The organism is Citrobacter sp. Cy070, from assembly GCF_030332245.1.
Classification (GTDB): Bacteria; Pseudomonadota; Gammaproteobacteria; order Enterobacterales; family Enterobacteriaceae; genus Citrobacter; species Citrobacter youngae.
In genome coordinates, this window is sequence record NZ_JAOWIG010000051.1 from 57,672 (window position 1) to 173,014 (window position 115,343).

At 52.7% G+C, this 115,343-nt stretch carries 90 protein-coding genes, 1 tRNA gene and 1 pseudogene (2 of these 92 cut by a window edge); 42 read left to right on the plus strand and 50 right to left on the minus strand.

Annotated features, from left to right (window positions below; genetic code table 11):
• The 3 genes in view from fruA to fruB are tightly spaced (at most 16 nt apart) and all read right to left on the minus strand, a layout consistent with a single transcriptional unit that may run on beyond the window.
• Positions 1–227 carry the beginning of a PTS fructose transporter subunit IIBC gene (fruA, locus tag OGY19_RS06445; protein ID WP_048211154.1) on the minus strand. Its footprint begins 1,462 nt before the window's first position, so the window shows 227 of its 1,689 coding nt (coding positions 1–227); the start codon lies at positions 225–227; the stop codon falls past the left edge of the window.
• A gap of 16 nt (positions 228–243) precedes the next feature.
• Positions 244–1,182: a 1-phosphofructokinase gene (gene fruK, locus OGY19_RS06450; RefSeq protein ID WP_003027446.1), complete on the minus strand. Its 939-nt coding sequence runs from the start codon at positions 1,180–1,182 to the stop codon at positions 244–246.
• A complete protein-coding gene (fruB, locus tag OGY19_RS06455) occupies positions 1,182–2,312 on the minus strand; it encodes a fused PTS fructose transporter subunit IIA/HPr protein (RefSeq protein ID WP_048211153.1) in 1,131 nt (376 codons plus the stop codon). The genes fruK and fruB overlap by 1 nt, the downstream gene beginning before the upstream one ends.
• A gap of 368 nt (positions 2,313–2,680) precedes the next feature.
• On the opposite strand from fruB, the gene setB reads away from it, so the two are divergent.
• Positions 2,681–3,862, plus strand: a complete 1,182-nt coding sequence (setB, locus tag OGY19_RS06460) for a sugar efflux transporter SetB (protein ID WP_115601773.1) — start codon at positions 2,681–2,683, stop codon at positions 3,860–3,862.
• On the opposite strand, the gene OGY19_RS06465 is transcribed toward setB, so the two are convergent.
• Positions 3,859–4,113 (minus strand): YkgJ family cysteine cluster protein, encoded by a 255-nt coding sequence (locus OGY19_RS06465; RefSeq protein ID WP_115601772.1) that lies wholly within the window; start codon positions 4,111–4,113, stop codon positions 3,859–3,861. The two genes, setB and OGY19_RS06465, sit on opposite strands and share 4 nt — an antisense overlap.
• A 157-nt stretch (positions 4,114–4,270) precedes the next feature.
• Between OGY19_RS06465 and yeiP the strand changes: the two genes are divergently transcribed.
• A complete protein-coding gene (gene yeiP, locus OGY19_RS06470) occupies positions 4,271–4,843 on the plus strand; it encodes an elongation factor P-like protein YeiP (RefSeq protein WP_115601771.1) in 573 nt (190 codons plus the stop codon).
• 55 nt (positions 4,844–4,898) lie between these two features.
• On the opposite strand, the gene torD is transcribed toward yeiP, so the two are convergent.
• Genes torD through torC form a run of 3 tightly spaced genes read right to left on the minus strand, consistent with a single transcriptional unit; the run spans position 4,899 to position 9,162 of the window.
• Entirely contained in the window at positions 4,899–5,531 is a 633-nt protein-coding gene (torD, locus tag OGY19_RS06475) for a molecular chaperone TorD (RefSeq protein WP_048211151.1), read from the minus strand.
• Positions 5,521–8,019: a trimethylamine-N-oxide reductase TorA gene (gene torA / locus OGY19_RS06480; RefSeq protein ID WP_115601770.1), complete on the minus strand. Its 2,499-nt coding sequence runs from the start codon at positions 8,017–8,019 to the stop codon at positions 5,521–5,523. The genes torD and torA overlap by 11 nt, the downstream gene beginning before the upstream one ends.
• Positions 8,020–8,031: 12 nt before the next feature.
• Positions 8,032–9,162: a pentaheme c-type cytochrome TorC gene (gene torC / locus OGY19_RS06485; RefSeq protein WP_115601769.1), complete on the minus strand. Its 1,131-nt coding sequence runs from the start codon at positions 9,160–9,162 to the stop codon at positions 8,032–8,034.
• 167 nt (positions 9,163–9,329) lie between these two features.
• Here torC and pdxR point away from each other — a divergent pair, with 167 nt between their 5' ends.
• A complete protein-coding gene (pdxR, locus tag OGY19_RS06490) occupies positions 9,330–10,811 on the plus strand; it encodes a MocR-like pyridoxine biosynthesis transcription factor PdxR (protein ID WP_115601768.1) in 1,482 nt (493 codons plus the stop codon).
• A 70-nt stretch (positions 10,812–10,881) separates the two neighbouring features.
• Here pdxR and uxuA read toward each other — a convergent pair whose 3' ends face one another.
• A complete protein-coding gene (uxuA, locus tag OGY19_RS06495) occupies positions 10,882–12,072 on the minus strand; it encodes a mannonate dehydratase (RefSeq protein ID WP_048211147.1) in 1,191 nt (396 codons plus the stop codon).
• A gap of 202 nt (positions 12,073–12,274) precedes the next feature.
• On the opposite strand from uxuA, the gene OGY19_RS06500 reads away from it, so the two are divergent.
• From OGY19_RS06500 to yejF, 9 genes are all read left to right on the plus strand, one after another.
• Positions 12,275–13,741 carry a mannitol dehydrogenase family protein gene (locus OGY19_RS06500; protein WP_115601767.1) on the plus strand — a complete coding sequence of 489 codons (1,467 nt, stop codon included), beginning with the start codon at positions 12,275–12,277 and terminating at the stop codon, positions 13,739–13,741.
• 119 nt (positions 13,742–13,860) lie between these two features.
• A complete protein-coding gene (locus OGY19_RS06505) occupies positions 13,861–14,847 on the plus strand; it encodes a CobW family GTP-binding protein (protein ID WP_048211145.1) in 987 nt (328 codons plus the stop codon).
• A gap of 34 nt (positions 14,848–14,881) precedes the next feature.
• Positions 14,882–15,595, plus strand: coding sequence for a phosphatase PAP2 family protein (locus OGY19_RS06510; RefSeq protein WP_048211144.1), 714 nt, complete (start codon positions 14,882–14,884; stop codon positions 15,593–15,595).
• A 413-nt stretch (positions 15,596–16,008) separates the two neighbouring features.
• Positions 16,009–16,578: a bifunctional murein DD-endopeptidase/murein LD-carboxypeptidase gene (gene mepS / locus OGY19_RS06515; protein ID WP_003027474.1), complete on the plus strand. Its 570-nt coding sequence runs from the start codon at positions 16,009–16,011 to the stop codon at positions 16,576–16,578.
• A gap of 182 nt (positions 16,579–16,760) precedes the next feature.
• Positions 16,761–18,320, plus strand: coding sequence for a cyclic di-GMP phosphodiesterase (locus OGY19_RS06520; RefSeq protein ID WP_286596273.1), 1,560 nt, complete (start codon positions 16,761–16,763; stop codon positions 18,318–18,320).
• A gap of 100 nt (positions 18,321–18,420) precedes the next feature.
• Positions 18,421–20,235 carry an extracellular solute-binding protein gene (locus OGY19_RS06525; RefSeq protein ID WP_115601765.1) on the plus strand — a complete coding sequence of 605 codons (1,815 nt, stop codon included), beginning with the start codon at positions 18,421–18,423 and terminating at the stop codon, positions 20,233–20,235.
• Positions 20,236–21,330 (plus strand): microcin C ABC transporter permease YejB, encoded by a 1,095-nt coding sequence (locus tag OGY19_RS06530; RefSeq protein ID WP_115601764.1) that lies wholly within the window; start codon positions 20,236–20,238, stop codon positions 21,328–21,330.
• Entirely contained in the window at positions 21,330–22,355 is a 1,026-nt protein-coding gene (locus tag OGY19_RS06535) for an ABC transporter permease (protein ID WP_061068180.1), read from the plus strand. The genes OGY19_RS06530 and OGY19_RS06535 overlap by 1 nt, the downstream gene beginning before the upstream one ends.
• Position 22,356: 1 nt before the next feature.
• A complete protein-coding gene (gene yejF, locus OGY19_RS06540; RefSeq protein WP_048211140.1) occupies positions 22,357–23,946 on the plus strand; it encodes a microcin C ABC transporter ATP-binding protein YejF in 1,590 nt (529 codons plus the stop codon).
• A 3-nt stretch (positions 23,947–23,949) separates the two neighbouring features.
• Here yejF and OGY19_RS06545 read toward each other — a convergent pair whose 3' ends face one another.
• From OGY19_RS06545 to rsuA, 3 genes are all read right to left on the minus strand, one after another.
• Positions 23,950–24,294, minus strand: a complete 345-nt coding sequence (locus OGY19_RS06545) for a YejG family protein (RefSeq protein WP_087051313.1) — start codon at positions 24,292–24,294, stop codon at positions 23,950–23,952.
• Positions 24,295–24,627: 333 nt separating this feature from the next.
• On the minus strand, positions 24,628–25,818 hold the full coding sequence (locus tag OGY19_RS06550) for a Bcr/CflA family multidrug efflux MFS transporter (RefSeq protein ID WP_115601763.1): 1,191 nt from the start codon (positions 25,816–25,818) through the stop codon (positions 24,628–24,630).
• Between the two features lie 15 nt (positions 25,819–25,833).
• On the minus strand, positions 25,834–26,541 hold the full coding sequence (gene rsuA, locus OGY19_RS06555) for a 16S rRNA pseudouridine(516) synthase RsuA (RefSeq protein WP_115601762.1): 708 nt from the start codon (positions 26,539–26,541) through the stop codon (positions 25,834–25,836).
• Between the two features lie 151 nt (positions 26,542–26,692).
• Here rsuA and radD point away from each other — a divergent pair, with 151 nt between their 5' ends.
• Positions 26,693–28,453: a DNA repair helicase RadD gene (gene radD, locus OGY19_RS06560; protein WP_061068182.1), complete on the plus strand. Its 1,761-nt coding sequence runs from the start codon at positions 26,693–26,695 to the stop codon at positions 28,451–28,453.
• Between the two features lie 124 nt (positions 28,454–28,577).
• Positions 28,578–28,862, plus strand: coding sequence for a 50S ribosomal protein L25 (gene rplY, locus OGY19_RS06565; RefSeq protein WP_003027502.1), 285 nt, complete (start codon positions 28,578–28,580; stop codon positions 28,860–28,862).
• A 120-nt stretch (positions 28,863–28,982) separates the two neighbouring features.
• Here rplY and yejK read toward each other — a convergent pair whose 3' ends face one another.
• Complete coding sequence (gene yejK, locus OGY19_RS06570; RefSeq protein WP_005129293.1) at positions 28,983–29,990, minus strand: nucleoid-associated protein YejK; 1,008 nt, start codon at positions 29,988–29,990, stop codon at positions 28,983–28,985.
• 134 nt (positions 29,991–30,124) lie between these two features.
• Here yejK and OGY19_RS06575 point away from each other — a divergent pair, with 134 nt between their 5' ends.
• From OGY19_RS06575 to OGY19_RS06585, 3 genes are all read left to right on the plus strand, one after another.
• Complete coding sequence (locus tag OGY19_RS06575) at positions 30,125–30,352, plus strand: YejL family protein (protein ID WP_003027506.1); 228 nt, start codon at positions 30,125–30,127, stop codon at positions 30,350–30,352.
• Between the two features lie 31 nt (positions 30,353–30,383).
• Positions 30,384–32,144: an LPS biosynthesis-modulating metalloenzyme YejM gene (gene yejM / locus OGY19_RS06580; RefSeq protein ID WP_061068183.1), complete on the plus strand. Its 1,761-nt coding sequence runs from the start codon at positions 30,384–30,386 to the stop codon at positions 32,142–32,144.
• A 75-nt stretch (positions 32,145–32,219) separates the two neighbouring features.
• Positions 32,220–32,296 (plus strand) — tRNA-Pro (locus OGY19_RS06585).
• 118 nt (positions 32,297–32,414) lie between these two features.
• Here OGY19_RS06585 and OGY19_RS06590 read toward each other — a convergent pair.
• From OGY19_RS06590 to OGY19_RS06610, 6 genes and pseudogenes are all read right to left on the minus strand, one after another.
• Entirely contained in the window at positions 32,415–32,615 is a 201-nt protein-coding gene (locus OGY19_RS06590; protein WP_147293146.1) for a hypothetical protein, read from the minus strand.
• 335 nt (positions 32,616–32,950) lie between these two features.
• Entirely contained in the window at positions 32,951–33,250 is a 300-nt protein-coding gene (locus tag OGY19_RS06595) for a MafI2 family immunity protein (protein ID WP_115601761.1), read from the minus strand.
• Between the two features lie 13 nt (positions 33,251–33,263).
• Positions 33,264–33,470 carry a polymorphic toxin type 50 domain-containing protein gene (locus tag OGY19_RS24420; RefSeq protein ID WP_186336734.1) on the minus strand — a complete coding sequence of 69 codons (207 nt, stop codon included), beginning with the start codon at positions 33,468–33,470 and terminating at the stop codon, positions 33,264–33,266.
• Positions 33,400–33,855: a VENN motif pre-toxin domain-containing protein gene (locus OGY19_RS06600; protein WP_115601759.1), complete on the minus strand. Its 456-nt coding sequence runs from the start codon at positions 33,853–33,855 to the stop codon at positions 33,400–33,402. Before OGY19_RS06600 ends, OGY19_RS24420 begins: the two co-directional genes overlap by 71 nt.
• Before the next feature lie 114 nt (positions 33,856–33,969).
• Positions 33,970–34,353, minus strand: a complete 384-nt coding sequence (locus OGY19_RS06605) for a DUF6911 family protein (RefSeq protein ID WP_061068185.1) — start codon at positions 34,351–34,353, stop codon at positions 33,970–33,972.
• Between the two features lie 34 nt (positions 34,354–34,387).
• Positions 34,388–37,225: pseudogene (locus OGY19_RS06610) on the minus strand (cytidine deaminase-like fold-containing protein); the annotation flags it as partial.
• On the opposite strand from OGY19_RS06610, the gene OGY19_RS06615 reads away from it, so the two are divergent.
• Entirely contained in the window at positions 37,217–37,507 is a 291-nt protein-coding gene (locus OGY19_RS06615) for a SymE family type I addiction module toxin (protein WP_260846234.1), read from the plus strand. The pseudogene OGY19_RS06610 and the gene OGY19_RS06615 sit on opposite strands and share 9 nt — an antisense overlap.
• 41 nt (positions 37,508–37,548) lie before the next feature.
• On the opposite strand, the gene OGY19_RS06620 is transcribed toward OGY19_RS06615, so the two are convergent.
• The 3 genes from OGY19_RS06620 to OGY19_RS06630 are packed head-to-tail and all read right to left on the minus strand — an operon-like array spanning position 37,549 to position 51,317.
• Positions 37,549–37,839 (minus strand): barstar family protein, encoded by a 291-nt coding sequence (locus OGY19_RS06620; protein ID WP_115601757.1) that lies wholly within the window; start codon positions 37,837–37,839, stop codon positions 37,549–37,551.
• Between the two features lie 2 nt (positions 37,840–37,841).
• A complete protein-coding gene (locus tag OGY19_RS06625) occupies positions 37,842–49,667 on the minus strand; it encodes a hemagglutinin repeat-containing protein (RefSeq protein WP_286596279.1) in 11,826 nt (3,941 codons plus the stop codon).
• Between the two features lie 12 nt (positions 49,668–49,679).
• Positions 49,680–51,317, minus strand: a complete 1,638-nt coding sequence (locus OGY19_RS06630) for a ShlB/FhaC/HecB family hemolysin secretion/activation protein (RefSeq protein ID WP_115602397.1) — start codon at positions 51,315–51,317, stop codon at positions 49,680–49,682.
• A gap of 593 nt (positions 51,318–51,910) precedes the next feature.
• Here OGY19_RS06630 and narP point away from each other — a divergent pair.
• Positions 51,911–52,558, plus strand: a complete 648-nt coding sequence (gene narP, locus OGY19_RS06635) for a nitrate/nitrite response regulator protein NarP (protein WP_061068186.1) — start codon at positions 51,911–51,913, stop codon at positions 52,556–52,558.
• 101 nt (positions 52,559–52,659) lie between these two features.
• On the opposite strand, the gene OGY19_RS06640 is transcribed toward narP, so the two are convergent.
• The 15 genes from OGY19_RS06640 to napF form a co-directional block, all read right to left on the minus strand.
• A complete protein-coding gene (locus OGY19_RS06640) occupies positions 52,660–53,709 on the minus strand; it encodes a cytochrome c-type biogenesis protein CcmH (RefSeq protein WP_115601755.1) in 1,050 nt (349 codons plus the stop codon).
• Positions 53,706–54,263 carry a thiol:disulfide interchange protein DsbE gene (dsbE, locus tag OGY19_RS06645; RefSeq protein ID WP_003834613.1) on the minus strand — a complete coding sequence of 186 codons (558 nt, stop codon included), beginning with the start codon at positions 54,261–54,263 and terminating at the stop codon, positions 53,706–53,708. Before dsbE ends, OGY19_RS06640 begins: the two co-directional genes overlap by 4 nt.
• Positions 54,260–56,215, minus strand: coding sequence for a heme lyase CcmF/NrfE family subunit (locus tag OGY19_RS06650; RefSeq protein WP_115601754.1), 1,956 nt, complete (start codon positions 56,213–56,215; stop codon positions 54,260–54,262). Before OGY19_RS06650 ends, dsbE begins: the two co-directional genes overlap by 4 nt.
• Positions 56,212–56,691: a cytochrome c maturation protein CcmE gene (gene ccmE, locus OGY19_RS06655; protein ID WP_005129319.1), complete on the minus strand. Its 480-nt coding sequence runs from the start codon at positions 56,689–56,691 to the stop codon at positions 56,212–56,214. The genes OGY19_RS06650 and ccmE overlap by 4 nt, the downstream gene beginning before the upstream one ends.
• On the minus strand, positions 56,688–56,900 hold the full coding sequence (gene ccmD, locus OGY19_RS06660; protein ID WP_005129320.1) for a heme exporter protein CcmD: 213 nt from the start codon (positions 56,898–56,900) through the stop codon (positions 56,688–56,690). Before ccmD ends, ccmE begins: the two co-directional genes overlap by 4 nt.
• A complete protein-coding gene (locus tag OGY19_RS06665; RefSeq protein WP_061068190.1) occupies positions 56,897–57,634 on the minus strand; it encodes a heme ABC transporter permease in 738 nt (245 codons plus the stop codon). Before OGY19_RS06665 ends, ccmD begins: the two co-directional genes overlap by 4 nt.
• Before the next feature lie 86 nt (positions 57,635–57,720).
• A complete protein-coding gene (gene ccmB / locus OGY19_RS06670; RefSeq protein WP_005129323.1) occupies positions 57,721–58,380 on the minus strand; it encodes a heme exporter protein CcmB in 660 nt (219 codons plus the stop codon).
• Entirely contained in the window at positions 58,377–58,994 is a 618-nt protein-coding gene (gene ccmA / locus OGY19_RS06675) for a cytochrome c biogenesis heme-transporting ATPase CcmA (RefSeq protein ID WP_086523394.1), read from the minus strand. The genes ccmB and ccmA overlap by 4 nt, the downstream gene beginning before the upstream one ends.
• 13 nt (positions 58,995–59,007) lie before the next feature.
• The gene (napC, locus tag OGY19_RS06680) at positions 59,008–59,610 is read right to left on the minus strand and encodes a cytochrome c-type protein NapC (protein WP_005129332.1); all 603 of its coding nucleotides are present in this window, start codon (positions 59,608–59,610) and stop codon (positions 59,008–59,010) included.
• Between the two features lie 9 nt (positions 59,611–59,619).
• The gene (napB, locus tag OGY19_RS06685; protein ID WP_048212558.1) at positions 59,620–60,069 is read right to left on the minus strand and encodes a nitrate reductase cytochrome c-type subunit; all 450 of its coding nucleotides are present in this window, start codon (positions 60,067–60,069) and stop codon (positions 59,620–59,622) included.
• A 132-nt stretch (positions 60,070–60,201) separates the two neighbouring features.
• Complete coding sequence (napH, locus tag OGY19_RS06690) at positions 60,202–61,053, minus strand: quinol dehydrogenase ferredoxin subunit NapH (protein WP_286596274.1); 852 nt, start codon at positions 61,051–61,053, stop codon at positions 60,202–60,204.
• Positions 61,040–61,735 carry a ferredoxin-type protein NapG gene (gene napG, locus OGY19_RS06695; RefSeq protein ID WP_048211125.1) on the minus strand — a complete coding sequence of 232 codons (696 nt, stop codon included), beginning with the start codon at positions 61,733–61,735 and terminating at the stop codon, positions 61,040–61,042. The genes napH and napG overlap by 14 nt, the downstream gene beginning before the upstream one ends.
• Positions 61,736–61,741: 6 nt before the next feature.
• The gene (gene napA, locus OGY19_RS06700; RefSeq protein ID WP_115601752.1) at positions 61,742–64,228 is read right to left on the minus strand and encodes a nitrate reductase catalytic subunit NapA; all 2,487 of its coding nucleotides are present in this window, start codon (positions 64,226–64,228) and stop codon (positions 61,742–61,744) included.
• Positions 64,225–64,488, minus strand: a complete 264-nt coding sequence (gene napD / locus OGY19_RS06705) for a chaperone NapD (protein ID WP_048211123.1) — start codon at positions 64,486–64,488, stop codon at positions 64,225–64,227. The genes napA and napD overlap by 4 nt, the downstream gene beginning before the upstream one ends.
• On the minus strand, positions 64,478–64,969 hold the full coding sequence (napF, locus tag OGY19_RS06710) for a ferredoxin-type protein NapF (protein ID WP_048211122.1): 492 nt from the start codon (positions 64,967–64,969) through the stop codon (positions 64,478–64,480). The genes napD and napF overlap by 11 nt, the downstream gene beginning before the upstream one ends.
• Positions 64,970–65,382: 413 nt before the next feature.
• Here napF and eco point away from each other — a divergent pair, with 413 nt between their 5' ends.
• On the plus strand, positions 65,383–65,880 hold the full coding sequence (eco, locus tag OGY19_RS06715; protein ID WP_048212557.1) for a serine protease inhibitor ecotin: 498 nt from the start codon (positions 65,383–65,385) through the stop codon (positions 65,878–65,880).
• Between the two features lie 97 nt (positions 65,881–65,977).
• Here the strand turns inward: eco and mqo are convergent, their stop codons facing one another.
• On the minus strand, positions 65,978–67,639 hold the full coding sequence (mqo, locus tag OGY19_RS06720) for a malate dehydrogenase (quinone) (protein WP_101741544.1): 1,662 nt from the start codon (positions 67,637–67,639) through the stop codon (positions 65,978–65,980).
• Positions 67,640–67,917: 278 nt separating this feature from the next.
• Between mqo and OGY19_RS06725 the strand changes: the two genes are divergently transcribed.
• Positions 67,918–69,165: a SulP family inorganic anion transporter gene (locus OGY19_RS06725; protein ID WP_115601751.1), complete on the plus strand. Its 1,248-nt coding sequence runs from the start codon at positions 67,918–67,920 to the stop codon at positions 69,163–69,165.
• Here OGY19_RS06725 and mgtE read toward each other — a convergent pair.
• The 6 genes from mgtE to OGY19_RS06755 all read right to left on the minus strand — a co-directional run bounded on the left by mgtE (position 69,128) and on the right by OGY19_RS06755 (position 76,454).
• The gene (mgtE, locus tag OGY19_RS06730; RefSeq protein WP_048211119.1) at positions 69,128–70,564 is read right to left on the minus strand and encodes a magnesium transporter; all 1,437 of its coding nucleotides are present in this window, start codon (positions 70,562–70,564) and stop codon (positions 69,128–69,130) included. The genes OGY19_RS06725 and mgtE overlap by 38 nt on opposite strands.
• 105 nt (positions 70,565–70,669) lie before the next feature.
• A complete protein-coding gene (locus OGY19_RS06735; RefSeq protein ID WP_115601750.1) occupies positions 70,670–72,313 on the minus strand; it encodes a multidrug ABC transporter permease/ATP-binding protein in 1,644 nt (547 codons plus the stop codon).
• A 75-nt stretch (positions 72,314–72,388) separates the two neighbouring features.
• A complete protein-coding gene (gene alkB / locus OGY19_RS06740; protein ID WP_048211117.1) occupies positions 72,389–73,039 on the minus strand; it encodes a DNA oxidative demethylase AlkB in 651 nt (216 codons plus the stop codon).
• Entirely contained in the window at positions 73,039–74,103 is a 1,065-nt protein-coding gene (gene ada, locus OGY19_RS06745) for a bifunctional DNA-binding transcriptional regulator/O6-methylguanine-DNA methyltransferase Ada (RefSeq protein WP_115601749.1), read from the minus strand. Before ada ends, alkB begins: the two co-directional genes overlap by 1 nt.
• Positions 74,104–74,182: 79 nt before the next feature.
• The gene (gene apbE, locus OGY19_RS06750) at positions 74,183–75,238 is read right to left on the minus strand and encodes an FAD:protein FMN transferase ApbE (RefSeq protein WP_061068197.1); all 1,056 of its coding nucleotides are present in this window, start codon (positions 75,236–75,238) and stop codon (positions 74,183–74,185) included.
• A 115-nt stretch (positions 75,239–75,353) separates the two neighbouring features.
• Positions 75,354–76,454 carry a porin OmpC gene (locus OGY19_RS06755; protein WP_005129375.1) on the minus strand — a complete coding sequence of 367 codons (1,101 nt, stop codon included), beginning with the start codon at positions 76,452–76,454 and terminating at the stop codon, positions 75,354–75,356.
• Positions 76,455–77,195: 741 nt separating this feature from the next.
• On the opposite strand from OGY19_RS06755, the gene rcsD reads away from it, so the two are divergent.
• The gene (rcsD, locus tag OGY19_RS06760; protein ID WP_115601748.1) at positions 77,196–79,865 is read left to right on the plus strand and encodes a phosphotransferase RcsD; all 2,670 of its coding nucleotides are present in this window, start codon (positions 77,196–77,198) and stop codon (positions 79,863–79,865) included.
• A gap of 16 nt (positions 79,866–79,881) precedes the next feature.
• A complete protein-coding gene (rcsB, locus tag OGY19_RS06765; RefSeq protein ID WP_003027592.1) occupies positions 79,882–80,532 on the plus strand; it encodes a response regulator transcription factor RcsB in 651 nt (216 codons plus the stop codon).
• Positions 80,533–80,644: 112 nt separating this feature from the next.
• On the opposite strand, the gene rcsC is transcribed toward rcsB, so the two are convergent.
• Complete coding sequence (gene rcsC, locus OGY19_RS06770; protein ID WP_061068198.1) at positions 80,645–83,491, minus strand: two-component system sensor histidine kinase RcsC; 2,847 nt, start codon at positions 83,489–83,491, stop codon at positions 80,645–80,647.
• Positions 83,492–83,659: 168 nt separating this feature from the next.
• Between rcsC and atoS the strand changes: the two genes are divergently transcribed.
• The 6 genes from atoS to OGY19_RS06800 all read left to right on the plus strand — a co-directional run bounded on the left by atoS (position 83,660) and on the right by OGY19_RS06800 (position 90,923).
• The gene (gene atoS / locus OGY19_RS06775; RefSeq protein WP_048211111.1) at positions 83,660–85,498 is read left to right on the plus strand and encodes a two-component system sensor histidine kinase AtoS; all 1,839 of its coding nucleotides are present in this window, start codon (positions 83,660–83,662) and stop codon (positions 85,496–85,498) included.
• Entirely contained in the window at positions 85,495–86,880 is a 1,386-nt protein-coding gene (gene atoC, locus OGY19_RS06780) for an acetoacetate metabolism transcriptional regulator AtoC (RefSeq protein ID WP_048211110.1), read from the plus strand. Before atoS ends, atoC begins: the two co-directional genes overlap by 4 nt.
• A gap of 196 nt (positions 86,881–87,076) precedes the next feature.
• A complete protein-coding gene (gene atoD, locus OGY19_RS06785; RefSeq protein ID WP_115601747.1) occupies positions 87,077–87,736 on the plus strand; it encodes an acetate CoA-transferase subunit alpha in 660 nt (219 codons plus the stop codon).
• A 2-nt stretch (positions 87,737–87,738) separates the two neighbouring features.
• Complete coding sequence (locus OGY19_RS06790; RefSeq protein WP_048211108.1) at positions 87,739–88,389, plus strand: 3-oxoacid CoA-transferase subunit B; 651 nt, start codon at positions 87,739–87,741, stop codon at positions 88,387–88,389.
• On the plus strand, positions 88,386–89,708 hold the full coding sequence (locus OGY19_RS06795; protein WP_115601746.1) for a TIGR00366 family protein: 1,323 nt from the start codon (positions 88,386–88,388) through the stop codon (positions 89,706–89,708). The genes OGY19_RS06790 and OGY19_RS06795 overlap by 4 nt, the downstream gene beginning before the upstream one ends.
• Before the next feature lie 30 nt (positions 89,709–89,738).
• On the plus strand, positions 89,739–90,923 hold the full coding sequence (locus tag OGY19_RS06800) for an acetyl-CoA C-acetyltransferase (protein WP_115601745.1): 1,185 nt from the start codon (positions 89,739–89,741) through the stop codon (positions 90,921–90,923).
• A 43-nt stretch (positions 90,924–90,966) separates the two neighbouring features.
• Here OGY19_RS06800 and gyrA read toward each other — a convergent pair whose 3' ends face one another.
• Entirely contained in the window at positions 90,967–93,603 is a 2,637-nt protein-coding gene (gene gyrA, locus OGY19_RS06805; protein ID WP_286596275.1) for a DNA topoisomerase (ATP-hydrolyzing) subunit A, read from the minus strand.
• Between the two features lie 158 nt (positions 93,604–93,761).
• Here gyrA and ubiG point away from each other — a divergent pair, with 158 nt between their 5' ends.
• The 4 genes from ubiG to yfaE all read left to right on the plus strand — a co-directional run bounded on the left by ubiG (position 93,762) and on the right by yfaE (position 98,758).
• Positions 93,762–94,490 (plus strand): bifunctional 2-polyprenyl-6-hydroxyphenol methylase/3-demethylubiquinol 3-O-methyltransferase UbiG, encoded by a 729-nt coding sequence (gene ubiG / locus OGY19_RS06810; protein WP_115601743.1) that lies wholly within the window; start codon positions 93,762–93,764, stop codon positions 94,488–94,490.
• A gap of 487 nt (positions 94,491–94,977) precedes the next feature.
• Positions 94,978–97,263 carry a class 1a ribonucleoside-diphosphate reductase subunit alpha gene (gene nrdA, locus OGY19_RS06815; RefSeq protein ID WP_115601742.1) on the plus strand — a complete coding sequence of 762 codons (2,286 nt, stop codon included), beginning with the start codon at positions 94,978–94,980 and terminating at the stop codon, positions 97,261–97,263.
• Between the two features lie 110 nt (positions 97,264–97,373).
• Complete coding sequence (nrdB, locus tag OGY19_RS06820; RefSeq protein ID WP_003834668.1) at positions 97,374–98,504, plus strand: class Ia ribonucleoside-diphosphate reductase subunit beta; 1,131 nt, start codon at positions 97,374–97,376, stop codon at positions 98,502–98,504.
• Positions 98,504–98,758, plus strand: coding sequence for a ferredoxin-like diferric-tyrosyl radical cofactor maintenance protein YfaE (yfaE, locus tag OGY19_RS06825; RefSeq protein ID WP_061068202.1), 255 nt, complete (start codon positions 98,504–98,506; stop codon positions 98,756–98,758). Before nrdB ends, yfaE begins: the two co-directional genes overlap by 1 nt.
• A gap of 3 nt (positions 98,759–98,761) precedes the next feature.
• Here the strand turns inward: yfaE and OGY19_RS06830 are convergent, their stop codons facing one another.
• Positions 98,762–99,952 carry an MFS transporter gene (locus OGY19_RS06830; RefSeq protein WP_115602396.1) on the minus strand — a complete coding sequence of 397 codons (1,191 nt, stop codon included), beginning with the start codon at positions 99,950–99,952 and terminating at the stop codon, positions 98,762–98,764.
• Positions 99,953–100,113: 161 nt separating this feature from the next.
• Between OGY19_RS06830 and OGY19_RS06835 the strand changes: the two genes are divergently transcribed.
• Entirely contained in the window at positions 100,114–100,992 is an 879-nt protein-coding gene (locus tag OGY19_RS06835) for a LysR family transcriptional regulator (protein ID WP_048211100.1), read from the plus strand.
• Between the two features lie 62 nt (positions 100,993–101,054).
• On the opposite strand, the gene glpQ is transcribed toward OGY19_RS06835, so the two are convergent.
• Together glpQ and glpT are read right to left on the minus strand one after the other, a co-directional pair.
• Positions 101,055–102,122, minus strand: a complete 1,068-nt coding sequence (gene glpQ / locus OGY19_RS06840; RefSeq protein WP_061068203.1) for a glycerophosphodiester phosphodiesterase — start codon at positions 102,120–102,122, stop codon at positions 101,055–101,057.
• Between the two features lie 3 nt (positions 102,123–102,125).
• The gene (gene glpT, locus OGY19_RS06845; RefSeq protein WP_048211098.1) at positions 102,126–103,484 is read right to left on the minus strand and encodes a glycerol-3-phosphate transporter; all 1,359 of its coding nucleotides are present in this window, start codon (positions 103,482–103,484) and stop codon (positions 102,126–102,128) included.
• Positions 103,485–103,756: 272 nt separating this feature from the next.
• On the opposite strand from glpT, the gene glpA reads away from it, so the two are divergent.
• The 4 genes from glpA to OGY19_RS06865 all read left to right on the plus strand — a co-directional run bounded on the left by glpA (position 103,757) and on the right by OGY19_RS06865 (position 108,958).
• Positions 103,757–105,385 (plus strand): anaerobic glycerol-3-phosphate dehydrogenase subunit A, encoded by a 1,629-nt coding sequence (gene glpA / locus OGY19_RS06850; RefSeq protein WP_115601741.1) that lies wholly within the window; start codon positions 103,757–103,759, stop codon positions 105,383–105,385.
• Complete coding sequence (gene glpB, locus OGY19_RS06855) at positions 105,375–106,634, plus strand: glycerol-3-phosphate dehydrogenase subunit GlpB (protein ID WP_115601740.1); 1,260 nt, start codon at positions 105,375–105,377, stop codon at positions 106,632–106,634. The genes glpA and glpB overlap by 11 nt, the downstream gene beginning before the upstream one ends.
• Complete coding sequence (gene glpC, locus OGY19_RS06860) at positions 106,631–107,821, plus strand: anaerobic glycerol-3-phosphate dehydrogenase subunit GlpC (protein ID WP_048211095.1); 1,191 nt, start codon at positions 106,631–106,633, stop codon at positions 107,819–107,821. The genes glpB and glpC overlap by 4 nt, the downstream gene beginning before the upstream one ends.
• 183 nt (positions 107,822–108,004) lie before the next feature.
• A complete protein-coding gene (locus OGY19_RS06865) occupies positions 108,005–108,958 on the plus strand; it encodes an Rpn family recombination-promoting nuclease/putative transposase (RefSeq protein WP_115601739.1) in 954 nt (317 codons plus the stop codon).
• A 38-nt stretch (positions 108,959–108,996) separates the two neighbouring features.
• Here the strand turns inward: OGY19_RS06865 and OGY19_RS06870 are convergent, their stop codons facing one another.
• Positions 108,997–110,193, minus strand: coding sequence for a nicotinamide mononucleotide deamidase-related protein YfaY (locus tag OGY19_RS06870; RefSeq protein WP_115601738.1), 1,197 nt, complete (start codon positions 110,191–110,193; stop codon positions 108,997–108,999).
• A 79-nt stretch (positions 110,194–110,272) separates the two neighbouring features.
• Complete coding sequence (locus OGY19_RS06875; protein WP_048211092.1) at positions 110,273–110,815, minus strand: YfaZ family protein; 543 nt, start codon at positions 110,813–110,815, stop codon at positions 110,273–110,275.
• A gap of 318 nt (positions 110,816–111,133) precedes the next feature.
• On the opposite strand from OGY19_RS06875, the gene nudI reads away from it, so the two are divergent.
• The 4 genes from nudI to arnA form a co-directional block, all read left to right on the plus strand.
• Positions 111,134–111,559, plus strand: a complete 426-nt coding sequence (gene nudI / locus OGY19_RS06880) for a nucleoside triphosphatase NudI (protein WP_048211091.1) — start codon at positions 111,134–111,136, stop codon at positions 111,557–111,559.
• A gap of 284 nt (positions 111,560–111,843) precedes the next feature.
• A complete protein-coding gene (gene arnB, locus OGY19_RS06885; RefSeq protein WP_048211090.1) occupies positions 111,844–112,983 on the plus strand; it encodes a UDP-4-amino-4-deoxy-L-arabinose aminotransferase in 1,140 nt (379 codons plus the stop codon).
• Positions 112,984–112,985: 2 nt separating this feature from the next.
• Positions 112,986–113,969, plus strand: a complete 984-nt coding sequence (gene arnC, locus OGY19_RS06890) for an undecaprenyl-phosphate 4-deoxy-4-formamido-L-arabinose transferase (RefSeq protein ID WP_101741528.1) — start codon at positions 112,986–112,988, stop codon at positions 113,967–113,969.
• Positions 113,966–115,343 carry the 5' portion of a bifunctional UDP-4-amino-4-deoxy-L-arabinose formyltransferase/UDP-glucuronic acid oxidase ArnA gene (gene arnA / locus OGY19_RS06895; protein WP_115601736.1) on the plus strand. It continues 605 nt past the right edge of the window, so only the first 1,378 of its 1,983 coding nucleotides appear in the window; its start codon is at positions 113,966–113,968; its stop codon lies beyond the right edge, outside the window. Before arnC ends, arnA begins: the two co-directional genes overlap by 4 nt.

Below are 115,343 nucleotides of genomic sequence, written 5' to 3' on the forward strand. Positions count from 1 at the left end.
AGCTCGGGATGCGCAACCGCACGACCGATGTCACCCAGCCAGACTTTTTTGCCGTTCAGCGAATTGTCGACAGGCAGCTTATCGCCCAGGACAATCGCCAGCTCTGCATCATTTGGATTGTCGATGATCTCCAGATGCGCTTTCTGTGCCGCCGCTCCAAGCAGGGTTTTCGCCATATAGGCGCGAGCCTGGCCGAGATTAGCGTCAATAATCAGCAGCGTTTTCATTATGCCTCTCCTGCTGTCAGTTAAACGGTTTTAAGTCGACACGCGCCATCATTGCGGCCAACTGAGGACGATCGGTAATACCCACATTACTTTGGCTTACCGCCAGGGCGGCAACTGCCGTCGCCAGACGCAGGGTATGTTCGCTGGATTCACGCATCAGCAAGCCATAAATCAGACCGCCAACCATCGAATCACCCGCACCTACAGTGCTGACCACCTCAACTGACGGTGGCTTAGCAATCCATTCACCCGAAGCGTTGACCCACAACGCGCCTTCCGCACCGAGTGAAATCACCACGTGCGCAATGCCTTGCTCACGCAGAGCATGTGCCGCATCGATAACATCTTTCATTTCTGGCAGCTTACGGCCAGCCCAGATTTCCAGCTCACGACGGTTTGGTTTCACCAGCCACGGAGCTGCCTTCAGGCCAGCGACCAGCGCTTCACGACTACTATCAAAGATAATGCATGGACACTGGCTGCGCAGGCGCGTCATCCAGTCAGTGAATGCTTCAGGGCTCACGCCGGTCGGCAAGCTGCCGCTGACGCACACCATATCGAATTGCCCCAGCCAGCTTAGTGAGTCATTCACAAAGCGTTCCCAGTCAGCCGGGGTGACTTCAAAGCCGGAGAAATTGAAGTCAGAAACTTCACCATCTTTTTCAGTCAGCTTGACGTTAATTCGGGTACGCCCCTGCACCACCTGAAAACGGTTAGCGATGCCCAGTTCACTGAACAATTGCTGAAAACCATCCTGGTTGTCCTTACCCAGAAAGCCGCCGACCGTCACGTCAATCCCCAGGTCCTTAAGTACTTTTGCGACGTTAATCCCTTTTCCCGCCGCATGCAGACCGGTCGTTTTCACCAGATTGACTTCACCGCGTTCAATTTCCGGGCAAAAACCGACCAGATCGTAAGCCGGGTTCAGGGTGATAGTTGCAACACGTCTGCTCATTATGCGCCCTCCCCAAGGCCTGCCGCGATGGCATCGCCAATGGCTTTCAGCGCCTGTTCAGCATCTTCACCCTGTGCGGTGAAGCGCAGGTGGTGTCCTTTTTTCACGCCCAATGCCACAACTTTCATCAAACTGCGTCCATTTGCCGGTTTTCCGGTTCCATCAAGATTTGTCACGGTTATTTCACTATTAAATTGTTTAATCGTATTCACCAGCATGGTGCCCGGACGGGCGTGTAAACCATGCTCATTACGCACTACAAACTCGGCACTCAGTACATCATCAGTTAATGCATCATCGCTGGTCAGCATCGCTAACACCGTTGCAGCATCTGCCTTCAGCAAACGGTCAGCTTTATTGCTCAGCAACAGATCGCCCAGACGCTTCAACACCGCAACGGGCTGGTCATCATTCATCGCGACAGTCACCAGCAGCGCAGCGGCTTCGCCCTGCACCTCAAATGCGGTTGCCGCACGACTGACCGCGACGGCGCTGCGCACATTGCCTTCAGCACAGTCATTCAGCCAGATGCCCTGACCAAGATTCATTGGTTGCTCGTTAATCGTTCTGGCCACAAAGGTGGCATCTACTGCACCGGCTTCTTTCAGACGCGCGGCGTTCAGCGCCTGCAGCGTCACCAGCGAATTGGCGACGACGTCCAACGACAGCGTTTCGTTATCAAGCTTCAGTTGCTCGCTCTGCTTTTCGCCCATCAGCAATGCGCGTAATTCTTCTGCCGTGGTGGCTGATTTCAGCTGTTCCGCAACCGAGTCATCACTCAATACATGAGTCAGCTGACGCAACAACCCAAGGTGCTCATCTGAGCTGGCCGCAATGCCGATAGCCACATACGCAATCTGACCTTCGCCCCACGTCACACCCTGCGGAAACTGAAACACCTGCACCCCGGTTTTCAGTACCTGATCGCGTGTGTCTGTCGTACCGTGAGGAATGGCAATACCATTGCCGAGAAACGTCGATGTTTGTTGTTCGCGCGCCAGCATGCCATTGACATAGCCGTCCGCAACGTTGCCCGCTTGCACAAGGGCTGCGGCAACCTGGCGAATAGCCTCTTCTTTGTTCCCGGCCTGTTCGCCCGGGTGAATATCCTGAACAGATAACTGGAACATGATTCTCCTCTCCTGCTGAATTGAAACGATTCAGCTAACATGAGAAAAAAGGCGTCACCCGACTCCATCAGTTAAGGTAAGATGACGCTGAAACGTTTCAAGGAGTCTGGATCTTTCTGCTTCAGCACGCAAGTAAAGTTAACAATTAACTTGCTGAATTTAGATGTACCGCACATTTTCTCGGCGTTTCTTTGAAACAAGCTGACGCAAAAATGTGTTCAGCTACTCAACTTCAGCATCGTCAGCATGTGGCCTTCTCAGACTGAAATGACATTTTGATTTTCCATACCGATTTTGATTTAGTGCCCTGTTTATTTTCTGGCGAGCAGCGTAAACTCCGCCTCTCTTCACTCCACTGATAGCTAAACATGCATAACACCCCCGTAGCCGCCACACCCAAGGCGTTTGATTTAACGTCTTCGGCGTTCCTGCTTGTCGCTTTTCTCACGGGCATCGCCGGGGCATTACAGACGCCCACGCTCAGCCTTTTTCTGACCGATGAGGTCCATGCACGTCCGGGAATGGTGGGTTTCTTTTTTACCGGTAGCGCCGTCATCGGCATTTTGGTAAGCCAGTTTCTGGCCGGACGCTCTGACAAAAAAGGCGATCGTAAAAACCTGATCGTTTTTTGCTGTGTGCTGGGTATGCTGGCCTGCGTGTTGTTTGCCTGGAACCGTAACTATTTTATTCTGCTGTTTATCGGGGTATTCCTCAGCAGCTTTGGATCGACTGCCAACCCGCAAATGTTTGCGCTTGCTCGTGAACACGCCGATCGCACAGGCCGGGAAGCCGTCATGTTCAGCTCGATTTTACGTGCCCAGGTTTCACTGGCCTGGGTGATCGGCCCACCATTGGCCTACGCGCTGGCCATGGGGTTCAGCTTTACGGTGATGTATCTCAGCGCCGCGGTGGCATTTATTGTCTGCGGCGTGATGGTCTGGTTTTTCTTACCGTCAATGAACAAAAGCGTACCTCTCGCAACAGGAGCGGTTGAAGCTCCACGCCGTAATCGTCGTGATACGCTGCTGCTTTTTGCTATCTGCACATTAATGTGGGGCACCAACAGCCTCTATATCATTAATATGCCGCTGTTTATCATCAACGAACTGCATCTGCCTGAAAAACTCGCCGGTATCATGATGGGCACCGCAGCAGGACTGGAAATCCCAACCATGCTGATTGCGGGATATTTTGCCAAACGTCTGGGCAAACGTCTGTTGATGAGAATCGCCGTCATCGCCGGGTTCTTTTTTTATGCCGGCATGCTGTTGGCACATTCACCGGCTGTTTTGCTCGGCTTACAGTTGCTGAACGCGATTTACATCGGCATCCTCGGCGGGATTGGCATGCTTTATTTTCAGGATTTAATGCCGGGGCAGGCGGGATCAGCCACAACGTTGTACACCAATACCATCCGCGTCGGCTGGATTATTGCCGGCTCACTGGCGGGGATTGCCGCTGAAATCTGGAACTATCACGCGGTGTTCTGGTTTGCGCTGGTGATGATCGTCGCGACGGTTGTGTGCCTGGCGCGCATCAAGGACGTTTAAGGCGCGGTCAGCGCTTCAAGCTCGATGAGATAAATCATGGCCTGGTGCGTCGTCTGTCCGCACATTTCCGCACTGGGCTGTAAACCGCCGCACACTTTTGGTCGCAACGGAGACGCAAAAATTTTACAGCGCTGGGATTCATCCAGCTGAACGCATGGCGTATTAGCAGGTTTGCCATCAGGCATGCCAGGGATGGGACTGGAGATTGAAGGCGCGGTGCAGCATGCACCACAATCCGGACGGCATTCCATACAGTACTCTCTTTATCGTAAACCATCGGATTGTGCGGGAAGCGCACAGTACCACCTTTTTGGCACCAGCAAAAGCATGAATTCCGCTTGCCTGAATGCCCCGGCGCGAGTAGTTTTACGCGATATTTTAGACACTCCTCACTACAGGATTTTTTCGATGCCAAGAGCGAACGAAATTAAAAAAGGTATGGTACTGAACTACAACGGCAAGCTGCTGATTGTAAAAGATATCGATATTCAATCACCGTCCGCACGTGGTGCAGCTACGCTGTACAAAATGCGTTTTTCTGATGTCCGTACCGGTCTGAAAGTTGAAGAGCGCTTCAAAGGTGACGATATCGTGGATACCGTCACCCTAAGCCGCCGCGGGGTTGATTTCTCCTACGTTGATGGCAACGAATATGTCTTTATGGATAAAGAAGACTATACCCCGTATACCTTCACCAAAGACCAGATTGAAGAAGAGCTGCTGTTCATCCCGGAAGGCGGAATGCCAGACATGCAGGTACTGACCTGGGACGGCCAGCTGCTGGCGCTTGAACTGCCACAGACCGTAGACCTGGAAATCGTTCAAACCTCACCGGGTATTAAAGGTGCTTCAGCGAGTGCACGTAACAAGCCAGCAACCCTGAGCACCGGTCTGGTGATCCAGGTTCCTGAGTATCTGAGTGCGGGTGAGAAAATCCGTATTCATATCGAAGAACGCCGCTATATGGGCCGTGCAGACTAATTTTCTGCCGCACATTGACGTATAAGGGACAGCGCAGGCTGTCCCTTTGTCATTTTCAGCGCTGACTGCTGAGGTAAAAATCATCCATCAACAATGATTCCAGATACTGCTCATCTTCCCGTATAAAACCCACAATGACGCTAACCGCCCGCGCATAAAATCCCTTCTCATCACGCTGCAGGCAGCTATCACGGAACAAGGGTGCCCAACACATAATGTGATGATGCAAAAAGTAATATTGTGCAGATAGCGTTTCCTCTTTGGCTGCCATCCTCGCCATCAAAGCCAGCTGTATAGCGATATGATCGGAGGGCTCATTTTCCTGCGCAGCCAGCCCGTGTTCAACCAACAGTACATTCATTTGTCGACGTTCTTCGGCCGCTGTTGTGTGCGGATAATGTCCCGCATACGGGGAAACACCGCCAGGCGGCGCCAGCAGAAATAACGTTGCAAAATCTGCGGCCAGCTCCAGTTGTCGGCTTTCACGACGCAGAGCCTGCGTCAGGCTACGCTCCAGTTTTTTGACATCCAGCGAAAGCCCGGGGATACCCGCTAGCGACGCAAGCCACTGTCGGGTATCCTCGCTTTCAAGACGAGCGAGTTGTTTCTGGTCCAGCTCACGAAACAGCAATTGTGAAAACCACTGATAGACCGCGGCACGTTGCTGGAAAATAAGACTATGCTGCATTGTCCCCCTCCTCTTTCACTATCTCCGGCCCACCAAATCCCGTGACCGGTGGAACATGTTGCTGATAGCGCTCGACATCCACCAGCACGGTATGCGCTGAAGGCCCTTGCGCCAGTTGAGACGTACCAATATCCGCGCTCAGGACATTAGGATCGCCATAGGTACATAGCGTCCCGGCTTTCCCACCTTCCTGTGGGGAATACCATGCCCCTTCATGAATGCGGATCACGCCAGGGGTAAAATCAGGGCTAATCACCACCCCCGCCAGCACCTGACCGCGCGCGTTAAAGACCCGCGCAATATCCCCGGCTTTTAACCCCCGCGCGGCAGCATCTTGCTCGCTGATGTAAAGCGGTTCTCTTCCCGCTACCGCATACGTGCTGCGAAACGCATCACTTGAGCACAACTGGGAGTGCAGGCGTTTATCCGGGTGACAGGATTGCAGGTGCAGTGGATATTTATCTTTCCTACTCTGATGGCTACGTTCAAACGGCTCCATCCACACCGGATGTCCAGGGCAATCGTCATACTGAAAACCGGCAATCGTTTTGCTGTAAATTTCAATCAGACCGGATGGTGTGCCCAGGGGATTAAGATCGGGCTGATCGCGAAATTCGCCATGACGCACCCACGGTTGTCCCGCGGGATATTCAACATACCCTTCACCTTTCCAGAACGTGTCAAAGTCTGGCAACGTAACACCGAGCGAGGCCCCCATTTTGACCCCTTCGTCATAAAGCGCTTGTACCCACTGCATTTCATCGCGGTTTTCCCGGTATACCGACTCCTTGTCAAAACGTTTACAGAGTCCGGCAAACACGTCGAAATCATGCCGCGCTTCATATTGCGGTTTGACGACCTGATGCAGCGCCATCAGTCCCTTATTCGAATGGGTGCCAAACTGCTCAATATCGTTACGTTCAAAGCGTGTGGTAACAGGCAGGACGATATCGGCAAAACGACAGGATGCGGTCCATTGGTGATCTAACACCACCACGGTCTCCAGTTTCTTCCACGCCTCGATCATCCGGTTGCGATCCTGCTGGGCGTGGAACGGGTTAGCCGCGCTGAAGATCGCCATTTTGATGTCAGGGTAGATTAACGTCTCACCGTTAAACGCAATCTTTTTGCCCGGCTCCAGCAGGCAATCAACAATACGTGAGGTAGGAATATGCTCGGATACGCCGCGAAAATCTGCTTTATACTTCGCCTCTGGCGGATTGTTAATGCTCCCCAGACCAGAAAGTACCGGCCCGGCTGACGTCACCGTCCCTCCGCCGTTGTAGTGCCAGCCGAACCCCACACCGCCGCCCGGTAAGCCAATTTGACCAACCATACTGGCCAGCACCACCAGCATCCAGGGATACTGTTCGCCGTGGTGCATACGCTGTACGCACCAGCCGCCCATAAACTGCGTCCGACCTTTCACCAGCAGCCGGGCAAAGTCACGGATCTGATCCGCCGTCAGCCCACAGATTTCAGCAGCCCACTCGGCGCTTTTCGGTTGTTTGTCTGTTTCTCCCATCAGGTAGGGTAAAAACTGCTCGAAGCCGACGGTGTAGTCGTTAATGAATGCCGTGTCGAACAGTTTTTCTTCATACAGGGTATGTGCGAGCGCCAGCAGTAACGCAACATCGGTCTGTGGTCGTAACGCCAGCTGTTCACACCCCAGAAAATTTTGCGATTTGCTGCGCACCGGATCAACGCTGATGACGCGCATTTTTCCCTGGGCGACGGCCTCTTTGATCTGCTGCCAGTAGCCAAACGCATCGTGATCGGGAACCAAAAATTCAATCTGCAAGTTCTTAATGGGATCACAGCCCCACAGTACGATGGTATTACTGTTCTCGATAACCAGCGGCAGCGAGGTTTGCTGTTCATAGACTTCAAGCGAACCAATAACATGCGGCAAAATCACCTGGGCTGCAGCCGCTGAATAGTCGCCTACGGTCGTCACATAGCTACCATGCAGGCCGAGCCCTCTGTCCATTGCACCGCCAGCCTTGTGGTATTTGCCCACCATTTGCCAATCCGCCAGCCCGGTAAAGACGCCGGATGAACCGTAGGTTTTTTGCACCCGCTCAAGCTCTTCATAAAACAGGTCCAGCGCCTGATCCCAGCTAACCCGCACAAAACGATTATCTCCCCGCTGGCTACGATCCGACTTCTCACGCTTGCGTAACCAGTCCAGTCGAACCATCGGATAGCGAACCCGTGAAGGGTTGTAGACGATTTCACGTACCGCATTGAGCATATCGCACGGGTGTTTGTCATGTTTGAACGGACGCGTTTCCGTCCACTCGCCGTTAACCACTTTGGCTTCAAAAGCACCATAATGTGAGCCAGACTGGATCCATTGTTCGGGGTTTTCCCCCGCCGCCCATACTTTTGATATCAGCGGATTAGGCGCCAGCGCACTGGCTGCGCCAACCGCCAGCATTCCGGTCAGAAAACGACGGCGGGACGGATTAAAGTCATGAATATCCATATCTTATCCTTATTATTTGTTGGGTTCAGACACATCGCTGGCGTGTGTCTGGAGGTATTTCAACAACGTACGTTCTTCCACCGGATTGAGTCGATAATACGTCGACATCGCTTTCAGTCCGGCAATCCAGCCATTGGCGGTGTATCGGGTAGCCGGCGGCGTGCTGTGACAGGCGCTACACGTCGATTGCAGCATCTGATCTGAGTACTCCCATACCGGAGTAATGCTATCGATGAGTCCCTGCGCGGAGGTCCATGCGGTCACGCTCACCTGCTGCCATTCCTGATGCGAACCTGGGTCAGTCTGGGTTTGCAGGACTTTCACGTTTTCCATCAGTGAAGCATCCAGAACCGCGGAGAATACGCGTTTACCCATATACTGGGTGATCACCCGCCCACGCCCTTTGCTTTCACGCCAGCCCGTCACTTCCAACTGGACGTTGCTTCCCTCTTTTTGCAGCACCTTGACCTGGGTCGCCGGAAATAACAGCGCTTTCCCTGCTGGTGCCCCTGCCGTAGCTGTCAGTGTTTTTTCGCTTAACGAAAACAGTGTCATCGCAGTTGACAGTTTTTCTCCCTGCTGTTGTAGCTGCTTGTAGCGATCGCGAAAACCACTGCTCATGTCCGGTTTGTGGTGCGCGATCCCTTTGTGGCAATCAATGCAGTTGCTGTCCTTCGCCGCTGCCGCCGTCATCTGCGCCGCGGCATTGGCGGATTGTTTTCCATGATCCATTGCTTCATAGCTGTGACACGATTTACAGGCTGCCGAGTTGTTGGCGCTCATCCGCGCCCACTCTCGCTGGGCGAGCTCAGCCCGTTTAGCATTGAATTTTTCCGGGGTATCGATAGAGGGTGAGATAAAGGTGTGATAGAGATCGTTTAGGGCTTCGGTTTTACGCATCAACGTCGGGACGACTCCCGGGGGAATGTGGCAATCCTTACACTCCGCTCGCACGCCAGAGGCATTACGAAAATGCACGCTGGTTTTATACTCCTCTCCAGATGTGCGCATCGAGTGGCACGATAAACAAAACTCCGTAGTGCTGGTGTAATGGACTCCTTGCCATGTTCCCCAAATAACAATGGCCATTACGACAGCGCCACCTAACGCACACCAAAGCGCGTTCTTTTTTATCCACGACATACCTGCCTCCATTTTTTTAATAGCGTCACGCTAAGGGATATTAAAAAGCAAAAATAGAGACAGCGATTTCAGATTATAGGAACAGCCTTAACTCTATGAGGCGTGTCAAAATAGCAATATTCTGAAACGTGTAATATGCCGCTATTGTTTAAACAAGGAATTTCCTCATGCTGGCACTGTTTCTCAATAGGGAAAGTCGCACCCCGCTACAATTACAGATCTTTCAATTCTACTTTCAGGCAATTCAGCAAGGCGATTTGCTTTGTGGGGATAAACTGCCCTCTATCCGCGAACAGGCACAGACGCTAAACGTGGCCAAAATCACGGTGGTGATGGCGTATGAAAAACTGATGGCGGCCGGTTTTATTAAGAGCAGGCAGGGTATCGGCTATGAAGTCACATTTACGGCACCTATGCGTAGTCCCCCAACACACGTGCCATCTGCGGAAGGCTCACCACCGATAAAGCCTAAGCCTGCCGGTGTTTCTACCGATGTTTACGCTGAAATGGGACGTGAGTGCTATTGCCGGATGGGCGTCCCTGACCCCAATGCGTTTCCCTGGTCAAGCTGGCGTAAATGGAATAATGCCCCCAGCGTACTTAAAGAGCAGCTACTGACTCGATATCATTCACCAAATGGATTATTTTCATTGCGTGAGCAAATTGTCAGGTACCTTAATTTATCCCGTGGTATTAATACCAGTGCACAAAACATCATCATTACTGATGGAATTCAGGAAGGGTTGTCACTGCTCAGTCAAATATTCATTATTCATCATGCACTAAGCCAGAATAAAAAGTGTCACGTGGTCGCCGAATCACCTTGTTATTCTGGCGCATGGCATCTGTTTAATTATTATGGTGCCGATATTACGTCTATTGCCGTGGATAATCACGGGCTGTGCACCGATAATTTACCCGAGTTTGAAACCCAGCTTTGTTATGTGACACCTGCTCACCAGTATCCAATGGGCAGTGTTCTGTCACTTGAACGACGTAAGTCATTACTCACGTGGGCACAGCGAGTGGGCGCCTGGATTATTGAAGACGATTACGATGCCGTATTTACGTATGGCGAGAATCCCCTTCCGGCACTGAAAGCCATGGATTACCACAACCGGGTTATCTACATGGGGACCTTCTCAAAAACGCTGGGACCAGGGGCACGTCTCGGTTACCTCGTTTGCCCCGATGAGCTGCTGCCCGCCGTTCAAAATATGAAAGCGCTGAACAACAATGGTAGCCAGTGGTTATTGCAGCAGTTTTTAGCCGAGTTAATGCAAAACCAGGTGTTTTATACCCATCTCGGTAAGCTAGCCTGCAACTATGCAGCACGCCTCGCATTACTGCGTGATGGCTTATCAGCCCTGTTCCCTGAAGGAAAGATCGATGGTGCCACGGCAGGGTTACATCTCTCATTACGCATTGACTGGTCGCCTGACGTCATCGCAAAACTACGCCAGCGCTGCCTGCAGGCAGGGGTGCGCTTTGATACATTACAGGAAATTGAAAACGGCTCAGAAACAGCGTGGCGGCAAAAAAATTCCGATGCGGTGATGTTCTTTGGTTTTGGCGGACTGCAGGTGCCGCACCTCAGAAAGGTATTAAACGTACTGGAGCAGGAGAGGTGTGCGTTATTACAGCAATAACAACGCACCTGAGTATTGCCGGGAGCGGGACAAGCGCCATCCGGCAATTTATCGCCTGGTGTTGGGCGAATTACAGCAGATCGCGGAACTGCGTTTTTTTCAGCGCCAGCTCCACGCCGCGAACTTCTGCCAGTCCTTTCAGGCGACCAATCGCGGAATAGCCCGGATTCGTTTTCTTATGCAGATCGTCAAGCATCTGATGCCCATGATCCGGGCGCATTGGGATCGGACGCAAATCACCCGCTTTCTTACGGCGTTGCTCTTCGCTCAAAATAGCTGCCACCACCGATACCATATCCACATCGCCCTGCAAGTGTGCGCCTTCGTGGAAGGTTTTCGGGTTTTCTTCACGGCAGGTTGAACGCAAGTGTGTGAAGTGAATACGATCGCCAAAGGTTTCGATCATTTTTACCAGATCGTTATCGGCGCGCACGCCGTACGAACCGGTACACATGGTGAAACCGTTATTGATACTGTCTACCGTTTCTTTCAGCCATTGCATATCTTCAATGGTCGACACGATACGTGGCAGACCGAGGATTGGCCTTGGCGGATCGTCAGGATGCACTGCCAGACGTACACCAACTTCCTCAGCAACAGGCACAATCGCCCGCAGGAAGACAGCCATGTTATTGCGCAAATCATCTTTGCTGATCCCATCATATTCCGCCAGGCGCGCGCGGAATTGATCCAGCGTATAACCTTCTTCGGCACCAGGCAGGCCAGCAATAATGTTGCGGGTCAGCTTTTCAATTTCTGCATCGCTCATGGCATTGAAGTAGTCCAGCGCCTGGCGTTGTTCTTCGTCGGTATAATCCGCTTCAGCTCCCGGGCGTTGCAGAATGTGCAATTCAAAAGCCGCAAAGGCAATCTGGTCAAAACGCAGCGCTTTGGACCCGTCCGGTAGCTGATATTCAAGGTCAGTACGCGTCCAGTCCAGGATCGGCATGAAGTTGTAGCACACGGTATCGATGCCGCAGGTCGCCAGGTTACGAATACTTTGCTGATAGTTGGCAATCCACGTTTGATATTGACCTGAACGCGTTTTGATATCTTCGTGAACAGGGATACTTTCCACCACCGACCAGGTCAGCCCTTTTTCGGCCAGGGTAGCCTGGCGCTTTTGAATTTCTTCTACGGGCCACACTTCACCGTTGGGAATGTGGTGCAAGGCGGTCACAACACCCGTTGCGCCAGCCTGACGCACATCGTCAAGCGATACTGGATCGTTTGGTCCGTACCAACGCCAGGTTTGTTCCATTACTTCACCTCACAAGTTGTTATACCAAATTAAACGACTTTTATGACGACTACCATACAGGCATACGGTATACGATCAACACACCGCCCATCATTGATTGATCCAGCTCACATTACCCGGATAAATGAGGCACACCAATTCAATTTGTTGTCATATAACTTTATACTGCCATTGTTAATTAATGGTTAATCAGGTGTATTTAATGAAGACTATTGCCTCAGCGTCTCTTGCGGAAAATGTCGTGATGCCTCAGTACGATCGCCAACAGCTAAAAACGCGGATCGTACATTTTGGTTTCGGTGCATTTCATCGCGCCCATCAGGCGTTATTGACCGACCGGGTGCTGAATGCGCAGGGTGGAGACTGGGGGATTTGTGAGATCAGCCTGTTCAGCGGCGACCGGCTGATGAGCCAGCTACGCGAGCAGGATCATTTATTTACCGTGCTGGAAAAAGGTGCGGCCGGCAACCAGCCGATTATCGTCGGGGCCGTCAACGAGTGCCTGAATGCAAAGCTGGATTCACTGGCGGCTATTATCGAAAAATTTTGCGAGCCTCAGGTCGCTATTGTTTCGTTAACCATTACGGAAAAAGGCTACTGTATTGATCCTGCCACGGGGTCACTCGATATCGCTAACCCGCGTATTATTCACGATCTGCAGACACCGGCTGAACCGCACTCTGCACCAGGTATTATTGTTGAAGCACTGCACCGCCGACGTCAACGTGGGCTGCAACCGTTTACCGTCCTCTCCTGCGATAACATCCCGGACAACGGTCATGTGGTAAAAAACGCTGTACTGGGAATGGCGGAGAAACGCTCACCTGAACTGGCTAACTGGATTCGGGAGCACGTCAGTTTCCCGGGAACCATGGTAGACCGGATTGTCCCGGCAGCGACGGAAGAATCACTGGATGAAATCGCCCGAGAATTAGGCGTGGCAGACCCTTGCGCAATCAGCTGCGAGCCGTTTATTCAGTGGGTTATTGAAGACCATTTTGTCAGCGGCCGTCCGCAATGGGAAACGGCAGGTGTCCAGATGGTCGAAAACGTCTTGCCGTGGGAACAAATGAAACTGCGGATGCTGAACGGCAGTCATTCGTTTCTCGCTTATCTCGGCTATCTGGCGGGATTCCAGCATATCAGCGACTGTATGCAGGACAGCGCATTTCGTGAAGCCGCTTACCGGCTGATGCTCAGCGAACAGGCCCCCACGCTGCAAATTACCGATGTAGATTTGGACCAGTATGCCGACAGCCTGCTGGAACGCTTTGCCAATCCGGCGCTGAAACATAAAACCTGGCAAATCGCGATGGATGGCAGCCAAAAATTACCGCAACGTATGCTGGACGGGATCCGCGTTCATTTAGCACGTCAAAGCGAGTGGCCGCTGCTGGCACTCGGCATTGCGGGCTGGATGCGCTACGTAAGCGGGATTGATGATTCAGGTGAAATTATCGATATTCGTGACCCGATGAGTGACAAAATCCGCACTATCGTCGAACAGAGTACGGAATCAGAACGCGTCAGCGCGTTGCTTTCACTGCACGAAATCTTCGCCGCTGATCTCGCACAGAACCCACAATTCATCGATACCGTGGAACGAGCCTGGCAACGTATCGCCCAATACGGTGCACATCAGGCGGTCATCGAGACGTTAAAAAGTTAACGATTTCTGCCATTAAACAGGACGAAGTTCGTCTTCGTCCTCTCTGCGCTTCTCTTTTCCCCCGTTTTTCGCCAGGATTGTTAAAAGCCATTACGGTAATTTATGAATCTGGAGTAAGCGTGACTAAAACCAATCTCATCACGGGTTTTCTCGGCAGTGGCAAAACCACATCTATTCTTCATCTATTGGCCAACAAAGATCCCGCAGAGAAGTGGGCCGTTTTGGTCAATGAGTTTGGCGAAGTGGGTATCGACGGCGCACTGCTCGCCGACAGCGGCGCAATGCTCAAAGAGATCCCCGGCGGCTGTATGTGCTGCGTTAATGGTTTGCCCATGCAGGTTGGCCTCAATACGCTGTTACGTCAGGGAAAACCGGATCGGCTGCTGATTGAGCCCACCGGCCTCGGGCATCCCAAACAGATTCTGGATTTACTCACCGCGCCGGTTTACGAACCGTGGATCGACTTGCGCGCAACTCTCTGTATCCTTGATCCGCGCCTGTTGCTGGATGAAAAAAGCGTCGCGAATGAGAATTTCCGCGATCAGTTAGCCTCTGCCGATATCATCGTTGCCAATAAATCCGATCGTGCCACGACAGAAAGCGAAACTGCTCTGCAAACCTGGTGGCAGCACTACGGCGGTAACCGCCAGTTAGTTTATGCCGATCATGGACAGATCGACGGACAATTACTGGATTTGCCCCGACTGAATCTGACGGAACTTCCCTCCAGTGCGGCACATACTCACCAGCATGCTGATAAAAAAGGGCTGGCAGCACTAAGCCTGCCTGCCCAGCAACGCTGGCGCCGCAGTCTGAACAGCGGTCAGGGGCATCAGGCCTGCGGCTGGATTTTTGACGCTGACACGGTGTTCGATACCATTGGCCTGCTGGAATGGTCACGTCTCGCCCCTGTCGGCCGCGTGAAGGGAGTGATGCGCATTAAAGAGGGGCTGGTGCGTATCAATCGTCAGGGTGAGGACTGGCATATTGAGACCCAAAACGTCGCCCCTCCAGATAGCCGCATTGAACTCATCTCCGATACCGAGACCGACTGGAATGCATTACAGAGTGCATTGTTGAGGCTTCGTTTAGACGCTGGCGCGTAAGGTTGCCTCCGTTTTATGGCAATGGTAAACGACGATGAAAACCCGATACCCACTAATACTCCTGCTTAATATTGCTGGTCTGGCGCTGTTTTTGTCCTGGTACCTTCCACATGGGCATGGGCTCTGGTTTTCTCTCGATTCGGGCATCTTCCACTTCTTCAATCATAAGCTGGTTGAGAGCCCGCTCTTCCTGTGGATTGTCGCGGTCACCAATAACCGGGCATTTGACGGCTGCTCATTATTGGCGATGGGCACATTAATGCTGAGTTTTTGGTTAAAAGAAACGCAGGAAGGTCGTCGTCGTATTGTGGCAATTGGGCTGGTGATGCTGCTAACAGCGGTGATATTAAACCAACTGGGCCAGGCGCTTATTCCGGTTAAGCGCGCCAGCCCCACCCTCACGTTCGATAATATTAATCGCGTCAGCGAGCTGCTGCATATTTCAACAAAAGATGCGTCCAGAGACAGTTTTCCTGGCGATCACGGTATGATGCTGCTTATTTTTTCCGCATTTATGCTACGTTATTTCGGAAAAGTCGCAGGAATAATCGGCCTTATTATCACTGTGGTTTTTGCCTTTCCACGCGTAATGATCGGCGCACATTGGCTTACAGATATCGTGGTAGGTTCTATGACCGTCGTATTGATTGGCTTGCCCTGGTGGTTAATGACGCCATTAAGCGACCGTCTGGTTACGCTGTTTATTCATTATCTTCCCGGCAAAAACAAACAATTTTTAAACAAATAACGCAAAGTAATTAACATCATCAGGAATGCTTCTGATTTCCTGATGATATCTGCCAGGAAATTATCCTTCTGACTGTCATTCTCCTGTCATATTATTCCTGTTTAAAATGAATGAATTGCGTGTTTTTCACTCTATTTGTTCTTAATTTAGCCAATGCAGTCTATTCACTTTCTGTATCACTTTTTCTTATAAGAAATCACATAAAATCACTCGCAATGACCGGAGCGATCGGGTAACCTCAGACTCGTTTTGCCTCGCGGGATAATTATTCACTATAAGAATAAATTTGTGCGTTCTGCCACAGATTTGACCTTAAAGAATTGTCTCATCATGCGTTGGTAATTAGTCTCGTCACGTTTGGCATTTTTTATAACGATATTTATCGTTAAGGACTTCAAGGGAAAACAAACAAAATGGTCAAATCTCAACCGATTTTGAGATATATCTTGCGGGGCATACCCGCGATAGCAGTTGCGGTTCTGCTTTCTGCATGTAGCACAACGAACACCGCCAGGAATATGCATTCTGAGACGCATGCTGTGGGCAATGGAGATAACTCTTCACTGCAAGCCTCTCAGGATGAATTTGAAAATATGGTACGTAATATCGATGTTAAATCACGTATTATGGACCAATATGCTGACTGGAAAGGCGTGCGTTACCGCCTTGGCGGCAGCACCAAAAAAGGTATTGATTGTTCAAGCTTCGTACAGCGTACGTTTCGTGAGCAATTTGGTTTAGAGCTTCCGCGCTCGACCTACGAGCAACAGGAAACGGGCAAATCCGTTTCGCGCACTAATCTGCGCACAGGCGATCTGGTTCTGTTCCGTGCGGGTTCCACCGGCCGTCACGTCGGTATCTATATCGGCAATAACCAGTTTGTACATGCCTCGACCAGCAGTGGCGTTATCATTTCCAGCATGAACGAGCCTTACTGGAAAAAACGTTACAACGAAGCTCGCCGGGTCCTGAGCCGCAGTTAATTTCGTTTGGCAGCTATCCCTTGGCTATCCTGATGAGACTTATCAAAAGCACTGCTTCGGCAGTGCTTTTTGCGTTGCGCTATGTTTAAGAAAAATCTCACTATACGAATCAATCCAGGTTATAGTTTTACAGATCAAGCCGTTTAATAATAAGCAGATACCCCAGGTAAACATAAGGAACTATGTTCAGACGTCCTTCATCTTCCAGTCGAAATGTCCTTTTTACCTGTATTTTTACGGGGGTAGTCGTCGCGGTACTTGTCAGCGCCCTGCAGTTTTTTGCCACCTGGCACAAACGAGATGTAAAGTACGAAACGCTTCTTTCCGATATCGACTATTACATCAGCAGTTACCTCTCAGACCTCAAAAGCACAACAGATGCCCTGCAGCCGCTGGTCTCATACAATTGCCAACAAGTTGCCGCCAGGCTAACCGCCAGCGCAGCGTTTAACCTCAATGTACGCGCTTTTTTATTGGTAAAAGATGGTATTGCTTTCTGCTCATCCGCAACTGGCGCGATGGACTCGCCTATTCTGTCGCTGGTTCCGAAGCTGGATCTCAAGCAAGATGTCGATGTGGAATTACTGTCCGGTACCCCGATGATGCCGGACAATCCGGCGATCATGATTTGGCAGCGGAATCCTTCATTTAAGAATAGCGGCGTGTTTTCCTCACTGAATATCAATCTGGCGCCTTACCTTCTCTATACCGCCCGAGAAGATGATTTTGACGGTATTGCAATTATTGTTGGTGATACCGCTATCACGACATTTTCATCCCAACTGATGGACGTTTCCGCGCTTCCGGATACCACCTGGCGCCAGACGACGCTGAAAGGGATCCCGATGAAGATCCGGTTATACGCGCAAGAGTGGACGTACACTGACGTCTGGTATGCCGTCATGTTGGGATGTATGGCCGGGATCATGACCGGGTTGCTTTTGTGGTACTACAACTACGCCGTTCGTTTACGCCCGGGAAAGGATATTCTCAACGCTATCAAGCACGATCAGTTTTATGTGGTCTACCAACCAGTCGTTGAAATGCAGACGCTGAAAGTAAAAGGGGTAGAAGTATTGTTACGCTGGCGCCACCCGACAACAGGTGAGATCCCGCCAGATGCGTTTATTCACTACGCTGAATCACAGCAAATGATCGTGCCGCTGACGCAGCATCTGTTCAAACTGGTGGCCCGTGATGCCCCCGCATTAAAAAAAGTGTTACCGCAAGGCGCAAAGCTCGGGCTCAACATCGCCCCAACGCACCTGCATGGTGAAAGCTTTAAAGACGATATTCAACACCTGAACGCTTCCCTGCCGCCACACCATTTCCAGGTTGTGCTCGAAATCACCGAACGCGATATGCTCAATCAGCATGAAGCCTCAAAGTTATTTGAATGGCTACACGCTGCCGGATTCGAAATTGCCATTGATGATTTCGGTACCGGCCATAGCGCACTCATTTATCTGGAACGCTTTACCGTTGACTATCTGAAAATCGACCGAGGATTTATCAACGCCATTGGGACAGAAACGCTAACGTCTCCGGTACTGGATGCGGTGTTGACACTGTCTAAGCGTCTTAATATGCTGACGGTTGCTGAAGGGGTAGAAACGCCTGAGCAAGCCCGATGGCTGCGCGATCGCGGGGTTCATTTCTTCCAGGGATACTGGATCAGCCGCCCATTAATGCTTGATGATTTTGTACGTTGGATGGCGCAATCCGATAAGCCAACGTGGTGATCGCACCAGGCGATTCATATATTTTCACTCGCCACCCTAACCGCTATTTCTCAGGCAAGAAGCCTGTCGGGTTGTGGCAGGACAAGGAAACCTCTGTGATATGATTCCTCGCGTACTGCTTCTGTTTATCGCCCTTATCGGGTTTAACGTTCATGCCCAATCCATCAAAGAAAGCTACGCCTTTGCCGTGTTGGGCGAACCCAAGTACGCGTTTAATTTTAATCACTTTGATTATGTTAACCCCGCGGCCCCTAAAGGCGGGCAGCTCACCCTCTCCGCCCTGGGTACCTTCGACAACTTCAACCGCTATTCGATGCGCGGCAACCCTGGCTCACGCACTGAAACGCTCTACGATACGCTGTTTACCACCTCGGATGACGAACCCGGCAGCTACTACCCGCTCATCGCTGACAGAGCGCGTTACGCCGATGATTATTCGTGGGTAGAAATCGCGATTAATCCGCTGGCCCGTTTTCATGATGGTTCACCCATTACCGCACGCGATGTTGAATTCACCTTCCATAAATTTATGACCGAAGGCGTACCGCAGTTTCGTTTGGTCTACAAAGGAACGACGGTAAAGGCAATTGCCCCGTTAACAGTGCGAATTGAACTCGCCAAACCGGGTAAAGAGGACATGCTCAGCCTGTTTTCATTACCGGTGATGCCAGAGAAGTACTGGAAAGATCATAAGCTCAGCGATCCCTTATCATCACCACCGCTCGCCAGCGGCCCTTATCGCATTACCAAATGGAAGATGGGCCAATATATTGTCTATTCGCGCGTCAAAGATTATTGGGCTGCTGACTTGCCCGTCAATCGCGGACGCTGGAACTTTGATACCCTCCGCTACGATTACTACTTAGATGATAACGTCGCTTTTGAAGCATTTAAGGCTGGAGCGTTCGACCTGCGACTGGAAAACGATGCCAAAAATTGGGCAACCCGTTATACCGGCAAGAATTTCGCCAATCATTACATTGTCAAAGACGAACAAAAGAATGAGTCCGCGCAGGACACACGATGGTTAGCCTTTAATATTCAACGTCCAATGTTTAGTGACCGACGTGTACGGGAAGCGATTACGCTGGCCTTTGATTTCGAATGGATGAATAAGGCCCTGTTTTATAATGCCTGGAGTCGGACAAACAGCTATTTCCAGAACACCGAGTATGCAGCCAGAGGTTATCCCGATGCGGATGAACTGGTGATCCTCGCGCCATTGAAAAAAGAGCTGCCACCGGAAGTCTTCAGTCAAATCTATCAACCACCGATGTCGAAAGGCGATGGCTACGATCGTGAAAACCTGTTGAAAGCCGATACGTTACTCCAACAGGCGGGATGGATACTGAAAGGGCAACAACGGATAAATAGCACCAGCGGTAAACCGCTGACCTTCGAGTTATTACTCCCGGCAGGTAGCAACAGCCAGTGGGTGCTGCCGTTCCAGCACAACCTGCAACGCTTAGGCATTACGATGAATATCCGCCAGGTCGATAACTCGCAAATCACTAACCGTTTGCGCAGTCGCGACTATGACATGATGCCCAGGCTCTATCGCGCAATGCCGTGGCCAAGTTCAGACCTGCAAATTCTCTGGGCCTCTGAATATATAGACTCCAGCTATAACGCGCCCGGAGTGCAAAGCCCGGTCATTGATAAACTGATTAGCCAGATCATTGCCGCACAAGGGAATAAAGCCAAACTGATCCCGTTGGGGCGGGCACTGGACCGGGTATTAACCTGGAACTACTACATGTTGCCGATGTGGTACATGGCTGAAGATCGTATCGCCTGGTGGGATAAGTTTTCGCATCCGGCGATCCGCCCGATTTATACCATTGGCATCGACAACTGGTGGTATGACGTCAACAAAGCGGCGAAGCTTCCCGCAGCCAGACGACAGGGAGAGTAAATGGGCGCTTATCTGATTCGACGTCTGCTGCTGGTGGTCCCAACGCTTTGGGCCATCATTACTATCAACTTTTTTATCGTACAGATAGCACCTGGCGGTCCTGTTGAGCAGGCCGTCGCCGCCATTGAGTTCGGACAAAGCGGTGCGTTGCCCGGTGCGGGCAGCGAAGGTGTTCGCGCCAGCCACGCGCAAACCGGCGTAGGGAATATCAGCGACAGTAACTACCGTGGCGGTCGGGGTCTGGATCCGGAAGTCATCGCGGAAATTACCCGTCGCTACGGATTCGATAAACCCATTCATGAACGCTATTTCAAGATGCTCTGGGACTATATCCGTTTTGATTTTGGCGATAGTCTGTTTCGCAGTTCCTCTGTTCTTACGCTAATCAAAGACAGCCTCCCGGTGTCCGTTACCCTGGGGCTGTGGAGTACGCTCATCATCTATCTGGTGTCGATACCGCTTGGGATCCGCAAAGCGGTTCACAACGGCAGTCGTTTTGACGTCTGGAGCAGCGCATTTATTATTATTGGCTATGCCATTCCGGCCTTTCTGTTTGCCATTTTGCTGATCGTTTTTTTTGCCGGGGGCAGCTATTACGACCTGTTCCCGCTACGTGGGCTCGTGTCCGCTAACTTTGATGCCCTGCCCTGGTATCAAAAAATTACCGATTATCTGTGGCACATTACCCTGCCAGTGCTGGCAACCGTGGTAGGTGGGTTCGCCGCGCTGACCATGCTGACCAAAAACTCATTTCTGGATGAGGTTCGTAAGCAGTATGTCGTTACTGCGCGCGCCAAAGGCGTTAGTGAGAAAAATATTCTATGGAAGCATGTGTTCCGCAATGCCATGTTGCTGGTAATCGCAGGATTTCCCGCCACATTTATCAGTATGTTTTTCACCGGCTCACTGCTGATTGAAGTGATGTTTTCGCTTAATGGTCTGGGATTACTGGGGTATGAATCTACCGTATCGCGCGACTACCCGGTGATGTTCGGCACACTCTACATCTTCACCCTGATTGGCCTGTTGCTCAATATCCTCAGTGATATCAGCTATACGTTGGTCGATCCTCGTATTGATTTTGAGGGACGCTAATGTCGCGATTAAGCCCCGTCAATCAGGCCCGCTGGGCGCGTTTTCGTCATAACCGCCGCGGCTACTGGTCATTATGGATTTTTTTGGTGTTGTTTGGCCTGAGCATGTGTTCCGAGCTGATCGCTAATGATAAGCCGCTGTTGGTACGCTATGACGGCAGCTGGTATTTCCCTCTGGTTAAAAACTACAGTGAGAGCGATTTCGGCGGCCCGTTAGCAACAAAGGCTGATTATCAGGATCCGTGGCTGCAACACCGTCTGGAGAGACAGGGTTGGATACTATGGGCCCCCATCCGGTTCGGTGCTACCAGCATTAACTTTGCCACCGATAAGCCCTTCCCCTCTCCACCCTCTGCGCAAAACTGGCTGGGTACTGACGCAAATGGTGGTGACGTGCTGGCGCGTATCCTTTACGGCACCCGCATCTCAATTCTGTTTGGCTTGATGCTGACCCTGTGTTCCAGCGTCATGGGGGTGATGGCTGGCGCGCTACAGGGCTATTATGGCGGTAAGGTAGACCTGTGGGGACAACGGTTCATCGAAGTGTGGTCCGGTATGCCAACGCTGTTTCTGATTATTTTGCTATCCAGCGTCGTTCAGCCTAACTTCTGGTGGCTATTAGCGATCACCGTGCTGTTTGGCTGGATGAGCCTGGTGGGCGTGGTACGCGCGGAATTTCTGCGCACCCGAAACTTTGATTATATTCGTGCCGCTCAGGCGCTCGGGGTTAGCGATAGCAGTATTATTTTGCGTCATATGCTACCCAATGCGATGGTTGCCGCCCTGACCTTTTTACCGTTTATTTTATGTGCCTCAATCACCACACTCACCTCGCTGGATTTTCTCGGGTTCGGATTACCGCTTGGCTCGCCATCACTGGGAGAATTGCTGTTGCAGGGTAAAAACAACCTGCAGGCGCCGTGGCTTGGCATCACCGCGTTCATCTCCGTTGCCCTCTTATTATCGCTACTGATTTTTATTGGTGAAGCGGTACGCGACGCATTTGATCCCAATAAGGCGATTTAAGATGACACAACCTCTGTTAGCTATTGACAATTTATCGGTAGGTTTTCGCCAACAGAACACCGTGCGCACCGTGGTCAACAGTCTGTCACTGCGCGTTGATGCCGGACAAACGCTGGCGCTGGTGGGCGAGTCCGGCTCAGGTAAAAGCGTCACCGCGCTTTCGGTGTTGCGTCTGTTGCCCACGCCGCCTGCGGTGTACCTCTCCGGTGATATCCGCTTTCACGGCGCATCACTACTTCACGCTAACGAGCAGACGCTTCGCGGTGTGCGGGGAAATAAAATCGCCATGATTTTCCAGGAACCAATGGTGTCGCTAAATCCACTCCACAACCTGGAAAAGCAGCTTTATGAAGTGCTGTCGCTGCATCGGGGAATGCGTCGGGAAGCCGCACGGGCAGAAATTCTGACCTGTCTGGATCGTGTAGGCATTCGCCATGCAGCGAAACGCCTTACAGATTATCCGCACCAGCTTTCCGGCGGTGAGCGCCAGCGCGTAATGATTGCTATGGCGCTGTTAACCCGCCCGGAGCTGCTAATTGCTGATGAACCAACCACCGCGCTGGATGTCTCTGTGCAGGCGCAAATTTTGCAACTGCTGCGGGAGTTGCAGCGTGAGCTGAACATGGGATTGCTGTTCATCACTCATAATCTCAGCATAGTGAGAAAGCTAGCCGATTCCATTGCCGTCATGCAGAACGGTCAATGCGTTGAACAAAACCGTGCCGAGCCACTGCTTGCCGCGCCAACCCATTCCTACACACAGAAACTGTTAAATAGCGAACCCTCCGGCGATCCAGTCCCTTTAGCCGCCGGACAACCGCCATTGCTGGAAGTGAATGGGCTCAGGGTCGCCTTTCCCGTACGCAAGGGTATCCTCAAGCGCGTGGTGGATCATAACGTCGTGGTTAACAACGTCAGTTTTACCCTCAGACCCGGTGAAACACTGGGACTGGTGGGTGAATCAGGCTCCGGGAAAAGTACCACTGGTCTGGCGCTACTGCGATTAATCACATCGCAAGGCAGTATTGTGTTCGATGGTCTGGCGCTGCATACCTTAAATCGCCGCCAACTGTTGCCAGTACGTCACCGCATTCAGGTGGTCTTTCAGGACCCCAACTCTTCACTGAATCCGCGTTTGAGCGTATTACAAATTATTGAAGAGGGATTGCGCGTTCACCAGCCAACGCTTTCCGCTGAACAGCGTGAAGCGCAGGTAAAAGCAGTGATGGCTGAAGTCGGACTCGATAGCGAAACCCGCCATCGTTATCCTGCAGAGTTTTCTGGCGGTCAACGCCAGCGCATAGCCATTGCCAGGGCATTGATTCTCAAACCCTCGCTGATCATTCTGGATGAGCCAACATCCTCGCTCGACAGAACCGTACAGGCGCAAATCCTCACGCTGTTAAAGTCCTTACAGGAAAAGCATCGTCTGGCTTATATTTTTATCAGCCATGATTTGCATGTTGTACGTGCGTTATGCCATCAGGTAATTGTGTTGCGGCAGGGAGAAGTCGTGGAACAGGGGCAATGCGAGCACGTATTTAACGCGCCACAACAGGCCTATACGCGTCAGCTGCTCGCGCTAAGCTGACGCTCAAAACGGATTGTTGTTTGAAAACGGTTCTGCGATAGCCACGCCGAAATTTTTCAGTCTGCAGGTCGCGGCAAACTCATCCTGGCGATTCACAAACAGGCACGGTTCCCCTTCACATTCCAGCACGGAACAAGGTACCTCAATGTCGCTGAGAGCCTGGCTAAGTTTATGCATGACTGACCATGCGCTGTCACCATCAGGACTAAGCAATTTGAGGGCCACCAGGCTGTTCTCATTGCTCTGACCGTTGTGCGGAATCGGTTCAACCTTTGAACCTGCGAAACCCACCGACCAACGATAGCACTGCGGCAGACGATGAACGATTGAGAGTTGTAATGTCATCACTTTCTTTCCCTGGAAGTACAATCACTTCACAATTATTTTACATCAATATTAACACATCATTGACAATACGTCTTTAGACAGTTGGTAAACGTTTACACCCAGTCTTTATGCCGCTTTCCGAACCCACTATTTAAATTTATTCAACGGTTCAGGCATGTTTCCGCGCTATATGTACTCGTTTCTGCGATCTAACTCAACCTTTTTAACTACAATGATGTGACTTTTTACATAAATTTATTTTACATAAAATAAACATAAGCGGGGAAAATGATAGATTTGCGGTTGATGTACATCAACTCTGGAGGCCTTATGACCCCCAGGTTGTGTAATAGATCACCGTTTTTTGGCGCGACTGGCGTAGAGATAGAAGATAATTGAGCTGGTGGCGCAAAACGCTATCGACCATATCATTGGCCAGGCCGAGTTAAAGGTTGCCAGAGATAACAGCGCGCCAACAATCGCGCCGATGCCAAAACGAAACGTCCCCGCCAACGATGAGGCCGTCCCGGCCATGTGTGGAAACTCATCCAGAATGACCGCCATCGCATTTGATGACACCATCGACACACAACCTACAAACGCCGCAACACCGACAACCAGTGCCCAGAATCCAACGCCGAACAGCGCGCTGAATACCATCCAGCCCGCCATCACAAACTGGATCCACAGCCCGGTACGGAACATATTTAGTGCACCAACCCGCCGAACAAAGCGGCTGTTGATGATGGTCATCACGAACAGGAACACAATATTCAGCGCGAAGTAATAGCCGAAATTCTGCGGTGAAACGTGGTTGATCTCAATGTAGACAAAAGGTCCGGCGCTCAGGAAAGAAAACATCCCGGCAAAGCTAAACCCACTGGCCAGCATGTAACTCAGGACGCGCTTGTGGCGAAACAGCGAGGCAAAGTTGCCCAGAGTCGTGCGCAAGCGAAACGGCTGGCGACGCTCTACGGGCAAGGTCTCTTTGATCAGCGTAAAGATCATCACCGAGGCCAGAATCGCCGCCACAGCGAGGATCCAGAAGATATAGTGCCAACTCAGCCATACCAGCACCCAACCACCCACAATAGGTGCCATCAGTGGCGCAATCGTCGTCACCAGCATGACAAATGACATCATGCGCGAGAATTCTTCTTTCGGATAGATGTCGCGCATCAGGGCATTGATGACCACGCTTGCCGCCGCAGCTGCCAGACCATGGAAGAAACGCATAGTGATCAACTGATCGATAGTTTGCGCCAACGCACAGGCGACCGCTGCTGCCGCAAACACCAGAGTCCCGCCCAGTATCACCGGTTTACGCCCGATGCTGTCGGCCATCGGACCATAGATCAACTGCCCAACCGCGAACCCCAGAATATAGGTACTGAGGGTCATTTGCGCGCTGCCTGCCGGCACGCCAAATTGAGCAGAGATCACCGGCAGTGCCGGAAGATACATATCGATCGACAACGGCATCAACATGGCCAATAAGCCAAGGATAAAAACAATGGCAATTGAAGAGTTCTGCCGGGTGGTCACATTTAGCTCCTGAAATTAACGCGGGGTTAAGTTAACGCTGGCGATTTCTTCTTCGGTCAATGGACGGTATTCTCCGGGCGCCAGATCCTCATCAAGCTTGATGGCACCGATGCGTTCACGATGCAGTTCCACAACGTGGTTTCCCACGGCGGCAAACATACGTTTAACCTGATGATAGCGCCCTTCACTGATGGTCAAACGTACCTGAGTCGGCGTAATCACTTCCAGCACGGCGGGTTTGGTCAGGTCTTTCTCATTGTGCAACTGTACGCCACGGGCAAACAGTTCGGCGGTATCATCTGCCACTGGCGACTCCAGCGTTACCAGATAGGTTTTCTCACAATGGTGGCGTGGCGAAGTGATGCGATGTGACCACTGTCCGTCGTCGGTCATTAACACCAGTCCGGTGGTATCGATATCCAGACGCCCTGCCGCATGCAGTTTGTAGGCCACTGGTTCATCAAGGAAATAGAGCACAGTCGGGTGATCCGGGTCATCCGTTGAGCAAACATAACCCTGGGGCTTATTCAGCATAAAATAGCGCGGGCCATTTTGTTGAACCAGGGAATTACCGTCATATTCTACGTCGTGCTCTGGCAGCAGCTTAAAAGCGCTATTTCTGACGATTTCGCCGTCGACGGTAACACGGTTACCACGGATCTCACGCCCGGCAATAGCGCGGCTGACGCCGAGTTGCTGAGCGATAAATTTATCAAGTCGCATGAGTGTGATTTTGCCTGTAACAATACGGAAATCGGGCGTTATGCCCGAAAAGTGGAGCCGTTTTCCGCTCAGTATAACGAGCTAACAACTTCCCTCAAGGGAAAAAGATTCGTGGCATACTATACGCGAGACTGTTACATATTGTGAGCCCATGATTTTTACTCTTCGTCCTTACCAAAAAGAAGCCGTGGATGCCACGCTCAACCATTTTCGCCATCACCGTACTCCGGCAGTTATCGTCCTCCCCACAGGCGCAGGCAAAAGCCTGGTGATTGCCGAGCTGGCCCGCGTGGCGCGGGGTCGCGTACTGGTACTGGCGCACGTCAAAGAGCTGGTCGCGCAAAACCACGCGAAATATTGCGCGCTGGGGCTGGAAGCCGATATTTTTGCCGCAGGTCTGAAGCGTAAAGAGAGTCACGGGAAAGTGGTATTTGGCAGCGTACAGTCGGTGGCGCGCAATCTGGACGCCTTTCAGGGAGAATTCTCCCTGCTCATCGTCGATGAATGCCATCGCATTGGTGATGATGAAGAGAGCCAGTATCAACAAATCCTGACACACCTGACCAACGTAAACCCTCACTTACGCCTGCTCGGACTTACCGCCACGCCTTTTCGCTTGGGCAAAGGCTGGATTTATCATTTTCATTATCACGGAATGGTGCGCGGCGATGAAAAAGCACTGTTTCGCGACTGCATTTATGAATTACCGCTGCGCTACATGATTAAACACGGCTACCTGACGCCGCCAGAACGCCTCGACATGCCGGTCGTACAATATGATTTCAGCCGCCTGCAGGCGCAAAGTAACGGCCTGTTTAGCGAAGCGGACCTGAATCAGGAACTGAAAAAGCAGCAGCGAATAACGCCGCATATCATCAGCCAGATTGTCGAGTTTGCTCAGACACGCAAAGGGGTAATGATTTTCGCCGCTACCGTTGAGCACGCCAAAGAGATAGTCGGCCTGCTGCCTGCTGATGATGCGGCGCTTATCACCGGGGACACGCCTGGCGCTGAACGCGACGTGTTGATTGAAGAGTTCAAAGCCCAACGTTTTCGCTATCTGGTGAATGTGTCGGTCCTGACCACTGGCTTCGATGCCCCGCACGTCGACCTTATCGCCATTCTGCGCCCGACCGAGTCAGTTAGCCTTTACCAACAAATCGTTGGACGAGGGTTGCGCCTGGCGCCGGGGAAAACGGACTGTCTGATCCTTGATTACGCCGGGAATCCGCACGACCTGTACGCTCCGGAAGTGGGTGCGCCCAAAGGGAAAAGTGACAACGTTCCGGTACAGGTGTTCTGTCCTGCCTGCGGCTTTGCCAACACCTTCTGGGGAAAAACAACGGCCGACGGCACGCTGATTGAGCACTTTGGCCGCCGCTGTCAGGGATGGTTTGAAGATGATGACGGCCATCGCGAACAGTGCGATTTTCGTTTCCGTTTTAAAAACTGCCCGCAGTGCAACGCGGAAAATGACATCGCCGCCCGCCGTTGTCGGGAGTGCGACACGGTACTGGTTGACCCGGATGACATGCTGAAAGCCGCGCTCAGGCTTAAAGATGCGCTGGTTTTGCGCTGCAGCGGGATGGCGCTACAAAATGGGCAGGATGAAAAAGGCGAATGGCTGAAAATTACCTATTACGATGAAGATGGCGCCGACGTCAGCGAACGCTTTCGCCTGCATACTCCCGCGCAGCGTACAGCCTTCGAGCAACTGTTTATTCGCCCGCACACCCGAACGCCCGGCATTCCCTTACGCTGGATAACCGCCGCCGATATCCTCGCCCAGCAGGCGCTGTTACGTCATCCTGATTTCGTGGTCGCGCGCATGAAAGGTCAGTACTGGCAGGTCCGTGAAAAGGTCTTCGATTATGAAGGACGCTTTCGTCGGGCACATGAATTACGCGGTTAATCGTACTTTTGATTGATGTACCAGCCGTTTGAGTATAGAATCTCGCCCGCTTTTGCATACGCAAAGCAGATCACTTACCTGTTGCTGGGTCGCCTGTAGCAGGAATTATTAAAGAGAGATTTAAATGTTTACTATCAACGCTGAAGTACGTAAAGAGCAGGGTAAGGGTGCGAGCCGCCGCCTGCGTGCCGCTAACAAGTTCCCGGCAATCATCTACGGTGGCGCAGAAGCCCCGATTGCTATCGAACTGGATCACGATGCAGTTATGAACATGCAAGCTAAAGCTGAATTCTACAGCGAAGTTCTGACCATCGTTGTTGACGGTAAAGAAGTTAAAGTTAAAGCTCAGGCTGTACAGCGTCACCCGTTCAAGCCGAAGCTGTCTCACATCGACTTCGTTCGCGCGTAATCGCAAACAAGTTGAAGAAAAACCCCGCCAAGGCGGGGTTTTTTTATGGGATTTTGTAATCGATACTGATGGTACTCGTCGACCGGATAAGGCGTTTACGCTCTCATCCGGCAAACGGTTTTATTTCCCGCCCGACGTGCGACGCTGCAGCTGGTCGCGCAGGTTCGGCGGCGTACCTTTGATGGTCAAAGTATCTGTAGCCGGATCCCAGAAAATACGTTCACCCAGTAACATGGCGTCGAAGTTGATGGTTAACCCACCGCCGCTTCCGGCAAATTTGGTTAACTGACGCAGCGTACTGCGATCCGCCGGAAAGCTCTCTTCCAGCTCGTAGCCTTTATCTGCGGTAAATTCGCTGAAGCTGACTTCACTGACGCCGGAAAGCTCTTTGGACAGCGACTCCAGTTCGATCTCTTCACCGGCTTGTAGCTGTTCGTTGCAGTAGCTGTACACCTGCTGGCGCACGTTCTGACGCTCAGCTTTATCGAGCTGCGCCTCAGCGGTAAAGTCGTCCACTGCCTGCAGCAGGCCACGGTTTTGCGCTTTGGCATTCAGACCTTCGCTGGCACCGAGGAAATCCATAAAGAAATCGGCAACTTTACGCCCGACCCGCCCTTTCAGGAACGTCAGATAGCGCGTGGACTCCGGATTGGTTTCCCACTCGGTTAAATCAATACGCGCCACAATATCCGCATGATTGATATCCAGATAGTGCGTCGGATTGATATCCAGATTTTCATTGACGCGCATGCTACTTAAATTGTTCAGCACGGCGACCAGCAGATACTCTACCGCCAGATAACGGTAATGGCAGAACAGGACAATACCGCCGTCGGCAAAAGGATATTTCGCCAGCTCGTCCCGCAAGCGTCCGGTCGCGGCACGACTAAATGCCAGAAAATCCTCTTCACCCTGACGCTGTAAACGCAGCGTTTGCGCCAGTTCACTCTCTTCGCTAAACAGGCCATAGGCTTTATTCTTGGCGCTATACACCCGGTGCAGCTCAGCCATCATCTCGACAACCGTCGCTGTCGGTTCCAGTAATGAATCGCGCAAGACCAGCTCAAGGTTCTGCTCGTCACGTTTGATAAGCTGGTGCAGGGCAATCTGGTTGATATCCAGACTCATGATAAACTCTCCTTTTAGACCGGGCGGTATTCAACCACCTGCCGGGCAGTGACGCAATAGAAGATAAAAAAGCAGAAAAAAAACTGTCTGTACGGTAATATGTTGCCCTTTCATGAACAGACTGATTTCGATTTATGCCACAAATTTCCCGCTATAGTGACGAACACGTTGAACAACTGCTGAATGAGATGCTCAACGTACTGGAAAAACATAAGGCGCCAACCGATCTTTCCCTGATGGTATTGGGAAATATGGTGACTAACCTTATCAATACAAGCATCGCACCGGCCCAGCGCCAGGCGATTGCCAACTCTTTTGCCCGCGCATTGCAGTCTTCGGTAAACGACGACCAAGCGCATTAAGAGCCTGCTCCGGGGAAACGAACAACAGTTTATGGTAACTCATCGTCAGCGCTACCGTGAGAAAGTCTCCCAGATGGTTAGCTGGGGGCACTGGTTTGCCTTGTTCAACATTCTGTTGGCCATGGTACTCGGTAGCCGTTACCTGTTTGTCGCCGACTGGCCGACAACGCTTGCAGGGCGTGTTTATTCCTATGTAAGCCTGGTCGGACATTTTAGTTTTCTGGTGTTTGCCACCTATCTGCTAATCCTGTTTCCTCTGACGTTTATCGTCATGTCCCAGAGGCTGATGCGATTCTTATCAGCCATTCTGGCGACAGCAGGTATGACGCTGTTGCTCATCGACAGCGAAGTGTTCACCCGCTTCCACCTGCATCTCAACCCCATCGTCTGGGAGCTGGTCATTAACCCTGACCAGAATGAAGCGGCGCGTGACTGGCAACTGATGTTTATCAGTGTGCCAATCATTCTGCTAATCGAAATGCTGTTTGCGACCTGGAGCTGGCAGAAACTGCGCAGCCTGACGCGTCGCCGCCATTTTGCCAAACCGTTAGCCGCATTCTTCTTCATTTGCTTTATCGCCTCGCACGTGGTGTACATCTGGGCTGATGCCAACTTCTATCGCCCGATTACCATGCAGCGCGCAAACCTGCCGCTCTCTTACCCGATGACGGCGCGTAAGTTTCTGGAAAAACATGGTCTGTTGGATGCGCAAGAGTATCAACGCCGCCTGATTGAACAGGGTAATCCGGAAGCGGTCTCCGTCCAGTATCCGCTCAGTGAGCTGCGTTACCGTGATATGGGAACGGGTCAGAATGTCCTGCTGATCACCGTTGACGGTCTGAACTACTCGCGCTTTGAACAGCAAATGCCTGCTCTGGCAGAATTTGCCGGGCAGAATATCTCCTTTACGCGCCACATGAGTTCGGGAAATACTGCCGACAACGGGATTTTTGGCCTGTTTTATGGCGTTTCACCAAGCTACATGGACGGCATTTTGTCGACCCGAACGCCTGCCGCGCTAATCTCTGCGCTGAATCAACAAGGCTATCAGTTGGGATTGTTCTCCTCTGATGGCTTCACTAGCCCACTGTATCGCCAGGCATTGCTGTCAGACTTTTCGATGCCAAACGTGCAAACGCAATCTGATCAACAAACTGCAAGCCAGTGGATTAACTGGCTGGGCCGCTATGCGCAAGATGATAACCGTTGGTTCTCATGGGTTTCCTTTAACGGAACGAACCTTGATGACAGCAACCAGAAGAATTTTGCCAAACGCTACGCCAGCGCGGCGCAAGATGTGGATGCCAACATCAACCGTATACTCAGCGCCCTGCGTGACTCCGGCAAACTGAACAACACGGTGGTCATTATTACCGCGGGCCGGGGCGTGCCGTTGACGCAGGAAGAGAATAACTTTGCCTGGTCGCGTGGCCATCTACAGGTGCCTCTGGTTATTCACTGGCCGGGAACACCTGCGCAGCGTATTAATAGCCTGACCGATCATACTGACCTGATGACAACACTGATGCAGCGCCTGCTCCACGTCAGTACCCCAGCAAGCGAGTACTCACAGGGTCAGGATTTGTTTAATGCAACACGCCGCCATTACTGGGTCACGGCAGCTGACAGCAGCACCATGGCCATTACCACACCAGAGATGACGCTGGTGCTTAATAACAACGGTAATTACCAGACCTATAATTTACGCGGCGAGAAAATTAAAGATCAGAAACCGCAGCTAAGTTTGCTGCTGCAAGTGCTGACGGATGAGAAACGATTTATCGCTAACTGATTAATTATAAATCAGTTAGCAGTCCATCCTCTTGCATTCGTGGTGGAAAGCAGTAGTATTAGCAGCCATAAGTGTCGGCACGTAGCGCAGCCTGGTAGCGCACCGTCATGGGGTGTCGGGGGTCGGAGGTTCAAATCCTCTCGTGCCGACCAAAATTCCCCAAAAAAACCAACCTTCTACGGTTGGTTTTTTTATGCCTGTTTTCTGTATGGGGAAGCAATGGGGAATTATCGGGGAAAAACCCCGGCGCACAGTGTAAATAGACCCGTTTTAGTTCCATGCTTTTTTTGAGATCCTGGCCAAATTGCCCCTAGCTCCCAGGTCTTTACCAACATCCTTTTCTGATTGTTTATATGAAGGCAGACCATTAGCGATTCCACCGCCACCTTTCATCAACTCTCCGTCAACATCCTCAATCCCAATTTTCAGCATCGGATTGATATCAAAGATACCGGGCTTATCCTTGCTCAACGAGTTATTCTCAACAACAACTTTTTCCGTTGCGAAGTCAGCCTGTGAACGACAGTTTTTCCTGTGTACTCAGCAAGTTACAACCCAGTTTTCCTGCTGCATTTTGCTGTACTGGACCCAACGCCCCGATACGCGGTTTTCGCCCCCGGCACGCTACCGCCTCGCCGTGGTGTTTGTACCTGCACCCCGCATCATAGCAGCGATGTCAGCCGCTGCTATTACCGTTGAGCGCCTGTACACCGACGAACTGCCGGTGTACAGGCGCGGGGGCGGGCATTGTGGGCAAGTCTGACGGCTGATAACACGATCCCAGCACAGAGCCGGGATCTTCATTATTACTCTTTTCTTAGATATACCAGTAAACCATTTGTATTCTTTATCCTCTGTGGAGAATCAAGGCGCTGAACTGTTGTATCTACAGTAAAATCATCATCAAAATCGGCAATAATTTCCGTTTCTATTACCGACGCAAGCTCTTCGTCGTCATCATCAACTTCACCTTCAAAATAAAAAAGTAAGCTAATGTTCTTACCAGATAATTCAGCAATAACGGCTCTAATATTAGGGGTCACGTTTCCCAACAAAGCCCTCTGCAATGAAAGTCTCAGGTATACACTTAAATCAGATAAAACCATTACTTCTCCCTTATTATTCTGAAGGTCTTGCGGGAACAATATGCACACCATTTTTACCATAGTGGACTATGCCATTTGTAGTAGGAGTAGATACTCCTGTCTGAGGGTCAATATAGTTTCCAATATTTTGACCATAATTTATGCGCTCCTTAGAACCAGGAACACCTACGGGACGTTCCCAATTTGGGTAGCAATGAATCAGGTGCCAGGGTAAGAACACTTTTATTCAAACCCGCTTCGGAAGCTATTTTATACTCGTTCGTTCCTGGTAAGTGCTTGTTCTGTTGTCCTTTATTAATCGTGAACTTACCAATGCCACCACCACCTTTCAACGGCTCCCCATCAGTGTCCAGAACATTTGGTTTCAGCGGATTGATGTCGAAAATATTGACCGGTAACTTGTCCTTATCACCAAGTGCATTATTCTCAATCGCATTTTTCCCGGCCTGCGCCCCGGCAGCCGCTGCCGCGCTGTTTCCCTGCATCGCCGCCACTGCGCCGCCCAGTATCGCGTGGGCAATAACATTTACCGCACTATTGCCCTCTGTCGATTTAAGCAGATGCGCGAGCTCCGGTGCCGATGCCCCCGCCAGCGCGGCCCCCATATCACCGCCAGCCAGATACGCGGTTTTGCTCCCCGTTCTCCACTTTTCCCAGCGCTGTTAAAGAACTTATAGCTGTGAAATCAAAAATCCTGACGTATGCTCGGGATCTATGTGTTAGCTCAAAAGCTCCATTGATACGTTGCCAGTATTAAAAAATTCCTTAAAAACACTGATAACAATATCAAAGTCTTTTGTAAGCTGACGTTCAGGCCAATAATCACCAAGTATCATCATTTCGGCATCAAGTTTAGAGCGATCCCAGTAACTTCTTATCTGATATTCATCTTCGAAAATCTCACCTAATGTTATTAGGTAAAAATTATTTTCTGTTCTTACCTGAAGCATTTCAGCTCCACTATCCACACTGGTTAGGGTATCAAGAGTTATGGAACCTTTTTTTCCCTGAAGTTGTTTCAACTGATTTAATATATCATCCCAGTTTGAAATCTGCTTATTTCCGCCAGTTCCATTTAGCGTCCAACTCATTTTAAAATTCATTTTAATCCCTGGCCTTGAGAGATTTCATTCCCGGCTACCAATAGAGGACAGACCCAGTAGTCTCTTCATAGATTGTTAAAGATTTTAGCCCCGCTTTATCGGCCATAGCAGCTATATCACCACGACAATAACCACATACAGGCTCTTTAGATACACTCATTGTCATCTCACGCCCTTGAGACATACCCTTTTCAAAAGCTTGTTGGATGACGCCCACTTCAGCATGAGCTGTAGCCATATTTCCATTAGGAAGAGGCTTGCCTTGCTTATCTATTTTAGCTTGGATTCTTCCATCAATGAGTGTTGGCTTATTCACATCTGCTAAGTTGGATGGTCTTGCACCCTGATTGGTATCAGTGAATTTAGCCCCGTCTACATTACCTTTCGCAACAACCTTGAGATTAGCATCAACGACTTTACTGAGCTGTTTTGCTGCCACTGAACCCAACACTGGAGTCACCGAAGCAACGATAATATCCATTCCCTGCTTCGTTTCGGCATAACCCTGAGCCGTCTGGCGATCAACACCCAGCACATCCATTGCATACTGCGTTAGTGCATCCTTCACCTGCTGCTGATTCTGCGCATCAACGCTGGTGATATTCAGCAGATTTACTATCTGGCCGTAAGCATCTCCGTATTGCTGGCTGGCTTTCGAGTTGTAGTTGCCGGTGTTCTCGTATTCACCTTTCGCAGCGATAACTTCCAGCCTTGCACCCGCACATGCTGCACTTCCGGCATTACCATTACCACAGGCATCAATGACTTTCTGGTCGCTGGCGATATCCTTTTCACGCAGCTCATTGATTGTCTGCTGTGCCAGCTCACGCTCTGCCGGGTCTTTGCTGTTGAGTTTGAGCTTCGCTAACTCAAGCTCTGTCTTCTCTGACACACTCAGGAAGTTATTCTCAACCGCATTCTTCCCGGCCTGTGCGCCTGCTGCTGCCGAGGTCGTACTGTCTCCTGCCAGACCCCCTGCCATACCCGCTGAGATACTCGCCAGCGTGCTGATAAGCTGCTTATCCGACTCACCCAGCTCACTGACTTCTTTCCCCGGATACATCGCTGCCATTATCGCTTTTGCCGCAAGCTCACCCGCTGCCGCACCCGCTGCACCTGCCGCCGCGCTGTTTCCCTGCATCACCGCCACTGCGCCACCCAGTATCGCGTGGGCGATGACATTGACCGCTGTATTCCCCTCCGTCCCTTTAAGCAGATGCGCCAGATCCGGCGCCGAAGCCCCCGCCAGTGCGGCACCCACATCACCGCCTGCCAGCCCCTGAAGCGCCGCCGTCGCCGCCTGGATCCCTCGCTGGATATTGCTGCCCGTGCCGTACTTTTCCTGCTCTTTTTTGTATTCCGGCGTTTCACGCAGTTTCGCCAGATATGCCTGTCGCTGCTCTTCCGTCGCATCCCCCGGAAGAGCTCCGTATCGATCCTGCGCCACTTTCAGCGCATTCAGCTCTCCCTGCGTCCGCGCAATGTTTGCCGCCTGACTGCCAATATCGCTGATCATCCCGATTTCTTTCAGACGCTTCTGCTCTTTCTCCTTGTCGAAGATCGGGCTGATGCTGTCGTTCGCGTGCGCCGTGTCCCTGCTGAGCGTTTCGACATCCTGTTTCTGGTTTGCCGTATCGCGAACGGTTATCGCCCCTTCCGCCACCGCCGCCTGTGTGGTCCCTTCCGCATGACCGCTGTTGCCACCACCCGATATCATCCCGCCCGGCATATTCCCTTTGAACTGGTCTCCACCAAATTCACCGCCGATGCTCAGGCTGGCTCCCGTATGGCTGACCGTAAAATCCGCTTCGTTGTGGATATCCCTGAACCCCAGCGTTCCCGTGTCCAGACTGTTTTTATCCGCCGTCGCCGTCGAGGCTATCACCGCACCGTCCAGCTGCGTGTGACGCCCCACCGTCACATCAAAACCACCGTCCCCCGCGAAGAGTCCCGTCTGCTCCTGAACCGAGTCAAACGTACTCTTCATTTTGTCCTGGGAGGCGCTGACATACCCTGAGCCGCTCATGCTGCCGAAGGTGAAACTGCCCCCCGCCGCCACGCTGTCCTGCTTCGATTTGTAGTCGTTACTGTCCTGCTGGCTGCTCATCCACAGGTCCCGACCAATGTCAGCCACCACTTTATCGCCGCTGACCTGCGCACCGTTCAGAAACGCATCACGACCGCTGGTCATCGAGACCGTGCCACCGCTGTCCAGCGTGGTTTCAGTCCACGCCGTGCCGTTACCCTTCTCATTTCCTTTTGCCGCGTTCACGCTGGCGAAGACGCTGATGCCATAGCCATTACTTCCGCCGCCAGTGCTGACCCCCACACCACCACCGCTGCTGCTGTTTTTCCCGGTTGTCTGTTGGGTGTTTGCCGCGCCGCTCAGCACAATGTCGTTAGCTGCCGTAAGCTGAGTATCTCCACCTGCCTTCAGCTGGCTTCCACCTGTCAGAATATCGCCGCTGTTCCCGCCCTGGCCTTTACCGGTGGCGGCAATCGTCAGGTTGTTGCCCGCGTTCAGCGTGCTGCCTGCTACGGTATCGCTCAGAACATGTTGCTCAGATTTCGATTTCTGTGACGTCAGCGAAACACTGACGCCCACCGCGTTCGGGTCGCTCGTGGTTGCCGCCATGTCAACGGCCTGTCCGGCCTGAACGCCCGACAGCACCGTTTTGGTAGCCTGAAGCGCCTGAAGACGTCCGTCACTCTGCTCTTTCGTGTCCTGCGCCATGCTGACCGTATTGTTAATCGCGCTGCCGACAGTACCCGACAGCGCCACCGTCAGCCCGCTGCTCTTCTGCTCAAACTTCTCGTCACGGGTGCGCTTATCATGCCCAGGTTCAACCACCACGCTGTCGCCGTGCAAGCTACCGCCCTTTGCAAGTACTACAGCCGGGCCGTGCATAACGCGATATTTTTGCGTAGCGAGTGGGTAGCGCAGGCAGGATTTATCTGCGGGATGCCGATTAAGATCCGGGTGATGCCCGACTGCATCGTTATCACCACCCAGAACACCCGCGAGCTGCGGGGCTACGCCGAGGGGTTAAGCGTCGTTCCCACCATGGAACAGTGGATTGGGGCCTTTCCCGGCGCGCTGAACGACACTGGCGATCTGCCGGTGTACAGGCGCGGGGACGGGCATTTTGGGTAATATTTGATAAAAGAATCCCGGCCAATGAACCGGGATCTTTGTTATTTCAAAATATAATCAAATCTTTCATCCCATTTAAATGTAATATCTTGCTGCCTGGTCCTCTCAAAAATTTGGATAATCCTGTCAAAGGATTCACCAAGATTTTGTCTTGATAGTTCAGAATGTAACCAAATTATTTTTACTGGTCTTTCAATATCAGTGCTAAGACGATCCCATAAAGCATCAAGATTTCGACCATAATAAGGACCAAAATCCAGCAAATCAGACATAACACTATGAAAATCTGACTCATTCTGTATTTTTTTTCCATCCAGAATTATTTCATTCATATTCACTTCCACCTACCAATTGAAGTTGCAGTTTCATAGTGATCTGTTGTGATATAAAGTAAACCATCGTTTGAATACAATAACCTTGTTCCCGGCTGATTGCTTCTTGACATAGTGTTATTTATTCCGATATCCGCTTCTCTCCATACTCTTCCTGCCGAAGAAGGTAATATATTCGTTGAGTTTTGAAAAATATCTCCCCCTATCTGGCCGCCAGGATTTGTATTATTTAATGCCTTCCCTGGCTTCCAGCCATTAGTCATAGCTTGTGTTTTATCAACATAATACTGAGGCAACTGCCCTGTATTACGTAGACTTTCTACAACTTCATTTGCCGCTTCGGTTGTTTTCAAATCCATCTTCAAACCAGCATAGCTGGCCGCATTATGCGCAGGGTTACTATTTGTATTCTTCGCAACAGCCAGAAACGCTTTGGCTGCCACATACTGAACCAGCTTCGCTTCACTGGTCGGCACACCACTTGCCACGATTTCTGCTGCTCGTTGCGGCGTCATTTCTCCATCAGCCGTCAGCGCACTGACCGGAACCCCAAAGAACTCTGCCCATGCTGTCAGCAACCCTTTAACAGCATCCTGCCCTTCAGGTATCTGACCCTGCGAGTTTTTAACCAACGCCGCCGCCAGTTCATCCGGTGAAGCACCATTCTGGAGCATACTGGCTGCAAGTGACTGCTGAGATAAACCAATATCATTCAGCCCTTTCGGCAGACTCAGTGAGTTATTCTCAACCGCATTTTTCCCGGCCTGCGCCCCGGCAGCCGCCGACGCCGTACTGTCACCCGACAGACCACCGGCCATCCCTGCTGATATCGTTGCCAGCGTGCTGATGGTCTGCTTCTGATCCTCACTCAGTTGCGACAGGTCAGTCACATCAGGATACAGCATACCTGCAATCGCCCGGGCCGCAAGTTCACCCGTTGCCGCACCCGCTGCGCCCGCCGCCGCGCTGTTGCCCTGCATCGCCGCCACTGCGCCGCCCAATATCGCGTGGGCAATGACATTTACCGCAGTATTGCCCTCTGTCGATTTAAGCAGATGCGCCAGCTCCGGTGCCGACGCCCCCGCCAGCGCGGCCCCCATATTACCGCCAGCCAGCCCCTGAAGCGCCGCCGTTGCCGCCTGAATCCCCCGCTGAATATCGCTGCCCGTGCCATACTTCGCCAGTTCTTCCTTATACTTCGGGGTATCTTTCAGCTTATCCGCAGGCAGATTCGGATTGTCCCTGCGCGCCTCTTTCAGCGCATTTATCTCTCCCTGTGTTCTGGCAATATCCGCTGCCTGACCGCCAATATCACTGATGAGACTTACCGTCTGCAGCCGCTTCTGCTCTTTCTCTTTGTCAAAAATCGGGCTGATGCTGTCGTTCGCATGTTCCGTATCACGACTCAGACCGGATACATCCTGCTGCTGGTTCGCTGTATCACGAACCGTAATTGTTCCTTCCGCTACCGCCGCCTGCGTGGTTCCTTCCGCATGCCCGCTGTTGCCACCCGCTGAAATCATTCCACCCGGCATATTGCCTTTAAACGTGTCGCCGCCAAAAGAACCGCCGCCGCTCAGGCTGACGCCTGAATGACTGACCTTAAAATCCGCTTCGTTATGAAGGTCCCTGAACCCCAGCGTTCCGGTATCCAGGCTGTTTTTGTCCCCCGTTGCCGTCGAAGCGATTACCGCGCCATCCAGTTGCGTGTGACGTCCCACCGTCACATCAAATCCGCCATCGCCCGCAAAAAGCCCTGTCTGCTCCTGAACCGAGTCATAAGTGCTTTTCATCTTGTCCTGGCTGGCACTGATATAGCCCGAACCGGTCATGCTACCGAAGGTAAAACTGCCGCCTGCCGCTACGCTGTTCTGCTTCGATTTGTAGTCGTTGCTGTCCTGCTGGCTGCTCATCCACAGGTCGCGACCAATATCCGCGACCACTTTATCGCCGCTGACCTGCGCGCCATTCAGAAGGGCATCGCGACCACTGGTCATCGATACTATGCCACCGCTGTCCAGCGTGGTCTCCGTCCACGCCGTGCCGTTACCCTTCTCATGTCCTTTTGCCGCATTCACGTTGGCGAAGACGCTGATACCATAGCCATTGGTTCCTCCGCCAATGCTGACCCCTACACCGCCGCCGCTGCTGCTATTTTTCCCGGTTGTCTGTTGAGTGTTTGCCGCACCGCTCAGTACGATATCATTCGCTGCTGCAAGCGTGGTGTCCCCACCCGCCTTTATCTGGCTGCCGCCGATCAGAATATCGCCGCTGTTCCCGCTCTGACCTTTACCCGTCGCCGTAATAGCCAGATTGTTGCCTGCATTCAGGGTGCTGCCTGCCACAGTATCACTCCGGGCATGCTGCTCAAACTTTGATTTCTGGGAAGTCAGAGAAATGCTGACGCCTATACCGTTATTCGGATCGCCGCCAGCCTGAGCAACTACAACCCCCTGCGCAGCCTGCACGCCGGAAAGCGCCGCTTTCGTTGCCTTCAGAGCCGCAAGACGATCGTCACTCTCATCTTTCGCATCCTGCGCTGCTGAAACCGCGCTGTTCACCGCACTGCCCACAGCCCCTGACAACGCCACCGTCAGTCCGCTGGTTTTCTGCTCAAACTTCTCATCACGGGTGCGTTTGTCGTGTCCCGGTTCAATAAGTACACTATCGCCGCGCACAGCAATATCTTTCTGGGCGATGATATCCGCGCCGCCGATATGTGCCTGCTGGCCTGCGGTGATACTGACGTTGCCCCCCGTAGAACCGACCGTACTGAAGCTCTCGCTTTGGGTGGTGCCTTTTTCGCGCAGATCGTGCGTCGTTTTACTGCTACCGATGGTGAAGCCGATCCCGCCCGACCCCATCAGCCCGCTCTTTTTCGTCTCTTTAAAGCGCCATGAGGTATCCGTATTGGTGGCAGCAACGATATCCACATTGTTGCCAGCCCCCAGCGCCACATTGCCGTCACCGGCAACGGCTGAGCCCTGTACCAGAATGTTATTCCCGGCGGCGACAGTCACATTGTCCCCGCTCAGCAACGCGCCTTTTTCCCGCGTAGCACTGTCTTCTTCAATCGTATGGGTAGTTTTTTTACTGAGGAATCCTTTTTTGGTTTTCGTGGTTTCCTGGTAGTGATAATCGCTCTCTGTGGCGGTCGTGAGATTCACATCCCGGCCTGCCGTGACGCCGATGTCGTCCTGCGCCGTAACATCCGCTGCCTGCGCACTCACATCGCGCCCGGCGATAATGACGGTGTCGCCGCCGCTGGCAATTTCCGTCCCCTGCTGGCGTACGGCGTCATTGACCACGGTTTTCTTCTTCGCACGATAGCTGTCGCCGTCGGTTGTTGCTTCAGCCAGCAGGTTGACATCACGCCCGGCCAGCAGACCCACATCATTTTCCGCTGCCAGCCCGGCCGCGTGAGAATTAATATCCTGACCCGCTTTCAACACCAGATTGTCACCCGCTGAGACGGTGGTACGGGAAAGCCCGGTGCTGTGCGATTCACTGCCGCCGTTACGGCTATTCTGCTGAGTGGTGGCCGCATTCAGATTGAGATCGTTACCCGCTGTAAGCTGAGCATTCCCCCCCGCGTTAACATTGCTGGCGGTGACGTTGAGGTTATTCCCGGCATTGATACCGAGGTTACCGCCCGCGCTGATGGTGCTCCCCTGCCAGTCCACGGACGAACGACCGGTCTCTGTGACCCTGCGTCCGGAATGGCTCCGGGCATCGTTAATCTGGTTGGCATTTACCGCAATATCCCCCCACGCATCCATCAGCAATGAGCCACCCGCAGAGAGATTCGCGCCAGTAACGGAGATATCCTTGCCTGCCGAGAGCGACAATCCGTCCTGCGCGGTAATGGACGCCACAGAACCAAGCAACGTATCTTTAAAGCTCACATTGCGGTATTTGTCCCTGGCACTTACATCAATCTGCTCCGCCAGCGTCAGGTTATTGATGTTGCCGCCCAGGCTTTCCAGCGTCACCGTTTTTCCGCTAATGGCGGAGCTGACGTTGTTGATATCACCAATCGCACTCAGCTCAAGGTTACCCCCGGCCTGCATCAGACTATTGTTAAGGTTGCTGATGCTGTTCTGACTGTCGAGAGTGAGATCGTTTCTCGCCAGCAGCGTACTGCCAGCGTTGGTAATATTCCCGCTGGTAAGCTGAACATTATTCCCGGCAATGACGCTACCGTTGTTCACCGTGATATCTTTCGGCGAGAGATACAGCTTCGGTATCATTACCGTCTCACCGTTGACGGTCGCGGCTTCCCACCACAGCATGCTGTGCTCAAGGGACGCTATCTGATCGGCCGTCAGGGCCACCCCAAATTTCAGCCCCAGCGACTGCTGGGTACTGGCAGCGCTGTCCATCAGATAACGCATCTGGTCCAGGTCAGAACCTATACCGTTGATGTAACGACTTCCCGTCTTATTCAGCATGGCGTTACTGACATAGCGGGTATCGAACGCCGCATCACCGAGGAAACGGTAGTCATATTCCGGGTTCAGTTTGAGACGATCGAGCATATAGGCCGATCCCAGAAACTGGTTTTGATCGGTATACGCAACGTTAGTTTCACGCGGCGCTTTGCCCGGTTTGATACCCAGCATGGCATTCAAATCACCAAACAGGCTGGGATCGAGTTGACCAAGGCCATTCAGTTTCGGGTTGACGTTGATCAGGTACGGGCTTTTCGGATCGTCGGAGACGACGAAATAACCGTTCTTTCCGGAAGGCAACGGATACGCACTGGTATCCACCGTTTTGCCCTGATTTTGCCCGGCGGTATTCACGCCCTTCTCGCCTGGGTTAATCAGGCCATTGAGTTGGCCGAGGCTGGCATCACCTTTCTGTGTGGTAGAAACAGAGCTGAGCGTGGCGTCCGATACGCCACCGCTTTCCAGCGTGCCGCCGCCGGTAATCTGCTGTAATGCATCCTGCAGTTGGTCGTTCCACTGTGGGGAGCTGACGCTCACCGTGTCATTGCCTGCCAGCGCCTGCTTTTGCACCCCATTACTGAGAGTTTGGTTGCTGAGAGTGTTGAGGGTTGGCACAGAAATAGTGGTGCCAACTCCACTGTTCGCTGTGATGCTGGTATTACTAATGTCATTAGTGAAAGTCGCTGTAATATTCCCACCCGCACTAATTACTGAGCGGTATGACTCACTATCAGCTGTAAACTCCTTTTTAATTTCCCCTAAAACATACGGAACCCCTATGTATTCGAAGCCATCTTTATTGGGTATAACCAGTCCTCCGTAAGTATCAGTGGACTGATACCATTTACCGTATCTGGGATAGCCCTTAAGTCTCTCAGGGGTTAAATTGCAATTATCAGAGAACCACTCACACCGGTATTCAGCCTCTTGATAAACGATTTCATGCCCGGCTTCGGCAGAAAGATTATTCAACGAATCTCCTCTCAGTAATGCCTCTCTGTCCGAAAGAATATGGCTTGCACGGTTATCCATTATTGTAGCGTTGATAACAATATCCCTACCTGAGGCAATACGTGCGGCATCCCCCGTAGCATTCGCTTCAACTATTGATTCACTTAATATAAAACGACGAAGATCATTCCCAACTAAAAGATACTTATATCTATCGTGGCAGATCTGACTATTTCCGGCGCAACGTTCTCCCCAATAGCTCCAGATAATATTTTCAGGTGATTTCAGCCATTCCTGCAGACTAAGCTCAACATCCGGCTTTTTCTTACCATCACCAATCGTGATTGGAAATAAAAATGGTCCCGAAGGTAATGCATTAGAAAAATCCTGCTTTCTCTGACTGATAGTCAACCCATCCCGCTGGTTCAGCAGATGCCCGGTTTTGATGGTGATATCACCGTTCTGGGTTTCGATATTGCCGGAGGTGTTGACCACTTCGCTGTTGGCATTTCCCGCCGCATCTCGCTGCATCCACAGATTGTTGCCTGCAAGGATATCGCCGCGCTGGTTGGTAATGGTGTTGGCATAAAGCGCCAGATTATTTGCCGCGTACAACAGCGCCGTATTAACGATAGCGCCAGGCGCATTGAGCGTCAGAGAACCACGCGTGCCGGTGAAACCATCGACTGAAATATTACCGCGACTGGTCAGCGTAATATCCCCACCGCCCTGTAACGTTCCGGCGGCATTGAGCGCCACGTTGCTGCCGCTGAGGTGGCTCGCACCGTTGCCCGTTGTGATTTGCCCGTTATTGCTGAGCTGCCCGCCCGCCGTCAGGTTGAGCGACTGCCCCTGAAGCACGCTACGGTTGTCGATAGCACCCTCGCTGGTCATGGTCAGCGTTTTACCCGCGGCAAACGCGCTTTGCGCAGTAAAGCCATTCACCAGTTTCAGCGTCAGATTACCTAGCGCAACCACCTGCCCCAACGCATCCAGCCCGTGGCTTTCAACGGACAGGTCGCCACCGCTGAACAGTTTGCCTGCCGCATTCTGATTAACCTGACTGGCATTAACACTCAGTTGCGAGTTGCCCAACAGCGTACCGTTATTCGTCACCTGGGTGTATTTCACCGCCAGCTGACCGGCCTGTGTCGTTCCCTGGTTGGTAAAATTGTTACCGGTAAGCGTGGCGCTGTCGGCCAGCCAGTTCCCGCCATTGGTGGCCGTTGCCGCATTCAGAATGAGGTTTGTCGCCTGTAACCAGCCTGCGCCGGAATACTGCGGCGTGGTCAGCGTCATTCCCGCGCCGGAAAGCAGTTTACCGTCATTGAGCGCGCGAGCTGTGGCGTTAAGATGGGTTTCTCCACCGCTCTGCATTAAACCGTAGTTGGACAGCACTGGAGTAGAAAGCGTCAGCCCCTGACGGCTGACAATCTCCCCGGAAGCCTGGTTTATCAAATCGCCGCTCAGCGACAGCGTTGCGCCATTATCCCCTTGTAGGCGTCCGCTGTTGGTCAATGCGCCGGACGTCATGCCCAGCGTCGCCCCCTGAATTTTGCCCTCGTTGGTGACTGACGCCGCAGTCAGATCCAACGCGCCGCCGCTCAGCATACTGCCCGCTTTCTGCTGCCTGACCGCGCCGTTCATGGCAAGCGTGAGCGCATTTACGCCGCTAATTGCCGCGCTGTTATCGAGGGTTGCCCCCTTCAGCGTAAGATTTTTCGCCGTCCATTGCCCGGCGTTAGTCAGAGAAAGCGCCTGTAGCGTCGCGTTACCCAGCGCGGTAATTTTGCTGCCCGCCGCAGAAGTCAGGTTATTCGCGAGCGTAAGCTGCAGGGCGTCGGCGCTGTGTATTGCCCCATTGTTTGTCAGCGCTTGCGCATTGAGCAGAATTGACTGCCCCTGCCATGTGCCATTATTCGTCACATCGCCAGACGTGAGTTTTAGCGTTCCCTGCGTCAGTAGTGAACCACCTGCTGCGTTAATCAATTCCTGTTGCGGTGAAGCCATCGCCATGCGCGCCATCAGACGCTGACGTGCTTCCAGCGTCAGGCTTTGCAGGCCGGTCAGCGTGCCCTGATTGTGGATCCGGTTTTGCTGCAGGGTCAGGGTATTTCCCTGTACCGTGCCGCGGTTATCAAGCTGTGCGCCGTCGAGCGTTACGTCGCTTTCGCTGAGCAGCTTTCCGCTGTTATCAAGCTGCTGCGCGGTCAGTGACATTCCGCCATGACTCATCACGTCGCCTGACGTGGTAAGGCCGTTGTTTACAGTCGCCGTCAGATTACCCAGGCTTATCAGCGAGCCTTTGTGCAGCCAGTCATCAGCGGTCAGCGTAAGTTGCTGCCCCTGCAGCGTTCCCTGCGTCGTAATATTGCCGACATCGAAGGTCAACGCGCCACCGCTCAGCGTACGGGACGTTATACCCGTCGTGAGCACATCGCCAGACAGCGCAAGCCCGTTCGTCCCCTGCCACAGGCCAGTATTGTTTAGCGTCGAGGCTGCAAGCGTCAGCCTGTCACCGGCAATACGCCCGGCGCTGTTGATATCATCAGCCGTCAGCGTCAGTACGCCGCCACTTTGAATGTATCCGGGGTTGATAAGTCGCCCGGATAGCTTGCCTTCCAGGCCATGTAAACCGTTAAGCACGCCGCTGTTATTCAGCGAGTCGGCAGTGAATGTCAGGACATCGCCCTGCAGTACGCCGGCGTTTTCCATCGCACTGGTATGCACCAACAGCGCATTACCGGCCAGCCATTTACCTGTGGCATCCGTGGTGAAGGTATTCGCAGAAACCGAGGTACTGTCATTACCCTGAACCAGACCGCTGTTACGGATGGATTTTCCATCCAGAGTGACACTTTTCGCCGCCAGCGTACCGCGGTTATCCAGAGAGGCGGTATTTATCGACGCCCCCTGTTTCGCCACCAGGTTACCCTGGTTTTCAACTGAGTTTGCCAGCGTCAGATCCAGGGAATCGGCCTGAATATCACCGGCGTTAATTAATGTGCTGCCGCGCAGCGTGAAGTCGGTATTCGTCAACAGCAGACCGTGGTTTTCCAGCGTGTCGAGGCCTAAATCCAGCCCCGCGCCGCTAACCAGTTGTCCCTGCTGACCATTAAACAGATTGCGGGTGGTGAGCTGTAGCACCGAATTACCCTGCACAGTGCCGTTATTCATAAGCTCCGGCGCGGAAATGCTAAGGGATTTTGCTGCAATCGTTTTGTCGTTAAACAACTGCGCTGCAGCCAGTTTGAACAGATTCAGACTGCGCAGCGCTCCCTGATTGTCCAGTCGCTCGCTGGCAGTGATCTTCAGGCTATTCTGAGCCTGAATACTGCCGCCGTTCCGCAGGATGTCCAGCGTAATCGCCGCCGTACGGGCCTCCAGTTGGCCATCGTTGTCGATACGCTTTCCGCTAAGATGCAACTCTTCGCCGCCGGTTACCTGCCCGCCAGCAAGGTTAGTGAAGCGATTGCCATCCCAGCCGAGCATCTGATTCCCCTGCAGGATCCCGCTGTTACTGAGATCGCCGTGTAATGCCAGCACCTTCGCCGCCAGCAGTCCGCCGTTATTCACGCTGGCGGCATGCACGGTCATACCCTGTTGGCTGAGTACGTTGCCCTGGTTAGTGAACACGTCGTGTACCGTTGCCGTTACCCCTGTTTCACCCAACGCATTACCGCTGTTTTGCCACGTATTTGCTTCCAGATTCAGCGTGCTGCCCTGCAGCAAGCCGGCGTTGTGGAGGGTCTGATTCTTCAGGATTAATTCCCCCACCGACAGCACATTGCCGTCGTTATTCACGTCCCGACTGTTCAGCACAAGCGTATCGGCGGCCATGAGTCCGAGGTTATCTGTCTTCTGTCCGTTAACAGATAATGACGTGTCCGCCAGCAGGCGCCCCGCGGTTTCGTTTTTTACCGTCGCATATTCACTTTGCAGATCAACGCCGTTAATTTCTCCGCCGTTAACCAACTGGCGACCGTTGAGGTGCAATGAACCGTCGGTAGTAATCAGCCCATGGTTGGTCAGATACGGTATATCCAGCGCCAGAGAACGCCGGGCATAGAGCGAGCCGCCGCTAAGGTTATCTAACGTATCAATCTGCAGGTCCATTGCCGCGTTGCCCTGCATCAGACCGCTATTCACAACATGCTGACTGTGAAGAACTAGCGTTTCGGCTACCAGAGAGCCGCTGCTGGTGAAAAGTTCAGGGGCAATAATCGAGATGCGTTCAGCGCTGGCGCTACCGCTATGAGTCAGCTTCGCCGTGCTGAGCATCAGGGTATCGGCCAGCAGTTCACCCTGGTTATCAACTGACTGCTGCGCGCTGAAACCAACGCGTGTCCCGGTGGATTTTCCGCCATGACTGAGCCTGTCCGCCGTTACGTCCAGCGAACCTTTTGCCGCCTGTACACCGTCCAGCGTGACGCTGTTGCCGGTAATCACAAGGTCCAGACCACTCTGCAGATGGCCGTCCTTGCCAGTAGTCAGCTGCTTTGCGCCCACGTTAAGCGCACCAGCGGCATTAACCTGACCGTTCAGGTTCAGGTTTTGCGCAGCGTTTAACTGTATGCCCTGTTGCCCGGCGATCAGCGAATCTTTCGCGGCGGTGAGGTTTTCAGCATTGACTGTCACCCCCCGGCTGCCAGAGAGGACGCCATATTGTTCAACTGTCGCGGCCTGCACCGTTAATGAGCCATCAGAGAGCAACGTTCCACCGTTTAGCAGCGTGGCATCTGCCCGGATATCCGCATCGTTTTTCGCACTGAGGGTGCCCTGTTGGTTCAGCGTTGTTGTCTGTACTGAAAGCAGGCCACCGCTCGCCAGTGTGCCCCTATTTTCCAGCGACCCGCTATGGACCGATACGCTGTTACCCTGCATCAGCCTCCCATTTTCGAGGCGGGTTACCGACGCATCAAGATGGCCGTTCGCAGCCAGTTGACCACCATTCACGAGGTGGTCACCGGAAAGAGACAACGCGCCTCCCGCATTGACCTGTCCCTGGTTGTTCATTTCGCTACCGGCCAGGCTTAATGCTCCTTTCGCATCGGCCCGACTGGCGTTATCCAGTGCTATGCGCTGTGCCTTCAGCGTGAGTCCGTTACCTGCAGAGAGCAATCCCCCTTTAGCCGACAGATTGCCGTGACTGTTAAGGCTAACATCAGCATCACTCCCCAGTGTGGAACGGGTCAGCGTCATCCCATTAGTGCCCGCGACATCCAGTTTTTCTTTACTGGTCAGGCTGCCGTCGGTGATTGTCAGCGAACCGTCGCTACGCAGTGAGGTGTTTTTCTGGCTAACCAGAGTGGTTGCGGCAATGGCTACATCCTGTTTAGCCGTAATCTGCAACTCTCCAGCTGCGGCAACCCCGCCACCATCGATCGTCATCTTGCCATCGCTGCCCAGCAGCACGCCTGCACCACTGGAGAGATTTGCACCTTGTAGCGCTAACGCCCCGGTGCTGTTGATGGCCATCCCGCTTGCGGTCTTATGACTACCGGTCAACGTGACACCTTCTCCCCTGGCAGAAAGACCACCGTTTGCCAGACTGTTGCCGATCGTTAATTTCCCGTTAGCATTGAGGGTGATATCACCCTGGCGGGCATTCAGATCCCCGAGGTTGACCCCCAGCCCTTTCTCGCTGGAGACCAGATGAATACGGTTAGCGTACATCCCACCTAATGCGCCAGTGTCTACCGCGATTTTCGGTGCTTCTCCTTCGCCATTCAGCGGGCTCGTCTGGCCATTCGCCGCGATGCGATTCGCGCCGACGATAACATTCAGATCTTTGGCGTGTAGCGCTGCGTTAATTTCCGTGGCGCGGGCAATAATTGACACCGCATCGCTCTGGCTTCCATCCAGCCCTTTGCCTTCAATGGTAATGCTGCCTTTGCTCACATCCAGCGACTGCAGGTTACCGTTAGCATCCAGCACCGGTTTACCGGTAGTCAGTGTGGCGTTAGGCGTGTTGATAAACCCGCACCCGTTACAGGTAATGCCGTAGGGGTTGGCGACCATGACGTTGGCGGCTTTCCCCGCGACTTCGGTATAGCCCTGTAGCTGCGAACGGTTAGCGCCGGTAACTTCGTTGATGATCCCTGATGCTTCCTTTCCGGGACGCAGGTTCGGGTTATTCTGGACGATGCCGCCGAGCTGGGTTTGGGTAAATTGCCCGGTCGCGTTGTTGAGGATCAGTCCCTCTTTTCCCACGTTGTAGTCGTTATATTTGTTGTGTGAAATCCCGGACTGGTTCGGCGTGGCAATATTCACCACCGGAACACCATTGGCGGCTTTATCCATCTGCGTATTGCCTTCAGGCGTGATGGCGGCAGCCATCGCCGGGAGCAGTGGTTGGGTAGCCAGCAGGAAACTCAACATGCCACTTAGCAAACGCTGGGAGAAACGAACCTGATCCTTTTTCATCATCCTTGTTCCTTAAAAAGCCACCGCAACGCGGTAATACACATTGAGATGATCCGGTGCCAGCCAGTCCGGATAATTCACCGGTGTTCCTACGGTAAACTGACTGGAGAACCAGCGCCCTGAGCTGGTTAATCCCAGCGCGGCCCCCCACAACGTGCCAGAGGCATACCTGTCAACGCTATCTTGTTTCAGCCAGCCGCCGTCGAATGCCGCTATCGCGCCAATCTGTCCCAACACCGGCAGCGTAAAAAGCGAGTAATTCACTTCGTTGCGCCAGTAGCCGCCGTTATCTCCTGAAATGTATTGTTCTTTATAGCCGCGTACCGATGTTTCACCGCCCAGCGTCAGGCGTTCGCTGCCGTAAAGGCGGTCCGGTGACCATTGAAAATAGAGGCTGCTCAGCCACCACAGTTTTTCTGTCAGCGGGCGCTGAAAACTGCCGCTGACGCTCCATTTGCGAAATTCTGCCTTTGGCACATCACCCTGTTTATCATTGTCATCCTCTGCGCCAAACCACGGCACGCCCTGGGTGAATGTGGGGTTAAACGTCGCAACGCCGGAAGCAATTTTTTGCGTATGGTTGATACCCAGCGAAACGCTGGAAAGCTTGCGGCTACTGGTTTCCAGCAGCACATCGTTCAATTTGTTACGGTTGATTCGATGCGTGAGACCCAGCGATGCTGCGGTTTTGATATCACCGTTGCGAAACAAAACCCAGGAGCCAGTCAGACGATGGGTTTCACTGTCACCGGTGGAACGCCATGCATAGCCATTGTTATTAATGGTGCTGAGATAGTTACTCCAGCTGTAGCTGTAATCCAGCAATCCGTAGCCGTAAGGAACACTCACACCAGCAGCAACGTTCTGCGCATCTTTACTGCTCGAAAAATCGCTGCTACGCCCGCCGCTGATAAACCATTTATCCGCCAGTCCGAGCATATTATTGAAAAATAATGCCCCGCTCAGTTGTCCGGTTCCGGTACTCTTTTGTCCGCTGTTATCAAAACTGACGGAGCCGTTAACGGGGAATTCAGGCGTGGCGCTCAGATTAACTATTGATAACCCCTGCTGGCTGCCCGGCAAAATTTCAATTTCCACCGGCGTCTGGCGAACCCGGTTCAACTGCTCCATACCCTGTTCAATGTCACGCAGATTGAGAATCTTTCCTTCCAGCCCAGGAAAGATCATTTTCAGCGTGCGCGATGGGACACCTTCCAGACGTATTTGCTGCAATTTTCCCTCAAGCACCGCAATGTGCAGCACCCCAGAGGAGAGATCCTGTTCGGTTAAAAAGGCACGACTGGTGATGTAACCTCGGCTGATATACCAGTCGGAAATTGCATTTGTCAGTTCCGTCAGGCGAGGAATATCCAGGCATTGATTCACCCACGGCGCGGTAAGCTTTGCCGAGGCAGCGACGGACAACTTCGTTGCGCCGTCAATATCAATGCGCGAAATCATAAAACATGGTCCTTCAGTCCGGGCTGGCGTTTCCGGCGTGACGGCTTCGGGCAGCGTAACGCTACGCTCCAGCTCTTCACGCTGGCGCTGGTTTTCATTAAGTAGCTGCTGTTGTTGCTGCTGAATGGTATTACGATCCGCAGGAGAGAGTAGTGCGGCAGAAACCGTTGTGAACGGCAAAACTAACATCCCAATCAGTAATGCCAACTTTCTTTCATCCCTGAACTTCACCCTACCCCCCAAAAAGTACGAAACCGAACCTGGCTGTACGACTCTTGCCAAAAAAGCACAAAATGCAAACAAAAGTAAAGGCAATAAATGCGTTTTCACTTTATTCCTATTGCATTTCAGGATTTTTTATATTCTTAAGTTAAATTACTCTATTGGCCCAATCCCATAGCTAGTCGCCTATTTGCAGGAAGATCGCGGGGATGAGTATGTCGCGCACGTCGTGCCGCATGGGTGACGTCTGCGAAGTTTTCTTCCAACTGCTCGCACCCTTAATATCAACATTGCTTATTATTGCCACTTATTAATGTTGATATTTAATTAATGTTGTCAAACAGCAAATCGAGAATACTTTCGTCTCGCAAACCGCCAGCACCTTGATTCAAATCATAAAGAGTATTCTTTGTAAAAATTCCAATGAGAGCTTTTTGAGTCAGGATATACTATTTGCACCTGTAAAAAGTAAGGTCACGTTGCCTTATCATCTACGTGATAAATCAGGATTATCCCATGCCCCGGAATATAACGAAATTAAGAGTGCTCAGGAGAAGAAGATGCCTGAATTAACACCTTTTAAGGTGATGATTGTTGACGACCACCCACTCATGCGGCGAGGAATCAGTCAATTACTGCAGCTGGATAGCGCATTTGACGTAGTTGCCGAAGCCGGCGACGGTGCGAGCGCTATCGATCTGGCAAACCGTCTGGATCTAGATGTGATCCTGCTGGATCTCAATATGAAAGGCATGAGCGGACTGGATACCCTGAATGCGCTGCGCCGGGATGGCGTCACCGCGCAAATTATTATTCTTACCGTTTCGGATGCCGCCAGCGATGTGTATGCCTTAATTGATGCCGGCGCGGATGGCTATTTACTTAAAGACAGCGATCCTGAAGTCCTGCTGGAAGCCATTCGCGCTGGCGCAAAAGGAGGTAAAGCCTTTAGCCAACGCGTCAGCGATTATCTGCGGGAACGGGAACTGTTTGGCGCCGAGGAAGATCCGTTCAGCGTACTCACCGAACGCGAGCTGGATGTGTTACATGAACTGGCTCAGGGATTATCGAATAAACAGATTGCATCCGTACTGAATATTTCCGAGCAAACGGTGAAAGTGCATATCCGCAACCTGCTGCGAAAACTTAACGTCCGCTCTCGCGTTGCCGCCACCATCCTGTTTTTACAAACACGCGGCATGCAGTAATCAGATATTGCCCGATGGCGCTACGCTTATCGGGCCTACAAGTCACGTGCATCAGTAGGCCGGATAAGACGCTTTGCGTCGCCATCCGGCATCTTCCACTCTTACTTCTCCTGCGGCGTTAGCTGCTCCATCGCCTGTTTGATGCTGCGCTCAATTACCGCCCGACGGGTATCATTGGCGGGCAATAATTTCAGCATCATCTCCCACGCCGCAACCGCCTCGCCGAAGCGCTGCTGTTCAAAAGCGTTAAACGCGTACATGCTGAGAACCCGCACGTTGGCATGTTCGCCGCGCACCAACTGGCGTAGCAGCTCCCCTCCCCGACGGTTATCGTCTGGATCGGAAGAACGGGTCAACGCTTCCGCATAGCCCAGCGCAGCATCGCTGTTTTTCGGATCCAGTCGGTACGCATTGGCATACGCTTCAGTCGCCGTACTGGCATTACCGAGAACCATGCCTATGCGACCAAGCATAATCCAGCCTTCAACGTTTCCGGCATCGGTTTGCAGCCGGGTGCGTAATCCCAGCGCCAGGCGCGCCATATCCTCTTCATTCAGCGGTTCAGCCTTTGGATCTAACGCCCGCTCCAGCAGCGCCGGGGCCTGTGCAGTCGCCTGCTGCCAGACCTGAACCTGCTTATAGTTGCCGGTTTCATAATAGCTCACTGCGCCAACCCCCAGCGCCACCACGATGCCGGGCACAAACAACCCGAACCCACCGCGCTTGCCATCCGGGATAACGTCGTCAGGAAACGCTTCCTGTTTCACCCGGACACGTCGGCGAGTACGGGCGAAAATAATCCAGCCACCCAGACCAATCGCGACCACCGGCATCACCCACAGCAGCACGGTCAGCGGCGTCAACGGCGGATCGTAAGTCACGAAGTTGCCGTAGCGCGCCACCATGTAATCGACAATTTCTTTCTGGCTTTTCCCTTCCTGCATCAGTTCGTAAACCTTCTGACGCAGATCGGTGGCAATCATTGAGTTAGAGTCAGCAATGCTGTTGTTCTGGCACTTTGGGCAGCGTAACTGTTCAGTGAGCTGACGGAACTGCTGCTCCTGCGCTTCATCCTTAAACTGCATCACATCGATGGTCGCAAGCGCGGATCCCGAGATAACCAGCATCAGCAGGCCCAGTAAAAATCTCATTGCGCAGCCTCCTTACTGTACTTATCCCACAACGGTTTGATCTCGCTCTCCCACACTCTGGCATTCAAATCACCGGCATGGCGATAGCGAATAATACCTTTACCGTCGATCAGAAACGTCTCCGGCGCGCCGTACACGCCAAGATCCAGACCAAGCATACCGTCGCCGTCAAACAGGCTTAATGAGTAAGGATTGCCCAGCTCTTTCAGCCAGACAATGGCTTTCTGACGATCGTCTTTATAGTTCAGACCCACCACCCGCACGCCCTGCGCAGACAGCTGATTCAGGTACTGATGTTCGGCGCGACAGGTCGGACACCAGGTCGCCCAGACGTTCAGCAGTACCGGTTTGCCCTGGGTCAGCACATCGGCCTGATAATGCTGACCCGGATTTTCCAGCGACTCCAGGCGGAATGTCGGAACGGGTTTGCCGATCAGCGCCGACTCCAGATTAGTGGGATCGTCCCCCTGAGCGTTACGCGCCAGTTGCCACAGCAGCGCCGCCGCAATAATCAGAAAAATAATAAACGGAATTAACAGTGCGTTGCGCTTCATACAGCCTCCGACGCATTTTTTTGCACCGCGGCGCGAGGACGCGTGCGCTGGCGATAGCGTGGATCAAACAGGCAGAACAATCCGCCCAGCGCCATCAGCAATCCTCCGGCCCAAATCCAGCGAATAAACGGTTTGTAGTACAGACGCACAGCCCATGCGCCGTTATCCAGTTCTTCACCCAGCGCAGCGTACAGATCGCGTGTGAATCCACCGTCAATTGCCGCTTCGGTCATCATCGAACTGGTGCTGTTATAGAAGCGTTTTTCCGCATGCAGCGTGGCTTCTGGTTTACCATCTCGGGTAACGCCAATAATGGCGACACCGCCCCGGTAGTTAGGTCCGGTAATATCTTTCACTTCGCGGAACGTGAACTGATAGTTATGGATACTGACGCTATCACCCGCCTTCATGCGCACATCACGTTCAACGCTGTAGTTCTGGCTAAAGGCAATACCGACGATGGTAACAGCCAGTCCTACGTGACCTGAAACCATGCCCCAGTAGCTCGGCGTCAGCTTCATGCCGCGCGAAATACGCAGGAACGCCTCGGACATCGCCAGCACGAATATCCAGCATGCCATTGCCATACCCACGACCGTCATGGCAGCGATGCGGTCTTCAAACAGCCACGGCAGCAGCAGCGACAGTACCAGCGTGGTGACAAACGCGACAATCAGTAGCGTTTTCAGCTTGCGCGGTCGGTCACGGCCCCAACGCACTAATGGCCCTATTCCCAGCAACAGCGCGAACGGCGCCATCAGCCAGGTAAACATGGTATTGAAGAATGGCTCGCCAATCGAAATGCTACCCAGCCCCAGCTGTTTGTGCACCAATGGCAACAGCGTGCCCAGGAGCACCACCAGCATGGCAGCAATCAGCAGCACGTTATTACCCAGCAACAGCGATTCACGCGACCACAGCGCGTTATTAACCCGTGAGCGGACCTTGTGACCGCGAACCGCAAACAGCAGCAGGGAACCGCCGATAACCAGCACCATGAAGGCCAGAATAAACATCCCGCGTGACGGATCTGAGGCGAAGGCATGCACCGACACCAGCACGCCAGAGCGCACCAGGAACGTCCCTAACAGGCAAAGCGAGAAGGCGCAGATTGACAGCAGCAACGTCCAGGCTTTAAAGCTGGCGCGCTGTTCGGTCACTGACAGCGAGTGCATCAGCGCAGTCCCCACCAGCCACGGCATAAACGACGCGTTCTCTACCGGGTCCCAGAACCACCAACCGCCCCAGCCCAGTTCGTAATAGGCCCACGCAGACCCGAGCACAATACCCAGCGTCAGAAACACCCATGCAGCCAGCGTCCACGGACGCGAAAAACGGGCAAAGGTGCTATCCAGACGCCCGCTCATCAGTGCGGCAATCGCAAAGGCAAACGCCACGGAGAAACCGACATAACCCATGTACAGCAATGGTGGGTGGAAAATAAGCCCAGGATCCTGCAACAGCGGATTCAGGTCGCGGCCTTCAATAGGAAAATCTGGCAACGTGCGGGCAAACGGATTGGAAGTAAACAGGATAAACAGCAGGAAGCCAACGCTGACCATGCCCATCACCGCCAGTACGCGGGCGACGATATCCAGCGGCATCCGCTGGCTGAACAGCGCCACAGCGAACGTCCAGCCGCTCATCAGCAACACCCACAGCAACAATGAGCCTTCATGCGCGCCCCATGTCGCGGCGACGCGATACCAGACCGGAAGTTGCGTATTGGAGTTGCTGGCGACATAGGTCACGGTAAAGTCATTAACCACGAAGGCGTTTACCAGCACCAGAAACGCACCCATCACACAGATAAACAACACCCAGGCAAAGGGTCGCGCAGAGGCCATCATCCGGACATCGCCACGCGCAACACCCCACAGCGGATAAACCGACAGCAACAGTGCAACGCCAAGCGCAAGGCACAACAGCGCGTTGCCAATTTCAGGCATCATGACGTTTTATCCTTATAAACACTTTCCGGACGACGATGGTTTTCCTGCATCGCTTTTTCGACTTCCGGCGGGGTGTAATTTTCATCATGCTTGGCAAGGACCTCTTTGGCCTGCACATGATTTCCCTGATCCAGTTCTCCCTGAACAACGACGCCCTGCCCTTCACGGAACAGATCCGGCAGGATACCTTCATAGGTCACATCCACCACGCCTTCGGCGTCATAGATGCTGAAGTTAACTTTCAGCGACTGCGGATCGCGCTTTACGCTACCGGGCATAACCATACCGCCAACGCGCAGGCGTTGACCGACTTCCGGCATCTGCTGAGTTTCGCGCTTGCCGTAGAGTATTTCTCCCGGCGTATAGAACAGATCGATATTGGAACGCAGCGCATAGAGCACCAGCGTGATGGTCAAAGCCAGGCCCGCCAGCACCGCACAGGCTATCCATAGCCGATTTTTACGTCGAATATTCACGCCGCCTCCCGTTGCACTTGCGCTGCACGCATACGCGCTTCTCTCGCCCGCTGCTGCGCCACACCGCGTAAGATTGCGCGATGCTGTAGTGCAGAATGCAGCACCAGCACCAGCAACGGAATTACACTCATGGCCACGGCCAGCCAGACATATAAGGCGTAACCGCCCATCGCGAAAAAATCACTCCATGATGCAAATGCAGGGGTCATTGGCGGCCTCTTTTTAAGATCAGTTCACTCACCCACGGGCGGCGTTTTTCCATCAATAAAATCAGATTACGCATGCGCATCAGCGCCAGCGTGACAAACAGGAGCAGATAGCCGACGATCGCCAGGCGCAGTGGCGTACGCATCGCCGGATCAATACTTTGCTGCATGCGGGTCGACCCCTGATGCAGCGTGTTCCACCACTCAACCGAGTAGTGAATAATCGGTAAGTTCACGACACCAATCAGCACCAGAATACCGGCAGCGCGCCCCGCCAGGCGGCGGTCATCAAAGGCATGCCACAGCGCAATGGCGCCAACGTAGAGAAACAGCAGCACCAGTTCAGAGGTGAGTCGGGCATCCCAGACCCACCAGGTCCCCCACATCGGTTTGCCCCATGCGGAACCTGTCACCAGTGCAATAAAGGTAAACACTGCGCCAACTGGCGCCATCGCCGCCAGCGCCAGATTGGCCATTTTCATCTGCCAGACCAGGCCGATAAACGCGGCAACCGCCATTGATGCGTAAATGCCCATCGACCAGATTGCCGCCGGGACGTGCAGATAGATAATGCGATAGCTCTGCCCCTGCTGATAATCCGCTGGCGCGAAGCCAAATCCCCAAACCCATCCTGTTACCAGTACCACTGCGCTGGCAATCGCCAGCCATGGAATAAACCAGCCACAGACCTGATAGAGACGTGGGGGCATCGCCAGTTGATGAAGTGTTTTCCACATAGTTCAGTCACCAGACTCAATAAATTAGTAAATTTCCGTTTTACCGGAGGGCGGCTTCGCCTTGTCCGGCACAAGTCATATCTGCGCTATTGCACGCTGATACGTAACGCCGCCGCCGTCGCAAAGGGACTTAACGTTGCGCTTCCTACCAGCAACGCGCCAAGAATCGCCATGTACCCTTCAACGGGTAAGTGCATCGAGGCGGCGTCCATCGCAGCGGTCGCAAAAATCAACAATGGAATGGTTAGCGGGAGTACCAGCACGCTCAACAGCACGCCACCGCGTTTTAACCCCACCGTCAATCCCACGCCCGGTGCGCCGAGAAAACCCAGCGTCGGCGTTCCAAGCAGCAACGTCAGCGCCATAATTTGCCAACCGTACATATCCATTCCCAGCAGCAGCGCGACCAGCGGCGAGAGGATCAGCAGCGGCAAACCGGTTACAACCCAGTGCGCCATCACCTTCGCCAGCACCACGGCCGGTAGCGGCAATGGCAGCAGCATCAATTGTTCGAGGCTGCCATCCTGTAAGTCATCCCGGAATAAACGTTCCAGCGCCAGTAATGAGGCCAGCAATGCGGCAACCCAGATAATGCCCGGTGCGATGCGCGCCAGCAGCTGTGGCTCCGGCCCAATGCTCAGAGGGAACAACGTGATAACGATCAGGAAAAACCATAACGGATTGGCGATCTCTGCACTATGACGGAACGCAACCCGCAGTTCTAAACGGAAGATTTGCCACATCATTGCGCGGCCCTCTCGCTGGTCAGCGCAATACGTCGAACTTTATCGGTCTCAACACCCAGAGGCTGGTGCGTTGTAAGGATCACAATACCACCCTGCTCTGTATGCTGTGCCATGCGCTGAGTCAGTCGCTCAACGCCGTGCACATCAATTGCCGTAAAGGGTTCATCGAGGATCCACAGTCGCGCGCGGGTCAGCCAGAGGCGAGCCAGTGCCACGCGCCGCTGTTGTCCGGCGGAGAGTTGATTAACAGGAATATCTTCATATCCGGCAAGCCCTGCCTGCGCCAGTGCCGCCAGACAGTCGCCATCGTGATGGAAAAATCGCAGATTCTCCAACGCCGAAAGCCGGGTTTTTATCCCCGGCTGATGTCCGATCCACAGTAGTTCCTGATGGTAGCTGTCCCGCACCTGGTGCAGCGATTTCCCTTGCCAGCAAACCTCTCCGGCGTCAGGACGAGCCAGCCCGGTAAGCAACCGCAGCAGGGTGGTTTTCCCTGCGCCATTGCTCCCGGTAATTTGTACCCATTCCCCTGCATTGACGCGAAATGACAGATCGCTAAACAGTATTCTGTCATCTCGCTCGCAGAGCAGTTCTCTGGCCTCAAGCATCCTGATTATTTACATCCTGTTAAAAGCCCGGTTTGACTTCGCGCATATCAGGCAGTTTGTGCGCTATCCCTTTATGGCAGTCAATACAGGTTTGCCCTTCTTTCACGGCCTGATCATGCATTTTAGCCGCTACGCCTTTCTGGGCGGTTAAATCCATAAACTCGAAGTTGTGACAGTTCCGACACTCTTGCGAATTATTGTCTTTCATACGCCGCCATTCATTTTGCGCCATCGATAAACGGTGGTCTTCAAATTTTTGCGGTGTATCTATTAACCCCAGAGCTTTCGCGTACAGCTCCTTGCTGGCCTTGATTTTGCGGATCATTTTCGGCCCCCACTCATGAGGGACGTGGCAATCAGGGCAAGTCGCGCGCACACCGCTGCGGTTGTTGTAGTGTACGGTTTCCATGTATTCCTGGTATACCGTGTTGCGCATTTCGTGACAGCTAATGCAGAACTCTTCAGTATTGGCCTTTTCCATACCGGTATTAAAGCCGCCCCAGAAAATAATGCCGCCCACAAAGCCGATTAACAACAGCGTGCCGAGCGCCAGACGGCTGGGGCGACGCCACCATTGCCAGACGCGCTTAATCCAGCCTGGTTTACGGTTAGAATTTTCCATAATGACCTCTTATTTCCCGTAACCTTTCGAGGGGGTGAAGGTATTTTCAACAATCGGCGCGGCGTCAGCCTGCGGGACATGACACTGCAGACAGAAGTAACGACGCGGGGCGACTTCAGCCAGTACCTTGCCGTTGCTGTCCATAAAGTGCGTCGGGCTGATGCGCGGTGCACCGGTGGTGCGGTAGCTTTCAACACCGTGACACTGCAGGCAACGGTTGGTATTGGTCGTCACCTGGTAACCGTCAACACTGTGCGGAACCATCGGTGGCTGATTCACATAATTCAGCGGCATACGCTCCTGCTCTTTCGGCATGCGAATCGCCCCTTCCTGTGTCCCTGAGACCTCCGGTGACTGGCTCAGATCCACTCCGTTTGCAGCCCAAACGGCCCCACTGACTACCAGGGCCAGCGCGGCTGTCCATTGACTCAGCGCTTTAATCAGGTCATGGCTTTTCATTGTTTCGCTCCCGAACTCCATCGCATTTACACTTCATCCTTTAAGCTGCCTCTTTGTTGGCTGCGCTCCGAAACCCCAGTCACATAGTTACTATGCTCCTGGGGAATTTCTCGCTTGCCGCCGCGATGCATCTCAAATGATTTTGTGTATCGTTATTGTAAAAACATCCTCAGAACAGACATCCACACAGCGACCGCAGGCCATGCAATCGCGACTGGTCACCTGCACCGGGCTTTGCTCATCCAGCACCGGCGCACGTAGCACATGCGGTTCCGGGCAAACATGAAAACAATCCATACAGCGGTTACATCTCTTACGTTCTTTTGCTGATACGGTTATTGCACCTTTACTGCCCAATGCGCCATACAGCGCACCCAGGGGGCAGAGATGTCCGCACCAGCCATGCTCAACGACCAGTAAATCAAATAAAAACAGCGCGAGAATAAGCAGCGCACCGCTGCCAAAGCCCATGACCAGGCTACGTCCCAGCAAAGAAACCGGGTTTATCCACTCCCACAGCAGCGTTCCTGTCAGGGCAGAACCGACCAGGATAACCACCAGCAGGACGTACCGTATATGGCGCGGCAGGGTCGCAGACTGATTCAGGTCAAACCTTCTGCGCAGCCAGCTCGCCAAATCAGTCACCGGATTCATCGGGCAGACCCAACTGCAAAACAGTCGCTTACCTGCAAGGGCATACAGAACCGCAATAATGGCGACCCCTGTTAACGCGACTGTTGCTGGCAGGTGCCCGCTGGCCAGGCTTTGCAGGGTAATGAGTGGGTCGGTTAACGGAATGGTATCCAGCAACAGGCTGCTACTGTAATTACCATGCAGGATCCACACGCCAAGCCACGGACCGCTGAGGAACATCGCCAGAACCAGGAACTGGCTCAGGCGACGCAACACCAGCCAGCGATGGCTCTTCCACCACCCTTTTTTCGCTTGTGCTTCACGCCCCGCATCACGTTTACGATTTGCCATTGTTCCCCTCCAGCCAACCGAAGCGGTAATGGTGTCCTAACTCCCCTTTCGCCAGCGACAGCGGCAGCACTTTTATTGCCGGCTGCTCCAGTACGCAGACTTTTTCGCATTTCCCACAGCCAGTACAGGCATCGCTGTGCACGGTCGGAATAAACCGCGCATGCTTACCAGTACGCATGTTGCGGTCCAGCTCCAGGGTGATAGCCTCATCGATTTTCGGGCACTCGCGATAGCAAACGTCGCAGCGTAGCCCCTGATAGTTGAGGCAGTTTTCGTGATCCAGCAGAACCGCCAGTCCCATACGCGAATCGTCAATGGATGCAATTTCCCTGTCCAACGCGCCGCTGGGGCAGACTTTGGCGCACGGGATGTCCTCACACATTTCGCAGGGGATGTCGCGAGCGACAAAATAAGGTGTTCCGGCCGCCAGCCCGGAGGCCAGCGTTGCCAGTTTCAGCGTGTCATACGGGCAGGCCTGGACGCACTGGCCACAGCGCACACAGGCGCTGGCAAATGCGTCTTCACTCAGAGCCCCAGGCGGGCGCAGCCGCACGCCGGTTGCGCGTGCGGTTTGCTGTTGCAACCCCAGCGCCACGCCAACGACAGCCAGCCCGCCTGCTGCGCGAACCATATCGCGCAGGAAGCGGCGGCGGCCATTTTGGGGTTTTGCTGACCGGGACATAACGCGTTACACCTTCGCCAGTTTCACAGCGCACTTCTTGAAATCCGTCTCTTTAGAGAGCGGATCCGTCGCATCCAGCGTCAGGTTGTTCACCAGCTGTGCGGCGTCGAAGAACGGCATGTACACCAGCCCCTGAGGCGGACGGTTGCGGCCGCGTGTTTCAACAATCGAAATCACTTCACCACGACGGGATACCACTTTGACCTTGTCGCCACGGCGAAGATCGCGCGCTTTTGCATCCAGCGGATGGATAAACAGTACCGCCTCCGGGAACGCACGGTGCAGTTCCGGCACGCGGCGCGTCATGCTGCCAGTATGCCAGTGCTCCAGCACGCGACCGGTGGAGAGCCACAGATCGTATTCTTTATCCGGTGCTTCAGCCGCCGGTTCAAATGGCAGCGCGAAGATGACGGCTTTCCCATCCGGTTTGCCGTAGAACTTGTAGCTTTCTCCAGCCTTCACGTACGGATCGTTGCCTTCGCTGTAGCGCCACTGAGTCTCCTTACCATCGACCACTGGCCAGCGTAACCCGCGCGCCTTGTGGTAATCATCGAACGGTGCAAGATCGTGTCCGTGTCCGCGACCAAACCAGGCGTACTCTTCGAACAGACCTTTTTGCAGGTAGAAACCGAGTTCGCGAGATTCATCGTTCAGTTGATCTTCAGCCAGTTCGCTGACCGGGAATTTCGTTACTGCTGGCGTGGCGAACAGCACGTCATACAACGTCTTACCGCGCAGCTCGGGTTTCTTCGCCAGTAGTTCCTCCGGCCAGACGTCTTCCGTTTTGAATCGGCGGGCAAACTGCACCATCTGCCACAGGTCAGATTTCGCTTCGCCCGGTGCTTTAATCTGCTGGCGCCAGAACTGAGTACGGCGCTCGGCGTTACCGTAAGCCCCTTCTTTCTCTACCCACATCGCTGTTGGCAGGATCAGGTCGGCCGCCAGAGCACTGACCGTCGGGTACGGATCGGAAACGATGATAAAGTTGCGCGGATCGCGCCAGCCAGGCATACGCTCTTCGTTGATGTTCGGCCCAGCCTGCATGTTGTTGTTACACATCACCCAGTAGACATTGAGCTTGCCATCTTTCAGTGCGCGGTCCTGCGCCACAGCATGCAGACCGATTTTCGCCGGAATGGTCCCCGCCGGAATATTCCAGTGTTTTTCACAGATATCGCGGTGTTTTTCGTTCGTCACCACCATATCCGCAGGCAGACGGTGAGAGAAGGTCCCGACTTCACGCGCGGTACCACAAGCGGAAGGCTGACCCGTCAGCGAGAATGGGCCGCAGCCTGGCTGAGAAATTTTACCGGTCAGCAGGTGCAGGTTATAGACCAGGTTATTAGCCCATACGCCACGGGTATGCTGGTTAAAGCCCATCGTCCAGTAGGAGATGACTTTCTTCTTAGGATCGGCATACAACTGCGCCAACTGTTCCAGCTGATCTTTTGGCACGCCGGTCATTTCTGCAGTTTTATCCAGCGTATACTCCGCAACAAACGCTTTGTACTCTTCAAAACTGATCGGTTCGGAGGCATCAGAACCCGGGTTTTTCGCCGCTTTTTCCAGCGGATGGGTTGGACGCAGACCGTAGCCGATATCCGTCGCCCCTTTACGCAGGTTAACGTGCTTGCTAAAGAAGTCCTGGTTTATCGCATTGTTTTGAATGATATAGTTTGCGATGTAGTTGAGGATCACCAGGTCGCTTTGCGGCGTAAAGACGATGCCGTTATCCGCCAGCTCAAAGCTACGATGCTGGAAGGTAGAGAGAACGGCGACGTTGACGTTAGGATCGGACAGACGACGGTTGGTAATGCGCGACCACAGGATCGGGTGCATTTCCGCCATATTAGCGCCCCACAGGACGAAGGCGTCTGCATGTTCGATATCGTCATAGCAGCCCATCGGTTCATCCATACCGAAGGTACGCATAAAGCCGACTACCGCTGAGGCCATGCAGTGACGTGCGTTCGGGTCGATGTTATTGGAACGGAAACCCGCTTTAAACAATTTGGCAGCGGCATAACCTTCCCAAATCGTCCACTGGCCAGAGCCGAACATGCCGATAGATTCCGGACCTTTCTCTTTCATCGACGTTTTGAATTTCTCTTCCATCACGTCAAAAGCCTGGTCCCAGCTAATCGGGGTGAACTCGCCTTCTTTGTGATATTTGCCGTCTTTCATGCGCAGCATCGGCTGCGTTAAACGGTCTTTTCCGTACATGATTTTCGGCAGGAAGTAACCTTTGATGCAGTTAAGCCCACGGTTAACCGGCGCATCCGGATCGCCCTGGCATGCCACAACACGCCCTTGCTGCGTTCCGACCAATACGCCGCAGCCCGTCCCGCAAAAACGGCACGGGGCTTTGTCCCATTTGATGGCTTCTTGCTGACCGACTACCGCGCGGGCAACGCCCGGCACGCTTAACCCGGCAGCCGCCGCAGCGGCCGCAACGGCGTTAGCTTTCATAAAGCTACGACGACTGAGTTTCATGGTGTTTCCTCACCTTGCTCATCCTGCTGGTGATAAACCAGCGACACCGCCAGCACGCCCGCAACGTTGCGCACTGACTCAATTGTTTTCATTAGCGTTTCACTGTGCTCTGCTTCCACCACCACAATCAGTTGACCGCTTTCCACATCGCTGAGAGCAACTTCGCAACCCGGAAACGAACGTAACTGCGTGGCGATATCGCTGATGTGCTGACTTTTGGCCTGAACGACCAGGCTGCAGACCTGCCAGTTAGTGTCCATGGTTGTACTCCGCATTAATGGCTGATACCGGACAGATAGCGACACACGCGCCGCATCCGTTACATGCCTGATTGTCGAGCTGTGGCTGATAAATACCGGACAGCGTGGGACGAAAGGTTATGGCCATGGGTTCACAGCTATCCTGACAGCGATGGCATTCAACGGACTGATGCGCGAGACAGTTGTCACCGATCGAAAAATTCAGATCCCATGCCCTGGTGTGGCGCGGAAGAAAAAGTGATTCGGGACAGGCCTCTGCGCAGGCGTAACAAAAGCTGCATTCGCCGTGTTTGAAATTTACGCTCGGGTAACCACCCTGGCCTCGCTGCAGGATGTCGGTTTCACACGCCTGGATGCAGGCGTCACAACGGAGGCAATGAGCCAGAAAATGTGAGTCTTCCATGCTCCACGGCGGACGAATCCCATTGCTGGCTTTACGCCAACTGCCTGTCAACATGCCTCGACGGGATAAATCAACCATGACATTGTCCTTCCATAATGACGCTCTCCCTCGGCGGGTTGAACGACAATAAAAAACGCACTATTTATGAGTAGTTATTTTTAGCCGTAAGATATTTCAGGATGTGTTTGAGGTGCATACCCCAATTGGGGTAAATGCTGTTGCCGGATCAAAAGAGTGTTGAGTTGGCGGGAAAAAGTGCGCTTTTGCTCACATTTCAATGAGTTATATAATCAATTATATAACGAAAACATAAAACAGAGAATAATCTCACAATTAAGATAATTCCTGGTATTTATCGCTACACAAATTATAAACCTTTAATTAATGCACTTAAAATATAAGTAAATTTAGATTAATAGACGATATGAATATGCTAACCTGCCCTTGATACGTTCATAAGACAGAAGAAAGGAAACACTGTGAACAATAAGATGAAGACAATTGTCCCTGCCGTACTCCTTGCCGCCTTCGCCAGCACCTCTGTGTGGGCGACAACCACCGATGCCAGCGCTCAGCCGCTGGAAAAAGTCGCCCCTTATCCTAAAGCGGACAAGGGAATGAAGCGTCAGGTTATTCAGCTTACTCCTGAGAAAGATGAATCTACTCTGAAAGTAGAACTGCTGATCGGACAAACGCTGGAAGTTGATTGCAACAAACATCGCCTTGGCGGAGAACTGGACAGCAAAACGCTGGAAGGTTGGGGTTATGACTACTATGTATTCGACAAAGTTACGTCTCCGGTTTCAACCATGATGGCCTGCCCGGACGGCAAGAAAGAGAAGAAATTCATCACCGCGTATCTGGGTGAAGACGGTATGCTGCGTTACAACAGCAAATTACCGATTGTGGTTTACACCCCGGAAAACGTGGAGGTGAAATACCGCATCTGGAAAGCAGAAGATAAGATTCAGGACGCCGTCGTGCGATAAGTGAGAATGTGCCGGATGGCGGCGTACCGCCTTATCCGGCATACAGACGCATGAAGTAGAAGTAGGCCGGATAAGCGCAGCGCCATCCGGCCTTTTTTTACAGCGCGATATCCGCCACAGCTTTCTGCTCAGGCTGCGGTTGCGCCTGAGGTTTTAGCTGTGGTTTCGGCGCTTCATCAGCAACCTGCGGTTTATCGTACTTCAGACCCAGTACTTCGCTGGTGTATTGCAGCTCTTGCTCCGTAGCCTCAACGTTGCCGTTCAGCTTCGTGCCATAAGACGGAATAATCGTTTTCAGCTTCGCCTGCCATTCCGGGCTGGCAACTTTATCTTTAAACACTTTTTCCATCAGATGCAGCATGATCGGTGCCGCGGTTGATGCCCCCGGTGATGCACCCAGCAGCGCAGCAATCGTGCCTTCTTTATCGCTGACCACTTCGGTTCCCAGACGCAGAACGCCGCCCTTCTCCGCATCACTTTTGATAATCTGCACACGCTGGCCTGCCTGCCATAAACGCCAGTCTTCTTTTTTCGCCTGTGGATAGTACTCTTGCAGCGCGGCAAAACGATCGTCGTCGCTGAGCATGACCTGGCTTACCAGATATTTGACCAGATCGAAGTTATCCAGACCCACGTTGACCATCGGCATAAAGTTCGACGTGGTGGTAGAACTGAGCAGATCCCACAATGAACCGTTTTTCAGGAACTTAGTGGAGAAGGTTGCGAACGGCCCAAACAGCACTACGCGTTTACCATCCAGAATACGGGTATCGATGTGCGGTACGGACATCGGCGGCGCACCAACGGAGGCCTGACCATACACTTTCGCCAGATGACGATTGACCACATCAGGGTTTTCCGCCACCAGGAACTGCCCGCCAACCGGGAATCCGGCATAGCCTTTCGCTTCCGGAATGTCGGTTTCCTGCAACAGCTTCAGGGCAGCGCCACCGGCACCGATAAAGACAAACTTCGCCTTAATAGCGTGTTCCGCTTCATTGTTTTTCAGATCAGCAACCGTGACGGTCCAGCTATTATCCGCGTTACGCTTAAAGCCGCGAACTTCGGTGCTCAGTTGCAGCGCAAAATTAGGTTTTTTCTGCAACGATGCAATCAGCTGGCGCGTAATTTCACCGTAGTTCACGTCAGTACCGATCTCGGTACGCGTTGCCGCAACTTTCTGTTTCGGATCGCGACCTTCCATAACCAAAGGCGCCCATTCTTTAATCTGCGCGTGATCTTCAGAGTAGCGCATACCGCGGAACAGGGTGCTTTGCTGGAGTGCCGTGTAACGGGCACGCAGGAAATTCACGTTCTCGTCGCCCCAGACAAAGCTCATATGGGGAACAGTGGTGATAAACGAGCGGGGTTCATGCATCACGCCGTTGTTGACCTGATACGCCCAGAACTGGCGGGAAATCTGGAAGGCTTCGTTAATTTCGACTGCCTTTTCAATACTGATGCTACCGTCAGCCTTTTTAGGCGTGTAGTTCAGTTCCATCAGTGCGGAGTGGCCTGTTCCGGCGTTGTTCCAGCCGTTTGAACTCTCCTGAGCAACGCCATCCAGTCGCTCTACCATGGTCATTGACCATTGCGGCTCCAGCTCCTGTAAATAGGTTCCCAGTGTGGCGCTCATGATGCCGCCGCCAATCAACAGTACATCCGTTTCCTGCTCTTCCGCCGCTTTCGCTTTTGCTGCCATCGAGACAACATTCAGCCCTACAGCCATGGTGAAGAGCATGGCAGTCACTTTTTTCATAATGTTAATGCCTTACTTTTAGTATCGCTTTTTGCTTTTTATGCAGGTGAAAATCGAGCGGTAACAACGGTAACACTTAAGTAAAAATAATTAAATATTGTTTATAAATTATATTTAAATTTTAAAAATGTTATTAATACGTTGATTCTTTATATGGTTATTGACAATCATTTCTGGAAACCTCCCCGTCAGACGGGTACTATGCTGCGCTTTGCTATTCACCGCACGGATGCCTGTCGGTCTGCTGTCATCAGGCCTTTTCTGACCTGAGAGTAACTATGTCTGCAACACACTCTTCCCCTGCCGCGGTGGCAGAACACACCACCCACACCGTGTTACGCCACCCCCGCCTGCTGGTTCGTGAAACGCTGGCCGGTGTGGTAACCGCCCTGGCGCTGATCCCGGAAGTGATCTCTTTTTCCGTTATTGCTGGCGTCGATCCGAAAGTCAGCCTGATAGCCTCGGTCGTACTGTGCCTGGCGATGTCCTTTTTAGGTGGGCGTCCGGCAATGGTTACCGCCGCTGCAGGATCGGTTGCATTAGTCATTGGCCCGATGGTGCATCAACACGGCGTGCAGTACATCCTGCCTGCGGTAGTGCTGGCCGGGATTATTCAGATCCTGTTTGGTGTGTCAGGAATGGCGCGTTTGATGCGGTTCATCCCTACGGCCGTGATGACAGGATTTGTCAACGCGCTGGGTATTTTGATTTTCTTTGCCCAGGTCCCGCATTTCTGGGGGAAAAGCCCGCTCATCTGGGGGCTGTTCGTCCTGACGCTGCTGATTGTGCTGTGGGTTCCGCGGTTTATCAAAGCCATCCCCGCGCCGCTGATCGCTATCGTGCTGCTGACGGTGTTCACTGTCACCAGCGGGCAACTGTTACCGACCGTCGGTGACGAAGGTTCAATGAGCGGCGGTCTGCCGGGCTTGACGCAGTTACTTGTACCACTCAACCTGCAAACGTTAGCCATTATCTGGCCCTGCGCGCTGAGCATCGCTTTTGTTGGATTGATGGAATCGCTATTAACTGCCCGGCTGGTTGACGACCTGACGGTCACCCCGTCGAATAAAAACCGTGAAAGCACCGGACTGGGCGTAGCCAATATCCTGGCCGGTTTTTATGGCGGCATCGCCGGATGCGCGATGATCGGTCAAACGATTGTCAACGTTGAGATGGGGAAAGCTCGCAGCCGCGTTTCCACATTTGCCGCCAGCCTGGTCTTGCTGCTGCTCGTCACCGCACTCAGCGAGGTGATGGCAAAGATACCAATGTCAGTACTGGCGGGAATTATGGTGATTGTGGCGGTAAAAACGTTTAGCTGGCACAGCATCCGACCCGCGACGCTGACCAACATGCCGGTCGCCGAAACGCTGGCAATGTTGGTTACCGTCGCCGCGACAGTCTCTACCGGCAACCTGGCGATTGGCGTGGTTGCCGGCGTAATCACGATGTTGATACTGCCGCGCATCGTCAGAAGGAAACGGGCGTCTACATCAAAAACAGCGTCGCCAGACCCAGAAAAATAAAGAATCCGCCGGTGTCGGTGATAGCGGTAATCATGACGCTGGAGCCGACCGCCGGATCGCGCCCGAGCTTCACCATCGTCATCGGAATGATAACGCCCATCAGCGCCGCCATCAGCAGATTGAGCATCATTGCCAGGGTCATCACGCCGCCCAGCGCCATATCATCGTACAGCCACCAGGTGATGCCGCCCATGATGCCGCCCCAGACAAGGCCGTTGATCAGCGCTACCCCCATCTCACGCAGGATCAGAAACGTCAGGTTGCCGGGCTGAATATTCTGCAACGCCAGCGCCCGGACAATCATGGTGATGGTCTGATTACCCGTATTACCGCCAATCCCTGCCACAATCGGCATCAGCGAGGCCAGCGCCACCAGTTGTGAAATGGTGTGCTCGAAACCGTCGATTACCCGCGAGGCGATAAAAGCGGTACAGAGATTAATTGCCAGCCACGCCCAACGGGTTTTTACCGCTTTAGTGACCGGAGCGAATACATCCTCTTCGGCACTTAAGCCCCCCATTCGACGCAGATCGGTATCGGTTTCTTCATAAACCACGTCGACGATCTCATCGATGGTTAAGCGTCCCATCAGTTTGCCTGAGGGATCAACCACCGCAGCACTGACCAGGTTGTCACGTTCAAACGTACGCGCAGCATTCTCGGCGATATCTTCCGGAGAAAATGTGAGCGGATCATCCTCCATCACTTCGCTGACTTTACGCTGCACGTCATTGAGCAGAATACAGGTTAGCGTCAGTTCACCCACCAGCACTTTATTGCGATCGGTTACGAAGAGTTTATCGGTGTTCTCCGGCATTTTTCCCAGCCGCCGCAAGTACCGCTGCACCACTTCCAGCGTCACGTCCGGACGTACGGTGATGACTTCGAACTCCATGATCGCACCGACGCGATTCTTCTCGTAGTGCAGCACCTGACGTACGCGCGCACGCTCTTCAGCAGGCAATGATGCCAGCAGTCGACCGGTAAGGTTACGGGGTAAATGCTGTACCAGATAAATCTGTTCGTCGATATCGAGATATTGCAGTGCATCCAGTAGCTCGCGGTCGCTCATCTCGTCGATCAGGTCATCCCACACATTTTCTGATGCTTCAAGCAGGACGTTGCCGCGTTTTTCACTTTCGACCAGTCGCCACAGGGCGTGACGCTCTTCGGAGGGCAGTGCTTCGAGGGTATCGGCCAGATCGGGTGGCGGCAAATGCGCCACCAGAGCCCCTACCTCAGCAATATCGTCGGCTAACGTGCCGACGTCATATTGCTCAGCCAGGGTAAGCTTGCCCAACAGTGTTGAAATAATGGCTTTATCAGTGGTCAGCAGCCAGATTAGACGCGCACGCTCTTCATCACGTAGCCTGGCGCTGTTTTTGTTTATTGCGGACATTAATCATAAATCCATGATATGAAATATCATCAATCATGATGCCGAATTATGTAAATAACAATAAACGAGGCCGCCGGGTGGATAAAAAACCGGCGGCATGTGGGATCATGCAGTGCGCGCCACCGCGTCACGAGAGGCAGCATCACGCTCATCGCCCAGCAGTTCACTCAACTGTCCGTTGCGCATTTCCAGCAGGCGATCGGCATGAATAAAGTAGTGATCGTCATGACTAATGGCGAAAATGGTTTTGCCCATCTCCTGCATCAGCGGCAGCAACACCTGGTAGAATTCACGCCGGAAATGGGGATCCTGATCGGCGGCCCATTCATCCAGCAGAATGATGTCGCGCTCCTCTGCTAAGGCCAGCAACAGCGCCACACGCTTTTTCTGCCCTTTCGACAGCTTCAGGTTGAGAATGCGCCCGTCGTTCAGTTCCAGCTTGTGCGCCATTTGCAGATGATCCAGCCACTTCGCTACCAGCTGCGGATTAGCCTCTTTACCTTCCGGCCCCAGCAGTTTGTCAAACAGCCAGACGTCGGTAAACACCGCGGAGAACAGCTTGCGGTAGTCCTCCGGTTTTTCGACAGCAACCGCCTTGCCATCCAGTAAAATCTCACCAGACTGCGGCTGGTATAGCCCGGTCAGCAACATCGCCAGCGTAGATTTCCCACTGCCGTTACCGCCAATCAGGAAGATCAGTTCACCACGACGAATGGTCAGATTCACTGGCCCAATGGCGAACACATTATCCTGATAGCGGAAAACCACGTCGCGCAACTCCAGCGTTTGCCAGTCCGGAAATGCGGTTGGCCGTGGGAATTCAGCCTTGAAGGGGGCCAGGGAGAACTTATTCAGCTTGTTGAACGCCACCTGTGCAGTCAGCAGCGTTGGCAGCGCGCCGACGGCAGAGAGCAGCGGCGTGCGCAGGAATAGCAGCGTCAGCGAATAGGTCGCCGCCACGGCGGTATCCGCCCAACCCAGACTGTTGGCCATCCAGAATACCAGGCCAATGGCGCCCAGCATCATAATGTTCGACCAGTTGACCGCGCTCAGGTGGAAGGTATCGGCACGGATAATATGATGACGGTACTCTTTGGCATCCGGGACGTACAGCTGATTAAAGATATGCTCCGCACGTTCCCGGTTGAGCGTCAGCTCTTTGCGCCCTTCCAGCACCGTCTGGTAGTCGTTGTACAGCTTGTCTTCGGTTTCACGCAGGGTAGCCATGTGTTTATACACCCGCGCCACCAGCACAAATCCGCCCCAGATGGTGATTGCCATCCAGATTGCCGTCACCAGCAGCATTTTAGTCGACAGCATCGCCAGATACGCCGCCGACCCCACGGTCAAAATAATCCCCTGTACCAGCTCAGGTAGGCGGACAAAGGCAATGGTAATGTTACGGATATCGCTGGTTAAACCGGCCAGTAACGAGGCGCTACCGATTTGCTCGATACGCTCGACGTGGGTGTCCAGAATTCGTTTGATAAATTCGCTACGCAGACGGTAGACAAAGTGGTGCCCCAGCGTGGTGAGCGCCAGCTGTGAACCGAGGGTGACGACCATCAGTAACAGCAGCAGGCCAAGAAACTCCGGTAGCACCATCAGCGTGGTGTCGACCGTTTCAATCAGGCGCTGATTAATAAACGCAATCAGCCCAATCCCCAGCGCGGCACTGACAAGGCTGAGCGCCATGACGCTGATAAATGGCCAGCGATACTGCCGCCAGACAAGAAGTAAAAGTTCCATGCAAACAACCCGGACAAGTAATAACAGCCCGCAGTTTAAACATCTCTTCGCTGACAGCAATAATAATTCTTATTTTTATTCTTTTTTACCTGCCTGGCGAAACGTCAGGTTATAACGACAATCTCCCGTCAATGGATGATACCCCGTCTTAAGCGGCTGGACGCCATGATAAAACAGCCGCGAGTTTCCCCCCCATACCACCACATCACCATGCTCCAGCAATACTCGCTTTAAGGGATCGTTGCGCCGTAAGCCGCCAAACTGAAAAATCGCCGGCAGGCCCAGCGATACAGAGACGATAGGCGCTCGCAGGTCAGGCTCATCTTTATCCTGATGTAAAGACAGTTTTGCCCCCGGCGTATAGCGATTAATAAGGCAAGCATCCGGTTGAAAATCAGGATAGCCTGCGGCCGTTGCCGCCTGTTGGCACAGCTCAGCAAAGACCTCGGGTAATGGCGGCCAGTGAACGCCGGTTAATGGATCGACCGGTGAATAGAGGTAGCCATGTTGATCCGTTGTCCAGCCCAGATGGCCGCAATTCGTCATGGCTACCGACATCGTATAACCGCCAGGGGTGACCATCTGGCGAAACGGCGACAGTCTGGCTGTCGCCGCGATTGCCCGCAGTAAAGCGGGGGCGGATTCAAATGCAAAGCGCCGCAAAATCACCGCACCTGACGCCAGCGGCTCGTGCCAGGGTTTCTCATCTGCAAAGAGATCGAGCATTACGTTTCCTCGCGGGTGGCTTCACGTTGCAACAGTTGCGCCTTGCGCGTTATTCCCCAACGATAGCCAGAAAGCGCGCCATCACCGCGGATTACGCGGTGACACGGGATCACAATCGCCAGCTTGTTCGCCGCGCAGGCGCTGGCTACGGCACGCACCGCCTTCGGCTTGCCGATAGTGCTGGCAAGTTGCTGATAACTCACCGTCTCACCACAAGGGATTGCCCGCAGCGCTTGCCATACCTGCTGCTGAAAGGCGGTTCCCTGAATATCCAGCGGCAGTGACAGTGCGGTATTGCGCGTGTTAATCACGGCGATCACCTCACGCACATGTTGTTGAAACTCCGTATCGGCGGGCTCGTCACGTGCCGTCGGAAACAGTTCATGCAATTCTGCTATCAGCGTAGCATCGTCGTCGCCCAGCAAGATCGCGCAGATACCCCGTTCACTTTCCGCCACCAGGCAACGGCCGAGGGCGCAATCTGTGAGGGTATAGCGCACAGAAACATTACCGCCGCCTTGACGAAATTGCCTGGCGGTCATGCCTAACGCCTGATCCGCTTTGCGGTAATAGCTGCTGCTGTCGGGGAATCCGGCGTCAAGAATCGCCTGCGTGACCGGTGCGCCTTTTGCCAGCGCGTCACGCAGGCGACGGGCACGCCACGACTGTTGCCAGGCTTTGGGGGTCATCCCGGTGGTGGCTTTGAACAGGCGATGCAGGTGAAACGGGCTCATCGCAACATGCTGCGCAAGAGCCTCCAGTGTGAGGGGGGACTCCTGCCCCAGCAACTGACAGGCGTGGGCTATTTTGTCCAGCCGCTGCTGTTGCGCGCTATCTTTGTCCGGCCGGCAGCGTTTGCAGGGACGAAACCCTGCCGCCTGTGCCTGCTCGGCATCCGCGAAGAAACTGACATTTTTGCGCAGCGCATGTTTTGCCCGACAGGACGGTCGACAAAAAATGCCTGTAGTCTGAACAGCAAAAACAAACTGACCGTCAGCCCTGGCGTCACGATCCAGCACAGACTGCCAGCGTTCATCATCAGTGATGTGTAAGAGATTTGTCATGATGGACTCCTTTGTTAAGCATAGCGCTTAGCCTCAGTGTGTCCGCATTGCGGGTTATAAAAACCCGCAATCTTGCTTTTTAATTTTTTTCGCTGACCAGGAAGCTTTTAAACTGCGGCGACATCCAGGTGCTAAACCCTTCGCCTTCTTTAACAATCATATACACCGCTAACCCTTCGCGACGCACAACCTCTTTGGCTTTTTGCGGGCCAAGCACCATTAGCCCGGTATCCCAACCATCAGCCTCCAGCGCCGTGGGTGCAATCACCGTCACAGAGACCAGATTGTGTTCAATCGGACGGCCGGTTTGCGGATCGATGACATGGGAAAGACGCTTGCCATCCAGTTCGTAATAGTTGCGATAGCTACCGGAGGTGCTGATACCATGCCCATTGATATCGACAATCGCCTGGACCGCGTTTTCACGATCGGTCGGTTTCTGTATTGCCACACGCCACGGTTGCCCCTCGGCATTCATTCCACGGCTATTCAGCGCGCCGCCAACAGAAACCAGATAGCGGGCGATCCCTTCCTGTTCCATCAATCGCGCCAGATGGTCAGCCGCATACCCTTCCCCCACGGTGGAGAGATCAACGTACAGCGCCGGCAGATCTTTCTGCAGATAATTCTGGTGCGCCTCATTAACAACCTTCAGATGTGAAAGTCCGGTTTGCGCTTTTGCAGCGTCAATTTGCCCTTGGGTGGGAATATGTAGCGGTTGCCGATCCGGGCCAAAGCCCCACAGGTTGACCAACGGACCGACGGTGATGTCCATCGCGCCGTCGGTTTTTGCGCCAATACGTAACGCCGATGTCACAATATCCGCCAGCGCATCATTCACCGGCCACGGTGACAAGCTTTTTGACAGGTTAAAACGCATCAGCGCAGAATCATTCTTATAGGTAGAAAGCAGTTGATCATCAGCATCGAGCTGAGTCTGGATCTTCACCTGCAACTCCCCGGCACGTTTGGCATCCACGCCAACCACACTGACCCGCCAGAAAGTGCCCATGGTTTTGCCTTCCAGGACTGTCGCGGTTGAGGACGGGGTCTGGGTTGATTTCGGGGCCTCATCGCACCCGACAAAAAAGAGTGTTACAGCCAGGAGCGCTGCACGACAAAAAATCATATCCATACGTGATTACCCTTATGAAAACGGGCGCAAGAGTACACCAAAAAAGAGTGTTTGTACGTCAGAAAAACGGCATTAAAAAAGGCCCCGTAGGGCCTTTGATAGAAATAGATACAGATTAGAACTGGTAAACCAGACCCAGTGCTACGATATCATCGGTAGAGATACCTGCATTACGGGTGAACTGGTTGTCATCCAGCAGGTTGATTTTGTAATCAACATAGGTAGACATGTTTTTGTTGAAGTAGTAGGTCGCGCCAACATCAACATATTTCAGGATATCCTGGTCGCCGTAGCCGTTGTCCAGATCTTTACCTTTTGACTGCAGGTAAGCCACGGACGGACGCAGACCGAAGTCGAACTGGTACTGCGCAACAGCTTCAACGTTCTGTGCTTTGTTAGCCCAGCCCAATTTACCTGCACGCGTTGCGTTGTAGGTCTGGGTGTACTGTGCTGCCAGGTACACATTGTTCGCGTCGTATTTCAGACCGCCAGTGTAGGTTTCAGCACGATCGCCGGTACCGAAGTTCAGCTTGTTCTGCTCATCAGTACGTTTGGAGCTGGTGACTGCGGTACCCAGGGAGAAGCCTTCGCCGATATCATAAGTGATAGATCCGCCGACGCCGTCACCGTTCTGATTCAGTGCGTCACGACCGTTGCCAGTCACGCCGGTCATGCCTTCACCTTCCGGACTACCGTTTTTACCCTGGTACTGCAGGGCAAAGTTCAGACCATCAACCAGACCGAAGAAATCGGTGTTACGGTAGGTTGCAAAGCCGTTACCACGCTGCTGCATGAAGTTGTCAGAACCGTAGGTATCGCCGCCGAATTCCGGCAGAACGTCGGTCCAGGACGTGACGTCATAAACCACGCCGTAGTTACGACCGTAGTCGAAAGAACCTGCATCAGCGAATTTCAGACCGGCAAACGCGACACGCGTCCAGGCGTTGTTTTCGTTTTCAGAGGAGTTACCCATGATCTGGTATTCCCACTGGCCGTAACCGGTCAGTTGGTCGTTAACCTGGGTTTCACCTTTGAAGCCGATACGCATATAGGTCTGATCACCATCTTTAGTAGAGTCATCAGAGAAATAGTGCAAACCGTCGACTTTACCGTACAGATCTAATTTGTTGCCGTCTTTGTTGTAAATTTCAGCCGCATTTGCTGCGCCTGCTACCAGCAGAGCCGGTACCAGGAGGGACAGTACTTTAACTTTCATGTTATTAACCCTCTGTTATATGCCTTTATTGCTTTTTTATGCCACTGCTCACTGGCTAACCCTCATTAACCAGTCGGCAACTTCATTCTCCGCAAAAACACAGAATAATCCAACACGAATATGATACTAATACTTTAAAGATGTTTCATTTATCTATGTAGATGTTTCAAAACATTAACAAAAGGGAACTTTTTTTAATTAAGAAAATGGAGAGAATAAGCACGAATAGTCAAGAATCATTACAAAATATATATAAATCAATAAATTACACAAAGCGCAACCATAGCACTGAATGATAAAACAAAATCTTCACTCGCAACTAAAATAGACTCGCTATCATCATTAACTTTATTTATTACCGTCATTCATTCATGAATGTCTGTTTACCCCTATTTCAACCGAATGCTCTGCGTTCGGTTTTTTTTTACCCTTCTTTACACAAACATCGCGGTTCTGTGCTACCGATGAAAAACTATAACGACTATTAACTATCTCACCTGTTCACCATCGCATATAAACCAGGCAAATAATTTCTTGTTATTTAATGCTAAATCTGTAGGTTTCATACCTTTATTTGTACTGATAGTGACCGGCTGTACACGTTTGCATTGCCTGCCTGGCAACGATACACAGCAATAAAAAACGCAGCTCCGCAGATGTTGCGTAAGTATGGCAATTCATACATTACCCTTTATACTGCCCCTTCATCTTTAGCGTCGTTTTAACAGGTCATAAACACGAATGAGTCAGTCTGACACAACGGCTTCTACCCGATTCTCCCTGCTTCCGGGAAGTATTACCCGTTTCTTCTTATTACTGATCGTGGTGCTGTTGGTGATGATGGGCGTGATGGTCCAGAGCGCGGTCAACACCTGGCTTAAAGATAAGAGCTATCAGATTGTCGATATCACCCACGCTATTCATAAAAGGGTAGATACCTGGCGATACGTGACCTGGCAAATCTATGACAATATTGCAGCGACAACCAACTCATCGACTGCCGACGGGTTACAGGAAACCCGACTCAAGCAAGATGTCTACTATCTTGAAAAACCCCGTAGAAAGACTGAAGCGCTGATTTTCGGCTCGCATGACAGTTCTACGCTGGAAATGACCCAGCGGATCTCAACCTATCTGGATACACTGTGGGGCGCGGAGAATGTCCCATGGTCCATGTATTATCTGAATGGTCAGGACAATAGCCTGATTCTTATCTCAACATTGCCGCTGAAAGATCTCACCTCCGGCTTTAAAGAATCGACAATTGGCAACATTGTCGACTCGCGCCGCGCTGAGATGTTACAACAGGCCAATGCGCTCGATGAGCGTGAAAGCTTCTCGTCCCTTCGCCGGCTGGTCTGGCAAAACGGTCATTACTTCACGTTACGCACAACCTTTAATCAGCCAGGGCATCTGGCAACCGTGGTCGCGTTTGACCTGCCGATTAATGATTTGATCCCCCCGGGCATGCAGTTGGACAGCTTTCATCTGGAGCCCGATGCCACGTCTACGGCTGAACATCTCAGTGAAAAAGAGTCGCCTGACAGCGTCAGCATCAACTTTAACAATAGCAAGATTGAGATCTCTTCAGCGCTAAATTCAACGGATATGCGACTGGTCTGGCAGGTTCCCTTTGGTTCATTACTGCTTGATACGCTGCAAAGCATTCTGCTGCCGCTGTTACTGAATATCGCTCTGCTGGCGCTGGCGCTGTTTGGCTATACCACTTTCCGCCACCTCCCTGCCCGCTCAAACGAAGTGGTGCCAAACCTTGCCGCAAATAATGAACTCCGGGTGCTTCGTGCAATCAATGAAGAAATTGTTTCGCTGCTGCCGCTGGGGTTATTGGTACACGACCAGGAATCCAACCGCACGGTTATCAGCAATAAAATTGCCGACCACCTGCTGCCACATTTAAATCTGCAAAATATCACCAGCATGGCGGAGCAGCATCAGGGAGTCATCCAGGCCACAATCAATAATGAATTGTATGAGATCAGGCTGTTCCGCAGCCAGATCTCAGCCCGCACGCAGATCTTTATCATTCGCGACCAGGACCGCGAAGTGCTGGTAAATAAAAAGCTGAAACAAGCGCAGCGACTGTATGAGAAAAACCAACAGGCTCGCGCCGCCTTTATGCAAAACATTGGTCGCGCACTGAAAGATCCCGCCAAAACGCTGGCCATCAATGCTGCCGCACTCAATACGCCCGACAGCCACAAACTGGCAAACCAGGCAGACGTTCTGGTACGTATGGTCGATGAGATTCAGTTGGCCAATCTTCTGGAAAGCGATGACTGGAAAAGTGAATCAACGCTGTTTTCCGTGCAGGCGTTAATTGACGACGTAGTACCTGAAGTACTACCCGCCATCAAGCGTAAAGGGTTACAGCTGCTGATTAAAAATCACCTGAGCGCCAATGATGAGCGCCGCGGCGACCGCGATGCCCTACGTCGTATTTTGCTGCTACTCATCCAATATGCCGTGACCACAACGCAGATTGGCAAAATTACGCTGGACGTCGACCAGGATGAGTCGGAGGCAGAGCGTCTGACCTTCCGTATTCTGGATACCGGGGAAGGCGTCGCGCTGAATGAAATTGATAATCTGCACTTTCCGTTCAGCAATGACACGCAGAGCGATCGATATGGCAAAGCGAATCCACTCACGTTCTGGTTGTGCGATCAGCTAGCGCGCAAACTGGGTGGACATCTGAATATTAAAGCGCGGGAAGAACTTGGAACGCGTTATATCGTCCATGTTAAGATGCCGCTGCATGACCAACATGCTGATAATGAAGAACGGCTGTTAGATGACGTCTGCGTGATGGTTGACGTCACCTCGAATGACGTACGCAGCATTGTATTGCGTCAGCTGGAAAACTGGGGAGCAACCTGCATCACGCCCGATGAGCGACTGAATAGTCAAGAATATGATCTCTTTATCACTGATAATCCGTCTAATCTTACTGCCTCGGGCTTGCTTTTAAGCGATGATGAGTCTGGCGTGCGAAAAATTGGCCCCGGTCAGCTGCGCGTCAACTTTAATATGAGCAATGCTATGCAGGAAGCTGTCCTGGAGCTAATAGAAGAACAACTGGCGCAAGAAGAGATCCAGGAACTCCCCCTCGGCGGTGATGAAAACGCCGAACTTCATGCCAGTGGTTACTATGCACTCTTTGTAGACACAGTACCGGATGATGTTAAGAGGTTGTATACTGAGGCAGCAACCAGCGATTTCGCTGCGTTAGCCCAAACGGCCCATCGCCTGAAAGGCGTGTTTGCCATGCTTAATCTGGTACCCGGCAAGCAGTTATGTGAAGCGCTGGAACATCTTATTCAAGAGAAAGATGCTCCAGGTATAGAAAAGTACATCAGCGACATTGACGTTTACGTCAAGAGCTTGCTGTAGCAAGGTAGCCCAATACATGAACACTATGAACGTAATTATTGCCGATGACCATCCGATTGTACTGTTCGGTATTCGTAAATCACTTGAACAAATCGAATGGGTGAACGTTGTCGGCGAATTTGAAGACTCCACTGCACTGATCAACAATTTGCCTAAATTAGATGCTCATGTGTTGATTACCGATCTCTCAATGCCGGGAGATAAATATGGTGATGGGATCACGTTAATTAAATATATCAAACGCCATTTCCCGAGCCTGTCGATCATCGTTTTGACCATGAACAACAACCCGGCCATCCTGAGCGCGGTACTGGATCTCGACATTGAAGGGATCGTGCTGAAACAAGGTGCGCCAACTGACCTGCCGAAGGCGCTGGCGGCGCTGCAAAAAGGTAAGAAATTCACCCCGGAAAGCGTCTCTCGCCTGCTGGAAAAAATCAGCGCCAGCGGTTATGGCGACAAACGCCTGTCACCGAAAGAAAGTGAAGTTCTGCGCCTGTTTGCCGAAGGCTTCCTGGTGACTGAAATCGCTAAAAAACTCAATCGCAGTATTAAAACCATCAGTAGCCAGAAAAAGTCTGCAATGATGAAGCTCGGCGTGGAAAACGATATCGCCCTGCTGAATTACCTGTCATCCGTGACGTTAAGCCCGTCAGACAAAGAGTAATTCGGTTTCATATCATCTGCCTGATGGCACCGCGTTTATCTGGCCTACGAACAATACAGTGTTGTGTATGTTCTGTAGGCCGGATAAGGCAAACACCGCTACCCTGCCTCTTTTATCCCCGCGTTTTTCTTACGCGATCCGCATAGACCGTTAGCGTCTGCTTCAGCACGTCTAGCGTCACTGGCTTGGATAAGCAACTGTCCATTCCCGACTCCAGACAACGCTGCTTCTCTTCCGCCAGAGCATTGGCCGTCACACCAATCACCGGTAGCGTTAACCCCAGTTGGCGAATACGCTGCGTCAAGCGATAACCATCCATATTCGGCATGTTGACGTCGCTCAGCACGATATCAATATGGTTTTTACTCAACACATTGAGCGCGTCCACACCGTCGTTGGCGGTTTTACACTGATATCCCAACGATCCCAACTGATCGGCCAGTAAACGACGGTTAATCGGATGATCGTCAACCACCAGAATCATCATGTCATCGTTTGTGGCTCCCACTTTGTCCGGAGCTGGCAGTGCGGTGGAAAGCGCTTCACTGCCCAGTTCAACGCTGTAGATATGCGCCAGCAGCGCCGGCAACTCGTGCGGTGATGCCACGCTGTGCACCCACTCGCCAGGCGTTCTTTCCAGCGGAATACCAATGTGGCGACGACAGAAAATCACCGTGGCTCGTCCCTGCCACGCCTGATCCAGCACATCATCAGCAATCAATACATCATTTGCATCAGGTTGCTGCCCCTCATAACGCAGCACCGTCATCCCGGTACGCGTGAGGCTGGATTCGATAAAGTGATAGAGTGACGCGTTTCGCACCGCCAGCCAGCAGCGGGTACTGGCAAGACCGTCCACACTTTTATTCTGTGGATACTGGGCTCCATACAGCGGTATCCGCAGCGTAAACTGGCTCCCCATCCCCGGTTCAGAATCAACGGAAATATCCCCGTCCATCATGCTGATCAGTTTTTCACAGATAGCCAGACCTAACCCGGTCCCCTGGAAATTACGCTGCACGCCCGTCCCCACCTGGAAGAAGGGATCGAATAGACGAACGACTTCTTTGGCCGGGATCCCCACGCCAGTATCACGCACACGAATGCTGAGGTAGTCGCCGCTGCACTGAACATGCAGCACAATACAGCCGGTATCGGTGAATTTAATAGCATTACTCAACAGGTTAGAAATGACCTGCTGCAAGCGCATCGGATCGCCATTTAATGCCACAGGCACATCCGGCTCAATGAAACAGTACAATCCCAGTTGCTTGCGTACCACCAGCGGCAGATAGTTGGCCGTAATATGGCTCATTACTTCCCGCGGTGAAAATTCGCGCGGTTCAATCTTCAACTGTTCGGATTCAATTTTCGAGAAATCAAGAATATCGCTGATAATCTTCAACAACAGGCTGGAGGAGTTATTCATCGCCGTCACCAGGCGATCCACTCCGCTGGGCAGTTCTTTCGTTTGCAGCAGGTCAAGGTTGCCGATAATGCCATACAGCGGCGTGCGTAGTTCATGACTCACCGTCGCAAGGAACATTGATTTTGACTGGCTGGCCTGTTCCGCCGCCTGCGCCATCTCCTGTAACGACTCTTCCATTTTCACACGCGCACTCACATCGACCAGGACGCATATGGCTACGTTCTCATTACGATAACGTGAATGCACAAAGCTGATTTGCAGATTGGTATTATTGCTGGTCAACACATCGACGAAATTAACCTGCTGGCCGCAGATAATTTGCGTCAACCGTTGCCTGTCTTCATGCGTCAGCATGTTGAGATAGGTATGCGCCAGCTCGTTGCTCAGAATGTTAATGCCATCAATTGTGCGCAGAATACAAATACCGACCGGCGCAGAAGCCACAATTTTACGGTTAAACTGTTCATGCTCTTCCAGGCGCTGGGCATCGCTTTCCGCTGGAATAAAAATACGCCGCTCATACATGCGCGTCAGCATAAACAACGCCGCACCTACCAGCACATTCAGCAGAACCGCATTCAGGATCATCATGCGTATCCGCTCCAGCACCAGATCGACCGGCACGGAGTACACAATACTGAGCGATGATGGCGGCAGGTTTTTCTTCAACACCAGATTGCGAAAACCCGGCGTGTAGCCAAACCACGAGCGCTCCTGCATCCAGCGCGGTTCAGACTGAATATTGCCTTCAGGACCGGTGAGTGAAATCAGCGCATGACCATTTTCATCAAGGATTGTCACTCCCATCGGCAAACTGCCCGGCGTGAAGAAGTTCTCCATACGAATCGGCTGTTCCACACCCAGCAACGCCTGCAGACGATTGGCAAGATAGACCGGCGTCAGCGCATAAAAATACCCCACGCCCGGACGCGGTCCCTGGCTTATCCAGAACAGGTTATTGCCGTTTTCTTCCTGCGGCGCATTGCGATACTTAATGATGCGCTCATGCAGTGCTTTCAGCGCCTCGTCACGTTCGACAGGCATATCCCGCAGACCGAAATTGGCCATGCAGAGGTTATCGCTGCCGATCAGGAACACACGGTTCAAATCATAAGCCGCTGAGAAATTGTCGCGCCAGTAGCGCATAAACCACGCCAATGACTCCAGCGAGCCACGCCAGGCATTACCCATCACCGCACAGTCGGAATCGGCAAACAGCGGTTCAAAATTCGGCACCACGGTTTTATCATCCCGTGCCCGCAATGACATCACGCCGTTTTCTGCCGTTAATCGGTTTTCAGCAATATATTTCAGCTCTTTTATCACGTCAGAAGTACGCTGAATGTAGCGTTGAGCCTGGTCGGAGCTGAGATTAAACTCCTGGCGGATCTCAGACTCTCGCTGGTGCAACGCATTCACAATGTAGAACACCGACGCAAAAGCAATCAGACACCAGACCAGTAAGGCCAGCGCTCTGAACAGGTAGCGTGAGACTTTTAGAGTTGAATGAACGGAAGCAAGGTATTTCAAAGGGGCGAAGCTCCGCCTCAGGATATCAATAGAGTGTGGTTAAGGTAGCGGTAAATGTCCGACGTCGCAATGCCCTCTCTTTACGGGAATATGATACACCGCTCTGACACCGTTGTCTTAACCCCTGATAATCGTCGTTTGCCTAAAAAACACTGCACGGATGTGAGAATGCGCAAGCTGAGATGGCTGACGCGTCGTTTATACCCGCGACGTTTACGCAACCAAATGATCATGATGGCCATTCTGATGGTCATTGTGCCGACGATTTCTATTGGTTATATCGTAGAAACCGAAGGCCGGTCAGCAGTCTTATCTGAAAAAGAGAAAAAACTGTCATCGGTGCTCACTCTGCTTAACGGCGCGCTGGGCGATCGCTTTAGCCACTACGCGGATTTACCGCGTGAAGCGCGCATTCGGGCGCTGAATCTTGAGTTGGGGCCCATCACCGAACGGATCACCCAGGCATTTCCTGGCATCGGTGCGGGGTATTACAACAAAGCACTGGATGCAATCATCACCTACGCCCCCTCTGCGTTGTACCAAAGTAATGTCGGTATCACCATCACCGAGGATCACCCCGGTCGCGAAGTGATGCGCAGCAACGCACCTGTGGTTTTTTCCGGACGACAGGTTCGTGGCGACATCCTCAACTCCATGATCCCCATCGAACGGCAAGGTGAAGTCATTGGCTATATCTGGGCGAATGAACTAACGGAAGATATCCGCCAGCAAGCCTGGAAAATGGACGTCAGGATCATTGCCGTACTGGCTGCCGGACTCATCAGTAGCCTGCTGTTGATTGTGCTTTTCTCTCGCCGTCTCAGTGCGAATATCGATATTATCACCGACGGCCTCTCCACGCTGGCGCAAAAAACACCAGCCCGCCTGCCTGAACTGCCCGGCGAACTGGGGCAAATCAGCCGCAGCGTCAATGCGCTGGCACAAACGCTTCGGGAAACCAAAACCCTTAACGACCTGATAATTGAGAACGCAGCAGACGGCGTCATTGCCATCGACAGACAGGGTGATGTCACCACCATGAATCCGGCGGCAGAGCAAATCACTGGCTATCAGTTGCATGAACTGGTCGGACAACCCTATGCAACCCTCTTTGCCGATACTCAGTTCTCCAGCCCGGTACTGGATACGCTGGAGCACGGCACCGAACATGTCGCCCAGGAGGTGAGTTTTCCTGGCCGCGACCGCACTATTGAAATAAGCGTCACCACCAGCAGGATCCATAACGCGCATGGCGAACTAATCGGGGCTCTGGTGATCTTCTCTGATTTAACGGCCCGCAAAGAGACACAGCGCCGGCTGGCACAAACGGAAAGGCTCGCGACGCTCGGCGAGTTGATGGCTGGAGTGGCGCATGAGGTACGTAACCCGCTGACGGCAATCCGTGGCTATGTACAGATCATCCGCCAACAAACATCTTTACCAGAACATCAGGAATATTTATCCGTTGTGCTGAACGAAATTGACTCAATCAATAAAGTCATCCAACAACTGTTGGATTTCTCACGCCCGCGACAAAGCCAGTGGCAGCAGGTACAGCTCAATGCGTTGATTGAAGAAACGCTGATCCTCGTGCAAACCGCGGGCCTACAGGCTCGAATCACGTTTACCACGGAATTAGATACCAGCCTGCCAGCCATCGTCGCCGATCGCGAACTCCTCAAGCAGGTGATCCTCAATATTTTAATCAATGCGGTGCAGGCGATAGCCGCACGGGGCGAAATTCGAATCCGCACCTGGCAATACTCGGCCTCACAGCAGGCGGTGATGATTGAAGATAATGGCAACGGTATCGATATTGCCATTCAGAAGAAAATATTCGACCCCTTCTTTACGACCAAAGCATCAGGTACGGGTCTTGGACTGGCGCTAAGCCAGCGCATTATCAACGCGCATCAGGGGGATATCCACGTGACAAGTATGCCGGGCTGCGGCGCAACCTTCACCCTGATTTTACCTCTTAACCCGCAGGGAAATCCGTCAGAATGAAAACGACCTACCGTATTCTCATCGTTGATGACGAAGAAAATGTTCGCCGTATGCTTGCCACTGCGTTTTCCCTGCAAGGGCATGAGACGCACTGCGCCAGCGATGGAAAAGCCGCGCTGACTCTGTTTGCTGATACGCATCCTGACGTGGTACTGATGGACATCCGCATGCCAGAGATGGACGGTATTGATGCATTGAAAGTCATGCGCGCCCAGCAGCCGCGGATCCCCGTTATTCTGATGACGGCCTACGCCGAAGTGGAGACCGCAGTGGAGGCTCTCCGTAGCGGCGCGTTTGACTATGTGATTAAACCCTTTGATTTGGATGAGCTCAATCTGGTCATTCAGCGCGCACTACAGCTTCAGGCAATGAAGCAGGAGATCCGCAATCTACATCAGGCGCTAAGCACCAGCTGGCAATGGGGGCATATCCTGACTAACAGCCCGGTGATGATGGATATTTGTAAAGACACGGCAAAAATCGCCCTCTCACAGGCGAACGTACTGATTAGCGGTGAAAGTGGCACAGGAAAAGAGCTGATTGCCCGCGCCATCCACTACAACAGCAGACGCGCCAACGGTCCCTTTATCAAAATCAACTGTGCGGCCTTACCGGAATCATTACTGGAAAGCGAACTGTTTGGTCACGAAAAGGGGGCATTTACCGGTGCGCAAACTCTACGCCAGGGACTGTTCGAACGTGCGCATCAGGGAACGCTTCTGCTCGACGAGATTGGTGAAATGCCGCTGGTTCTGCAGGCCAAACTGCTGCGTATTTTGCAAGAAAGAGAGTTCGAGCGCATCGGCGGACACCAAACTATTCGCGTCGATATCCGTATTGTTGCTGCCACCAATCGCTGCCTGCAAACAATGGTGAAGGAAGGAACGTTCCGTGAAGACCTGTTTTACCGGCTCAACGTGATTCATCTGACCCTTCCCCCGTTACGCGAACGCCGCGAAGACATCGCTCTGTTAGCGAATCACTTTTTACAAAAATTTAGCTCAGAAAATCAGCGGGATATCATTGAGATCGATCCAACGGCGATGTCCATGCTTACAGCCTGGCCATGGCCTGGAAACATTCGTGAACTGTCTAACGTCATCGAACGTGCAGTGGTCATGAATACCGGCGCGGTGATTTTTGCCGAAGACCTGCCTGCGCAGTTCCGATCACCTGTCAGTACCGTAACAGAAGTAAAAGCAGTTCAGACCGGAGAACGCAATCTGAAGGAAGAAATTAAGCGTGAGGAAAAACGCATCATCCTTGAGGTGCTGGACAATCAGGATGGCAACCGCACCCGCACCGCGCTAATGCTGGGGATCAGTCGGCGCGCTCTGATGTACAAATTGCAAGAGTATGGCATTGACCCGTCAGGCTCCTGATACCTAAATTTGCTATGCAGAATTTTGCACACTGCGCAAAACTCTGCATAGCAACTCCACCTTCCTCTCGCCAGACAATAAAAAATAAACCATAAAATTCAAATAATTAAAAAATAATTTTACCATTTATCATTCTGGCACCCGGCTTGCAATTCCCTGAGCGTACCCAAAATGGAGTATGCAAAAGGGAAACATAATGAAAACAAAACTGATTACTTTACAAGACGCAGCGAGCTTCTTTCGTGACGGCATGACCATCATGGTCGGCGGTTTTATGGGGGTTGGCACGCCACCTCGCCTTGTCGAAGCCTTACTTGAATCTGGCGTCAGAGATTTGACGTTAATTGCCAACGATACCGCATTTGTCGATACCGGTATCGGCCCCTTAATCGTCAACGGTCGCGTGAGCAAAGTGATTGCCTCGCACATTGGCACCAACCCTGAAACCGGTCGCCGCATGATTGCCGGCGAAATGGACGTACAACTGGTGCCGCAAGGCACTCTGATTGAGCAAATTCGCTGCGGTGGCGCAGGCCTTGGCGGTTTTCTGACGCCAACCGGTGTCGGCACCGTAGTAGAAGATGGCAAGCAGACCATGACGCTCGATGGCAGAGTCTGGTTGCTCGAACGTCCATTACGTGCCGATTTAGCGCTGATCCGCGCACACCGCGCAGACACGCTTGGCAACCTGACCTATCAACTTAGCGCCCGTAATTTTAACCCACTGATTGCCCTTGCCGCCGACATCACACTGGTTGAACCGGATGAAATGGTCGAGATCGGTGAACTCCAGCCAGACCAGATCGTCACCCCTGGTGCCGTTATCGACCATATCGTCATTCCACAGGAGAGCTAATCATGGATGCTAAACAACGTATTGCGCGCCGTGTGGCGCTTGAGCTTCACGATGGGGATGTCGTCAACCTGGGGATTGGTCTGCCGACGATGGTTGCCAACTACCTGCCCGCTGACATTCATATCACATTGCAGTCAGAAAATGGTTTTCTCGGTCTGGGTCCGGTCACAACTGCGCATCCCGACCTGGTAAACGCCGGTGGGCAACCGTGCGGTATTTTGCCAGGCGCGGCGATGTTTGATAGCGCCATGTCGTTTGCGTTAATTCGTGGGGGCCATGTCGATGCCTGCGTGCTCGGTGGGTTACAGGTCGATGAGCAGGCCAACCTCGCCAACTGGGTCGTTCCCGGCAAAATGGTTCCCGGCATGGGAGGAGCGATGGATCTGGTGACCGGTGCGCGCAAAGTGATTATCGCCATGGAGCATTGCGCAAAAGACGGCTCAGCGAAGATCCTCCGACATTGCACCATGCCGCTGACGGCACAACATGCGGTGCATATGCTGGTCACCGAACTCGCCGTTTTCCGCTTCATTGACGGCAAAATGTGGCTTACGGAAATCGCGGAAGGATGCGATATCGCCACGCTGCGTGAAAAAACCGAAGCGCAGTTTGATGTCGCCGCCGAGCTGATTATCCTGCGAGGTGATGCATGATCGGCCGCATTGCTCGTTTTATGACGCGCGTGGTCAGCCGCTGGCTGCCTGATCCGCTAATTTTCGCCATGCTGCTAACGCTGTTGACCTTCGGCATCGCGCTGTGGCTGACGCCACAAACGCCAGTCAACATGGTGAGATTCTGGGGTGATGGTTTCTGGAACCTGCTGGCGTTTGGTATGCAGATGGCGCTGATCATCGTCACAGGCCATGCGTTAGCCAGTTCAGGACCGGTGAAAAGTCTGCTGCGAACGGCGGCGTCTGCCGCCAAAACCCCCGCTCAGGGTGTCATGCTGGTGACGTTTTTCGGTTCAGTCGCCTGCGTCATCAACTGGGGTTTTGGTCTGGTAGTGGGGGCGATGTTTGCCCGTGAAGTCGCACGCCGGGTACCCGGCTCCGACTATCCCCTGCTGATTGCTTGTGCCTACATCGGTTTTCTCACCTGGGGGGGTGGCTTCTCCGGTTCAATGCCATTGCTGGCGGCAACGCCAGGCAACCCGGTTGAGCACGTCGCAGGGTTAATTCCGGTCGCAGACACGCTATTTACCGGTTTCAACATCTTCATCACCGTGGCACTGATCGTCGTAATGCCGTTCATCACACGCATGATGACGCCAAAACCTTCCGATGTGGTAAGCATCGATCCGAAGCTGTTACTGGAAGAAGCTGATTTCCAGAAAAAACTGCCACCCGACGCTCCACCATCGGAAAAACTGGAAGAGAGCCGCATTCTGGCCCTGATCATCGGGGCATTAGGGATTGCTTATCTGGCCCTCTATTTCACCGAGAAAGGCTTCAACATCACCATCAACACCGTCAATCTGATGTTTATGATTGCCGGTCTGCTGCTGCATAAAACGCCGATGGCCTATATGCGTGCCGTTAGCGCTGCCGCACGTAGCACCGCCGGCATCCTGGTGCAGTTCCCCTTCTACGCCGGTATTCAGCTGATGATGGAGCACTCTGGTCTCGGCGGATTGATTACCGAGTTCTTCATCAACGTCGCCAACAAAGACACCTTCCCGCTGATGACCTTCTTCAGTTCAGCACTGATTAACTTTGCTGTGCCATCCGGCGGCGGCCATTGGGTTATTCAGGGACCGTTCGTCATGCCCGCCGCTCAGGCGCTTGGTGCCGATCTTGGTAAGTCAGTGATGGCTATCGCCTATGGCGAGCAGTGGATGAACATGGCGCAGCCGTTCTGGGCGCTACCTGCATTGGCTATCGCCGGATTGGGGGTGCGCGACATCATGGGGTACTGCATCACCGCCCTGCTCTTCTCAGGCGTCATTTTTGTCATTGGATTGACCTTGTTCTGACAGCCATTACTTACATAAAGGAACAGAAAAATGAAAAACTGTGTCATTGTCAGCGCGGCACGTACCGCAATCGGTAGCTTTAATGGCGCACTGGCGACCACCAGTGCTATCGAGTTAGGATCAACCGTGATAAAAGCGGCAATCGAGCGCGCTCATCTTGATCCGCAGCAGGTTGAAGAAGTGATTATGGGTAACGTGCTGCAGGCCGGCCTGGGACAGAATCCGGCGCGTCAGGCATTGCTAAGAAGCGGTCTTTCCGACACCGTTTGCGGCTTCACCGTCAACAAAGTGTGCGGATCCGGCCTGAAAAGCGTGGCGCTTGCCGCCCAGGCAATCAAAGCAGGACAAGCCCAGGCGATCGTCGCGGGGGGGATGGAAAACATGAGCCTGGCCCCCTACCTGTTAGACGCGAAAGCCCGTTGGGGGTATCGCCTCGGTGACGGGCAATTGGCAGACGTCATTCTGCGCGATGGGCTGATCTGCGCCGAACATGGCTATCATATGGGGATTACCGCCGAGAACATCGCTAAAGAGTACGGTATCAGCCGCGAAATGCAGGATGAACTGGCACTGTTATCACAGCAGAAAGCCATTGCCGCAATAGAGTCCGGCGCTTTCCAGGCCGAAATCGTCCCTGTCAGCGTGCAATCACGTAAGAAAACCCTCATTTTTGAACGCGATGAGTTTCCCAAGGCAGACTCCACGGCGGAAGGTCTTGCCGCATTGCGTCCGGCCTTCGACAAAGCAGGTACTGTTACCGCTGGCAACGCCTCGGGGATTAACGACGGTGCTGCCGCTCTGGTGGTAATGGAAGAGTCGGCAGCACTGGCGGCTGGGCTAAAACCGCTGGCGCGGATCAAAGCCTGGGCCAGCGGCGGCGTCGCCCCGGCGATGATGGGCATGGGACCCGTTCCTGCCACGCAAAAAGCGCTACAACGGAGCGGGCTGCAACTGTCGGATATCGATCTTATCGAAGCTAACGAAGCCTTTGCCGCGCAGTTTCTTGCGGTGGGTAAAACACTGGGGTTTGATGCACAAAAGGTCAACGTTAACGGTGGTGCGATTGCGCTGGGTCACCCTATCGGCGCCAGCGGCGCGCGTATTCTGGTCACATTGCTGCACGCGTTACAGGCACGGGATAAAACGCTCGGTCTGGCAACGCTGTGTATCGGCGGCGGCCAGGGTATTGCGATGATCGTGGAGCGCATGAACTAAAAAGAAGGGCCGGATTTCTCCGGCCCTTCTCATCACAACTTAATTACTCTTCTGCGTCGTCTGCCGCATCATCGTCGCTTTCAGCTTCAGGAGCGATATCCTCGTCCCCTTCCGCAGCGCTGCCGTCGATGGAGTCGAGTTCTTCATCATCAACCGGTTCAGCAACACGTTGCAGGCCCACAACGTTTTCATCTTCCGCAGTACGGATGAGGATCACGCCCTGGGTGTTACGCCCTACCACGCTGATTTCCGACACGCGTGTACGCACCAGCGTACCGGCATCGGTGATCATCATGATCTGGTCAGTATCTTCAACCTGTACCGCGCCAACAACAGAGCCGTTGCGTTCGGTGACTTTGATGGAGATAACGCCCTGCGTCGCACGAGACTTCGTCGGATACTCTTCCGCTGCGGTACGCTTACCGTAGCCGTTCTGCGTCACGGTCAGGATGGCACCTTCACCGCGCGGAACAATCAGAGAAACAACTTTATCTTCCCCAGCCAGCTTGATACCACGTACACCGGTCGCGGTACGCCCCATCGCACGAACGGCATCTTCTTTAAAGCGCACCACTTTACCGGCAGCAGAGAACAGCATGACTTCATCGGAGCCGGACGTCAGGTCAACGCCAATCAGTTCGTCGCCTTCGTTCAGGTTAACCGCAATGATACCGGCTGAACGCGGACGGCTGAACTCGGTCAGCGCCGTTTTCTTCACAGTGCCGCTGGCAGTTGCCATGAAGACGTTTACGCCCTCTTCGTACTCACGTACCGGCAGAATCGCGGTAATACGCTCGTTAGCTTCCAGCGGCAGCAGGTTGACGATTGGACGTCCACGCGCGCCACGGCTGGCTTCCGGCAACTGATAAACCTTCATCCAGTACAAACGACCGCGGCTGGAGAAGCAGAGGATCGTGTCATGGGTGTTGGCCACCAGCAGGCGGTCGATAAAGTCTTCTTCTTTAATACGTGCTGCAGATTTGCCTTTACCGCCACGACGCTGCGCTTCGTAATCGGTTAACGGCTGATATTTCACGTAACCCTGATGAGACAAGGTCACGACAACATCTTCCTGGCTAATCAGATCTTCGATGTTGATGTCAGCGCTGTTCGCGGTGATTTCGGTCCGACGCGCGTCGCCGAACTGTTCACGAATCAGCTCCATCTCTTCACGGATGACTTCCATCAGACGATCGGCGCTGCCCAGAATGTGCAGCAGTTCAGCGATCTGCTCCAGCAGCTCTTTGTATTCGTCGAGCAGTTTTTCGTGCTCAAGGCCGGTCAGTTTCTGCAAACGCAGATCCAGAATGGCCTGGGCCTGCTGTTCAGTCAGGTAGTACTGACCGTCACGCACGCCAAATTCCGGTTCCAGCCACTCAGGACGCGCAGCATCATCACCGGCACGTTCCAGCATGGCAGAAACATTGCCAAGCTCCCACGAACGCGCAACCAGCGCGGCTTTCGCTTCTGCCGGAGTCGGCGCACGACGGATCAGTTCAATGATCGGATCGATGTTCGCAAGAGCAATCGCCAGCGCTTCGAGGATGTGCGCACGGTCGCGGGCTTTACGCAGTTCAAAAATAGTACGGCGAGTAACCACTTCACGACGGTGACGAACAAATGCAGCGATAATCTCTTTCAGGTTCATGATCTTCGGCTGACCATGGTGCAGCGCAACCATGTTGATACCGAAAGAAACCTGCAGTTGGGTCTGGGAGTAGAGGTTGTTCAGCACCACTTCCCCGACCGCATCGCGTTTCACTTCAATCACGATGCGCATACCGTCTTTGTCAGACTCGTCACGCAGCGCGCTGATGCCTTCAACGCGTTTATCTTTTACCAGCTCGGCGATTTTCTCGATCAGGCGTGCTTTGTTCACCTGATACGGAATTTCATGCACGATGATGGTTTCGCGGCCAGTTTTCGCGTCAGCTTCGACTTCTGCACGTGCGCGAATGTATACCTTGCCGCGACCGGTACGGTAAGCTTCTTCGATACCACGACGACCATTGATGATCGCTGCGGTCGGGAAGTCCGGACCCGGAATATGTTCCATCAGCCCTTCAATGCTGATGTCTTCATCGTCAATATATGCCAGACAGCCGTTGACCACTTCCGTCAGGTTGTGCGGCGGAATATTGGTTGCCATACCTACCGCGATACCGGACGAACCGTTCACCAGCAGGTTAGGAATTTTGGTTGGCATAACGTCTGGAATGCGTTCGGTGCCGTCGTAGTTATCGACGAAATCAACCGTTTCTTTTTCCAGGTCAGCCATCAGCTCGTGGGCGATTTTCGACATACGGATTTCCGTATAACGCATCGCAGCTGCGGAGTCGCCATCGACAGAACCAAAGTTACCCTGACCATCCACCAGCATGTAACGCAAGGAGAATGGCTGCGCCATACGAACAATGGTGTCGTAAACGGCGATATCACCATGAGGGTGGTATTTACCGATTACGTCACCAACGACACGGGCAGATTTTTTATAGGCTTTATTCCAGTCGTTGCCCAATACGTTCATGGCGTAAAGTACGCGACGGTGTACCGGCTTCAGGCCATCTCGGACGTCCGGCAGCGCACGGCCAACAATGACCGACATCGCATAATCCAGATAGGAGCTCTTCAGCTCTTCCTCAATGTTGACCGGTGTAATTTCTCTCGCAAGGTCGCTCATCTAACCGCTATCCCTCTACTGTATCCCGGATTCAAAGGTCGCAAATTATAACACATACGTGAAGATTCAGGTAAATGGATTCCCCCAGACAGAGGCTTTATTCATCCCGTCAGGCTGATATACTCGTTTGCATCGCAAATTTAGGAGTAGAAGCCCCAATGAATGCCGAAAAACCCCCGGTAACTCACAACGTTGACCATGAAGAAATTGCCAAATTTGAAGCAGTCGCGTCGCGCTGGTGGGATCTTGAGGGTGAATTTAAGCCTCTGCACCGCATAAATCCGCTGCGTCTGGGCTATATCGCCGAACGGTCAGGTGGTCTGTTTGGTAAAAAGGTACTCGACGTCGGCTGCGGCGGCGGGATTCTGGCAGAAAGCATGGCGCGTGAAGGCGCAACAGTCACCGGCCTGGATATGGGGTTTGAACCCTTACAGGTGGCAAAACTGCATGCGCTGGGAAGTGGCATTCATGTTGAGTATGTGCAGGAGACAGTCGAAGAACACGCCGAGAAATATGCGCACCAGTATGACGTCGTCACCTGTATGGAAATGCTGGAACACGTACCAGACCCGCAGTCGGTTGTCAGGGCCTGTGCCAGACTGGTTAAACCGGGCGGCGAAGTGTTTTTCTCCACGCTTAACCGCAACGGCAAATCCTGGCTGATGGCGGTGGTCGGCGCGGAATATATTCTGCGCATGGTGCCTAAAGGTACGCACGATGTGAAAAAATTTATTAAGCCCGCTGAACTGTTAGAGTGGGTTGACCAGACCGTACTGAAAGAGCGTCATATGACCGGCCTGCACTACAACCCCATTACCAACACCTTTAAACTGGGCCCCGGCGTGGATGTGAACTATATGGTGCATACCACCGCCAAAAGCGAATAAACCGGCTCTCATGGCCTGATGACGCTGGATTGTAGGCCGGATAAAGCGCGCCAGCGCCGCCATCCGGCACGACTCCGGGCTTTAACGCCTGATGGCGCTTCGCTTATCAGGCCTATGTGATTATGCATCGCCTACTGATCCTGAGTAGGCGTCTCAGGGCAATTTTTGTGCCAGATCATAAGAACTTTCTTTGCCTTAGATGAAGAAATCAGCATTCGATCAAATTTTCTATTTTTTTTCTCAATTATTGACATCCCCGCCAGGCCTTATAAGACGCGCACTTAGCGATTCTTACCCTTTTGCAACCTCAATTTAACCTCAAAATCAACTCTTGTGCTGAAAAGAATCCCTACTAGAATACTCACCATATAGCGTCTATTTTATCAAACAACCCCTACATATAGTATTTATCCACAGACTTAGTCACAACGTGGCACTGTGGATAATATGGGGGATATTTTTTCTTTCACGGACAGGTAAAAACCACATGAATCAGAGTCTGCTGGTGACAAAGCGTGATGGTAGTACAGAGCGCATCAATCTCGACAAAATCCACCGAGTTCTGGATTGGGCGGCAGAAGGACTGAATAACGTATCGATCTCTCAGGTCGAGCTGCGCTCCCACATTCAGTTTTATGACGGTATCAAGACCTCCGATATCCATGAAACAATCATCAAAGCAGCTGCAGACCTGATCTCCCGCGACGCGCCGGATTATCAGTATCTGGCCGCCCGTCTGGCGATTTTTCATCTGCGCAAAAAAGCCTACGGCGAGTTTGAACCGCCAAAACTGTTTGACCATGTCGTGAAAATGGTTGAAATGGGCAAATACGACAATCATCTGCTGGAAGACTACACGGAAGAAGAGTTCAAGCAGATGGACTCGTTCATCGTACACGATCGTGATATGACCTTCTCCTACGCTGCGGTGAAGCAGTTAGAAGGCAAATATCTGGTGCAAAACCGTGTTACCGGTGAGATCTATGAAAGCGCACAGTTCCTCTACATTCTGGTAGCAGCCTGCCTGTTTTCTAACTATCCGCGTGAAACACGTCTGCAATATGTAAAACGTTTCTACGACGCCGTTTCTACGTTCAAAATCTCGCTGCCGACGCCGATTATGTCCGGCGTGCGTACCCCAACGCGTCAGTTCAGCTCCTGCGTACTGATCGAGTGCGGCGACAGCCTGGATTCGATTAACGCCACGTCCAGCGCAATTGTAAAATACGTTTCTCAGCGTGCTGGCATTGGTATCAACGCGGGGCGCATTCGTGCGCTGGGTAGCCCGATTCGCGGCGGTGAAGCGTTCCACACCGGCTGTATTCCGTTCTACAAGCACTTCCAGACGGCGGTGAAATCCTGCTCTCAAGGTGGCGTACGCGGCGGTGCAGCCACGTTGTTCTACCCAATGTGGCATCTGGAAGTTGAAAGCCTGCTGGTGCTGAAAAACAACCGCGGCGTCGAAGGCAACCGCGTGCGTCACATGGACTACGGCGTACAAATCAACAAGCTGATGTATACCCGCCTGCTGAAAGGCGGTGACATCACCCTGTTCAGCCCGTCCGATGTTCCGGGTCTGTACGACGCATTCTTCGCCGATCAGGACGAGTTTGAACGCCTGTACACAAAATATGAAAACGACGACAGCATCCGCAAACAGCGCGTGAAAGCGGTTGAGCTGTTCTCGCTGATGATGCAGGAACGTGCTTCTACTGGTCGCATCTACATTCAGAACGTTGACCACTGCAACACCCACAGCCCGTTTGATCCGGCTGTCGCACCGGTACGCCAGTCCAACCTGTGTCTGGAAATCGCCCTGCCGACCAAACCGTTGACCGACGTTAACGACGAGAACGGTGAAATCGCGCTGTGTACGTTGTCCGCATTCAACCTGGGGGCAATCAAAGATCTGAGCGAGCTGGAAGAGCTGGCCGTACTGGCTGTGCGTGCTCTCGATGCGCTGCTCGATTACCAGGATTATCCAATTCCGGCCGCTAAACGTGGCGCCATGGGCCGTCGTACGCTGGGTATTGGCGTAATCAACTACGCCTACTGGCTGGCGAAAAACGGTAAGCGTTATTCTGACGGCAGCGCGAACAATCTGACTCACAAAACCTTTGAAGCTATTCAGTATTACCTGCTGAAAGCCTCTAACGAACTGGCAAAAGAGCAAGGCGCATGCCCATGGTTCAACGAAACCACCTATGCGCAGGGTATTTTGCCGATCGATACCTATAAGAAAGATCTGGATGCCATTGCCAACGAGCCGTTGCACCTGGACTGGGAGCAACTGCGTGAGTCCATTAAGACCCACGGTCTGCGTAACTCCACGCTGTCCGCGCTGATGCCGTCGGAGACCTCTTCGCAGATCTCCAACGCCACCAACGGTATTGAACCACCACGCGGTTACGTGAGCATCAAAGCATCGAAAGATGGAATTCTGCGTCAGGTCGTGCCGGACTACGAACACCTGCACGACGCGTACGAACTGCTGTGGGAGATGCCGAACAATGACGGGTATCTGCAACTGGTAGGGATCATGCAGAAATTTATCGATCAGTCGATTTCTGCCAACACCAACTACGATCCGTCACGCTTCCCATCAGGAAAAGTGCCGATGCAGCAGTTACTGAAAGACCTGCTCACCGCCTACAAATTTGGTGTCAAAACGCTGTATTATCAGAACACCCGCGACGGTGCGGAAGATTCTCAGGACGATCTGGTGCCATCCATTCAGGATGATGGCTGCGAAAGCGGCGCATGTAAGATCTGATGAATGATGCCGGGTGGCGCTACGCTTACCCGGCCACGATTGCACGGTTTGTAGGCCGGACAAGGTGCTTGCACCGCCTCCGGCGCTCATCCCACAAAGGATTCACATCAATGGCATACACCACTTTTTCACAGACGAAAAATGACCAGCTTCTGGAACCGATGTTTTTCGGCCAGCCGGTGAACGTCGCCCGCTACGATCAGCAAAAATATGACATCTTCGAGAAACTGATCGAAAAGCAGCTCTCTTTCTTCTGGCGTCCGGAAGAAGTCGACGTTTCACGTGACCGCATTGACTTCCAGGCACTGCCGGAACATGAAAAACATATCTTCATCAGCAACCTGAAGTATCAGACGCTGCTGGACTCTATTCAGGGACGTAGCCCGAACGTGGCGCTGCTGCCGCTGATTTCTATCCCTGAGCTGGAAACCTGGGTGGAAACGTGGGCGTTTTCTGAAACGATCCATTCCCGCTCCTACACCCACATCATTCGTAACATCGTGAACGATCCTGCGGTGGTGTTCGACGATATCGTCACCAACGAACAGATCCAGAAACGCGCGGAAGGCATTTCCAGCTACTACGATGAGTTGATCGAGATGACCAGCTACTGGCATCTGCTGGGCGAAGGCACCCATACAGTCAATGGTAAAACGGTTGTCGTCAACCTGCGTGAACTGAAGAAAAAACTGTATCTGTGCCTGATGAGCGTTAACGCGCTGGAAGCGATTCGCTTCTACGTCAGCTTTGCCTGCTCTTTCGCTTTTGCAGAACGCGAACTGATGGAAGGTAATGCAAAAATCATTCGTCTGATTGCCCGTGATGAAGCCCTGCATCTGACCGGCACCCAGCATATGCTGAACCTGTTGCGCAGCGGCGTGGACGATCCGGAAATGGCGGAAATCGCCGAAGAGTGTAAACAAGAGTGCTATGACCTGTTTGTACAGGCCGCGCTGCAGGAAAAAGAGTGGGCGGATTATCTGTTCCGTGACGGTTCGATGATCGGTCTGAACAAAGATATCCTGTGCCAGTACGTTGAGTACATCACCAATATCCGTATGCAGGCTGTTGGCCTTGACTTGCCATTCCAGACACGCTCTAACCCGATCCCGTGGATCAATACCTGGCTGGTATCCGATAACGTCCAGGTTGCACCGCAGGAAGTGGAAGTCAGCTCTTACCTGGTCGGCCAAATCGACGCCGAAGTTGATACCGACGACCTGAGTAATTTCCAGCTCTGATGGGGCGCGTTACTTTGCGCATCTCTGGCACACAACTGCTGTGCCAGGATGAACATCCTTCCCTGCTCGCCGCGCTCGAATCGCACAACATCGAAGTCGAGTATCAGTGCCGTGAAGGTTACTGCGGTTCCTGCCGTACCCGCCTGGTGGCGGGACAGGTTGACTGGATTGCAGAACCTCTGGCCTTTATTCAGCCGGGTGAGATATTGCCCTGCTGTTGCCGGGCAAACGGGGATATTGAGATTGAAATGTAGTGCTTAGTGGACTTCATGCGTGGAGACCAATACCACGTCTGGGCGTTTTTTCATCTGCATGATATACAACGCCCCGGCCAGCACCACCAACAAAGCCCCGACCAGGTAAATCGCCCGATACCCCACGCCTTCAACCATCATCCCCATAATGAACGCACCAATCGCCATTCCCGCGTCCATTGCATTGAAAAACAGCGAATTGGCAACACCGATTTTGTGCGGTTCCACTGAACTAATAATTTGTGTCTGAAATACCGGCGTAACCGAACCGTAACCAATACCAATTAATCCTCCGGCAATAATCATCATGATGCTGCCGTTGGTATAGCCCAGCGCTACCAGCCCAACGGTGAAGGCCAGTAAGCACGGATAAACCACGTATTTCGGCCCTTTTCTATCACAGATATTGCCGGTAAAGGTTCGGCAGACCATCAGGCAAATAGCGTAGCACAGCAGGAAATTACTGGCGGCTGCCATCAAATCCAATTCGCGGGCATACAGTGCCAGGAAGGCTGAAACACCCGCATAGGAAAAGGTCATAAAGAATGTCACCATCGCGAAAGGCAGCGCGGCGCGGTCAAACATGGCGGCAAAGCCCAGATTCGGTTTGGAACCATCAGCGTGACAAATCACTGGCGGTACGGCGACAATCAGTGACAGCACAATCCCCAACGCCGCCACAACCGTGCACAACCAGAATGCAGCAGTGTAGGCTTCCCAGCGCGCCATGTTCAGCCCTACCCATGGCCCCACAACCATTGCCAGTCCCATGGCTAAAGAGAAAAAACTGATGCCCTCCCCACGTCGGGAGGCCGGTATCAACCGCGCGGAAATCGTTCCTTTTACCGTGGTTATAACGCCAAACGTTACACCATGAAGCACCCGAATCAGCAGGAGTGATTCAATTGAATGGCAAACCGGATACAGCGCAGTGACCACCAAAAAGGCCAGAGAAGAGAGCACCAGAATCGTTTTATTCGAATATTTCCCCACCCACTGCCCGGCAAAAGGACGAACAAGAATGGCAGAGCCCAAAAAGAACGTGACTAATAAACCGGCCTTATCAGGAGTAGCATGCAGGCGATCCGAAATATAGATCGGAAGCAGGGTCAGCAGGACATAAAAAACAAAAAAGATAATAAAGCTGATAATCGTTATTGCCCAGAAATCCTTCGTCCACAGTTTTTCTTTCATTTTCGCCAACCTGTTCAGACGGCGCACGCAGGCAACGCTCAGCACAACTGAACGACGGACAAGTGCGTCAAAATGTGAGTTAAACACCAGAACGCCAGTATAAATAGGCTCATTATATTAGAGAAATTAATCGTTTTAATATTATTAATTAGAAGGAACTAATGACACTAACACAGATCCACGCTTTGCTTGCCGTGCTCGAGTACGGCGGTTTTACCGAAGCCAGCAAGCGGCTGTATATGACCCAGTCCGCCGTAAGTCAGGCAATTTCAGCATTAGAAGAAGAGCTGGGCGTTGATATTTTAATCCGCGAACGTCGCAAAGACATCAGGCTCACCCCGGCGGGACACCGGATCGTGCCACGCCTGCGAGCCATCGTGTCAGAAACCAACGCGGTGAAAGAAATTGCCGAGCAGGAACGACAAAATCCAGCCCGAACCCTGCGTATCGGCTGTTTTCCCAGCGCCTGCGCCTGCATTTTACCTGGCATTATCCGCCACTTTGAACAGCAGCATCCGCACATCAAAATTATCCCCTTCGAAGAGAACAGCCCGGCGATCGTTGATTCCCTGCGCAGCGGGGATATCGATGCGGGATTTGTGCATTTCCCGGTCAATGGCATGTACTGCGTACCGGTTTACCGCGATAAATTTACCGTAGTGGTTCCCGAAAGCCACCCACTGGCAGCCAACACCACTATTTCGCTGGAAGAACTGATGGGAGAACCGCTGATTATCAGTAAAGGCCGCTATGAATTAAGCATCATGACGTTGTTTAAAGAAAAAGGGATTGAGCCAATTATTAAATACGAATTTAACCACCCGGATACCGCAATGAGCTTTATTCGCCAGGGGCTGGGGATTGCATTATTACCGGAACTCACGCTGAAGGCGGTTGGCGGGGAAATTCGCTCAGTGGCGCTGGAGCCAACGTTTTATCGACAAATATCGTTATTGGCAAAAGAGCCGCCGGTAGACGGCAGCCCTTTATTTCTACTGCAGGCATATATGGAATCGTTGACTGCTGACGGCCTCATCTAGCAATCTGCTCACGCTTCACAAATAAGGCCTGCGGGAATACGTTCATCGCAGGCCTTCTGCCCTTACTCTTTATGCAGGAATTTCACCGCTTTGTCGGGGAAGTCGGTGAACAGCCCGTCAACGCCCGCCTTGTTGTACAACACGTCATACAGCTGGTTTACATCCGTTGCATAATCCGGCAACTGATCGGCACGAACAGTATAAGGATGCACCACCATCTTGTTCTGGTGCGCGTCCTGTACCATACCCGTCAATGAGATGTTGCCCTTACTGGACTTCTCATCAACCAGCATATGGTAGTCCGGCCCAATGCCGTCCGCATACTGCGCAACCTGCTTCATGGCACCCGGTTTGAACATCCAGTCGTAGTTGTAATTCACCCAACTGCCGTCTGGTTTTTTCTCCTGAGTTTCATTCCAGTCAGTGTACGCAATCAACTGCACCAGATTGAGATCCATCCCCATCTTCGGTTCCAGTTCATTCTTAATGCGTTTTAACTCCGCAACATCAAAGCACTGCAGATAGACATTGTCTTGTTTACCGGTGTACCCGTACTTTTTCAGTACTTCCAGCGTTTTAGCCGCAATGTCCTTCCCTTCCTGATGATGGAACCACGGCGCTTTCATTTCCGGGTAAATACCGATATTTTTGCCGGTTGAATGATTTAATCCCTGAACAAATTCAATTTCTTCTTCGAAAGTGTGCACACGGAAATCAGATTTACCCATCGGGAAACGCCCTGGATATGTCTGTACCTTTTTGCCATTTTCGATATCGAAACCTTCGGTAAATTTCAGCGATTTGATCTCATCCAGCGTAAAGTCGATGGCATAGTAACGCCCATCTTTACGCGCACGATCCGGGAAGCGATCAGCAACATCGGTGACGCGATCAAGATAGTGGTCATGCAGGACGACCAGATGGTCGTCTTTAGTCATCACCAAATCCTGCTCCAGAAAATCCGCGCCCTGAGCATAAGCCATCGCTTTCGCAGGTAACGTATGCTCCGGTAAATATCCGCTGGCGCCACGGTGCGCAATGACAATTTTATCTGCGGCTACCGCCGCACTGCTCACAACCATACCTGCCAGCATCAGCGCCACGCTAAGACTTTTCAATGTGGTTTTCATCTATTAGCCCCCGTTACGCTTGAGCAGCATCTCTTCATGATGGCGTTTTTCACCAATCATGACGACTACCAGCAGAATCACCGCCAGCACGCTACCGCCAATCATCACCATAAAGCCGCCGTCCCAACCGAAGAAGTCAACGGTGTAGCCGACAATGGCGCTCGCCGCGACAGAACCGCCCAGGTAACCGAACAGTCCAGTGAAGCCTGCCGCCGTCCCCGCCGCTTTTTTCGGTGCCAGTTCCAGCGCATGCAGACCGATCAACATGACCGGGCCGTAGATCAGGAAGCCGATGATAATCATACAAGCCATATCTACGTTCGGGTTGCCTGCCGGGTTCATCCAGTAAACGATGGTCGCGATGGTAACCAGCGTCATAAAGAACACGCCGGTGGCACCACGGTTACCACGGAAGACTTTATCCGACATCCAGCCACACAGCAGCGTGCCAGGAATCCCCGCATATTCATACAGGAAGTAGGCCCAGGATGATTTATCCAGTGCAAAATGCTTCACTTCTTTCAGATAGGTCGGTGACCAGTCGAGGATGCCGTAGCGCAGCAGATAAACAAACACGTTGGCGATAGCGATGTACCACAACAGTTTATTCGGCAGTACGTATTGCATGAAGATCTGCTTCGCAGTCAGCTCTTCTTCCGCTTTTTCGTTGTAATCATCCGGATAGTCGTTCTTGTACTCTTCGATAGGAGGCAGGCCACAGGACTGCGGCGTATCACGCATCATCGCAAAAGCAAACAGCGCAACGACTATCGCACCAAAGGCAGGCATGTACAGCGCCGCTTTCCAGTCGTTAAACCAGGCCATACCCAGCAGGAACAGCAGCGGAGGCAGACCGCCACCTACGTTATGCGCACAGTTCCAGACAGAAACGATACCGCCACGCTCTTTCTGCGACCACCAGTGCACCATAGTACGACCACACGGCGGCCACCCCATCCCCTGGAACCAACCGCAGAGGAACAGCAGCACAAACATGACTGCAATGCTGGATGTCGCCCACGGCACGAAGCCCATGAACAGCATCACCGCAGCAGCCAGAATCAGACCCGCGGGCAGGAAAACGCGCGGATTCGAGCGATCTGAGACGGACCCCATGATGAATTTCGAAAATCCGTATGCAATGGAGATACCGGACAACGCAAAACCCAGATCGCCACGCGAGAAACCCTGCTCAACCAGATACGGCATGGCCAGAGCAAAGTTCTTACGTACCAGATAGTACGCGGCATAACCGAAAAATATTCCCAGGAAAATCTGCCAGCGCAATCGACGATAAGTCGGATCGATCTCCGCTGCAGCTAAACGCGCTTTGTGTGGCGCAGGTTTAAAAATGCTCAACATATATAGTAGCCTCCGTGGCCGTCTTTCATTCGAAGGAAACACTGCAGATTGCCGTAGCAACCCTACCGCTCCCAGTGTGGCCGCGATGTTAAGGAAACATTCCGGGCAATAATGTGAATTACAGCACAGATTGTTACACATTTATGACAAATGTTCATAAAAGCGCACGGAATCACGTTTCATTTTCGAATTATGAGCGATTATGCGCGAAATCAAACAATCCATGTTTTTTATGTGGCTAAATGATAAAAAACGAACTGTGAGGAAAAACAATGAAAACTCGCGACTCGCAAACAAGTGACGTGATTATCATTGGTGGAGGAGCAACAGGTGCAGGGATCGCACGCGACTGTGCCCTGCGCGGATTGCGCGTCATCTTAGTAGAACGCCACGATATCGCGACAGGCGCGACGGGCCGTAACCACGGTCTGCTGCACAGCGGAGCACGTTACGCCGTTACTGACGCTGAATCTGCCCGCGAATGCATTAGCGAAAACCAAATTCTGAAACGTATCGCCCGCCATTGTGTTGAGCCGACGGACGGTCTGTTTATTACGCTGCCGGAAGATGAACTCTCTTTCCAGGCAACCTTTATTCGTGCCTGTGAAGACGCGGGCATCCGCGCAGAAGCGATTGATCCACAACAGGCGCGTATTATCGAACCTTCGGTAAACCCACAACTGATTGGCGCAGTGAAAGTACCAGACGGTACCGTTGATCCTTTCCGCTTAACCGCCGCCAACATGCTGGATGCACGAGAGCACGGTGCGATTATCTTAACGGCCCATGAAGTGACGGGGCTGATTCGTGAAGGTGCGACGGTGTGCGGGGTGAACGTACGCAACCATCTGACGGGCGAGATGCAATCTCTGCATGCGCCGGTGGTCGTGAATGCCGCCGGGATCTGGGGCCAGCGCATTGCGGAATATGCCGATCTGAGCATCCGTATGTTCCCGGCGAAAGGTTCTCTGTTGATCATGGATCATCGCATAAATCAGTATGTTATCAACCGCTGCCGTAAGCCATCTGATGCCGATATTCTGGTGCCTGGCGATACCATTTCGCTGATCGGTACAACCTCACAACACATTGATTACGACGATATCGACAGCAACCGCGTCACCGCAGAAGAGGTGGATATTCTGCTGCGTGAAGGTGAGAAGCTGGCGCCAATTATGGCGAAAACTCGCATCCTGCGTGCTTACTCCGGTGTGCGTCCGCTGGTGGCCAGCGACGACGATCCGACCGGTCGTAACGTCAGCCGCGGTATTGTGTTATTCGATCACGCAACGCGCGACGGACTGGACGGATTTATCACCATTACCGGTGGCAAACTGATGACCTACCGCCTGATGGCGGAATGGGCCACCGACGCAGTATGCCGCAAACTGGGCAATTCTCGCCCTTGTACAACCGCAGAGACAGCTCTGCCAGGCTCACAGGAGTCGACCGAACACACGCTTAAACGCGTTATCTCTTTGCCAGCGCCACTGCGCGGCTCGGCGGTCTACCGCCATGGCGACCGCACCCCGGCGTGGCTTAGCGAAGGCCGTCAGCACCGCAGCCTGGTCTGTGAATGTGAAGCCGTCACCGCAGGTGAAGTGCAATATGCCGTTGAAAATTTAACCGTCAACAGTTTGCTCGATTTACGTCGTCGCACCCGCGTCGGGATGGGGACTTGTCAGGGCGAATTGTGTGCCTGCCGCGCTGCAGGTTTGCTACAACGTTTTAATGTCACCACCGCCGCACAATCTATCACCCAGCTTTCTGAATTCCTCAACGAACGCTGGAAAGGCGTGCAGCCTATCGCGTGGGGAGATGCACTGCGCGAAAGCGAATTCACGCGTTGGGTCTATCAGGGATTGTGCGGTCTGGAAAAGGAGCACCAGGATGAAATTTGATACCGTCATTATCGGCGGCGGTCTCGCCGGGCTGATGTGTGGCCTACAACTGCAAAAAAGCGGGTTGCGCTGTACGATTGTTACCCGCGGCCAAAGCGCGCTGCACTTTTCCTCCGGCTCACTGGATTTGCTCAGCAACCTGCCCGATGGTCAACCGGTAACCGACATTGAAGCGGGGCTGAATGCGCTGCGCACTCAGGCACCTGGTCATCCGTATAGCACCATCGGTACGCAGACCGTACTGGCGCTGGCGCAGCAGGCGCAGAATTTGCTGGAAGAGTGCGGAACGCATTTGCACGGTAAGGTTCATCAGGCTCATCAACGTGTAACACCGTTGGGAACCCTGCGTTCAACCTGGCTTAGTTCAGCGGAAGTGCCGGTCTGGCCGTTATCAGCACAACGTGTCTGTGTGGTGGGAATTAGCGGCTTACTGGATTTCCAGGCGCACCTTGCCGCGGCCTCACTGCGCCAGCGTAACCTCAGCGTCGAAACGGCTGAAATCGATTTGCCAGAACTGGATGTCCTGCGTGATAACCCAACCGAATTTCGCGCCGTCAACATTGCACGTCTGTTAGATAACGAAGATAAATGGTCGCTGCTCTATGACGCCCTGCTACCAATCGCGAAAACCTGCGACATGATAATTATGCCAGCCTGTTTCGGCCTGGCTGACGATCGGCTATGGAAGTGGCTCAATGACCGCCTGCCCTGCTCACTGATGTTATTACCAACTTTACCGCCGTCAGTGCTGGGCATGCGCCTGCATAACAAATTGCAGCGCCAGTTTGTACGCCAGGGTGGAGTGTGGATGCCCGGTGATGAAGTGAAAAAAATCACCTGTCAGGATGGCATTGTCAGCGAAATCTGGACCCGCAACCATGCCGATATTCCATTGCGCCCACGCTTCGCCGTACTCGCCAGCGGTAGTTTCTTTAGCAGCGGACTGGTCGCCACGCGCGAAGCCGTTCATGAGCCGATTCTCGGTCTGGATGTGCACCAAACCGCCACACGTGCGCAGTGGTATCAGCGTGACGTCTTTGATCCGCAACCGTGGCAACAGTTTGGCGTAACCACCGATGCTGAACTGCGTCCATCGCTTGCAGGAAAAACAGTAGAGAATATGTTTGCCATCGGATCGGTACTTGGCGGTTTTGACCCTATCGCCCAGGGTTGCGGAGGCGGAGTGTGCGCAGTGAGCGCTTTACACGCCGCACATCATATTGCGAAACGTGCAGGAGGCCAGCAATGAGCGACACACGTTTTGAAAGTTGTATCAAATGCACAGTGTGCACCACTGCCTGCCCGGTAAGCCGTGTCAACCCAGGTTACCCTGGCCCTAAACAAGCCGGCCCTGACGGTGAACGTCTGCGTTTGAAAGATGGTGCGTTATATGACGATGCGCTGAAATATTGCATCAACTGCAAACGCTGTGAAGTGGCCTGCCCTTCGGATGTCAAAATTGGCGATATCATCCAGCGCGCGCGTGCCAAATACGACACGACACGTCCGTCGATACGTAACTTTGTCTTAAGCCATACCGATTTGATGGGCAGTGTTTCTACGCCGTTCGCACCCATCGTGAACACCGCGACTTCACTGAAACCGGTGCGCCAGCTTCTTGATTATGCACTAAAAATCGATCATCGCCGTACGCTGCCGAAGTACTCCTTCGGTACCTTCCGCCGCTGGTATCGCAGCATAGCCGCACAGCAGGCGCAGTATCAGGATCAAGTTGCATTTTTCCACGGTTGCTTTGTGAACTACAACCATCCGCAACTCGGTAAAGATCTGATAAAAGTGCTGAACGCGATGGGTACTGGCGTACAACTGCTGAGTAAAGAGAAATGCTGTGGCGTACCACTGATCGCCAACGGTTTCACCGATAAAGCACGTAAGCAGGCGGTAAGTAATGTGGCTTCACTGCGAGAAGCGATTGACGGAAAAGGCATCCCGGTTATTGCCACCTCTTCAACCTGTACCTTTGCGCTACGCGATGAATACCCTGAAGTGCTGGATGTCGACAACTCAGGGCTACGCGAACATATTGAACTGGCTACACGCTGGCTGTGGCGCAAGCTGGACGAAGGGAAAACGTTGCCGCTGAAAACGTTGCCGCTAAAAGTGGTCTATCACACACCATGTCATATGGAGAAAATGGGCTGGACACTCTATACGCTGGAACTGCTGCGACAAATTCCGGGACTTGAACTAACCGTGCTGGATTCACAGTGCTGCGGGATCGCCGGAACTTACGGATTCAAAAAGGAAAACTATCCGACGTCACAGTCAATTGGCGCACCGCTATTCCGCCAGATTGAAGAAAGCGGCGCGGATATCGTCGTGACCGACTGCGAAACGTGTAAATGGCAGATTGAGATGTCGACAAGTAAGCGTTGCGAACATCCTATCACCCTGCTTGCCAAAGCGTTGGGGTAACTCAGTTGCCCGGTGATGTTTGCTACCGGGCATTTTTGTGCATCCAGTTCCGCTTATTTGAATACGTTGCAGTCGGGCGTATTTATCTCTGATTCACCCACGCAAAGAATCAATTTCTCATATGCAGCACTTGCGAAAAGTGGATACCGTCACGCCATCTTCTCTTTCTGGTGACGGACTACCATGGCTAAACCCACCACATCCACACCGCATGATGCGGTTTTTAAAAAGATCATTTCTTATCCTGAGATGGCCCGGGATTTTCTGGAGATTCACCTCCCCGTCACATTACGTGAGATTTGCAATTTGCAAACGCTGAAGCTGGAGTCCACCAGTTTTATCGAACAGGATCTCCGCGCGTACTACTCCGACATATTGTGGTCGCTAAAGACCCACGAAGGTGATGGCTATATCTATTGTGTCATCGAACATCAGAGTACAGCTGTGCAGCACATGGCATTCCGCCTGATGCGCTATGCCACCGCTGCGATGCAGCATCATCTTGATGCCGGGAATAAAACGCTGCCGCTGGTGATCCCCATGTTGTTTTATCACGGTCAACAAAGTCCCTATCCCTGGTCACTCAACTGGCTGGATGAATTTGACAACCCACAACTGGCGCGACAACTTTATTCAGAAGCTTTTCCGCTGGTCGACATTACCGTGATTCCTGACGATGAAATCGCGCAACATCGGCGTGTTGCGTTGCTTGAATTGATGCAAAAACATATCCGCGATCGCGATTTGATGGGATTAGTGGACCGACTGGTCTCGTTATTAGTTACAAGCACCGCTAATGACAGCCAGCTACAGACGCTATTTAATTATCTGCTACAGTACGGCGACGTTTCTCACGTCAACGAATTTATCCATAAAGTTGCCGAACGTTCCCCTCATAACAAGGAGAGGCTGATGACAATCGCAGAGAGACTCAGACAAGAAGGCCACCACGATGGGCTGCAACAAGGGTTACAACAAGGATTGGAACAAGGAGTACAAAAAGGATTGGAACAAGGAGTACAAAAAGGTACGCAAGAAGAAGCAATACGGATCGCTCGCATGATGCTGGAACAAGGGATTGATCGTGATTTGGTTCAGTTAATTACCGGGTTATTGCCAGACGATGTCACAGCGTGAGTCAAACAGGGAAGGTTTGTAACCTTCCCTGCCACTAATCAAACCGTCAGGAATTCCACCACATCGATCCAGCCGTGTTCCCCGGCGATATCCTGACCATTTAGCCAACGCCGCAGCATATTAAGCGCCATCATTGCGCAAACCTCCTGACGAACAGCCAAACTATAGCGATTTGCATTGAGTCGCACCCGCAAGGCATGCGTGCCGTCAGGTGTTGCCAGTGCGAAGTTAATATGTTCGTTTTCGAAACCCGATACCGCCAGCGCCAGTTCGGCATAATGATTGCCGCGTCGCTCGGTTATCCAGTGCGCCGTTTGCGCCAGCGTTTCTTCCTGAGATGGCACTACCTCGCTCGCTAACAACGGGGCACTGGCGCGAGAGAGCTGCAGGGCAATTAAGCCTCCGGTAAATTGCTCGCTCAGCGTCAGACTGTACTGGCGCTCCTGGAGCTTACGGGCAATTTGCGCAGGTAACCCTTCGGTACCTTCAAAAATCATATTCTGGCCAGCAACGCGTTTCACCTCTGGCCATAGCGCCAGCATCGCTTCACGTTGGGAATCGGGTCCGGTTAACTTCAGCTCGATAACCGGCATCGACGAGCGATAGCCCATTGTCACCCCGGGCGGTAAAACCAAAGGATCCAGGCTCTGCGCCAGATCGCTTTCAGAACGACCAAAGGTCGTTAAGCGCAGGCATAGCGGGGGTTGAGAGAGAGAAAAACGCTCACGCAGGCGCGGCAGGATCTCATGTTCAACCATGACTTTAAATTCTGACGGCACACCCGGCGTAAAGAACATCAGGCAGCGATTAAGCTTTACGGCGAACCCGCAGGCAGTTCCGACCGGATTATTAATAAACTCCGCACTGGCCGGAAGCTCAGCCTGTTTGCGATTGCTCGGCGCCATGACGCGTCCCCGCTCACGGAAAAAACGCGCCATTTCGGCCAGCCACGCTTCATGCAGCACCAGCCCTTCACCTTTTGCGGTTGCCGCCGCCAGTGCGCTCAAATCATCGCTGGTCGGCCCTAAGCCGCCATTGACGATCAGCACATCAGCATGTTCGCTACGCTCACGCAGAATAGCGACCAAATCGTTCAGATTGTCGCCAACTGTATTGCGGCGTGTTAATGGTAATCCCTGATTAAAGAAAAAATCGGCCAGCCAGGCGGCATTAGTGTCGACGATTTGTCCGTGCAACACTTCATCCCCGGTGGATAGCATCTCCACGTTTAACATCGTGTTCTCCTGCTTTTATGATGAAAACACTATAACGCATGGAGGGGGGAAGGCGCGACTGAACGCCGCGCCTGGTCGATTAGAAACTGGCGTTTACCCCGATGTATGGGCCGTCAGCAATCGCGTTATCGCGGTTGCCATCTTTACCCGCCAGATTCAGGTAACGGTAACCTGCTTCAATACTCAGCGGACGCATAATCGTCAGGCGCGCACCGGCATTTGCTTCTTCGTAGCTGTCGATCCCGCTGGAGAGTGAATCCGGGGAGTAGTAGTATTCACCAAACAGACGGAAACTGTCGCCAATCGGCCACTGTAAACCACCACCGACAGCTGCCGCGTAGCCTTCATCACCGTCTTTCGGGTTGGTATAGATACCTTTCCCACCGACTGTTGCCAGCAACGGACCCAGAGGGATATTCAGACCAAGGCCAAGCCCTGCAACATCACCGTCGTCATCGTTATGCATCCAGTTGCCGCTAACAGCCAGTCCAGTGGACTCAGTACCCATACCGAAACCGAGGTTGGTGTAATCTTCGCCTGCCTGACCGCTAATGCTAATCGCATTCGCCGACGCAGAAACAAACAGCATTCCGGCAAAACCCAGTAATAAACTTTTTTTCATTTTCTATCCTTTCCAGCAAGAATCAAAACATAGCCCCAAAACCGCTGGATTGTACTGCCAGATGGCGAGGAATCAATGAGCTAAAAAAGCGATGCAATGACATATTGTAACTAAATACTACCCGCAATGTTTCAGTAAGGTTAAGTTCTTACCCGAAATAGACGATAAAAGGCACCTGATTGCCGTTTTCAACAGACAACGTCATCTTCCCCGGCAAAGCTGGCTTAAACGGCAATGAAGCGTTTTTTCTGTCGCCTGCAAAAGGTAAGATGTGTTAACAATGGACTCCTCCGCCCCTCCCCTACAAGGAACAGACTTATGCGTCAAAGAACGATTGTTTGCCCACTCATTCAAAATGAAGGCTGTTTTTTACTGTGCAAAATGGCCGACGATCGCGGTGTTTTCCCTGGTCAGTGGGCGCTGTCTGGCGGCGGCGTTGAGCCAGGTGAGCGCATCGAAGAGGCTTTGCGTCGTGAAGTGAGGGAAGAGTTGGGTGAACAACTGGTATTATCAGAAATTACTCCGTGGACCTTCAGCGATGATATTCGGACCAAAACCTATGCCGATGGCAGTCAGGAAGAGATTTATATGATTTATCTCATCTTCGATTGTGTGGCGGCTAATCGTGAAGTGAACATTAACGAAGAGTTCCAGGACTTCGCCTGGGTTAAAGCGGAAGATCTTGGCACCTACGACTTAAATATCGCCACGCGTAAAACGTTGACCTTGAAAGGGTTACTGTAAATCCCACGAGTTTAAACGTAATATAAACGATGTTCACAATAGCGGTATTGTTCTCAGCATTCATCAACAGAGAGCAACGCCGCCATAACGACTAAAAACACTTTATATTCAAATAAATAAATCACCCCTCCCTGTTTTTATCTTTATACACCAAACCTTAAACTCTTAAGGATAAATTAACCTTCAGTCTTTAACCTTTGTGGCCTGATGAAATAATTAACGATGCCCCTGTTTATCACTAAAAATAAAACTGCGGTGGCGTTAAATGGCTTGAAGGAATAATGATGTCTGACTTTTTGCCTTTCTCCCGTCCGGCAATGGGTGATGAAGAACTTGCCGCAGTTAAGGCGGTTCTGGATTCAGGGTGGATAACCACGGGTCCTAAAAATCAGCAGTTGGAAGACGCTTTCTGCCAGCTCACAGGAAACCAAAACGCCGTTGCCATCTGTTCCGCGACGGCAGGTATGCACATTACGCTAATGGCGCTGGGTGTGGGTGAAGGCGATGAAGTGATCACCCCGTCGATGACGTGGGTATCTACACTCAACATGATTGTCCTGCTGGGCGCCACACCGGTTATGATCGATGTTGACCGCGATACGCTGATGGTCACCCCCGAACAAATTGAAGCCGCTATCACACCACGAACCAAAGCTATTATTCCCGTGCATTATGCCGGGGCCCCAGCCGATCTTGATGCCATTTACGCCATCGGTGAACGCTATGGAATCCCTGTTATTGAAGACGCAGCACACGCCGTCGGAACGTTATACAAGGGTCGTCATGTCGGTGCTCGTGGTACCGCAATATTTTCCTTTCACGCTATCAAGAATGTGACCTGTGCTGAGGGTGGACTGATTGTTACTGACGACAGCCAGCTCGCTCAACGGCTTCGCAGCCTGAAATTTCACGGCCTGGGTGTAGATGCGTATGACCGTCAAACCTATGGCCGCGCGCCGCAAGCTGAAGTTCTCGCGCCGGGATATAAGTACAACCTGACTGACATCAACGCTGCCATCGCCCTGGTACAGTTGAACAAGCTGGCTCGTCTGAACGCACGCCGTGCGCAAATTGCGCAGCAGTATCAACAGGCGCTGGCCGATACGCCGTTTCAACCGCTCACCCTGCCTCAGTGGTCACATGTGCACGCCTGGCATTTGTTCATCATTCGCGTGGATGAAGCCCGCTGCGGGCTGAGCAGAGATGCTCTGATGGAAGCACTAAAGGCCAGAAATATTGGCACAGGCCTGCATTTTCGCGCGGCCCACACGCAGAAATATTATCGCGAACGTTTCACCGATCTTTCTTTGCCTAATACCGAATGGAATAGCGCACGCATATGTTCACTGCCGCTATTTCCCGACATGACCGACGATGACACACAACGCGTCATTACGGCACTTCGCCAGATTGCAGGACAATAAGCATGTTTGAAGCCACACCGATTAGTAAAGTCTCGGTGGTCATTCCCGTTTTTAACGAACAGGAAAGCCTGCCAGAATTAATCAGGCGCACCAGCGCCGCCTGCGAAAAACTGGATACTGAATATGAAATCCTGCTCATTGACGACGGTAGCAGTGACAATTCGGCTCAACTGATGATGGACGCCTCCCAGGCACCGAACAGCCATATTGTCTCTATTCTGTTGAATCGAAACTATGGGCAACACTCGGCGATTATGGCCGGTTTCAGCCACGTCACGGGCGACCTGATCATCACGTTAGATGCTGATTTACAAAACCCGCCAGAGGAGATCCCGCGGCTGGTTGCCACGGCAAAAGAAGGCTTCGATGTCGTCGGAACGGTGCGTCAGAACCGCCAGGACAGCCGCTTTCGTAAGACCGCCTCACGGATGATCAACCATCTGATTCAGCGCACGACCGGTAAAGCCATGGGCGATTATGGCTGCATGCTGCGCGCCTATCGCCGTCACATCGTCGATGCCATGTTGCATTGCCAGGAGCGCAGCACCTTTATTCCGATCCTGGCTAACATCTTTGCCCGCCGCGCCACGGAAATCCCGGTACACCATGCCGAACGTGAATTTGGCGACTCTAAGTACAGTTTCATGCGTCTGATAAACCTGATGTATGACCTGGTAACCTGCCTGACCACCACGCCATTGCGTATGTTGAGCCTGCTGGGCAGCATCATTGCCGCCACAGGCTTTACCCTGTCGGTCCTGCTTGTTGTTCTTCGCCTGACGCTCGGCCCGCAGTGGGCGGCAGAAGGTGTGTTTATGCTGTTTGCCGTGCTGTTTACCTTTATCGGCGCGCAATTCATTGGCATGGGATTACTCGGCGAATATATCGGTCGCATCTATAACGATGTCCGCGCACGCCCTCGCTATTTTGTTCAACACGTTATCCGTCCACAAACCACGCAGTCAACTGAGGAAAACCGCGCATGAAAGCCGTCGTATTTGCCTATCACGATATGGGATGTCAGGGGGTTCAGGCCCTGTTGGATGCAGGTTATGACATCGCTGCTATTTTTACGCACGCCGATAACCCAGGTGAAAAAGCGTTTTTTGGCTCAGTTTCCCGCCTCGCTGCCAGCGCAGGTATTCCGGTGTACGCTCCGGACGAGGTCAATCATCCGCTGTGGATCGAGCGGATCGCCCAGCTCGCCCCCGATGTGATCTTCTCATTCTACTATCGCCATTTACTCAGCGATGAGATCCTGCGTCTTGCACCTGCGGGAGCCTTTAATCTGCACGGCTCATTACTGCCCAAATATCGTGGCCGTGCACCGCTGAACTGGGTATTAGTCAATGGCGAAACCGAAACAGGCGTGACGCTGCACCGCATGGTCAAGCGCGCAGATGCCGGTGCCATCGTCGCCCAACAACGCATTACCATTTCCCCCGATGACGTAGCGTTAACCCTGCATCATAAATTATGCCAGTCTGCCCGCGAGGTACTGGCACAGGCGCTGCCAGCCATCAAAGCCGGTGATTTTCAGGAGTATCCACAACAGGAAGCCGACGCCACCTGTTTTGGTCGCCGTACGCCGGAAGACAGTTTCCTTGACTGGAACAAACCCTGCGCACAACTGCATAACATGGTTCGCGCCGTGTCCGATCCATGGCCAGGTGCATTTAGCTATGCCGGTACGCAAAAATTCACCATCTGGTCATCGCGCCAGAGTGCAAATACATCTGCGGCGCTGCCGGGAACGGTTATCTCCGTATCGCCATTGCTGATTGCCTGTGCCGATGGCGCACTCGAAATCATTACCGGGCAAGCGGGTGATGGCATTACCATGCAGGGCTCACAGCTGGCACAAGTTTTGGGTCTGGTTGCCGGTTCTCGCCTCAACAGCCAGCCCGTTTCCGCCAGCAAACGTCGTACCCGCGTTTTGATCCTTGGCGTTAACGGTTTTATTGGCAACCACCTGACCGAACGCCTGCTACACGAAGATAACTACGAAATCTACGGGCTTGATATTGGCAGCGATGCGATTGAGCGTTTTCTGCAACACCCACGATTCCATTTTGTGGAAGGTGATATCAGCATTCACTCCGAATGGATTGAATATCATGTGAAAAAATGCGACGTCGTGCTGCCACTGGTCGCCATTGCCACACCGATTGAATATACCCGCAACCCGCTGCGCGTCTTCGAACTCGATTTTGAAGAAAACCTGAAAATTATTCGTTACTGTGTCAAGTACCGCAAACGCATCATTTTCCCGTCAACATCTGAAGTCTACGGTATGTGTACCGATAAAGACTTCGATGAAGACAGCTCCAACCTGATCGTCGGCCCGGTTAATAAACCGC

What these genes read in the sequence shown, in the direction of transcription:
- OGY19_RS06520 (WP_286596273.1), top strand. Translation starts at nt 16,761, where the DNA reads ATGTTCAGACGTCCTTCATCTTCCAGTCGAAATGTCCTTTTTACCTGT.
- dsbE (WP_003834613.1), bottom strand. Translation starts at nt 54,263, where the DNA reads ATGAAGCGCAACGCACTGTTAATTCCGTTTATTATTTTTCTGATTATT.
- uxuA (WP_048211147.1), bottom strand. Translation starts at nt 12,072, where the DNA reads ATGGAACAAACCTGGCGTTGGTACGGACCAAACGATCCAGTATCGCTT.
- OGY19_RS06530 (WP_115601764.1), top strand. Translation starts at nt 20,236, where the DNA reads ATGGGCGCTTATCTGATTCGACGTCTGCTGCTGGTGGTCCCAACGCTT.
- OGY19_RS06870 (WP_115601738.1), bottom strand. Translation starts at nt 110,193, where the DNA reads ATGTTAAACGTGGAGATGCTATCCACCGGGGATGAAGTGTTGCACGGA.
- napA (WP_115601752.1), bottom strand. Translation starts at nt 64,228, where the DNA reads ATGAAACTCAGTCGTCGTAGCTTTATGAAAGCTAACGCCGTTGCGGCC.
- napD (WP_048211123.1), bottom strand. Translation starts at nt 64,488, where the DNA reads ATGGACACTAACTGGCAGGTCTGCAGCCTGGTCGTTCAGGCCAAAAGT.
- napB (WP_048212558.1), bottom strand. Translation starts at nt 60,069, where the DNA reads ATGAAAAGCCATGACCTGATTAAAGCGCTGAGTCAATGGACAGCCGCG.
- pdxR (WP_115601768.1), top strand. Translation starts at nt 9,330, where the DNA reads ATGCTGGCACTGTTTCTCAATAGGGAAAGTCGCACCCCGCTACAATTA.
- atoC (WP_048211110.1), top strand. Translation starts at nt 85,495, where the DNA reads ATGAAAACGACCTACCGTATTCTCATCGTTGATGACGAAGAAAATGTT.
- arnB (WP_048211090.1), top strand. Translation starts at nt 111,844, where the DNA reads ATGTCTGACTTTTTGCCTTTCTCCCGTCCGGCAATGGGTGATGAAGAA.
- fruB (WP_048211153.1), bottom strand. Translation starts at nt 2,312, where the DNA reads ATGTTCCAGTTATCTGTTCAGGATATTCACCCGGGCGAACAGGCCGGG.
- OGY19_RS06605 (WP_061068185.1), bottom strand. Translation starts at nt 34,353, where the DNA reads ATGAATTTTAAAATGAGTTGGACGCTAAATGGAACTGGCGGAAATAAG.
- narP (WP_061068186.1), top strand. Translation starts at nt 51,911, where the DNA reads ATGCCTGAATTAACACCTTTTAAGGTGATGATTGTTGACGACCACCCA.
- napC (WP_005129332.1), bottom strand. Translation starts at nt 59,610, where the DNA reads ATGGAAAATTCTAACCGTAAACCAGGCTGGATTAAGCGCGTCTGGCAA.
- yejF (WP_048211140.1), top strand. Translation starts at nt 22,357, where the DNA reads ATGACACAACCTCTGTTAGCTATTGACAATTTATCGGTAGGTTTTCGC.
- yfaE (WP_061068202.1), top strand. Translation starts at nt 98,504, where the DNA reads ATGGGGCGCGTTACTTTGCGCATCTCTGGCACACAACTGCTGTGCCAG.
- OGY19_RS06795 (WP_115601746.1), top strand. Translation starts at nt 88,386, where the DNA reads ATGATCGGCCGCATTGCTCGTTTTATGACGCGCGTGGTCAGCCGCTGG.
- OGY19_RS06525 (WP_115601765.1), top strand. Translation starts at nt 18,421, where the DNA reads ATGATTCCTCGCGTACTGCTTCTGTTTATCGCCCTTATCGGGTTTAAC.
- yejK (WP_005129293.1), bottom strand. Translation starts at nt 29,990, where the DNA reads ATGAGTCTGGATATCAACCAGATTGCCCTGCACCAGCTTATCAAACGT.
- mepS (WP_003027474.1), top strand. Translation starts at nt 16,009, where the DNA reads ATGGTCAAATCTCAACCGATTTTGAGATATATCTTGCGGGGCATACCC.
- torC (WP_115601769.1), bottom strand. Translation starts at nt 9,162, where the DNA reads ATGTCGTGGATAAAAAAGAACGCGCTTTGGTGTGCGTTAGGTGGCGCT.
- arnC (WP_101741528.1), top strand. Translation starts at nt 112,986, where the DNA reads ATGTTTGAAGCCACACCGATTAGTAAAGTCTCGGTGGTCATTCCCGTT.
- OGY19_RS06830 (WP_115602396.1), bottom strand. Translation starts at nt 99,952, where the DNA reads ATGAAAGAAAAACTGTGGACGAAGGATTTCTGGGCAATAACGATTATC.
- OGY19_RS06575 (WP_003027506.1), top strand. Translation starts at nt 30,125, where the DNA reads ATGCCACAAATTTCCCGCTATAGTGACGAACACGTTGAACAACTGCTG.
- gyrA (WP_286596275.1), bottom strand. Translation starts at nt 93,603, where the DNA reads ATGAGCGACCTTGCGAGAGAAATTACACCGGTCAACATTGAGGAAGAG.
- nudI (WP_048211091.1), top strand. Translation starts at nt 111,134, where the DNA reads ATGCGTCAAAGAACGATTGTTTGCCCACTCATTCAAAATGAAGGCTGT.
- rsuA (WP_115601762.1), bottom strand. Translation starts at nt 26,541, where the DNA reads ATGCGACTTGATAAATTTATCGCTCAGCAACTCGGCGTCAGCCGCGCT.
- glpT (WP_048211098.1), bottom strand. Translation starts at nt 103,484, where the DNA reads ATGTTGAGCATTTTTAAACCTGCGCCACACAAAGCGCGTTTAGCTGCA.
- OGY19_RS06630 (WP_115602397.1), bottom strand. Translation starts at nt 51,317, where the DNA reads ATGTTAGTTTTGCCGTTCACAACGGTTTCTGCCGCACTACTCTCTCCT.
- glpA (WP_115601741.1), top strand. Translation starts at nt 103,757, where the DNA reads ATGAAAACTCGCGACTCGCAAACAAGTGACGTGATTATCATTGGTGGA.
- ccmB (WP_005129323.1), bottom strand. Translation starts at nt 58,380, where the DNA reads ATGATGTGGCAAATCTTCCGTTTAGAACTGCGGGTTGCGTTCCGTCAT.
- nrdA (WP_115601742.1), top strand. Translation starts at nt 94,978, where the DNA reads ATGAATCAGAGTCTGCTGGTGACAAAGCGTGATGGTAGTACAGAGCGC.
- OGY19_RS06875 (WP_048211092.1), bottom strand. Translation starts at nt 110,815, where the DNA reads ATGAAAAAAAGTTTATTACTGGGTTTTGCCGGAATGCTGTTTGTTTCT.
- OGY19_RS06625 (WP_286596279.1), bottom strand. Translation starts at nt 49,667, where the DNA reads ATGAAAAAGGATCAGGTTCGTTTCTCCCAGCGTTTGCTAAGTGGCATG.
- OGY19_RS06595 (WP_115601761.1), bottom strand. Translation starts at nt 33,250, where the DNA reads ATGGTTTTATCTGATTTAAGTGTATACCTGAGACTTTCATTGCAGAGG.
- eco (WP_048212557.1), top strand. Translation starts at nt 65,383, where the DNA reads ATGAAGACAATTGTCCCTGCCGTACTCCTTGCCGCCTTCGCCAGCACC.
- OGY19_RS06535 (WP_061068180.1), top strand. Translation starts at nt 21,330, where the DNA reads ATGTCGCGATTAAGCCCCGTCAATCAGGCCCGCTGGGCGCGTTTTCGT.
- mqo (WP_101741544.1), bottom strand. Translation starts at nt 67,639, where the DNA reads ATGAAAAAAGTGACTGCCATGCTCTTCACCATGGCTGTAGGGCTGAAT.
- OGY19_RS06500 (WP_115601767.1), top strand. Translation starts at nt 12,275, where the DNA reads ATGAAGACTATTGCCTCAGCGTCTCTTGCGGAAAATGTCGTGATGCCT.
- alkB (WP_048211117.1), bottom strand. Translation starts at nt 73,039, where the DNA reads ATGCTCGATCTCTTTGCAGATGAGAAACCCTGGCACGAGCCGCTGGCG.
- OGY19_RS06865 (WP_115601739.1), top strand. Translation starts at nt 108,005, where the DNA reads ATGGCTAAACCCACCACATCCACACCGCATGATGCGGTTTTTAAAAAG.
- ubiG (WP_115601743.1), top strand. Translation starts at nt 93,762, where the DNA reads ATGAATGCCGAAAAACCCCCGGTAACTCACAACGTTGACCATGAAGAA.
- OGY19_RS06620 (WP_115601757.1), bottom strand. Translation starts at nt 37,839, where the DNA reads ATGAATGAAATAATTCTGGATGGAAAAAAAATACAGAATGAGTCAGAT.
- OGY19_RS06835 (WP_048211100.1), top strand. Translation starts at nt 100,114, where the DNA reads ATGACACTAACACAGATCCACGCTTTGCTTGCCGTGCTCGAGTACGGC.
- rcsD (WP_115601748.1), top strand. Translation starts at nt 77,196, where the DNA reads ATGAGTCAGTCTGACACAACGGCTTCTACCCGATTCTCCCTGCTTCCG.
- OGY19_RS06790 (WP_048211108.1), top strand. Translation starts at nt 87,739, where the DNA reads ATGGATGCTAAACAACGTATTGCGCGCCGTGTGGCGCTTGAGCTTCAC.
- torD (WP_048211151.1), bottom strand. Translation starts at nt 5,531, where the DNA reads ATGCAGCATAGTCTTATTTTCCAGCAACGTGCCGCGGTCTATCAGTGG.
- glpQ (WP_061068203.1), bottom strand. Translation starts at nt 102,122, where the DNA reads ATGAAAACCACATTGAAAAGTCTTAGCGTGGCGCTGATGCTGGCAGGT.
- glpB (WP_115601740.1), top strand. Translation starts at nt 105,375, where the DNA reads ATGAAATTTGATACCGTCATTATCGGCGGCGGTCTCGCCGGGCTGATG.
- mgtE (WP_048211119.1), bottom strand. Translation starts at nt 70,564, where the DNA reads ATGTCCGCAATAAACAAAAACAGCGCCAGGCTACGTGATGAAGAGCGT.
- atoS (WP_048211111.1), top strand. Translation starts at nt 83,660, where the DNA reads ATGCGCAAGCTGAGATGGCTGACGCGTCGTTTATACCCGCGACGTTTA.
- OGY19_RS06665 (WP_061068190.1), bottom strand. Translation starts at nt 57,634, where the DNA reads ATGTGGAAAACACTTCATCAACTGGCGATGCCCCCACGTCTCTATCAG.
- OGY19_RS06800 (WP_115601745.1), top strand. Translation starts at nt 89,739, where the DNA reads ATGAAAAACTGTGTCATTGTCAGCGCGGCACGTACCGCAATCGGTAGC.
- OGY19_RS06725 (WP_115601751.1), top strand. Translation starts at nt 67,918, where the DNA reads ATGTCTGCAACACACTCTTCCCCTGCCGCGGTGGCAGAACACACCACC.
- OGY19_RS06640 (WP_115601755.1), bottom strand. Translation starts at nt 53,709, where the DNA reads ATGAGATTTTTACTGGGCCTGCTGATGCTGGTTATCTCGGGATCCGCG.
- rcsB (WP_003027592.1), top strand. Translation starts at nt 79,882, where the DNA reads ATGAACACTATGAACGTAATTATTGCCGATGACCATCCGATTGTACTG.
- atoD (WP_115601747.1), top strand. Translation starts at nt 87,077, where the DNA reads ATGAAAACAAAACTGATTACTTTACAAGACGCAGCGAGCTTCTTTCGT.
- nrdB (WP_003834668.1), top strand. Translation starts at nt 97,374, where the DNA reads ATGGCATACACCACTTTTTCACAGACGAAAAATGACCAGCTTCTGGAA.
- OGY19_RS06735 (WP_115601750.1), bottom strand. Translation starts at nt 72,313, where the DNA reads ATGGAACTTTTACTTCTTGTCTGGCGGCAGTATCGCTGGCCATTTATC.
- OGY19_RS06650 (WP_115601754.1), bottom strand. Translation starts at nt 56,215, where the DNA reads ATGATGCCTGAAATTGGCAACGCGCTGTTGTGCCTTGCGCTTGGCGTT.
- OGY19_RS06510 (WP_048211144.1), top strand. Translation starts at nt 14,882, where the DNA reads ATGAAAACCCGATACCCACTAATACTCCTGCTTAATATTGCTGGTCTG.
- rplY (WP_003027502.1), top strand. Translation starts at nt 28,578, where the DNA reads ATGTTTACTATCAACGCTGAAGTACGTAAAGAGCAGGGTAAGGGTGCG.
- apbE (WP_061068197.1), bottom strand. Translation starts at nt 75,238, where the DNA reads ATGGATATGATTTTTTGTCGTGCAGCGCTCCTGGCTGTAACACTCTTT.
- OGY19_RS06755 (WP_005129375.1), bottom strand. Translation starts at nt 76,454, where the DNA reads ATGAAAGTTAAAGTACTGTCCCTCCTGGTACCGGCTCTGCTGGTAGCA.
- napF (WP_048211122.1), bottom strand. Translation starts at nt 64,969, where the DNA reads ATGGTTGATTTATCCCGTCGAGGCATGTTGACAGGCAGTTGGCGTAAA.
- yejM (WP_061068183.1), top strand. Translation starts at nt 30,384, where the DNA reads ATGGTAACTCATCGTCAGCGCTACCGTGAGAAAGTCTCCCAGATGGTT.
- glpC (WP_048211095.1), top strand. Translation starts at nt 106,631, where the DNA reads ATGAGCGACACACGTTTTGAAAGTTGTATCAAATGCACAGTGTGCACC.
- OGY19_RS06465 (WP_115601772.1), bottom strand. Translation starts at nt 4,113, where the DNA reads ATGGAATGCCGTCCGGATTGTGGTGCATGCTGCACCGCGCCTTCAATC.
- napH (WP_286596274.1), bottom strand. Translation starts at nt 61,053, where the DNA reads ATGGCAAATCGTAAACGTGATGCGGGGCGTGAAGCACAAGCGAAAAAA.
- yeiP (WP_115601771.1), top strand. Translation starts at nt 4,271, where the DNA reads ATGCCAAGAGCGAACGAAATTAAAAAAGGTATGGTACTGAACTACAAC.
- fruK (WP_003027446.1), bottom strand. Translation starts at nt 1,182, where the DNA reads ATGAGCAGACGTGTTGCAACTATCACCCTGAACCCGGCTTACGATCTG.
- napG (WP_048211125.1), bottom strand. Translation starts at nt 61,735, where the DNA reads ATGTCCCGGTCAGCAAAACCCCAAAATGGCCGCCGCCGCTTCCTGCGC.
- ada (WP_115601749.1), bottom strand. Translation starts at nt 74,103, where the DNA reads ATGACAAATCTCTTACACATCACTGATGATGAACGCTGGCAGTCTGTG.
- torA (WP_115601770.1), bottom strand. Translation starts at nt 8,019, where the DNA reads ATGGATATTCATGACTTTAATCCGTCCCGCCGTCGTTTTCTGACCGGA.
- ccmD (WP_005129320.1), bottom strand. Translation starts at nt 56,900, where the DNA reads ATGACCCCTGCATTTGCATCATGGAGTGATTTTTTCGCGATGGGCGGT.
- radD (WP_061068182.1), top strand. Translation starts at nt 26,693, where the DNA reads ATGATTTTTACTCTTCGTCCTTACCAAAAAGAAGCCGTGGATGCCACG.
- setB (WP_115601773.1), top strand. Translation starts at nt 2,681, where the DNA reads ATGCATAACACCCCCGTAGCCGCCACACCCAAGGCGTTTGATTTAACG.
- OGY19_RS06600 (WP_115601759.1), bottom strand. Translation starts at nt 33,855, where the DNA reads ATGGGGGCCGCGCTGGCGGGGGCATCGGCACCGGAGCTCGCGCATCTG.